This window comes from Herpetosiphon geysericola (genome assembly GCF_001306135.1).
GTDB lineage: Bacteria > Chloroflexota > Chloroflexia > Chloroflexales > Herpetosiphonaceae > Herpetosiphon > Herpetosiphon geysericola.
On the sequence record NZ_LGKP01000025.1, the window covers coordinates 403,700 to 519,042 of the forward strand.

Below are 115,343 nucleotides of genomic sequence, written 5' to 3' on the forward strand. Positions count from 1 at the left end.
AGCCAAGCGCCACGCTTGCAGCAACGCTGCTGCCGCAAGCAACTGCTACTATTCAAGCAAGTGCAACGCCCAAGCCAAGCAGCACCCCCCGCCCAACCGCCACTCCGCAGCCTTTAGAACAAATGACGATTGCCATTTTGGGTTTAGATCGCCGACCTGGTGAGACCGAGCCAGCCCGTGCTGATGCCTTATTAATCTTGCATCTTAATCCAAGCAGCCAAAGCGCCGCCTTGGTTTCTTTGCCGCGCGATCTCTGGGTGGCCTTGCCGCCAGAATATGGCTTCTCGGTCAAATTAAATGCTGCCTATATGTATGGCGAGGGTGATAACAACGATGCCCAAGCTGGGGCTGAATTGGCTCGTCAAACGCTGAGCACAACAATTGGCCAGCCAATCGATGCAGTGATTGTTACCACCTTTGAAGAAATGATCACGATGATCGATTTGATTGGCGGGATTGAGGTTGATGTTGCCAAGGAAATTTACGATTCGCGCTACCCAACCTTTGATTATGGCTATATGGAAGCGCACTTTTTGCCAGGCGTGCAACATATGGATGGCGCAACTGCCTTGATTTATAGTCGCACCCGCCATGCAGACAACGATTTTGAGCGCGGCAAGCGCCAACAACAGGTGCTGCTGGCAATTTTTGCCCGTTTGCAAAACCTGATTCAAACTCATGATAGTGTGGCTACCATCGAATTGGTTAGCTCGTTGTACAATACCTTAGAATATACGAGCATCGATTTACCAACGATTTTACGCTTGGTGTTGGCGCTCCAGAATTTCGAGCCAAGCACGATTCAGCGCGAATCGATTGATTTAAACTATGGCTATGAAACCAGCACCAGCGATGGCGCTTACATTATTCAGCCTGATTTACCAGCCATTCAGGCCCGAATTGTAGAATTATTCAAGTAGATTATGCCAAGCATAATCCTAGCGATAGGCTAGCCGAGCTAGGCTATCTTGATAGCATATGAAACTGACACCGCGTTTTGACCGCATCTTGCCACTCATCAGTTTGGTGGTTTTGGGCTTGATGGTGGTCTTTCTACTCGAATCCAACCCCGATTATCCCTTGGTTGCCCGCATCAGCAACGACCTGCCAGTGATTTCGGTGGCTTGGTTTATTATCGCTTTGCTGGTGATTATCATTAGTACTGGGGCCGATTTATTGGCCAAAGCCCACCCTGCGTTGGAGCATCGCGAACTCTTGCGCCTGCCAGGCCCACTGAGCAAAATTGAAATTGTGCCCTTGTTTTGGGTCTTGCCATCGGCGGTTGTGGTTGGCTCGTTTGCCTTCTTTCGGCTGTTTCAAGAAACCCTGCAAGGCACAGCCTTTATTTTGGTGTTGATCGTTTGTGGCAGCTTGCTGCTTGGCACGTTGGTTGCCCAACACTATGTGCTGGATCGCGATCCTGAAGTGCGCGACAAAGCCCGAATTGGCCTACAAGCGGTGGCCTATTTAGTGGCCTTTGGCATGTTTAGCGCGATTGCCAATGCCCACTATCGCATGATTTTCACCGGAATTTTGGCATTTAGCGCCAGCGTGCCCTTGGCCTATCGGCTTTTAGCGCGCAACGTCAACGATCATCAGCGACCTTTATCACTGGCTTTGACCGTGGTTGGGGTGGTGATTGCAGAAGCTGCGGCGATGCTTAGCTTCTGGCCTGCGCCATTTTTGATTGTTGGCACGCTGCTGACTGCACTGTTTTATGTGATGATGAATCTGTTGCATCATGCCCAAGCTGGCACGCTCAATCGGCGAATTGGCTGGGAATTGGGGCTTGTTGGCGCAGTTGTGTTTGTGATTTTGACCGCGACAACCTTATGATCACGCAAATTGCTGATTTTGATGATGCAGGTTTGGCTTTAGCATTACAACACTTGCAGCAAGGCCAAATTCTCTGCTTCCCCACGGATACCGTCTATGGAATTGGTGGCTCGGCCTTGGATGCTGCGGCGCTTGCTCAAGTTTTTGCGGCCAAAGCGCGTCCAGCGACGGTGGCCTTGCCAGTCTTGTTGGCCGAGATTAGCGATCTGCCCAAGGTTTCGCGCACTATTCCCGATTTGGCGTGGCGCTTGGCTGAGGCTTGGTGGCCAGGTGGCTTGACGCTTGTCTTGCCAGCCCTCGCCAATCTTCCTAGCGTGCTGACAGCTGGTAACGCTACGATTGCAGTGCGAGTGCCGAACCATGGGCAATTACGCAAGCTGATTGGGCAATGTGGCACGCCAATTGCCGGAACTAGCGCCAATCTGCATGGCCAACCAACGCCAAGCATGGCCCAAGGAGTTGCTGCTCAATTAGCTGGTCGAGTGCCGTTGGTGCTTGATGGTGGGGTTGCAACTGGCGACCAGCCTTCAACGATTGTTGATTTGAGTGGTGAACGGCCAAGCATTCTGCGCCATGGCGTGATTTCGGCGACCCAACTCAGCCCTTGGTTGGATACCTAACCCGCTTGAGGTCTGATTCAGCGGATTGGTAGCGCTGCTACAATGCGTAGGTAATGGGGGCGGCATAGGCAGTCCATCAGTTAAAGCCAACGTGCCATGATGTCCTTTGGGTGCAAGTCCCAACGTCTCCACCAACCCCTCACGTAGTCTCCGACGCCTAATCCTGAAGTTTTGGCGATAATTGAGTTATTGCCTGTGATGATGTTCTGATATAGCAGGCCAGGGCAGTATTTGCTACTGCCTTAGCCTGCTATATTCCGCTAGACCTTAACCCCTATTCAACGGTTACCGATTTGGCGAGGTTGCGTGGTTGATCCACGTCTGCGCCACGGCGCACGGCCATTGCATACGAGAAGAGTTGCATTGGAATCACGTTCAAGACTGCGGCCAGCAAGGGCGTGGTTTCGGGCACTTCGATCACATGATGGGCTTTTGAGCGCACCAGTTCATCGTTTGGATTGACCAAGGCAATCACTTTGCCCCCACGTGCCAGCACTTGCTCCACATTCGAGAGCATCTTTTCGTAGACATGATCTTTGGTTGCAATACAAATTACTGGCATACGCTCGTCGATCAAGGCAATCGGGCCATGCTTCATCTCGCCAGCTGGATAGCCTTCGGCATGAATATAGCTAATTTCCTTCATCTTCAGCGCACCTTCGAGTGCAATCGGGGCATTCACCCAACGCCCAAGGTAGAGCATATCGGTTGAATGATGATACAAATCGGCCAGTTGATCATACTGAGCTGTGTCTTTGAGCATAGTGTCGATTTTGGCTGGAATTTCGATCAGCGCTTGGATGTGTTCGCGAATTTCGGCGCTGGTCAGCGTGCCACGGGCTTGGGCCAAACGCAAGGCAAACAGATAGCCCGCCATTAACATTCCGGTAAAGACTTTGGTCGAGGCCACCGAAATTTCCGGCCCTGAGTGAATGTAGATTGCGCCACCATCAGCTAAGCGTCCTGCTTGCGAGCCAATTGCATTCAAAATTGCGACGCTTTTTACGCCTTGTTCACGTGCTTCGGCCATTGCAGCCAAGGTATCGACGGTTTCGCCCGATTGGGTCAAGGCCAACAACAAGGTGCGTTCGTTCATCACTGGGTTGCGATAACGAAATTCGGAGCCATAATCGACTTCAACTCGCACCCGAGCCAAGGTTTCGATAAAATATTTGTTGATCAAACAGGCATGCCAAGCAGTGCCACAGGCTACGGCATAGATGCAATCAAGCTTTTGCATTTCTGCATCGCTCAAGGTCAAGCCGTCAAGATCGATGCGCCCAGTTTCGAGGTCGACTCGCCCGCGCAAGGTGTCGGTTGTGGTGCGTGGTTGCTCGAAAATCTCCTTATGCATAAAGTGCTTGTAGCCACCTTTGGCTGCTGAAACTGGGTCCCAGGCAACGGTGGTGGTGGTTTTGCTGATTGGTGTGCCATCAAGTTTGATGTATTCCACGCCAGTCGAGCGAACTAATGCCATCTCGCCATCTTCCAAGAAAACCATTTGTTGGGTGTAATCAACAATCGCTGGTAAATCTGAGGCGACAAAATTTTCAGCATCGCCATGGCCAATAACCACTGCGCCAGCATTACCAATCCGCGCCGCCAAAATCAAATCAGGCTGCTGTTGATCCATTGCAACCACCGCATTGCCGCCGCGTAATTCACTCATCACTTGGCCAAAAGCACGTTGAAAATCGCCATATTCGGCGGTATATAAGCCAAGCATTTGGGCAATGACTTCGGTATCGGTTTGCGAATGAAAGCGAATGCCCTGCTCAATCAAACGGTTTTTGAGTTCGAGATAATTCTCAACAATCCCATTTTGAATCACAACCACGCGGCCACTATTATCGCGATGCGGGTGGGCGTTGGCTTCGGTTACTGCACCGTGAGTTGCCCAGCGGGTGTGGCCAATGCCCTGATGGCCTGCGGTTGGCTCTGTATTCAAACGGCGGCGCAAGTTGATCAATTTACCTACCGAGCGGCGCATTTGAAATTCGGCATCCTCTAAAATGGCGATGCCTGCCGAATCGTAGCCGCGATATTCCAACAACTCCAAGCCCCGTACAATCACATCGGTTGCTTCGCGTGGGCCAACGTATCCAACAATACCACACATAAAATCTATGCTCCAACAATTAAAAGTAAGCTAAAACACAACATAGCACCACACCGCACCAACCCGTGTCGTCAATGAACGGGGGTGGGGCATGCTGCTATGTAACTGGCCACAAGGTGCTGATTGTGCTTGCTGTTGCCAACAAGTTTTGCAACACCCTTTTGGGCTGTGGTGTACCCAAGAGGCATCCGCTGATTATTCGCTTTTCCCCATCAACCGAGCCAAGCCTGTTTCCGTGGGCAGCAGCGGGAAGGCTATTCGAGCCGCCAGCCTCACGCACCAACTTGGAGTTGCTAGGTTAGCACTCGCCCTGCGGCGAGGAACCTCTACCTCGTTTTCTGAATCGCAGCGTAGCTTGATTCAGACCGTTGCGCTTAAATTGGGTAGCTGTGATTGCTCCTTATCCAATGCTTGGCCATGTGCCACGCTTGGGCATTATACTGCATATTGCTATTTTGCAAAGTCTTTATGATCCACGAAGCGCACGAAGAGCACGAAGAACGAAACCGCGAAGAGCGCGAAGGCCACGAAGGTTAAGTTTTTAGCCACAGATTGCACAGATGTTTAGGATTAGATTTCTGCTGACCGAAAGCCAATAGCCTATAGCCAACACTTCTCTGCGCCTCTGTCTTAAAATATTACTAATTTTTTGACTTTTGATTTCTGACTTCTGACTTGCTCTATGTTCTCTGTGCTAAACAAAAAAACACCCCATTGGAATGGGATGTTTGTGAATGGAGCGGGAAACGGGGTTCGAACCCGCAACCTTCTGTTTGGGAAACAGATGCGCTGCCAATTGCGCCATTCCCGCTCATCAAGCTCTGTGAGTATACTCAAAAGCAGCCAAGCTGTCAACCATCGGTTAATTATTAAAAAGCACTGCCCAACAAGCAAATACCGTTAAATGGATCTAACTAAATATGGTACACTAGCGCATCAGGCTATTTTTGTTCGTGAGAGGGCAACGATGAGTGTTCTTCAATCAGGTGTTGTGCTCAACCACCAATACGAAATTATTAAAAAGATTGGCGGTGGTGGCGGCGGCAACGTCTACGAAGCCTTCGACCAAAACTTGGCTCGTCGAGTTGCGGTCAAACATTTAATTCTCCCAAGCAATGATGCAATCAAACATTTTCAAAAAGAAGCCCGTTTATTAGCCAGCCTTAAACACCCCAATTTGCCACAAGTCTATAATCAGTTCGAGGAAGGCCCAGGCCATTTTTTAGTCATGGAATACATCGAAGGTATTGACCTTGATCAATATCTGCGCGATCAAGCTGGCCCTTTGGCCTTAGCCACAGTTTTAGGCTGGGCCGATGAGCTGCTCAAATTGCTTGAGTATCTACATACTACCCCGAAAGAGCCAGTTATTCACCGCGACATCAAGCCAGCAAATATTAAATTGAGCACAACTGGCCAATTGAAATTGATTGATTTTGGCTTGGCAAAAAGTAATTTATCAACCCAAATCAATAATGTGTATATGAGTGTTCGGGGCTATACTTCGACCTATGCACCCTTAGAGCAATTGGTGCCCAAAGATGATGAGCGCACCGATCAGCGCAGCGACCTGTATGCCTTTGGCGTAACGCTCTATCATTTGCTCACTGGTAGCGTGCCAATCGATGCCAACAAGAAGCCGATTGATGCGACCAATCGCTATGCAATGGTTATTCAGTCGAAGCCCGACCCGCTGCTGCGGCCAAAACAGCTGAATCCAGCGATTCCTGACTATGTTGATGCAGCCATTATGCAGGCGATTGCAATCAACAAAGCTGATCGTTTTAGCTCCGCAGCAGAATTTCGCCAAGCATTAAATCCTTCGGCGGTTGCTAAGTTTGGCTCAAGTATTTCAGGTTTGCTGAGTGCACGGCCCAAATCGCAGTCTGGCGCTAGCAAATCAAGCCAATCCTCAACCAGCCAACGCAACCAAACTGCAAAATCAACCGACCAACGCAGCCAACCAGTTCAGCCAATTTCAACCCCACAGATTTCGCGCCCAGCAAGCGATCATTTCGAACCACCAATTCCTCCCATGCCAAATCCAACGCCCAAATCTATCAAACGCTTTGTTCCATTGCTCGCTGTGCTGTTGCTGGGCATGGGTGGCGGTGGTTGGTGGTGGGTTAAGGCCAATCCTAGCAGCAACCCAACCACTAGCCCCAATCAAAATAACCAACCAATTGTCTATAATGCAGAGCAAAATCCTGTTGCAACCATCCCGACGAGCAGCAGTGGCAGTGCTGCCCAACCAACCACAACCTTGAGCCAAGCAACCGCGACGCTAGAGCCGAGCACGACCGCCACGCTGGAGCCAAGTGCAACCGCCACCCTGGAGCCAACAATTGCAGTGGTTGTTCAGCCAACTGCTCGCCCAGCTACCGCGCGCCCAGCTGCCCAACCAACCCAGCGCCCAGCTCCCCAGCCAACTAACCCACCACCGCCACCATCCGATCGCGATGGCGATGGCGTGGCCGATGCCAACGATCCCTGCCCTGATACCAATGGCCCAAACAATGGCTGCCCTGCGCCGCCACCACCTGACCGTGATGGCGATGGCGTGGTTGATGCCAACGATCCCTGCCCTGATGTGGCTGGGCCAAATAATGGTTGTCCTGCGCCAGTCGAAGTTGCCGACCGCGACGGCGATACCATTCCCGATGATCGCGACGATTGCCCGAACGAACCAGGCGATCCGTCACGCCGTGGTTGCCCTAAGCCCAAAGAACAACCAACCAATCCACCGCCAACCAATACACCAAGGCCAGAGCCAACAGCGGTTCCACAGCCAACTGCTGTACCACCAACCAGAGAAACACCGCCAACACCGAAGCCAAATGTCCCTCCTACACTTGGCCCATAGCAACCGTGCAAAATACGGTATAATCGGGCGCGTAGCGTTTCGCAACTTCAACCAGCCCCATGCTACGCGCCTACAACAATGAAACGACGAGGCACGCTATGTTTCCAAATGGCATGATCCTAAATGAAACCTATGAAATTCGTGAGCGGATTGGCCATGGCGGCGGTGGCGCGGTCTATGCCGCCTACGATATTAAGTTGCGCAAATTGGTTGCGATTAAATATTTGCACCTTGAAGGCGACCATGCGATCAAGGCCTTTGGCCACGAAGCAAGCCTACTGGCCAATTTACATCACCCCAGCTTGCCCAAGGTTTATTTGCACTTTAGCACCAGCGATGGCCAATTTTTGGTGATGGATTTGATCGATGGTGATGATTTAAGCACCTTGCTTGAACGCCAAGGCGGCCCGTTGCCAGTCGATCAAGTGCTTGGTTGGGCCGATCAACTACTGAGTGTTTTGACCTATTTGCATAGTTACTATCGCCAGCCGATCATTCACCGTGATATTAAGCCAGCAAATATTAAAATTACAACTCGCGGCGAATTGAAATTGTTGGATTTTGGCTTGGCGAAGGCTGAAATTTTTACCAATATGCGCAGCGCGATGCATAGCGTGCATGGCTATACCTTGACCTATGCGCCGCCTGAGCAAATCAATCAAGAAGGAACCGATCCGCGCAGCGATTTATATTCGTTAGGCGCAACGCTCTATCATTTATTAACTGGCCGCACGCCAACTGATGGCGATGGCAAAACCGCCGATGCTTTGGCGCGAACCTTGGCACTGGCTAAACGCAAGCCCGACCCGATTATTGCGCCAAAATTGCTTAATCCCGTGATTCCTGAGCATGTCAATCAGGCCATTATGCGCTCGTTGGAAATTGATGCTGATGAGCGTTTTGCTTCTGCAGAGGAATTTCGCCAGGTCTTGGCCCAACCCTATGCGCCAATCAACCCTGCCCAAACCCAAATTTTGCCAACCACCATTCGCTCACGGGCAATCACTGGGCCACCTAAACAAGCGTCAATTCGCGAAAGTAGCCAGCCTCAGTTACCACCAATTAGCACGCCAAAAAGCAATTATCCAGCCCAACCAGCGCCTGAGCCAAGCGTGCAAGCCCAGCCAAAAGCGAGTGCTAAACGCTTTCTGCCATTGCTGTTGGGATTACTGTTGGTGGCGGCTGGCGGTGGTTGGTGGCTGAGCCGTGATGAGCAAACGCCAATCGTCACGGTTAGTCAGGCTACCCACACGGTTGTGGCAGCCCAACCAAGCCAAGGCATGCCAACAATAACCTTAATCGAGGCCGTAGATCGCCCAACGCTTACCTTGGCTGTGGCTACAAGCGAGCCAACCAACATTGCCGAAGATCTGGCAACTACGACCGAGCAGCCTGCGCAGCCAACCACTGCTGCGGCACAGCCAACCAATGAGCCAGCAACCGTCCGGCCTGCGGTACAGCCAACCAATCGGCCAGCAACTGCCCGGCCTGTGCCGACGAATCCGCCAGCGCTTCAACCAACCAACCCACCAGTCGTTGTGCAGCCAACCAACGATCCGGTTGTGCAACCAACCAACCAGCCAGCTGCAAGCGATCGCGATGGTGATGGTTTCTTTGATGAGAGTGATGGCTGTCCCGATGTGGCTGGGCCGAACAATGGCTGTCCAGCCCCAATTGAGCCAACCCAACCGCCAGCAATCACTGATCGCGATGGCGATACGATTCCCGATGATCGCGATGCCTGCCCAAATGAGCCTGGTGATCCATCGCGCAATGGCTGCCCGAAGCCAGTTGAGCAGCCAACGGCTGCCCCACCGCCAACAGCTAAACCAGAACCAACACGAGTACCGCCAACCGTTCAATCGGAGCCAACCAGACCACCGCCGCCACCGCCAACAGTGCGACCATAATTGACATAAGCCCAGTAATTTAAATAGATTACTGGGCTTTTGCTGCATCCAAGGAGCAGAATCAAGTATAATCGCTGCTGGTTACTTGGCCATGTGGCTTAATTCGGTTGTGAAGGAAGCACTATGCAGTTGATTCTTGGTTTGCTGTTAGCTCCAGTTTTGCTTTATCTGCCTGGCTTCGTTTGGGCGCGCTTTGGCCATCGCCCGAGCGATTGGCTTGATCGCCAATTTGAGCGCATGCTGGTTAGTGCGCTCTGGACTGGCTGGTGGGGTTTGGTTCTGGCAAGCCTTGGTTGGTATAGCTTATTGCATTTGGTGCTTGGCACAGCCGTGTTTTGTGGGCTTGGCTGGTGGTTTGGCCACAAATTTGGCCTTGCTCCACTAGAACTAAGCAAAGCTCGCCCACGCTGGGAGCGGTGGGTTTTTATTATTGTGCTAGCAATTTTTGCCGCAATCGTCGCCCGACCTTTTGAAACCGTTTTGGGTGGCCGCGATGCAGGCATTTACACAGTTACTGGTTTTGCCATAGAGCGCACTGGCAGCATTGTGCAAGACGAAGCCTTGGTTGCCGAGATTGTGCGAACAATGAACTATAGCAATCGCGATCTCTCTGAGCCAGCCAAACAAGCGTATACCAACCTGCTTGGCAAACAAGATCCAGCGCGATTTTTAAGTACGCGCTTTCATCAGCCCAGCTTTTTTATGACCGAGGAATCGGCGGCTGCTGGCAAATCGTACCCTAATAATTTTCACCTTTACCCAACCTGGATCGCCATTTGGACGAGCTTATTTGGCTTGTATGGCGGTTTGTTGGCAACAGGCTATTTGGGTTGGTTGGGCGCGTGGAGCGTGGCCATGGTCGGGCGGCGGGTTGTGCAGGGCAAGGCCAGTGCTTGGATGGGGGTTTTAGCGCTGGCCCTCATCAGCCTCAACAGCTTGCAAATTTGGTTTAGCCGCTATTCAACTGCCGAAGCAGGGGCCCAATGGACGGTTTGGAGTGGCTTGGCAATGTGGGCAGCGTATAGCAACATCGAGCCAAGCCAGCGCCGCAGCCGCCGTGGCATCTGGTATGCAGCCCTGTGTGGGATTGCACTTGGCCAATTGGCCTTGATGCGGCTCGAATTCTATTTTGGGGTTTTTCCAGTCGTCTTGTATTTGGGTGCGGCCTTGATTCGGCGGCGCTGGGGACGGGGCGAAACTGCCATGGCCTTGGGCTTGGGCACGATGCTGGTGCACGCTGCAATTCACATCAGCACCATTGGCTGGCTCTATTTTATGAACAATACCTGGGGCAAGTTTCAAGATTTTGCGATTATCTCGCGCTTGGCCCACCCTTTTTATCCGCCAATTATGCAAGATAGACGTGGCAACAACGCCAAAGCCTGGATTTTAGAGAGCAACAGCCGTTTAGCGCTTGAGTTAGTGATCGTTGGGTTAGGCTTGCTGGCGCTTTGGGCCTTGTGGCGTTTTCCGCGCTTGCTAAACTGGGTTGAAGCCCAAGCCCAACGCTGGCAACACTGGTTATTGGGTGCGCTGGCAATTGGCCTCGTGCTGCTGGCAGGCTATGCCTATTTTATCCGGCCACAGCATCTTTCAAGCGCTGCACTGTTGCACCCAATTGAGCATGCCAGCACATGGAATAGCTATATTGGTGGCATTTTGCCGATTCCTGATGTTAAGCCCCGTCAAACGGCGATTGCCTATGGCAATATGGTGCGCTTAGGCTGGTATTTTTCGCCCTTGGGCATTGGCTTGGGCATTGCTGGCTTGGCGCTCTGGATTTGGCGCGACATGAATCGACGCTCGTGGCTGATTTTGCTGCTTGGCATTTTGTATGGTGCGTTTAGCGTTAATGATTCGTATGGCACTGCCGAACAAGCTTATATCTATATTGCGCGGCGCTTTTTGCCTGGGGCGGTGCCGATGCTCAGCTTGGGCATGGCATGGCTTTTGGCCAAAGGCTTGGTGCGCTCAAATAAGCTTTGGCGCGGCGCGAGTGGGCTGGCAGCGGCGGCAATGCTCCTATTTTTTATTGCAACTGGTTGGCGCACGATTGCCCATATTGAATATAAAGGGGCCTTGGCGGCCCTCACTGAGCTGGCTAGCAAAACCGAGCCCAATGCAATTGTGCTCATGCGTGGCGGCGATCGCGATTCCTCAACCAATATTGCCACGCCCATGCACTATCTCTTTGATCGTGATTATTTGGTGGCCTACAGCGATGATCCCACACCCTACCGCGATTTGTTGGCCCAGCAAGTGCGCAATTGGCAAGCCCAAGGCCGCCCGGTTTATTTGATGCTTGGCTCGCGTGGTGGCATGCTCAATTTGCCAGGCTTTCGTTATGAAACCGTTGAGCTGTTTGATTTACCATTAAAAGAATGGCAACAATTGCAATTGCAAAAGCCGTTTACTGCTGGCGATATTCGCTTTACCTATCGGATCTATCGGCTTGTGCCTGATGCTCAGCCCCTTACTGGTCAGCAAACAATTGCGATTGATGATTATCGCTGGCAGCATAGCGGGATTAATCCGGTTGAAACCAACCCCAGAACCGGCCAACGCTTTACTTGGACTGAGGGGACTGCACGTTGGATTATGCCCGCAATCAAGACTAGCTCAAATCTCAGCTTTAGTGTAGGATTAGGGTTAGTACCACCATCACTCGTAAACCAACCAGTTGAGCTTTGTTTAAGCGCAAGCTATTTGATTAAGCAGCCGATTAGCCAAGCGTTGGGCTGCCAAAGCCTGAGCAGTAGTGAGCCAATCACGCTCACTTGGGAGCTGCCAGCACTGCCAGAGCACGATTGGCTATTGCAACTTAGCCTCAGTCGCACTTGGAGTCCCAACGATTATGCAGCAGAATACCCCAGCCCGCCGAACGATGCTCGCAGCCTTGGGATTCAATGGAGTGGCACAGTCTGGCAGATTGATCAATAATAGCGCAAGCGAATTCTTAAACAAAAATTGGTACTATCGCACTATAGGCGAATCGGTATTGACCTGTGTATACTGACCTGAGACCCAAACGTGGAATGTATGCGCATAACCAACACGGGAGGTACGTATGAAACGAAAGTCGCGGGGGCAAGCCCTTGTTGAGTTTGCCTTGGTTTTTCCCATTATTATGACGTTCTTATTCGCAACAATTGAACTAGGCTATTTTGTCTATTCCTGGTCGCAAGCCAACTATGCTGCGCGCCGTGGTGGCGAACAAGCGTCATCGGGGCCGCCACTCTTGGCGCTTTCCAAAGCTGAGTATCAGCAAGTCAATAACGGCCCAAACAACCAGCCTGATCCATGCGTTTCGCTGATTCGGGCCGCTGCCATGCGCACCACAATTGGGCTTAATCAGTCAATGGTTGATATTGCTTACTTTAACCAATATAACGATATTGTGCCTAGAATTGACAGAACCCTACCGAATGATTATCGGCGGGCAGGCAATATTATTCAAGTTCAAGTCAATTATGTGTATGTGCCTTTGACTCCCGTTGGTAGTTTGCTGCTTAATAATCGCCGAATCGACGCGACCTCACGGCGCACAATCATGCGCTACGATTTCTCGAATATCGATCCATTATCGGCATGTCAATAATTAGATCAGCGAGGGTAATTGACCATGCATAAGCTTAAATACAAGCGCAAACAAGCAGGCCAAGCCTTGGTTGAGTTTGCACTAACTGTCACCGTCTTATTTGTCTTCCTGGCTGGGATTATTGACTTTGGCTTAGCCTTCTTTGCTTATCAAGGCCTTAAGGGTGCAGCCCATGAAGCAGTTTCCTATGGCTCGCTCTTTCCACTTGATAGTGCAGGGAATTTCAACTATCAAGAAATTCGCAACCGTTTGCGCTATGAAAGTGGCGCTCCAACCGATGTTTCAAGCGGAAGTGGCGCTGGGTTACGCTTTGTCGATCTCTTTGACCTTAATAACGATAAAAACCCAGATGGGCTTACGATGCAACAAACGATGATGCCGATCACGTTTGTCAAAGGCTCAGCCACTGGCGAAAGCCCGCTTGATTGCATGACTCCCCAAACCTTAGCTCGCCAATATTGCGATATTCGGGTTACGGTGCGCTATATCTATAAGCCTTTATTCCCATTTGCCGATTTGATCACCAGCGATGGCATTGAACTAAAGGCAGTCCAACAACTTACCATTCCCTAGTTAATTATTATCACGATAGAGTGGTATCAACTTTATTCACGGAGGATTGGCTATGAACTTAAGTCGCAAATTGCGACATGTAGCCCAACCAGTCGCAGGACAATCATTAGTATTCTCTGCTATTTTGTTCTTCGTCTTGATTGGTTTTGCTGCATTAGCCATTGACACAGGCGAGGCATTTAGCCGCCAACGCCAACAACAAGCAGCCTCAAATGCTGCTTCGATTTCTGGTCTCGAAGCTATGAACGGCTTGGTCGATGGAAGCGATAATGGCGTTCAAGCAGCGATTGAACGTGCATTGGCTGCCAACGGGATTACCGATGCAGTCTATATCAAGGGCGATTGGGGCAACCTAGACCCGACCAAAAATTACTATCGGGCCTTCTATACCCAACGCGGTTCACGGGTCGAATACCCAATTGGCAGCGGTGGTTTGGTCTCATCTGAGTTCACTGGGGTGCGGGTTGAGGTTCGTTCAGCACGCAACACAATTTTCGCTCAAGTCATGGGCGTTGATACCCTCGAAGTGAGCGCCGATGGTCGGGCAACCCTGTGCCAATGTGCCACCAATATCTTCCCAGTTGCGATTGCTACCCAAGTCTTTAATGGCGCAGTCTATGGTAGGGATCTTACTGCTACTTGGACGAAGACCAAAGTTACTTCAACCAATGAAGTTAGAGCAGCTGTTTGGGCTGAATGGCGCTCAGGTAGCACGCCAAACGGCAAGCTTCAAGAGTCGTTGAGCGGCACTGGCGATTATATCTTGGGCTATGGCGAAACCAGCCCTCCACCGGGCTATAGCAACACCAGCAACAACGGTGTCTTGAATAGCCAAGACTGGACGAAGGTTTCAGATAGTGTCTTAACTCCTGATAACCTTAAGAGTGGCTACTTTAGCAAACTTGTTGGCAAACGGGTGTTGGTGCCAACCTTTGATAAGTTGGCCTACTCTGGGGCTGCTGGCAGCGAAAAGTACACCTCGTTCCGCTCAGCGGGCTTTGTGGAAATTCAACTAACCAGCGTATCTGGTAATGCAATCAACTTCAAATATATTAGCTCGAATTCAATGTGTCCATGTGTTGACGTTCCGCCACCAGTGCCACCACCAAGTGTCAAGCTGGGCTTGGATCAAAAGTTGGTCTGGTATATGCCAAGCACTCAACAAATGAACTACGATATATCGCTCGTGGTCGACATTTCAGGTTCGATGAAATCGTGCTGGGATAGCCCAACTGGCACTGGCACCTGTAGCACCAACGCAAATGCTCGTTGGTATAAGATGAAGAATTTCATCTCCGATTTCGGCTTTGCTATGATTACTGCTTGGAATAAAGGTCCAGCTGGTCAGCCCATGACAAACCCGGTAACTGGTAAAGTTGCTTACACCCAGGCGGGAGACAACCGAATTGCAGCGATTCGCTTTAGCGGCAATGCAGATGCAGCCTCGCCGTCGTTTGGTTTTCCATCTAGAGCTTCAACCGATACGATTGAAGTTCGGACTGGTAAGCAAACAAACCAACTTAATGCCTTAGTGAGTTGGATTACCCGCGAGAACATGGCTGGCAGTACCTCTGGCGGTCGTGGTTTGCGCGAAGCTGTTCGCTACTTTGATAATGATGGTCCACCGCGAACTGATAAAAACGGCAATCCAGTTAAATTGGTTGTCGTGATGCTTACCGACGGTTTGACCAACGTGATGTATGAAGGCCCGCAAGTTAACTCTCAAAATACTCAAACCCTTAAGCATACTCGCTCTGGTGGCTATAAGTATTGTAAGGCACCAAACGATCCTACTGCTGGCAACGTGTTGACTGCTGGTGGCTCAAGTTATCCAATTACCGATAACCCAGAAGTCCAAGCAACCTGCCCATGGGATGGTCAAGGTAACGGCAGCGGCTATGCCAAAGCGCCAATTGTTTCCTTGGTTGAGGTTGCAAATACAGCTAAAAATCGCCAATCGCCATTGCGGCCCATTAATATCTATGCGATCTTGATGGGCAACCAAGGCTTGTATGATGCAAGCGACTTGCGGATTGACCAAGTTGCCTCACCTGGTGGAGCCTTCTATGCTTCAACGCCAACGTCGCTTGATCAAGCCTTGGACGCGATCGTTGATGATTTAGGTGAATTGTGTTATCAACGTGATGCAATCGTGGTGGGTTCAGGGGCCAAAGTTCAGGTCTACGATGCTGCAGGGAATCCAGTTGCTGGCGCAACCAATCTGACCACCGCACCCAATGGTGAAGTAACCTTTACGGTGCCAGAGCCAGGCAACTATAGCTTTTCTGCATCACGCTCACTTACCAGTTGGAGTGAATTCCCAATGGGTAGTGGTGAATCGATGAACCCGAACGGCTATAACAACGATCTTCGGCCAGGCGTTTTGCCCTACATTCCACAATTGGCTAATCGCTTAAAGGCACCTGAAGCAACCCAACTCCAAAACCGAGTTTCCTTCAATGTGCCTGAAGGTGCCGACAACCTAATCGATCTTGGCAAATTCACCTTAAATATTGCAGAAGCGCAACAAAACAAGGGTATTTGTCCAGAATAGGCTACATTCTAGTACAATTATCGAGAGGTCATAGAATACGCACAGCCTTAGGCTGTGCGTATTCAATAGTAAGGAGTTTACTATGGGTCGCAATAGGCAGCGCAAACGAGTACTATCGATGGGCTCGTTCCTTATTACTGCTACGCTTTTTATTACCTTGGTTTCTTCGGTGGCGGCAATTTCGCTGAATGCCACTATTTCAGTCAGTTCCGGTGATTTTGCAAGTGGTTATTTCGGGTTGACTGGGCTAACCCAGCAAGATCAAGTTATTGATGGGGTAACCTATGGTGGGGTACAACTTATCCCCCAAGGGGCGCTGTCTCAATGGCAAGATGCCAGCAATCAGCTTTGTCGGCGTTTGGCTGACATGGGCACTGCCTCGTATAAGAATTTTCTGTATACGATTGGCGGCTCGGGAGCATCAAGTGGTAACGTTGCACCAACCAATGAGGTTTGTTCAGCTCAAGTCATTAACGCTGGGGGCGAGACGAGTGAATGGACGCTCAGCCCACGCACGTTGCCCCACCCGCTCACTCGGCTGAGTTCGGTGGCCGTTAATCATCCAACAATTGCCAATAAAGGGATTATCTATACCTTTGGCGGTCAAAAAATAACCTCTGGCGATCAGCAATATAGCAATACGATTTACTCATCGGTGATCAATGCAGATGGTAGCCTTGAACCATGGCAAACTCAAGCATTAACCACAGGCGAAGATTTGATCTATAGCAGTGTAACGGCCTATACCACTCCCAATAATCAAACCTATATTTATTTGGTCGGTGGTCGCTCCAAAGATTCAACCGATAACTTCGCACCTGAATTTGTCCGACGTTCAGTGCGCCGCACTCTGGTTGGGGCGAATGGGGTGCTTGGGCCATGGCAAGCAATGCCCGATTTGCCAATTACGCCTGATATGTTTACCTCTACCAATGGCTGTGACTCCAAGGTTGGCTTGCATAGCATGGATGTTACCAACTTTGATGCAGTAACCATTGAAAGCGGCCAAAGCACATATCGAGCATTTTTAGCAGTTGGGGGAACGTTTGAGCTTGGTAACGGTGACCGTGCTAATGAGTGTACTTCAACGATTGAAGCATCAGCCCAAGTTATGCTTGGTAAGCTCGATAGCAATGGGATGCTAAGCTGGCAAACCCAAAAATATGTTCTGCCCGAGCCATTGAGTGGCCCACGGGTAATTGGGGTTAACCAAAAAATCTATGTTGTTGGTGGTAAGCAAGGAGCTTTCGGCGAGCCAACCAACCGGATCTATTCCTCGTTTATCAATATTGACTCATTCTCGTTACCACTCTTCGGCCAAAGCAATTTCCGCGTTTCGGATAACGCGCTGACTGCTCAACAGGCTCGCTCAGCCCACGGCCTTGAGATGGTCTATATCAATAATCGCCCAGTTGCTTATATGTTTGGCGGGATTCGGGTTGGCAATACCTATCAAGATGATGTGTTGTTTGGCTTTGTTGGCACTGATGATGATATTGACCTCACGGTAGGGGGCTATCCTTCGCCAGGCTTATATGTCTCTCCACCGATTCAATTACGTGCGCCTGGTTTTATCGAGCAAGTATTGTGGGATGCCACCCTGCCAAATGCACCAATTAGCACTGATATTCAAATTGAATATCGAATGGCAGAAACCCGCGCAGCCTTGGACTCAGTCCTGAATTGGGAAACTGTTGATGGTGATACTAGCTCGGATAAATATTCGATCCAAGGCCCTAATACCGGGATTGGTAATCCTTCAATTCAAGGCCGTTGGTTCCAATATCGAGCACAGTTGACGACCCAAAATGCTTCTGAACCAGGGGCAACGCCAATTTTGCGCAATCTGCGGATTCGCTATAAAGTTGATGGTCACCCAAGCTTATTCATCGATAACGCTACGATGTCGACGGTTACCCCAGCAGGCATCACCGCATTTTCGACCACGATTAAGAATGGGATCAAACCTGGCTCAAATGATACGGAAAATGTGCTTGATGCAGATATTGAATCACAAGGTACCTTCTTCGTCGATATGTATATCTTGCCACCAGGCTCCGCTGATGTACCACCAAGCAGAAATGGCGATGGGGTTTATCCGTATGGTGTGGCCTTTGCTGAGGTCAATCGGTTAAACTTGCCGCAAGATGGCAGTTTTACGCTTGATGGCTTTAACGATAATACACTTTGGCGCCGAAGCTGTACCTTAGCTCCAGTTGATTGTCCAGTAGTTATTTGGCAAGCATTGTTCAACCAAACTGGTATCTGGAAGGTCTATCTAGTGGTTGATAGCGGTAATAATGTGAATGAAGCTGATACACCATCAGGGCAACGTGAACAGGATAACCTTTATTCGTTCACTGTTACCTCGACCGTAGCTGGCAGCACGATTCGCTTACCAGTTGTCGGGATCAACTTCTTGAATACACCAACCAATCCATAAGCAGCTTAACCAAAAAGCAGGAATTGGGCTTAGCCCAATTCCTGCTTTTTTTGTTTGCCTAGTGCTTAAACTTATTTGGTCCAGCGAATGCTATCAAACCAAATCGCCTTCATGCTATCGTCGGCTAAATCGGAGAGGCTAACAGAGCCGCTGCCATCGAAGCGATAGCGCCCAAGTTCAGCCCAATTGCCAGCGTGCTCTGCTTGATTGATCACAACCAAGCTTTCGCCATCGGCGTGCTGCACAACATAGCGAGCTGAGGTTGTGTCGCTCTTGCCGTTGGGGCAATAAGGTACAAACACGCTGACGCTATATTCGCCAGCTTCCAGCGGAGTTGTCCAGCGTGCATTGTTAACAGCTTTAGCTGGATCATTGGTTGAGAACGTCCAGAAGGAATGGCGGTTTTTGCCACACGAAAATTCATACCAGGTGACATCTGAGCGGCTGAATTGTTCGCCTTGGTTATCGACCTGAATCGTGCCTGCTGGTAATTCTTCAACTGGGGCTGGCTCTGGGGTGACGCTGCCAACTGGCATTGGCGCAGGGTTATCGCCTGGATCACGACCCAGCCACAGGAAGGTAATATCTAATTCTTCTTGTTCATCATTAAATGGAATGCCCAAGGCAGTCCAGGCTCCATCGCCAACATCGGCAGCGGTTGGGAAGCGTACACGGCCTTTTTCGGCCCAGCCACCGTTGTAGCCATCGAAATAGGCGGCATGGTCTTGCGGCCAGCCCACAGGCAGATCGCTAAACTTTTCACGCTCAACGTTCCAATAATCATCGTGAATATTCCATGGCCCGACTTCCCAAACTGGCACGACAATCGAAGTGCCTTTATAGGATAAGCGCGCCATATATTCGCCGCCGCCGCGTGAGGAAAGCGAGCGGAACGATGGCAATGAAACAAACCAATCATTGGGCTGAATAATATGGCCGTTGGCGGTGCGATCGCCGACCAAGCCCATGCGGGTTGCCCGAATGTGATAGGTTGGGGCCAGCGGCTCAGCATCCATAATGCTGATTGCTTCGTTTTCTGCAAGCGTGTTGGGCGCAAGTTGCACAAAATCGATCACTGGCGCTGCATCATTGGCCAGCAACACCAAGCGATATTGAATTTGGCGGGCAATCGTGGCAAAGGCTACGGTTTGGCCTGCTTGCACATCGAGCGTCCAATCGCTCCAGCGCTCGCCATTGAAGCCACGTAGATCAAGCCGTACAGCAGCATTTGCTGGCACAGTTGCGGCCCAATTGACGGTAACTTGATTGGCGGGAGCAATCTGTTGGGGAGCGCTATCGAACATACCAAAGCGTGCAAACGAACCATACACAGCTGCCGCTTGGCTTGCAGTCGGGGCGAGGGTCAGTTGACCAGAATCGAGAATGAGGGTATCGGTTGATGCAGCAGCAGCCCACAAGGATGCGGTTGGGGTAGCCTGCGCTCGGAGTGGGGTCATGCTGACAGTCAGCAGACAGCCAAGCGCCAATAAACGGGCAATGTGTCGCAACACAAACCTCCGGAGGTACGCGGTGGATGCAAAACTTGGCATCAGGAATGCAGCTTGGTGGTAGCAACACTGCTACGCTTCAGGGAGAGATGCCACAACGGCGGCATCGGCATTCCACACCGACTCTCTTGATACAACCCGCCTTCGTGGCGTGAGGACTGCGCTAGAGCTGAGTTTCCAGCATTTAACACAGCGTCAGGATTATATCATAGCTTTTTCAGATGTAAATCAGCAATTTATCAGGTTGCTGTCAGCTTGCGATTTGGCAGTAAAATCCAACTATTGATGGAGTTGTTTCGGCACAAACATCGGCTAACATAGGCGCGAGAGCTACACATCCGCATAACAAATAACCGCATTAAGGAGCAGATGATGGGAATGGACTACAGCTACAATCCATACTTTTTTACTGAAGCATATGGGGGCATTAATGAAATTACGCTTTGGGAGGTTGGGCTGAATGCTGGCCAACTTTTCTTTGCCCAAATTGAAGCGTTTGAAAAGATCTTTAATCAACACAGCGGCTTTTATGATACGCAAGCTGATGCGATTTACCTGCTTGATGCAGGTAAATTAAAAGCTTTGATTGACGCAATGCTCGGTTATTACAACGCAGCCCGCCACAATCCCTTGCGGTCCATCTTATTTGATTCGTCAATTCAGATTTTATTGGTGTTGTATAAGCGGGCTATGGGCGAGTGGTTGCCAGCGCCAGCAGCGCTGATGGATACGATTGAACAGATTGAGATCGCGATGGGCAGGGGTTATCTCAAGCGTAATGATTGATGTTAATGGGATAAGTAGGACTTGAATTATGAAATTTCGCTGCCTTTGCGATAATGTTATTTATGATATGAGTGATGAAGATTCGTTTGATACAAAAGGCTGGCTTTTGCCTTACTATGCCTATTGGGCGCTGAATGAAATCTATTTACCGCTGTTTACCCGCTATGTCGAAGCTGTTGAACAAGGGCGCGGTCCTGCATGGATTAAAGAGCAGCAGCTTTCTACAATTGAATTATCGATGGAAGATATGGTGCGGCAGATTGCTTGGAATGTCGATTCAATGCCCAATATCTATGAATGCTCTCACTGTCAGCGTCTGTGGATTAGCCATCCGCATGCCGAAGGCTATTTTGCATTTAAACCAGAGTTTCCCGAAACCACGCCCCGCAATTTTTTGCGTGGCCCGCAGCCTGAAGCAGATCAATCTACGCCAGCAGATAATGAAGAACGTTAATTTGGGTTTGAATCCAAAGAGGGTGGATTGATGCCAGACTTGAAATGGGATGTGATCGATTTAATCGATGCACTGGAAGTCTTGCCTGAAGAAGACGATTATCAAACGCATTATCGTTTTACCTTTGAGCGCTTAGGCCTAACTGGAACGCTTGATCTTTGGCCCTTGGAAGCAACAGCGTTAATCGAACTCCAACAAACTGATTCAACCAACCAAATTATCACGTTTGGCCTATATATTCGCCAATCAATTCAATTAATCCGTCAAGGCAAAAACTCGTTACTTTGCTTCCATGATTGCATCATTACCCGGAATCGTTTTTGGACATGGGATTCGGTTGATGGAATTTCAACAATTCAATTATGGCAAGATCCATTGAATTGTTATCTCCAAGCGAAGCCAACGATTCATTGCTGGTTTGGCTTTGAGCTATAAATCAAGCTGAGGAGATTAAAGTGGAAATGCTCGATTATCATACAATTATTCGTTCGCGCTGTGAGGAATTAGGCTTAGAATACCAATATAAAAATGATTTAAATGGTGTTTCCTATCGTTATAGTTTTTTACGCCGCTTAACGCTGATTGAACAACAAACCTTGCCTGAATATGACTGTGTTACCACAGCTACTGGTGAATTAATTCCTATGACTTGGGCAATTAATCTTTATTATTACAATGAACTGTGGTATGCAGGGGCGGTTTATCATGAAGGTGGTTGGGGGCCAGGTGATTTTGTGAAGTCATTCGATAGCTTCGAAGCGGCTTTTGCTTGCATTATTGATCATCAAATGAATTGGCAAGGGCCGCCATTTCGCTTGAAAAAAGATCTTGATTCATGATGAAGCATAATAAATTCTATTTGATAGATTAGTGGTATTGGATTGATAAATATTCTGCTGCAGAACAAATAAATGGCTTATATGTAATCCGTGATTTTCTAAAGCAAGAAAGGTTAATTGTATGAATTTTGATGAGTATATCATCAATAAGCTCGAAGAAAACGGATTTTTATGGGTAAAATCCCCAATAGCTGAAGGCATAAACTATGGATATGCCTTTGTGCGCAAACTTACTGCTGATGAAGAATCAAAAATTTTGTGTCCACCTAAATGGGGTATTAATGGTGAGGATTTTGCTGTAACTACCAGTCTTGAAATTGATCAAGAAAATGGTATATGGTTTATTACCAGAGCTTATCATATTCCTTATTTTGGCCCAAACGATTTTCGCAAACCATTTGATTCACTGGATGCAGCGCTTGAATTTGGGATGGAATATCTTCAGCGCTGGATGGAATGGACAACGCTCCGAAACGTATAAAAGCTGCTAGCAAAGCTTAAGTTTTTAGATACCAATTACCTGCATTTCAGCGCTTGATCGTGCAATAGCCACTCGCCATCCATGCTCTGCGCCTCTGTGTTAAGCAAGGCTCGAGGCTTTGGGCTGGTGGCTATTGGCTTTTCATCCCTCGTAATTCTGACTTTTGACTTTTGATTTTGACTTGTACCTTCATCCTTCATAATTCTGACTTTTGACTTTTGATTTTTGACTTGTACCTTCATCCCTCATACTTCATCCTTCATACTTACTACTAATCCCCAATCCTTACAATTTCGAAACAAATGTGCTAAAATGAATTAATTCGCGTCATCGCAGGGGAGCCGATGTGCTATACTGCCGATGAAACGTGCAACTAGAGGAGCGACCGCAATGACTGCCCCTGCATCTCGGGCTAAAACAAATGCGACACCGCGCCGCGAAGATGATCATGAACTGCGCAATTATCGCTTGGAAGAGCGGATTGGCCAGGAAGAATTGACGACCATCTATCGCGCTCGCCACCTAACCCTTGATCGCCCGGTTGAGGTGCATGTGTTACGCCGTTCGGATTGGGTTTCGGTCAGTCGTTTTGGGCAGGCTGCCCGTTTGGCTGCACGGCTCAAACATCCAACGATTGTGCCTGTTGTCGACGCTGGTCACGATGATCGCTTTGGCTACTATTTGGTCACGCCGCCGCTTGGTGGGCGTTTGTTGCAAGAAGTGCTCGAAGATGGCGCGCTCTCGGTCAGCGATGCAGTGCGGATTTTCAGCGATATTGCTAAAGCCCTCGATACCATTCATGCCGAAAACATTGTGCATCGCGATATTCAGCCGGGCACGATTGTCGTCACCGAAACTGTGCATGATCAAGCAGTGAGTCGCCATGGCTTTTTGACCAACTTTAGCTTGGCCTGGAGTAGCGACGGCCCCGATCTTTCGCAGCTGGAAGAGGCCGATTATCTGACGGCCTATGCTGCGCCTGAGCAAGATTTTAAGCAAAATGCCACCGAGCCAAGCCTTGATATTTATGCCTTGGGCGCGGTGCTCTACCATATGCTGACTGGCGAAGTGCCCCCAGCCCCGGGCCAAACCCCCAAATCGTTGGCCGATTTCAATGAAGCGCTCGCGCCTGCCGATCGGGTGTTGCGGCGCTTGCTCTCGCCCCAAGCCTCGGTGCGTTATAGCTCGGCCAACCAAGCTGCGGCGGCCTTGCGCCAAGCGTTGCGCGAAGCCTTGCCTGCCGAAGCCAGCACCAGTTTAGCGCCAGTTGCCGCCAGCAATGTTGAAAGTGAATGGCTGGAAAATCCGGTTGAAACCGTGTTGGTGGGGATTCTCGATGGCGATTTTGTGCAGCGAGGCCGTGATTGGGGTCGGCAGTTGCACGAGCCAGCTAATTTGCGGGCGGTGCTCAATCGCTGGAGCAGCCAAAATATGGTGCGGCGGCGCGATTTGGGCAATGCAATTATGCCTGAGCGGGTGGTCAGCTACAACTTCTATACTTACGAACTGCGCGCCTATTACGAAACCCGCACAACCCCAGAGCCGCGCGAAAAACCCTATCAAGGCAGCCGCATTAGCACCAGCCAAAATCCGCCTGGAGTTTGGCAAGTGATCCTGCCCGATCCTCAGCCATTCGATGAGGTTCGCCCGACCGAGATGGTTATTCCCAACTCCGAGCGGGTTGAGATGTGTATTTATTGCGGCGGCAAGGGCGATCTGCACTGCACCAAATGCCATGGTCGTGGCTTGCTCGAAACCAAGCGCGTGCAGACCAATCCTGATGGCAGCAAAGAGCGCCGCACAATCACCGTCGATTGCCCAGAATGCGAAGGCGAAGGCCAATCGGATTGTGGGCGTTGCCAAGGTTCGGGCCAAGTGCTGACCGAAGATGTATTTTATTGGTCGCGTTGGGGCAAGCTCTGGGAAAATACCGATGATGAGGCGGGCTTGCCGTTGGCCGATATTCGTGAAAAAGCCCAGCAAGTCTATACCGCGCATATTGACGTGCGTGATACCAAGTGGCATGCGATTGCGCCATTGCACGAGCTATTGCAAGCTGCCGAGAATGTTGATGCAGAGCAACAAACTCGCCTGTTGCATGCCGAATTAACGATTCATGGCACGCCAGTTACTGAGGTTGATTACAGCGAGCGCAACCAAGCCCATACTTTGTATATGATTGGCTTTGAGCCAACGATTGTGCGCGGCAATTTTACCTTGTTTGATCGTGAGCGAATTATGCTGTATAGCGTGATTGGGGTGTTGCTGTTGATTGCGGTCGTTGGTGTATTGATCATCTAAAGAAATGTGCCGTCCTCAATTTCTTCCTCCTAATCGAGGACGGCTTACCCTCTGCTCAATCCTTCAATCCCACAAGCGTTGCGAATGTTGACGTTTGGCGCATGCTGATGTTCCTTTAGCGTTGATATAAACGCATAAAACCAACCCGACTTTGAGGTTGGAGCTGTAATGGTGTGTCTAAATTATGCACAGCGATGCCATCGAGCATCAGCCAACAATCGCCAGCGCGAAATGCTGCTTCAGCTTGGCTGCGTACCTGCTCGGCAGCAATCATGCTGTTATGGCTTGGTTTGGCAATCAAATAATTGAGGGCAAGGCTTGGGAGATCAGTTTGGTGGCTTTGGCTAAGTTCATTGTGCACATGCTCTTGCAGCAATTGGCGCGCTGAAATTTGGCCTTGGGGCAGAGAAATTAGGCTTGGCGGGGTGCGAAGCTCATTGCCAAGGCCCAGTAGGTGGGTGGTCACTGCGACACAGTTCGTACTCATAACACATCCTTCAACACAATTTGCGTGACGATCGATAGTATAGCTGGTGGTTGTGTCAATGAGTGTCACAATGTTGTAAGTATGAGGGATGAAAAGGCAGAAGGCAAAAGGCAATAGCCCCCTTTACGTTCTTCGCGATTCCTATCTCTTCGTGGATCGATTTTAACGCAGAGGCGCAGAGAAAGCATGGCTATGGGCTGTAGGCTATAGGAATAGAATCAAAAAAATTTGGGCAAGTGGTGGTTAAAATACTGGCCCTTCGTGCAATTCGTGGCTAAAAAATAGTCTATTTTTTAACGCAGCGGCGCAGAGCAAATGATGAACAGCCAAAAGCCAATAGCCAATAGCCTCATCTTCGTGCCCTTCGCGTTCTTCGCGGTTCCTATCTCTGCTTGGTTAAACAGAATCATGCAGGGAAAATTTGGCCTTGATCGACGTTCATGCGGGTGATTTGGCTCAAAAAGCTTGGCGAAAAATCATCAAGGTCGGTTGCTGTGATTAAAATTTGTTGCTGAGGCCGCACAATCGTGGTCAATAAATGCTCGCGCCGTTTTTGATCAAGCTCCGAGAGCAAATCATCAAGCAGCAATACTGGCCGATCGCCAGTGCGAGCATGCATCAGCTCGGCTTCGGCTAGGCGTAAGGCCAAGGTCGAGGCCCGTTGCTGGCCACGCGAGCCAAAACTGCCAACTTCGCGCTCGGCCAATTGAATCGAGAGATCATCACGATGCGGGCCGATCAAGGTCACGCCACGCTCGCGTTCCTCGCGGCGTAATTCCTTCAAGGCTGCCAGAAAACTTGGTACATCGTGGGCTGGCGTGGTATCCAAATAGTTTAAGCGCAAGGCCAAATCGCTGCCGCTAATCTCTGCATACAAGCGTTGCGCTAGATTATCCAGCTCGGTAACGGCGCGGCGGCGTTCGCGTAAGACATACACGCCTGCTTTGGCCAGCTCTTCATCCCAAAACGCCAAATCTTGTTCGCTGGCAGCGCGGCCCCGCTCGCGGCTAGAACGCAACAAGCCATTGCGCTGGGTCAACACTTGGTTATAGCGCGAAAGCGCACGCACATAACGCCCATCAATTTGCGAAAGCGTGACATCAAGGTAGCGCCGCCGTTCTGCAGGCGCACCAGTGACAAGCTCTAAATCTTGGGGTGCGAACATCACCACCCGTAGTTGACCGATTAAATCGAGGGCGCGGCGGGCAATTTTGTTGATGCGAATAGTTTTGCTGGTGGTTGGCAATAAATCGCCATCAGCGCCAAATTTGCGTTGCAGCACAATTTCAATTGTTTGCATTTCGGCATCTGGTTGGGGTTGCAAGCTGGCTGCTAAACGGGCAAATGGTGCTAAACCAAGGTCGCCAGTTGCTTCAAGCGCAATCAATTCGCGTTCGGCGGAGGCGCGGAGTGAGCGAGTTGTGGCCAAATAGTATAATGCTTCGAGAATTGTTGTTTTGCCCGCTGCATTGGCCCCATAAAACAAGCATACGCCAGGTGGCAAGGCTAAAACGAGGCTACGATAAATCCGAAAGTCTTGAAGCTGCAGGCGTGAAACATACATACACGGTCACTCAAACGCTAAAATGCAAACAATAGAGCTATTTTAAACCCAAACCTGATTAATAAAAAGTCAAATATGGGCTTTGTGGGCAAGGATGCTGAATGGATTCAATTAATCGCTTAATTGCTGGTTTTGCTGGGCACTGGTCAGTTGATTTTCGTAGCAGCACGGGCGCAGTCTATTATCACTACCAAGCAACGCTGCAACTGCCTGCGGCTAGTTTGATTAAACTGTTCTTGGCGTGGCAATGGTATACAACCAATCAGCCAGTTTGCAACGTATTGATTAGTGAGCCAATGATTGTTGATTGGGATGGGTCGCTGGTCCATGATCTTGGCAGAATGCTTGCCAGCGATCAGCTCATCCAGCGCATGCTTAATCAATCAGAAAATAACGCCACCAATCTCATCTTGGCGCAGCTTGGTGGGATTGAGGTTGCAAACATGTGGTTGCAGCAACAGGGCTATCAGGCAACCAGCTGGGGTCGTGTAATGCTCGATTTTCATGCCCGCCACCATGGTTTCGACAACTATACTAGTGCCGAAGAGGTAACACGTCTGTTGCATACCATGACCACTACGGTGAGCAAAGGGGGATTAATGGCTAGTACCCTCGTAAAGAGCCTCGTTAACTCAGCAAGTGACGATAAAATAGTAGCAGGCCTCCCCCCAAGCGTCGTTTGTGCCCACAAATCGGGGGAGCTTGCTGATGTTGAACACGATGCAGCCTTGATCTACAGCCCTGATACATGGGATAGTTTGGTGATTATGGCTGCAGCAGTCCCCGACCCAAGCCTAGCGCGGCAGCAGATTCGCCACCTTACTCGCGAGTTATGGCACAATAAAAACCTGCTCCAGCCAACGGGTGAGGCAGGTATGATGGATAGGTGATCTCGTGGCGATTGGCCTATTGCGGGCCGTAAATATCAAGCGCAATATTATTTCGATTGGTGGGATCAATTTTGACTGGCAAGATTGCACCAGGTTGAAACTGAGGAATCGAAATCATCGGAATAACGGCTTTGGTTTCAGTCTGATATTGGCCTAAAGGCCCATTAACGTGGAGCACTAAACCAATGTGGGGATTGTTATTGACCGTCGTTCCTGTTTGATCGACATTAATAATCGTTGCTTGGCCAGGCAAACCCTGGTGTCATAATTTTTATGTGGGCCAAATGCCCGCCAGAGGACAACAAGCGACACATTCGTAGGGTTTGATTGGCTCTCTTTACATTGATTTTAGCAATACGGTATACTAATCAGAATCGTATACCTGCGCAGGGACTATTCCATGCTGAATGCGCCGTCTGTTGCATCATCGCTTGATCCTGAAGTTTCTCCACCGATTGTTCGCGTGCCCGGTTTAGTTGGGCTGCCTTTTTTACAGCATGGTTTTTCTACCCGAACCTGTGGAAATTTGGCAACTCGTTATGGCCCACCTGCAGAAGTTGGCGCAGCACGCCGGACGTTTGCCCGAGTTGCTGGGATTGATGCCAGCCGCGTGGCTCACTTTGCCCTAACGCATAGCTCACGAGTTGGCTTAGTCAGCGATCCTGATTGTATGGCGATCGATAGCACGCCACATCGAATCTCGGTACGCGGTTTGTTGGCCGATGCTTCGCCGCGTGACCTTAGTTTTATCAATGCGCAGGGAATTCCCAATCAACAAGGGGTCGATAGCCTGATTACGACCACACGCAATTTGGCCTTATTTATGGTGGTTGGCGATGCAGCGCCAGTGATTATTACTACACGCCAAGGCAAAGCGGTGGCGCTGGTCAACGTGGGTTTGGTTGGCACTGTCAACAATATTTTGTCTCACACAATTGAGGCGTTATGCCATTTGGTGGCTTGTCAGCCAAGCGATTTAATTGTCGGCATTGGTCCCACTGTCGGCCCTTGCTGCTATGCTTTGGCCCAATCGCTCACTTGGGCCCAAGTTGTATCGCCTGCCTTTTTTCAACAACATGGCCCCAACGCCCCAGGCATTATCATCCGTGATGAACAATATTTCTTCGATTTGCCGCGCATGATCGGCTTTTTGCTTGAGCAAGAGGGCGTGCACAGCGCCAATATTCACTCAATTGATCGTTGCACTGCCTGCCCCGACACCGCTTTTTTTGGCCATTATGCTGGTGTAGCTGGGCGCTTTGGCGCCTTAGTCGCTTTGCGTTAGGGCAAATAGGCTCCAAACAAGCCCAAAACCAGTTCAGGCCGAAAGAGTAATGGAGCCGGAATAATCGTCCAACTTAGCGTCCAAATACTTTGACGATAGGGCGAACGGCGCAACCAAAACCGCAAGCTGCGCTGACGCTCCAAGCTGGTAGCAGCAATTTGCACCACAAAATAACCAGTTGGCCAGCCCCAACCCCCAGCCGCTGGATAGCTCAACAGCAATTCATGCAAGAAGCCAGAAACAATAAACACCATTGCTGCTGCCCAGCGCGAGCCAATGATAGGCTTCAATGGCTGCCAAACCACCACACTCAGCACCTCGTGGACTGCCATATTCCAGCGTTTACCCCACCACTCGCTTACTGAGCGTGCATAGATTGGAGCTAAAAATAAGGGCTGCATTTGCCAGCCAAAGGCTTGCCAAATAGCCAAATAGAGCCTGGTAATCCCAAAAAATAAGCTGATGACTACGCCAACTAAGGCGAGCCAAGAGCGCCACAACAGCCATAAGCCAACTGTTGGCGTTGGCCAAAACCAAGCAATTAGCCCAATCACCCCACCAAAACCCAACCACAATGCACCATGAGCCACGTTTTTGCGCCAAGCAAGATCTGGCTGGCGTGGCAAGAGCCATGGCTCAAGCTGCATGCCCAGCCAAAAAATAAACCCCAAGCTGCGCCAAAAACCTAGTTGTTTGGTTTGTGAATGCGGGCTGTAGAGTAAGCGCCAGCCTTTAAACGCCAAATAGGTTGGAACCCAAATCGCAATAATTCGGCTCCAAATCGGCCAAGGCTGGCTGAGCCAAAGCCCATTGCCAATTGCCAAGAAGGCTAAAAACCAAGCTGCCCAGCGTCGTTGCTGAGCATCTCGGAGATACTGGGGCAGGCTCAAAAGTGCCAAACCAGTGCTAATCAGAAGGCTAATTAACCACACAACCCTCATCGAGCGTCGTTGCCTTGAATTGGCTCAAGCTGAACGATGGCGTGGCGCAATTGGGCCATATAATCCATTTCTTCAAGGTCGAGGTTGGCGCGTTCGACCGCCAATTGGCTCAAGCTCACCAAGCCGCGCTCAGGATCGTTGACTTTGCGCTCCCATTGGGTGCTGGTCAGGCTGCGCAACAAGCCCAAGCTGGTTTCGCGAATATCCATAAAGCTGCCAAGCTCCTCTGCTGGGTTGAGCACAAACGCTTTGGGGTAGCGGTTGAAAATCGTATTCAGCATGGGGTTTTCAGTTTTCAAGGCTTGCTCAACCACGGCGATTAATTCGACTTCACCGCGGCGCAGGCTGGAAAGGACTTGGGCTAACGAACGAGCAAAGCCTTGGGGGCGCTCTTGTTGAACATCAGGCTGCAAGCCAAAAACCCGCAAGCGCACATTATCGAGCGTGCTGGCCATAACTGATAAAGCCCAGAGTTCGTTATGAACTGGATCGTAAACATCGGAATGTGCCATGATCAAATATCCCCTTAAATTGGCAATCGATATGCATTGCTAAGTATAGCAAAGAGTTGCTAGTAGCTAGCGGATTTGAATAGTTCTGGCGGATTGCAACAGTTGCATTCTCCATAATTGATCTAGTCAGTAACACATTGATAATCCACAACATAAATATTAGGGGGTGCTGGGGGATGAAAACTCCCGGCGTTTCTCTCCAGCGCAGGGACGGAAGGGAGGAGAATCTCATAAAGCCATAAAATCGCAAATCAATGAATCTTTGAACCCAGCCTAAACTACTTGCCGCGCAGCTTAAAAAACTGTATCATACCCCTAGATTCCACTACAGTGCATTTATGGGAGCCTTCATGCAGGTTTTTGTCCACCTCGATGAATTATTAACGCCAGCCTTGCTGCAACAACATCAACGCCATATCGTTGATTTTTTGGAGATGGAAGGCATCCCGCCTGAGACCGAGGTTGGGCGCACCAAAGTCAGTGAACGCGCCGCCAAAGAATTACTCGCCGAACTAGCCCATGATCTCGATCAAACACCAGAAGATCAGTAATCAGCGCTGATCCTGCGTTCTAGCCACCGATCGTTAATGGCCGTTGCCAGCTGGCAATGATTTAACATCAGCTGTATAGCCCCAATACACTTGCTAACCACAGACGTTGTCGTTCGCCGTTGAATTGTTGCAAAGGTCTATGGAGGTAGCCCATGTCGTTTCGTAACCTTGGTGAGTTGTTTCGCGAGCGTTCCCAAACCTTTGCCCACCTCAACCGCTGGCGAACTCGCCGCAATGGCGAATGGTTGACCTGTACCAATGCCGAACATCAACGCCATGTTTATCAACTTATGGCTGGTTTTCAAGCGTTGGGGCTGCAAAAAGGCGATCGGGTGGGGATTATGGCCAACACCAGTGTCGATTGGCTTGAAGCTGATTGGGCGCTCGTTTGTTCTGGGGCTGTGCCAGTTTCAATTTATCCCTCGCTGCTGGCAGATACAGTAGCTTTTATTGCCCAAGATGCTGAGCTTAAATTCCTGATGATTGAAAATCGCGAACAATACGATAAATTGCAAGCAGTACGCTCGCAACTTGAGCATATCGAGCGCGTCATTATTTTTGATGGCCGCGACTTGCCCAGCGACGACCCTTGGATTTTATCGCTCACCAGTTTGCGCCGCATGGCAACTAACGATTCAACTGCGCAAGAGGTTTTTGCAGCCAACTGCGCCAAACAGATCGAGCCAGAAGATCTGGCGACGATCGTTTATACCTCGGGCACGACTGGCAATCCCAAGGGGGCAATGTTGGCCCATCGCGCCTTGCTCGGCGAGTTAAATGCCATTCGCGCGACTATGGGAATGAAGGTCGGCGAAGATGATGTGTTGTTTTTGCCAGCAGCGCATATTTTTGGCCGCTTGCAGCATATGTGCGGGGTGGATAACGGCCTCAACACAGCGATCATCGAATCGATTAAACAAGTGCTCGACGATGTGCAAGCAATTAAACCAACCTTCTTCTTCAGCGTCCCCCGCATGTATGAGAAGATTTTCAGCACAGCGCAAGCCCGAGCTGAAGCCAGCCCGATTCGCAAGCGGATTTTTGCTTGGGCGATCAAGATTGCGCGCCAACAAAGTAGCTACAAAGCCCAAAAAGCTGTTGCTCCTGCCAGCTTCAAGCTAAAATATGGCTTGGCTGATCGTTTGGTATTCAAAAAGGTGCGCAGTTTGCTTGGCGGCAACATTCGCTATGCAATTACTGGTGGCGCACCGCTCGATATTGAGATTTTAGAATTTTTCAATGGGGCGGGAGTATTGTTGCTTGAAGGCTGGGGCTTGACCGAAACCTCTGCCGCAGTAACCGCCAATCGCCCCGACGATTATCGGCTTGGCACGGTTGGCAAGGTGTTTCCTGGCAACGAACTCAAAATTGCCGCCGATGGCGAGGTGTTGGTGCGCGGCAATTTGGTGATGAGTGGCTATTACAACAACCAGCAAAAAACCACCGAAGCGCTAATTGATGGCTGGTTTCACACTGGCGACATTGGCACCATCGATCCAGATGGTTTTTTGAGCATTGTTGATCGCAAAAAAGATTTGCTCATTACTGCATCGGGCAAAAATATTGCGCCGCAAGCAGTCGAAGCTGCCTTCAAAAATAGCCCCTACATCTCGCAATGTGCAGTCTTTGGCGACCGCCGACCCTATTTGGTGGCCTTGTTTACGCTTGATCTGGAAGCAGTGACCGCTTGGGCCAATCGCGAGCATGTGCCGGTTGATGCCAATGTACATAAACATCCCAAATTGCTGGCGGCGATTGAGCACGAAGTCCAAACGATCAACCCAAGTTTACCTTCGTTCGAGCAAATTAAGGCCTATGAAATTTTGGCCGAAGATTTTACAATTGAAAACGATTTACTGACTCCAACGCTCAAAATTCGCCGCCGCCAAATCTACGACCGTTTTGCCAAAACTTTTGAGCAATTGTACAAACGCTAGAGGATTGTTGTGATTACGATTCAAACGTTGGCCATCGGCCAGCCCCAAACCTACCACGATGCGAAAGGCGCTTGGTCGTCGGCAATTGGCCGCCAAGCTGTTACTACGCCAGTGCGCCTCGAAAGCTTGGGCCATCTTGGCGATGCGGTTGCCGACACCAAAAATCATGGCGGGCCAGATAAAGCTGTGTGTTGCCAGCCAGCCAGCCATTATCCGTTGTGGCAAGCAGAATATGGGCTGGCAGATGATCATCCGATGTTGCAGCCAAGCGGCATCGGCGAAAACTGGACGCTCAGCAACGCTACCGAGCACGATGTCTGTATTGGCGATGTGTTCAAGGTTGGCAGCGCACTGGTGCAGGTTTGTGCGCCGCGCTACCCGTGCACCAAACAAGATCGTAAGCTTGGGCTTGATGGCTTGCAACAACGCACAATCGCCACCTTGCGTAGCGGCTTTTATCTGCGGGTATTGCAGCCTGGCGCGGTGCAAGTTGGCGATTCATTGGAATTAGTCGAGCGTCCGCATCCGAGCATTACGGTGCATAAAGTCAACCAACATCTGCACCACGAGCGCGATGAAGCCTTTGGGCGCGAGCTGTTGGCCGTGCCGGAGCTAGCCTCCAGCTGGAAGCGGATTATTCAAATGATTATTCCTAGCTTGGCCTAGATTCGCCCAACCTTTCTTCTTTCAAGGGTTGGTTTTAACGAAGGGTTGATCTGCTGTGACAATGCATTGTCACCACCCTTCCGTCCGCCTCAAGGCGGGAGACGCAGGGGGTTTTCATCCCCCTGCACCCCCTACAATCCGTGACCAAACCCCATTTGTTGATGAACGTGGCAATGAGCCTTCGCGATTTTTGTGATCTTCGCGGTTGCCGTAACCTAGTGCCCATGCCTATCTAGGTTTGCCACGAATCAGCTCCCTCATCCCTCGGTTGCTCTGCGCCTCTGTGTTAGAAAATTGATCCACGAAGCGCACAAAGAGCACGAAGAATTGTTTTTTTAGCCACGAATTGCACGAATTGACGAATAAATATTTGATAGCCAACAGTCAAAAGCCATAACTCCTCTGCGCCTCTGCGTCAAAACCTTCTGCCTTTTGAATTTTATTCCTCATGCTTCATCCTTCATCTCTTCTATGTTTAGAGCAGTTGCTCAAGCTCGGCACGCATGGCCACGCGGGCGCTTGCTGGCAAGCCAGCAGCGATATGAGCTTGAGCAATGATCGTTAATTCAGCGCCATATTCCGTTGCTGCGAGTGGGCGAAAACCCAAGCGCGCATACAACTCGCTATTCCAGGCAATATCGTTGAAGGTGAGCAAACTCATGTTGCGATAGCCCTGCGCCTTGCCCCAGGCTGCGACTGCCGCGATTAATCTGCGGCCCAAGCCCCGTTGACCATGGTCTGGATGCACATCAAGCTCACTAAGATAGACTTCATGATCGATAATTTTGGCCAATGCAAAGCCAACTGGTGTATCGTGGGCATCGGCGGCAAGCCAAACTCCATGCCAAGCAAAATAAGCTTGCAAATCGTCGAGGCTTGCTGGGGGCCATGCAGCAATAAAAGCGTGTTGGGTTGGCAAAAACAGTTGCGCGGCAGCAACCTCAATCGCTGGTAACAAGCTTAATTCTGCTTGGGTTGGCCGCCGAATTGTATAGGTTTGCTGCATTATTGATTCCTCGCTCAGCTACTCTGGAAGCTGCCACAATTGAATCTCATCATACGTTAACACCGCCAATATTAGCTTCGACGGATGCCACTCGACAGTAGTAGAATGATCAACTTCGATTGCAGAATAGAGTTCGATTTGTTGGGTGCGATGATTAAGTATGCTAAACAGTGATGGTTTATATAAAACAGTGTAATTGCCATCGGGGCTAATTGCTTGGCTACACCCACTGAATCCTGGGATTGGGACTGTTCTGATAATACCGTTTTGCCAAATTGTAAGCTTTTCTGCATCGGCTTTAATATTTCCAACAATTAAATTATGGTTTGCTTCAATATCAATTGAATAATATGCATCATTAATTAATTTTTGTAATTCCCCAGTTGTTATATTAAAAGTATAAACTGCATCGTAACCATTAATGATTAGGATAAATTTATTATACCATTCAATAGAACTAATAAGCTTGAATTTTTGAGGTAGTATTCTAATTATTTTCCCTTTTTCATTGAAAAGTGTAATTTGATTGTAATAGTTATTATTATAGGAATAATATTCAACAATAGCTAATTCATTAGTATTTTGATTCCAAAGGAGGTTTTGATAGGTAGAATTCATACCATTATCAATCCGTTTGATGATTGTGCCATCGACTGACCATAGAATCAATGTTTCACGATACGACACCGCCAAAATATCCTTCGTTGGATGCCATTCTAGCTTATCGACAATACCAACATCATCAAATTTAATTTCCAGCTGGCGTAAGCATATGCCATCAAGTGAGTAGATCGAAACAATACCTTTTGCTAAACTCAATGGGCTTGTATGGGCAACGGCCAAGCGATCACCACGGGCATTCCACGCCATTGCACGGCCACTCTCTGATAATTTAATTGTTTGTACCAGCGTCGGCGTGTCCACGGGCGTAAGCTGCTCCAGGGTAAATGGTCGATTCGCCCAATAGAAATAACCAGCAGCACTGGCCAGTAAGGCCAGCAAAATGCCAAACCATATCAGGGTTTGCCAACGTGATTTAAGGATCTCCATACTCTCTCCTACGCAAGCTATTACTGTACTCTCAGTATCCACGCTGGATTGAAACATAAACAAAACTCCTTTGGCAATACTACCAAAGGAGTTGCAGTTGGTTCAAATTTTAGGCGGTTGGCGGGCGGAGATAGGTGCGGTCTTGCATGTTGGCTAGCTCTGGTTCGTCAGTTTCCTCATCGTCGTCAAGCTCGGGCATTGGGGCTTGAAAGCTGTGTAGCGCATCGAGCACCTTGCTGACGTTCTGCATCAGATCGCGAATTTCTTGGCGTAGCTCGTGTTCTTCGTGCAGCGCTTCGCCAAATGGCCACGACTGACGGCCAGTCACCGTGCCAACGAAGGCCATATATTCGCCAGTAAAATGCAATTGCACATCAATATCAAGCGGTTGATAATCGAAGGTTTTATCTTTGGTAGCTGCTTGAATCGCTTGAGTCAGTTGTGGAATATTGACCACATTAAAGCGCTGCTCCTCGGTCAGAGGAATTGCATAATTCAAATCAAAATCGAGATCAACGTTATAGGCGCAGCCTTCAATCGCATGCAAACATGGCTCATCAGTGTCGTGATACAAGGCGCAAATTGCATCGCTGCCCATCACCGAAATCGCGGTCAGTGCTGCATCCCAAGTAAAACTAATGGTCGCAACGACATGTTCCATGTGGGTGTCGCGCTGCTTGGCAGGTTGGCAACTGATGCTCAACGTCCGCGCCAACGAATGCGGATCTAGCTGTTCTTGCGAAAATTGAATCGCTAACCCTGCTCGCTCCGCCTCGCTAATTAATACCGTAACCACTGCTTCATACGTTAACATCTTCGCTCCTTTCAGCGAGGCTTGTTGTGTCCATGGTCATTATAGCACTCTCACTCATGGCGCAACATTTGCCGCTCGCAGGAGATCGTCAATCGCTTATAAAACTTCAGCTAAAAAGCGGTCGGTCACATGCTCCCAGCTATACTGTTGGACATGCTGCAAGCCAAAGTCGCGATAGCGCTGTTGTAACTCAGGGTTTTGCAATAGTTCGATAATGGCTTTGGCGATTGCCGCTATGTCGCTTGGCCCAACCAAGGTGCCTGCTTGGCCATGGGGCACGACTTCGGGAATTGCCGCAGCGTTGGTGCTGACAATTGGCAAGCCGCTGGCCATCGCCTCTAAAAAGACAATTCCAAAGCCTTCTTGGACGCTGGGCAAGCAAAAAATGCTGCTCCGCCCATACCAATCCCGCACTTCAGCATCGTTGGCAAGTGCGCCAAGCATGCGCACCGAGGTTTCGAGGTTGTAGGCCCGCACTACGCCGCGCAACAAATCGTGATCGGGGCCGTCGCCAATAATGACCAATTGGGCTTGCGGTACCTGCTCAACGACGCTAGCAAAGGCCCGAATCAAATCGATCACATGTTTACGTGGATACTGGCGGGCAACGCACAAAACTGTCCATGGATCGCGCTGGTTGTTCTGAGCCTGCTCCTGCCACAAACTCAAATCGATGCCTTCGGGCACAATCCCAATTGTGCTGGTTGGCACGCCATAATGAGCGTGAATCATCTGGCGGCAATATTCGCTGGTTGAAATAACTTTGGGCGCACGCCGCGCGTTGAGCATTTCGATGCGGGAGAGCGACCACAGCAAGGCCCGAATAAAGCCCTGTTCATGGCGCTGCTCTTCGGCAATTACGCCTTTGATGCTACAGATATAGGGCACATTTAAGCGCTGGGCAACGCGCACCCCATCAATATCAAAGCCAACGATCAAATCATAGGTGTGGTTAGCAAGGCGGCTGGGCAATTGCCAGTTGTAATATAAACGGCGCAGGGTCAAGTTGCGCGGCCAATTGCCGATTGGCCCAATGCGATCGACAATATGGCCACGAGCTTGCAAGGTGCGCGCTAAGCCACCGATTGCTGCCGCCGTGCCACTGCCATCAACCACTGTTTGTAACCACGAATCTAAGAATGCAATTCGCAATTGCTGCATAGCACTTTTACCTATTCAAGGCCAACGCGCTTAATCAATGCCACTTTTCAGCGTCAGCATATAACCAATCAGATCGTTAATATCTTGGGTTGATAATTTTTGAGCATAATCGCGGGGCATAATGCCTTCTTGAAAGCCGCCAACCAATTCTTTATCTGGCTCGGTGAGCGAGAGCCGCAGATAATCGATGGCACTGGTGCCATCTGGGCGTTGGGCGGCCCGATTGCCAATATTTGAGAGATTTTGGCCAATGCCCTGGCCTGCTTCGCCAGCAACGTCACTATGGCAATCGATACATGCTTCAAGCTGATCGAGCGTAAGCACCTCTGCTCCTTGAAAAATGCGTTTGCCACGCTCTGCATTGCCGACGCTAGTGCTATCATTGGCAGCACCACAACCGAGCAACACCAAGCACAGCGCTAGATAGGACAATTTTCGCATTAACGCGCTCCATTATAGGTGATTCGGTAGATCGCACTCGTGCCAAAATCGGCAATATACATGTTGCCATCGGGGCCGGTAATCACATCGATTGGGTAGAGCATTCCATCGGCAAAGGTGGTTGATTTGGCTAAATAATCGCCGTTGCTGGTTTTGCCAACCTCAATATGCATAACCTCGCCCGTCTGCCAGAGCGTCAAAAAGGCGCTATCGCTGTAGATTTGCGGGTATTGGTTGCCGCTATAGAAGGTTACGCCAGTTGGCACCGAGTGGGCAGGAAAGCTAATCAACGCGCCGCGCGTGCCGCCATCGCTGGGCGGATCGCCAAAATAATAAGGGTAGCCATAGTGTTGGCCTTCAACGAGATAATTAAATTCATCTGGTGGATCGTCGCCCTCGACCGAGCTTGGGCCGTTATCGCCACCAAATAGCGCTCCATCGGCGTTAAAGGCCACATCGAAGACGTTGCCCAAGCCACGGGCATAGGGGCGCAAATCGCTGCCATCGGGGTTGACCGATAAAATGCTAGCGGCTAATTCATTATCCTCGAATTTGCCATCGGTTGTGCTGCCAACCCCAAAATATAAGCGGCCATCGGGGCCAAAGGCTAAGCCATTGTTGGAGTGTGGCTGCAACACCATCGAGGGCAAATTATCAACCACGATCCGGCGGCTATCGGCCATGCCATCGCCATCGCTATCGCGCAGGGCCTCGATTTTGCCCGAACTAGCGCAATACAATTCGCCATCGCGCCAAACCAAGCCAACCAACAACTCAAAATCGCCAGCCCATTTGCTCAAACTATCGATCTGGTGATCGTTGTTTTGGTCGCGGCCAATCCACAGATCGCCAGCAATATCGGCGATGTATAGCTCGTTTTCTGGGCCAAAAGCAATCGCGGTCGGATTATCCATCGTGCCGCTGGCATAGATGCTCCATTCGAAGCCTTCGGGCAGATTAATTGCGCGCAGCTTGGGGTCGCGTTGGCGCTCGCGCTCGGGAATGCTGGTTTGCCACATGGTATAAAAAGCGGGAGCGGCAATTAAGGGCATGCCTAAGAGCAAAAAGAGCGCTAAGTCACGGCGGCGCAATTGCTGGTCGATGCTATAGCGAATTTGCCGTGCTAGCCACCACAAGCCGCCTGCGACGACTGCCAGCGCACCGATCACCACCGCCGTTTGGCTGAGCAAGTCCCAAAATTTCACCCGAATTAATGGGTCGCCAATGCCAATTGGGTAGGTGCTAAGCAAGCCTTGAAAAACCAGCAAGATCAGGCCTTGAACGGCGATGGTGAGGCCGATCCAGCGCCAGCGACCTTTTTGGCGCATCAGCACTAATCCACCAACAATCGCGCCAACCCAGAGGGCTAGCAGCACTAAGCTCGCAATATTGAGCAGCATTATGATAATCCTTTGAGTGTGTTTCCATAAAACATTGACCTGCAATGCAGGCCAACATCTATTATTTTAGTTGTTCAGTGGTAGCACGCACTACTAGGCTCAGTATATCATGGCTGCTGGGGCGGTTTTGGTAAAACATTAGTCCCAAAAGCGTGGCAAATTTGGGCGATTTGGCGCTCGCAATGCTCGTTGCTCAAGCCCGCGACCGCTTGCTCAACCCGTTGCCAACTGCTTTGGGCAAGTTCAAAATCCATGGGTTGGCCATGGGCATCCCAAATGGTTCGGGCGCGCGGCGTTGTGCCAAACCATGGAATATCGGCTTGCCAAAGCGCCGCTTGCTCGCTTTGCAAAAAGTGCTTGAGCTGTGGCCGATCGGGAATGCTCAGCCACAAATGATCAAATAAACAATCGCGATCAAGCGCATCGCGTAGCCGATTGGGATGGCTGGCGTGGCGCAGCAAAATGGCGTAGCTATTCGATGGCCGCACAATCACCCGAATGGTGGTATCAGCGCAGGCGGCCAAGCCAACGCTCAATAACTCGGCTTTTGTGCGCAGGAGCGCTGCATAGGTGCTGCGAAAGCCTTGCTCGACCTCGGCTGCATATTCCAAGGGATCGATCTTCAGTGTGCTACAGGTTGGCAAATTGTGGGCTGGCTGTACAGGAATGGGGGCGTAGCGCAAGGCCATGTGATCAGTATTCGTCTCATCCCAAACTGGTTGAGGCAAGGGCAAGGTTTGTTCGGCGTTGCCAGCGATGCCACTGAGATCAACGCCTGGATGCTCGTTGGTAGCGAAGTGCAAGCGGGGTAACAAGCCAACTTGGGCTGCTTCAATTAAAGCGTTGCTGTTGCTGGCTAAAAGTGGGTGGCACAAGCCTTCAAGGTCAATCAAAACAGGATCTTCGCCCACGGCAATGACATTTTCATAGTGTAAATCACAAGCTTGCAACACCAAAAGCAAGGCCAACAAGGCGCCGTGGCGTTGATAAAAACGTTGCACAGCTGTCGAATCGGCACACGGCGTAGCGTGCAGCCATTCCGTCCAGCCGTAGTTGCCACAATCGAGCACCTGCAAGCCGCGTAGCTTAATGGTTGCTGCTTGTTGATTGTGCCAAGCCAAAACCTGATTGAAGGCAGCTTCGGTGCTGAGCGAGCGTGGTTTGTAGGCCAAACTCATGCCGCTAGCAAAATCGAGGCGGCAAACGCTTTGGCCTGCGTGGCGATCGCCCAAGCTCTCCAAGCCTGTCCATTCGCCTAGCTCAATCTCAAAATGGCTTTGCAATTGCTGCCAATCGTGGGCTAGGTGCTGGGCAATTTGGCTGGCAAATTTGATGATGGTTTGGCATTCGTGAACCAAACTATGCAGCAAAACTGGATAATTGGCGAAAAGATCGAGCAAATCGCCGATGTTGCTATAACGTTTAATGAAATATTCAAAGCGATCTTGGCTGGTTGGGCCTTGCAACTCGCCGCGCAAACGCGCCACATTCAGCTCTAAAACCATGGTTTGGGCGGTTAATTGGGCTAAGCGTTGGGCCAAGGCCTTGCCAATTGCCGCATGCAAACTTGGCCAATTGTGCTTAACTTGAGCTTGCTGCAAGGCTTGCTCAATCTGAACGAGGCAATAATCGACCAGCGGCCAAAGCGGATAGCCCAAATTGGGCTGATTGAGCCAGCGCGGATGCGGATTGGCCTGCCATTCGCGCCAAGCTGCGAGCATAGCGGCCCAAGGTGGGGGCGCAATTGGAATGGCGGGGTCAAGCAAGGCTTGAAATTGCTGCTCGTTTAATCCATCAAGCGCCAGCCGCGCCTGCCACCACTGCGTCTGCTCGAAGGGCGCTTGTTTGCGCCAACGTTGGGCGCGTTGGGCTGCACGCGGGCCGATTTCGCTCAGGCCAAGTTGTTGGCGTTGGCGCAAATTCAGGCTTGCCAACCAATTCATGTGCGTAGCTCGTGCAATTGCAGGGCTGGCATTTGGGCGAGCAGCTGTTCGACGATTGGCGCAGTTTGCTCAGGCGCTTGGGCTGTTTGCGTGCGTGCCTGCTGCACAAATTGCCAACGGGCTTGTTGGTTGAGCCAACGGCGCAGACCGTATTCGCGGCGTAATTGTTCGACAGTCTCCACCACTGGGCCGATTGCGCTGCCATAACCCATGGTTGCTAAGCAAAACGCCAAACTTTCGAGGGCTTGGGTCAGGCCTTCGGGGTTGCCAATAGTGCGATAGCCCTGAATTGCTTGGTTGATTTGCTCGATTGCCGGAGCATAATGGCCTTGAATACAATCAACCAAGGCCAAGCCACGCAAAGCATTGGCAATGCCCACACCAAATTGCATGCTGCGGCCCAACTCAAGGGCTTGGGTAAATAATTGGCGTGCAATTAGATATTGGGCTTGCTCAACCGCCAATTGGGCTTGCACCGCTAACACCATACACAACATATGCTTGCTGCCAAGGTCTTGGCTCATTTGCGCGGCCTTGTTGAGATAACAGGCTGCTTGCTCCAATTCGCCTGCTGCTAGCGCCGTATAGCCTTGGTACATCAACGCAAAGCCAATCACCGTTTTGTTGCTCATCTGCTCGGCAATGCTATAGCTTTCGCTAAAACAGCGCTGAGCAGTTGGGTAATCGCCGCGATAGAGCGCCAATTTGCCTTGATGTTGCAAGACCATTGAAATGCGATTTTCGTACTGATGTTGCTGACAGAGCGCCTTGCTTTGGTCAAGCAACTCGGCTGCTTTGCTTAATTCGCCGCGATCGAGCTGCAAGGCGCCTAAATTGCAGATCAGACTGCTAATTGCCATCGGCAGATCGAGTGTGCGCCAGATTTCGAGGCTATCGTTGAGCAAGGCTTGCGATTGTGCATATTGGCCTTGCCAATGGGCAATTAAGCCCAAATTATTGTAGACCCGAGCCATGCCCACTTGATCATTGGCAGTTTCGATGAGTTGGCGACTTTGCGAGAAGCTTTGGGCCGCAGCGCCATAATCGCCTTGGTGATAGGCCAAATAGCCTGCTGCGTTGAGCGTTTCGATCCAGAGAGTTGGCTCAAGCGTGGTTTGGGTGGTTTGGGCTTGATCGATTGCTTGGGCTAGCCAACGCCGCCCTTCGCCAGTATAGCCCCGCAAATACCAGAGATCGGCCAAATTGGTGGCCATCTGCACCAACTGTTCGACTTGCTTTTGGCCAAAGAAAAACTCCAAAGCCGCGCGAAAGTTGAACAAATCGCGCTCAAAGCGATCGCCAGCAGCTACATGATGGTTATGTTGGCTCAAATCAGCTTGCAAGGTTTGGGCCAATTGCAAATAATAATTGGCATGACGCTGAGCTGCTTGAATAAACAAACCAGCTTGTTGCAACATCTCACGGGCATATTCGCGCAAAACATTCAACATCTCAAAGCGCGTTTCATCCTGTTGATCTGCTTTGGTGTAGAGCAAGCTTTTATCGGCCAAGGTATTGAGGCCGTCAAGCAAATCGAGCGCCCATGGCAGCTCGGCCCCAACTGCGGCCAAGCCATCGAGGGTACAGCTTTGCGGAAAGACCCCGACATGCATAAACAGCTGCTGATCGCTTGGCTCAAGCAGATCGACGCTCCAGCGAATTGCTTCGCGTAGCGTGCGTTGGCGTTGCGGATGATCAGCTGAGCGACTGGTCAAGACAGTTAATTGATGCTCAAGATGGCGTAGCATTGCCTTGGGCGAGAGCAACATACTACGGGCTGCAATCAACTCGATACTCAACGGCAAGCCATCGAGTTGACGACAAACTGCGCTAATATCGCTAAGCGTGGTTTGATTGATCTCGAAATCGGGATTCACTGCTTGGGCGCGCTCGATAAACAAAGCGACCGCTGGTGAGTGGCTTGTGGTTGGATCATCGTCAGCAGGTATCGCTAGCGCCAAGGGTGCAACCGCAAAGCGCCGTTCACGGCGTAAGCGCAAGGCCTCGCGACTGGTGACCAGAACTTTTAAACCATAACAGGCCTGAATTAACTGATCGATTGAGCTAGCAGCAGGCAGCACTTGCTCAAAATTATCGAGCACCAATAAGATTTCACGGTCATACAAAAACTGCTTTAAATCTTCAAAGCTGCGGCGTATGCCAGTTTCCTTGATCCCAAGGGTCTGAGCGATTGTGCTGAGCACATCTTGGGGATTGGTAACTGGAGCCAAGGCCACCACAAACACGCCATGGCGAAAGCGTTCAAGCTGCTGGGCTGCAACCTGCAACGATAAACGGGTTTTGCCAACTCCAGGCGGGCCGACCAGGGTCAACAAGCGCACATGCTCGCTGGCTAAACGTTCATTAATCGCTGCAACATCAAGCTCGCGTCCAATTAAGGGATTCGGGAGATCAACTAAATTATGTGGTGCTTGATCGACCACAAAATTGACTCGGGCAGCGCCTGGGGTTTGATCCGTCCAGATCGGCCCAGTGGTTGTTTCCGAGCGCGCAAAATGCACAAAGGCAGTATGTTCAGCTTCGGGAACATTACAACATTGGGCTAAGCGCTGGGCAATCTGGCTCGACGGCTTAAGCGTATTCGCTTCAATTTTACGAATTGTGACCGTGGCACAGCCAACCAAATGAGCCAACTCGTCTTGGGTCAGATCGAGGGTTTTTCGGCGTTGTTTAAGCCACATTCCAAAAGAGGCATCAACCTTTGTCATAACGCTGTCCAATGTGCTGTGGAGATGGTCAGTTAAGCAAGGACATTAGGGTGAATTGAGTGCCGACTTACTGTTGATCGTCGCTGCTATTGACGACGCAAGGAACGAGACTGGTGACTGACGTCATGGTTGGAATAATACTGCAATCCAAGAGACCGCCTTGAATTTGGCGTAATTCTTCGTCGCTCAGTTCGGTCATTCCAGCGGGATTCGCAGGCTGTGGTTTCGTGGTTTCGCTCTCAGGATCATTTTCAGCATTATTCCACGCGTTGATCGTTTCTTCATGCGACATGCTGGGTCTCCTTTGATTGTTTAGGGTGGGTTTAATTTTGGGAGGTTGTAGATGCCCTAGTATACGGTTAAAATACGGTTATTGGCAAGCGTAGTTTGGGCGATAGCGTTATATCGGTTTTTATATCGGTTTTTGGCTAGTTGGCAAGCGCCAAGTATGGTTAAATGGGGCCAGCTTTTCAGGAGGACACCCCAATGAATGACCACAGCCAAACCGCTCTGATTCCAAACACCTCATTATTTCGCTCGGCTGCGCTAACGTCATATGTTGCTCATCATCAAGAGCAGGTTATCCAAGAGCGAATTTCGCCGCTGTTGCTGCGAAGCTTGTGGTTGCTGGTTGCGTTGCTTTCAGTCAGTTTAGTTGTGATTGGCGCGCCGCTCGTTAGCCTCTAGCCCACGGATAACCTTGCGCAACTAGCAAGGTTTGGCACGATTGAAACGTTGGTTTGCCCGCCTCAAACGGCGTAAAGTTCCGGTTTTACTCCAATTAAGTGCAATTGAATGTGGTGCTGCCTGTTTGGCGATGCTGCTCTCCTATTGGGGCCGCGCAACGAGCGTTGCCGAAGCGCGCGAGGTTTGTCGGCCATCGCGTGATGGCTTGAGCGCCCAAACGATTGCTGTTGCTGGCCGCCACTATGGCCTCGTTGTACGGGCGTTTGCCCTGCAAAACCTCGATTTTGGTTCACTTCAGCTTCCGGCAATTTTGCATTGGAATTTTAATCATTTTGTGGTGCTTGAGCGCTGGTCGCCACGCGGCGCGACAATCGTCGATCCCGCTTTGGGTCGGCGCTTTGTACAGTTAAGCGAGCTTGATCAACGTTTTACCGGGATTGTGCTTAGCTGCCAGCCTGGCCCCAATTTTGAGCAACGCCAACGCGCCAACACCGATCAATGGCGTTTGATTCGCACGACGCTGTGGGCCAAACCTAGTTTATTGCTGCAGATTATTGTGGCTTCTGGCTTGTTGCAATTGGTCGGGCTAGCGCTGCCATTGCTAACCAAAAGTTTGGTGCAGCAAGTGACGCTGCCCAGTTTTGAGGTGTTGCTGGGTCGGGTGTTAATTGGCTTGGGCTTGATTATTAGCATTCGTTTTTTGATGCAATATATGCGCAGCCTGTTGTTAATTCAATTGCAACTGCGGTTTGATACCGATCTGAGCGAGCATTTTTTGAGCCACTTGTTGCGCTTGCCACTGGCGTTTTTCGAACAACGCAGCAGCGGCGATTTATTGCTGCGCCTGACCAGCAACAGCACAATTCGCGAGTTGATTACCAACCAAGTGCTTTCGGTGGTGCTCGATGGCGGGCTGATGCTGATTTATGGTGGCTTGCTGTTTTGGCAAAGTGGCAGTTTCGGCCTAACTGTCACCATTATTGCTTTGCTCCAAGTGGCGATTATTTGGCTTACTCAAGGCCGTTTGCGCCCGCTCGTCGAAACCGATTTGTTGGAGCAAGGTGAAGCTCAAAGCTACTTGATTGAGTTGCTGAGTGGCATTACCACGATCAAAGCGATGGGCGTTGAGCAATATAGTTTTGGTTATTGGCAAAATCTGGCTCGGCGCCAGCGCAACACCAGCCTGCGTCGCCAACGTCTGAGTGCGGTTGTCGATAGTCTTTTGGGCACGCTCCAAACTGCCACGCCGCTGATTTTGCTGTGGGTTGGCTTGCGTGAAGTCCATCAAGGCAGCATGGATTTAAGCACGATGCTGGCATTAAACGCTATTGGCACCTTGGCGCTCGCGCCGTTGGTAACATTAATTAGCCAAGGCCAACGCCTGCAATTATTAACCAGCTACCTTGAGCGTTTAAATGATGTGTTGATGGCCCAGCCAGAGCCAGATGGCAACTTTGCGCCCGACCAAACCTTGCAAGGCGCAATTCGGCTCGAACAGGTCAGTTTTGGCTACAACCCGCATGCTGCACCAATTTTGCGCGATATTTCGTTGCAGATTGAGCCTGGCCAAAAAGTGGCCTTGGTTGGGCGCACCGGCTCGGGCAAAAGCACCTTGGCCAAATTATTGTTGGGCCTCTATCAGCCAACTAGCGGCCAAATTTGGATCGATGAGCAACCAATTGAACACTACGACCGCCAAGCTTTGCGCCAACAATTTGGGGTCGTGTTGCAAGATGCATTTTTATTTAGCGGCTCAATTCGCCAAAATATCAACCTACAGCGGGCAACCTTGCCAGCAGCCCAGTTGCTGGCTGCTAGCCAACGTGCAGGCTTACACAACGACATTGTGAGCATGCCAATGGGCTACGAAACTAGAGTTGGCGAGGCAGCAGGCGGTATTTCCGGCGGGCAGCGCCAACGCATTGCCTTGGCACGGGCCTTGTTGCGCCAGCCAGCAATTTTAATTTTGGATGAAGCCACCAGCCAGCTCGACACCCTGACTGAACAGATTGTTGAGCAGCAACTTACTACATTAAAGTGCACCAGAATTGTGATTGCCCATCGCCTAAGCACGGTCAAAAACGCCGACTTGATTATTGTGCTCGATCGCGGCCAGATTGCCGAGCAAGGCACGCATGCCGAGTTATTAAGTGCCGATGGCGTGTATGCCAAAATGGTCGCCAACCAACAAGCCAGCTAAAGCCCATGCAACGTTTTGCTTCCAACCAACGTCTATAGACTAGATCTTTTGGCCTAGAACTTGCTCGCCAAAGCGGTTAAACCCAACCCAAAATAAACCCTTTGGTGTATTCCCAAAATCTAGGCCATATGCTATGCTGCATCTTGCAGTGCGGCATGAAGATTTGAATATCGTGCGGCTGTGTGTAGACGAAGCAAAGGAGCCTGTATGTCGCGTCGTAAGGTGCGATTATTTTTTTGCCTGCTTTTAGTAGCAGTATTGGGAGTTCATGGGTTACAGCGTAGACAAGTGATTGTAGCGGCAGCACCAATGGTTTTTGACCAATATGCACCGCCCCAAACTCACAGCTATTATGTGCCAAATGCCCCAGCGATCGTCGGTTGGCCGAGTGCAGCTGCGTTGTTTTATGCGGCAGGGCGGCCTTACCCAACGGATATTCCAGCGGCCTATTACGACCCAAGCTTTAATTTGACCATGTTACGTTTGCGTTCAAGCATTATTGCTAGCGCCAAACGCCATAATCGTCAAGCTATTACCAAACTTACAGATGATCAATTTGCCGTGATTATTGCGGCCCAACTTTATTTTGAATATAATGGGGCTTTGGCGACGCGTGGTAGTTTTGGGCGGGCAGTAACTCCGGTCTATCAAGAGGCGCAGGGTGTTGCTAATTCGTTGGGGTTGGGCAATTTTAGCGTTTGGCCCGCTAATTTGCGGCCTTCGGTTGGCAAAAGTTTGCTCAATGGCGAATTGCCTTATGTGAATTCGCTCAATCAGCCAACCAGTCGACCAGTTGCGCTAACCATTTATGGTAGCAAGCTCCAAGCCCAAATGCAGCGTTATAGCGATTGGCAACCAAGCGAAACCGAAGTTGCCAACGAAATTAGCGATCCATTTTTGGCGGTCGAATATCTGGCAGCCAACTTTGAGGTCGCTAGCTATCGCGCCGAACACGATTGGGTTACGGTCAATTGGATGACCTTTGTGGCATGGCACAATCAGGGCGTGGTTAGCCCGGGCCATATTACCAGCAATGCCCAATTGGCGAATGTACTGACAACCTTTGAGCGCTATATTCCTGGTGCAATGGCCTTAATCTACACGCCGCCCGAGGTTGGGCCAAGCATTGTGCGGCAACCGATTGCCAAATAAACAGAGGATGTGATGACTCACGAGGTAGAAACATTAACCGATTTGCCCTATGGCAATGCAGCTGGCTATTTGCTATTTCTCGATCTGTATCGGCCTGAGCCAATGCCAGCGCAGCCTTTGCCCGTGATTGTGTATCTGCATGGTGGCATGTGGCGGCGTGGCGATAAAGCCTTGAGCAGCGATCCATTTTTGGCGCAAACTGGCCGCTACATCGTTGCCAGCATCAACTATCGGCGCAGCGATCAGGCGATTTTCCCCGCCCAGCTGCACGATGCCAAAGCTGCTGTGCGTTGGTTGCGTGCCAATGCCCAAAAACTTGGTATCGATCCAACCAGAATTGGAGTTTGGGGCCACGATGCAGGCGGCCATTTGGCAAGTTTGTTGGGCGTAACGGGACATGTCGCTGATTTAGAGGGTAACAATGGCAGCGCCGCAAGCAGCGTGCAAGCGGTGGTGGCGGTGGCTGCGCCCAGCGATTTGAGCCAACTTGGCGATTGGCATGACGAGCCAGATTCGCCAGAATCGTTGTTGGTTGGCGGGGCCTTGCCAACCCGCAGCGAGTTGGTGCAACAAGCGAATCCTTTGAGCTATCTTGATCAGCCAGCCCCGCCGTTTTTGCTGATTCACGGCGAGCACGATCAAACCGTGCCGATCAGTCAAAGTTTGATTTTGCAGCAAGCTTTGCAGGCTGCCAACGCCGAAGTTGAATTGCTGCGTTTGCCCGAGGCCGAGCATAACTTCGGCCCTAACAGCCCGTATCTCCAGCAGATAAACCAGCAAATCTTAGCTTTTTTTGATCGGGTTTTGCAGGCATAAAAAAACAGCGCAGCCATGGTGGCTGCGCTGCATTATTTTAGCTGCGGCTGGTTTCTGGCTCGGCGCGCGGAATGGTAAAGGCAAAGACATTGCCTTTGGCCAAACGCTCGATTGCAACTTTGCCGCCATATAGCTCAACCAACGATTTAACGACTGGTAAATCCAAGCCCAAGCCATGCTGCTCGCGTGAGAGCGGCAAGTTTTGCGGCACAAAGAAACGGTCGAAAATCCGTGGCAAATCCTCGTCGGTCAGCGGCGCACCCTCAACCGTAAACACCACCGCCACGCTATCGGGCATCGTGCGAGTTTGCACGACTACTGCATCGCCAGCATTACGGACAAAACGCAAGGCCACGCTGAGCAAGCGCTCGATAATGAGGCGCAAATGGTCGGGATTGGCCAAAACCAAGGGCATGGTTTCTGGTAAATCGCTAACAACCTCAACCCCGCGATCATGGCTTTCGGCCCGAACCTCAAGCAAGGCTAAATTGAGTGGTGGCAGCACCGAGGTTGGCTGAGCGATTTTCTCCTCGCTCAGCACCCCATACTCACCCTTGGCCAACAAAATATAATCTCGCACAAGCCGATCAATCCGAGTGCCACCCCGGCGGATAATTTGTAAAAAATTGCGTAAATCGGCCTGGCCAATTTGGTCGGCATGCATCAACAAATCGGTACAGGTTTGGATCAAGGTCAGCGAGGTGCGAAGCTCGTGGTAAAACGGGTCGAGTGTGGCTCGTTCAAAGCTGCTGGCGCGGCTCATCGGTAACTCCTTGGGTGCGCCGTGTTTCCCATCTAACACGTCAAAAATAATGCTAAGCGTAACTGGGCATCATAGCAAAAATGGCTTACACAGTGGGGGCTGAGCAAGCAAATGAATTAAGAGGCCATGCTACAAATAACCAACAATTAGCTACGATTTTACGAGGCGGTATCAATCTCTGTCAAGTTGATACTGTCTCACCTGCGCGGTACAATGAGCCACAATGCAAACAGGGGGTTTTATGCCCAGTAGTGGGATTCAATCAGCACGCTATAGTCGTCAAACGCGGTTTGCTGGGCTGGGCCAAACTGGCCAAGAGCGCCTAGCCAAGGCCCGAGTGGCGATTGTGGGTTTGGGTGCAACCGGTAGCACCATCGCGCATGGCTTGCTGCGAGCGGGCATTGGCTACTTGCGCCTGATCGATCGCGATTGGGTTGAAACGCACAATTTGCCGCGCCAAAGTTTTTATACCGAGGCCGATGCTGAACAGTTGCAGCCCAAAGTTGTGGCCGCTAAAGCTCATGCCCAGCAAATTAACAGTGCCTGCGCAATCGATGCCTTGGTGCTCGATCTGCATGCTGGCACGATAGACCAAGCGCTGGCTGGGGTTGATTTGGTGCTGGATGGCACTGATAGCCTTGAAACCCGTTTATTAATCAATGAGTGGTGTGTGCGCGAGCAAGTGCCATGGATTTATAGCGGCGTGCTTGGTGGCCATGGCATGACCGCGAATTTTCGCCCACAGCAGGCTTGTTGGCGCTGCATTTTCGCAACCTCGCCCGAGCCTGGCAGCATGCCAACCTGCGAAACCGCGGGCGTGGTTGGGCCAGTCGTCGGCGTGATTGGCAATCTGGCGGCAACCGAAGCCTTGAAATTACTCAGTGGGCAAGGCCAAGCCAACCCCGATTTATTTATGCTCGATCTGTGGGCTTGGCAATTTGAGCATGTGCCTATGCCAGCGCCACGACCCGATTGCCCAGTCTGTGGCTTGCGCCACTTCGATTTGCTTGATCACGCCAGCGAGCCAACCATCAGTTTATGTGGCCGCAACGCGATTCAAATTCGCCCGCAACAGCCAACGACGATTGGCTTAGCGCGTTTGGCTCAACATCTGTACCAAGCTGATCTGCGGGTGGTGCAAACCGACTATCTTTTGCGCTTTGCAGCAGATAGCTTGCAAGCAACCGTGTTTCCTGATGGACGCGTCATTGTCAGCGGCACCGATGATCCAGCGGTGGCGCGTGGTTTTTACAATCGCTGGATCAATCATTAACCATCGATACCTTAATCTTCAAGGTTGAAGTTCTAAGTTGGAGCAGTTATGATTCTGCGATTTGCGCTGGTAGTAGCCATTGGTGCCAGCATTACTTTCGTTTTGACTCCCTTGATTCGGGCTTGGGCTATTCGCCGTGGCCTGTATGATCTTCCCGAAGCGCGGCGGGTGCATCGGATTCCAACCCCACGACTTGGTGGCGCGGCCATGTTTGCTGGCTTTATGGCTGCTTTGGGTGCGGCGGTCGTCGTTCCTTGGGGTGTGCCGCAAATGCAGCGCTTTCCAATCGAGAGCTTTCGCTTGGGCTTGTTGGCCGCAGGTGCAACCCTGATGTGGGTTGTGATGACGATCGACGATCTTAAAAAACTGTCGGCGCGTTTTCGTTTAATCATCCAAATTCTGGCGGCATTAATTGCAGTTGGCCCCTATTTATGGGAATGGACGTTGCATCCAGCAGTTAATGGGGTTGATGTTGGGGCGCGTGGAATTATTGCCACAGCATTTAATACGCCTTTTCCAGCGCCGTTCAATCAGATTAATTTTCATACCTTATGGCCGCCATTGGCAATTGGCTTCACGATTTTTTGGATTGTGGGCATGACCAATGCGCTTAATTGGATCGATGGCTTGGATGGCTTGGCTGCTGGCGTGACGTTTATCGCCGCGATTGTGCTGGCAATTCACACCTATTCCTTAGGCCAATATTCGCTGGTGTTGGTGCCGTTGGCTTTGGCTGGCGCATGTTTGGGCTTTTTGCCCCACAACTTCCACCCAGCCAAAATCTTTATGGGCGATGGCGGTGCGATGGTTATCGGCTATAGTTTGGCGATTTGCTCGATTATTGGCGGCGCCAAGCTGGCCACAGCATTGTTGGTATTGGGCGTGCCGTTACTTGATGGCGTGTGGATGATCATCTGGCGACGGGTGCGCGGGGCGGGCGCAAGTGTCTCGGATCGGGCGCATTTGCACCATCGCTTGCTTGATTTGGGTTTATCGCAACGCCAAGTTGTGGCCTTCTATTACACCGTAAGCAGCTTATTTGGCAGCCTTGGCTTGTTGTTGCCCAATAGCTGGTGGAAACTGGGTGCGTTAGCAATTTTGACCAGCCTGATGATCGGGCTGTTATTCTATTTGGCGCGCAAACAACCGCAAGCGCAAAAATCAGCTTAAATACGAAGGCCACAGCAAGCGCTGTGGCCTTGGTTGTTTTAGTTAGGCGTAATCCTTACTTGAAGGCGACTGGAATATAGAAATGGCGCAGCGCAGTGGTGTACCAAATTCGCGCACCACAGAATTGAACTGTATTGGTTGGGTTGAGCAACGAGAAACTGATCGAATGATGGATACTGCCTTCTGAAAGATCATAATGCGAGCCAGTATAGTCGACGATCTGCGATGCATAGCCCGTGGTTGTGGGAATTTGGTAGGCAAAGATTGGGTTAAACCAGCCTCTCCCATCATAGGCCCACAACCGAGCAGTTGCCCCATTGCCAGCTAAATTACGATAATAGAAGCGAATTCCCAGAATCGCACTTTTGGCGGGTAATTGGAAGGTATAGGTAATTTCAGAATCAGTATCAAACGAGACACAACCTGCCGCATCGATTTGCTGCACATACGCTGTATCACGGGGAACGAATGAATAGGGAGTTAAAAATTGATATTCATCAGTGATGTTTGGGCTAGCGCTTTCTTCAACCGTGCCAAGCTCCAAGGTTTGGATTGGGCTTGGTTCGTTGGTTGCTTCGCTTAATAATGCTCCCTTGGCATCGCGATCGCCAACAACCTTTGCAATTGGCTTGCTTGCTGTTGCCGTTGAGCGACCCTGAACTGGCAGCGTATAGAACGAGCGAATGCCACACATTTTGGCCGATTCGCTATTGCCTGGGCGAATATACAGCAAATACCCTTTGAGCACTTCGTTAATGATTTGGACGTTATTATCCAAATCAATATAATCGTTGGCATAGCCCGTTGCTTGGGTTGTGGTCTCAATCGCCACGGCTGAGGTAGAAGAGCCATTAACGTGGACGAGATTGGCATACATGGTTTGGCCGCTCGTGTTGTAGTAGAAGGCGCGATAGCCACGAAATTGCATGCCATCGGGCATATCGACTTCGGTCGATAAATTGAGGCCTTCGGTCAAAATCATACAGCCAGCGCCAGCATAGCTATAGCGACTGCTTGCATCGACTGCGACAAAATCGCTGGCGGCTGTGAAGTTATAGCCAGTAGTACCGCCTTGTAAGGCATCAGGGCGGTTGGTTGGTGGTGTGCTCGCTGGGCGGGCAACTGCTGAATTATAGGCATATTTTACCCGTACCCCACACAGCGCATGGTTGATGCCGACGCCGCCGCTATACCATACCAACGAGTAGGCGTAGTTGTACGAATCATAGGGCGTGGGCGTGAAGCTAGCAGCCGTATACGTTGAGCCATAGCCGCCATTGCCACTACTGCTTAGCAGGGCAACTGAATCAACTGCACCAGCGCCATTGAAACGGTAGAGGTAGAGCCGTGAATTATTGCTGGCATCAGTATCACGATATTGAAACTCAACCCCAATAATCGTCGCACTCTCAGGAATAGCCAATTTGGTGCTCAAGGCTTCATTATCACCAAATGACGCGCCTGGAATCGACTTAATATAGGTACAACCAGCCCCATAATAAGCATAACCAACATTTGAATTGCGCCGATGAAAGGCAATCCCAGGATACGACGCAGTGGCATACGACGTTCCACCATTGATGCTGTTCAACCCAGCCTCAAAATCGTGTTTGCTGCCTGCTTGCTCGGGGTTTAACAATGGCGCAGCCTGATCGCCAGTTAACGGGGTTTGGGCGTTCATTGGTGCAGGCTTAAGCCACAGACTCGCTACGAGACCAAAAAAGACCAACACGAAATACACTCTGCGGGTAATCCACATACACAACCTCCAAGAGTCAACAACGTTCGCTAGATTAACGGTATATTATGAGGACGATCCTGCCATGCTCAAGCTTGCCATACCGTAGCTATTTCATGGCCTAGCTCATAGAGTGATCATAACGTTGGAGCAGGATTGTACGTTGGGCCGGCCAATTAAAGTGGGTTTCAATTCGCTGTTGCGCAGCTAAACCCAAGCGCTGACGTAGCTCTGGTTGTTGGAGTAGCCGAATCAGGCCTTGGGCTAAAGCTCCGCTATTGCTTGGTTCAACTAAAATGCCGCTCTGCTGATCGAGATATTCGGCTACTTGGCCAACCGCTGCCGCCACAATTGCCAAGCCTGCCTGCATTTGTTCGGTTAATTTGGCCGAGCATTTGGCCCGATTGAGCACGCTATCATCCATTGGATACAGCGCCAGGTCTGCCGCCGCTAAGGCTGCATCAATTGTGGGTTGCTCGCTCCAGCCGCGGTTATCAAGTGCATGGCTGATGCCTGCGCGTTGGGCCAAATCGGTTAATTGCTGTTCTTCGCCATGCTCGCCAGCCCCAATGACCAACAGCTTGGCCTGCGGAATCTGGGCTAGCACGCCAACCATGGCCGCCACCACATCGCTGACTGGAAACTCCCAAAAGCGGCTATACAGCAAGATAACTGGTTCTTGGCCGAGGCCAAGCATCGCCCGCGCTGCCTTGCGTTCAGGCAAGCTGCGCCGCGGCAGATCAACACTATTGGGCAAATACAGGACTTTATTGGTTGGCAAGCCAAACAAAATTACTTGGTTGGCTAAGGTTTGCGAAGCCACCGTCACGCAATCGGCCAATTTGGGCAAATTGCGCTCTTGCCAATCGATCAAGGCTTTGATATGGCTTGGATAGTTTAAGCGATCGTTCCAGCCGCCCGTGCCTTCCCAATCGTCGGTATCAACAAAAATTGGCAAATTGGGCCGCAAGCGCCGAATCAACGGCAAGGCCATGCCACCGTAGCCCTTGGGCTTAAACAAATGCACCAGATCAGGCTTGAGTGCCAAACAGCGCTTGAGCATCCACATCACTGAGCGGAGCATTGCCAGGCTGCCTTGGCCAAAATTTGGGCTATGCTCAACCGTAATTTGCCTAATTATGCTCGTTAAGCCAGCATCATTGGGGTAGAGATCGCTCGGCGCAAGCACATGCACTGTATCACCACGATCCGCCGCAGCTTGGAGCATGGGCAGCGCGCGGCGGCTTAATGTTGCTTTGGGCCGTAAGCCAAAGGGCGCAAGCGCAACGATCCGCATGCTCAAAACTCCTCGCGCAACATCGCCCGTTCATGGGGTTTGAGCACATCCAAGCTGCCAAGTTCATCAATTAATGCAGCAGTGGTGGTGAAATGCACCGTTGGCAGGCCAAAGGCTCGGGCTGCCTGCACATTGCGCAATTTATCGTCGATAAACACAATCTCACGCATTGGCACGCCCAAGGCTGCAACCGCCAATTCAAAGGCTTGAGGATTGGGCTTGGCCACCCCAACCCGCGCCGAATTAATCACCACATCGAATAAGTTGGCAACCTGCCAGCGTTCTAAGATCGTTTCTAAGTCGTCGAGTGCATTCGAGAGCAAGCCAGTGCGATAGCGGCGCTGCAACACTTGGGCAATGCGCACCATCTGTTGATTCAGCTGCTCACCAGCAAAAAGCTCATTCATAAAGCCACTTAGCTCGCCATCAATGCCTAATTTTTGCTGCATGCCCGACCAATAGGCTTGGCTAGTAAGCTGACCAACTCGTGCTTGGCGCCATTCATCGCCGTTATACAACAAGGCATACAACGATTCAGCAGAATGGCCATAGCGCTGGGCAATGCTCCGATAGCCTTCAAGTGATTCATGTTGCGGATTGAAAACTCCGCCCCAATCGAATAGGATGGCGTTGGTCATGATTCGTCCTCTGGTCTAGGCATCAGGTGATCCTGTGGCAGGCGTTCGCGCGCGGCCAACAACTAAATTGCAATTTGTGCGTCTAAGTTACAGGCTTATGGGCAAACAACGTGGGATAATTGTAGCAGATACCACGCTAATCTAGATGAGAATGCGAAATCGATGACAAGCCGTTTGATTCCACCAATTCGTAGCCAACAACTGCCAGATAAAAGCCAATGCGCGGTCTGTGGCCAGCGCTTGACCGGAGCCTATTATTTTCTGCCCGACCGACCGGAGCGCTACTGTGAAACTTGTATTGAGCAACGCCCACGTTGTAGCAGTTGTGCAGCGCCTGTCGGCAGCGATGGCTGGACGCTGCACGATGGGCGGGCTCAATGTGGCAGTTGCCATCGCAGCGCAATTTATGATCCGCAGGAAGCCCAAGCCTTGTATGCAGACACGGTTGCTTCGCTGGCCCAACATCTAGGCTTGCAGGTCCAAGTTGGTGCAAGTTTTCGGCTGGTCGATCAGCCAACAATCCAAGATTTGGCTCGCCAAGGTGCAATTGCCACCGAAGGCCAACAAATGCTTGGGCTATATCTGCGTCAAGGCCGGATGCGGGTGGTTTATGCCTTGTATGGCTTGCCCCGCTGGCGCTTTCGCCTCGTTGTGGCCCACGAATTTGCCCACGTTTGGCAGGGCGAACATTGTCCGTTATTAACTGATTACGATTGGGTTGAAGGCTTTGCTGAATGGGTTGCTTACCAACATTTGCTTTTTTTGGGTGCAACCAAGGCTGCTGAAAGATTACGCAATGGCGAACACCCTTATCGCAAGGGTTTGGAGCAATGCCTCAAACTCGAAGAACAAATTGGCGTTCGTGGGGTTTTGGCAGCAATGCGCACCCTCGAATAAGCAAACGTTGGAGGAGTTATGCGCTGGTTTGGGGCGTTTTTTCTGGCCTTTATGCTTTCAACAGCTGGTTTTTTTACGCTACTGCCGATTGCGGCAAAAGTAACGACACCGCTGGTTTGTACTGGCGGCACTATCGATTTGCCCGAACGGATTTCGCGTAAAACCAAATTTTATTGCCAGAAAAATGGCACGCAACACGAGATTAATGCTTTTTGGCTCATGACAAGCGGGGTTTTGATTTACACGCCGCTGTTCTATCCGCCGTTATTGTTGCTTGGCCGCAATACAAAAACAGCGCGTAGCAGCCAACCAAAGCCAACCATGGCGACTATCGATGCCCAAAATCAAGCCCAATTTGCCCGCTCAATTGCTGCTAGCGCCAGCGTGATTGATGCAGAAAAGGGCAAGCATATTTCGAGCAATGGCTTTCGACGCGATGTTGAAGTTATTTTGAGCCTAGAAGTGCAACGCCCTGATGGGTCGCGCTATAACGCCAAAAGCGCATGGATGGTCGAGGAATTGCAGTTTGCGCGGATCGCGATTGGCCAAACCATCGCTGTGCAGATCGATGCTGACGATCCACAGGTAATTTATCCCAGCAGCGAGCTGCGCCACATTAAATATTCGCCGTGGTATACCAGCAATTATGCCTAATTGGCGAGCGTTGCAATGAATAAACTGACCAGCGCGCCAGACCCAGTGCTAAGCAAATTCACCCAATCGTTATTGAGCCATGCCAAGCCGCGATAATGGCGGGTTTGGTTGCCGCACTTGTGAATTGTGCGTTCGGTTTCGGTTGCACAGTGTTCGCACCAGCGCATTTGCTGCACGGTCGCGCCAAGTAAACTATCAGCCAATGAGCCTGCAATGCCGCCCACGGTTGCTGCAACCACAAACCAAAACTGTGGTTCTTGGCCATTGCCAAGGCCCAAACCAGTCAAGCCCCAAGCGCTGAGGCCAATTATGAGTGCTCCAAGGCTGGTCGCGGCCATACCCAAGCCCGAAATGGCCCCAGAACGCCCGCGTTCAACGCGCTTAAAGGTTGTGAGCATAAACGGGCGGCCTTTGCTGAGCGTGCCAATTTCGGTGGCCCAAGTGTCGGCGGTAGCCGTGGCAATTGCGCCTAAGGCTAAGCCCCACCAAGCAACATGTGGTTGCCAAGCATAGCCCAAGGCGCTGAGCAAGGGAATGCCGCCATTGGCCATGGTTTGCCAAATATCACGCCGATCGTCTTTGCTAAATTTATCGAGCGCAACTACTGCTTTGCGACGTTTGCCAACTTTGGAAAGCAAACTAGAGCTAGCGAAGAATAAAATAATCAGCCAGCCCCAAGCCCAACTGCCAGCGCCCACCGTTAGCGTGCCAATCAAGACTGCGCCGAGCCAGCCGCTCAAACTGAGCGAACGTCGCCAATAGCCAAGCCCACCAACTAGCAAACTCAAGCAGAAGCCCGCCAACAAACGCACAAGCATGCCACTATACCTCAGCAGAGAATAGCCCCTCGCCCATTAGGTGAGTGAGGGGTTGGGGCGAGGGAAATCTTATTTAGGCCGATTGACCAGCTTTGATGTAATCGACAGTCGTTTGATCGAGCTTGCGCACAACTGCGGCCAGCAGCGTCACCACCTGATCAAAATCATCGCGATGGAGCAGCGAGGCATGGGTATGGATGTAGCGCGTTGCTACGCCCAGCGCCAGCGATGGCACGCCAACATTATTAATATGAAAACGCCCAGCATCGGTGCTGCCACCAGTCATCGTGTCGAACTGATAGGGAATACCCAATTCTTCAGCGGTATCAACCACTAAATCGCGCAAACGGCGATTGGGAATCATGCTGGTATCAAACAGCAAGAGCACTGGGCCGCCACCCATTTTGGCTTGCGCTTCGTCTTTGCTTACGCCTGGAGTATCACCAGCAATACAGACATCGATTGCAAAGGCAATATCGGGCTTGACCAGATTTGCGAGCGTTGCCGCGCCGCGCAAGCCGACTTCTTCTTGCACGGTTGCCCCGGCCACAACTGTATTTGGCAGATTGTCGTTGGCCAATTCGTGCAGCACTTCGACCGCTGCCGCACAGCCAAAACGATTATCCCAGGCCTTGGCCATCACAATTTTGGGGTTTTGCAAGGGCGTAAAGGGGCACATCGGAATAATTGGATCGCCTGGGCACACGCCCCATTCACGGGCTTCGGCAGCTGAGCTGGCCCCAATATCAATAAACATATCTTTCTTTTCGACCAATTTTTTGCGTGCTTCTGGCGAGAGCACATGTGGCGGCTTGGAGCCAACAAGGCCCACGATTGGCCCATTGCGGGTTTCAATTTGCACCCGTTGCGCCAACATCACCATTTCCCACCAGCCACCGAGGGTCTGAAATTTAATAAAGCCATCGTCGGTGATGCGGGTTACCATAAAGCCAACTTCATCGAGGTGGCCAGCCAGCAGAATTGTTGGGCTGCCTTCGGGGCCAGCTTTACGCGCGGCAATGCTCCCAAGATTATCATTGATTAATTCACCGAAAGGAGCCAAGGCCTCGGCCATCACAGCCCGCACTGGCCCTTCGTTGCCTGGTACGCCCGACGCATCGGTCAAAGCCTGCATAAGTGCTAAGCGTTCATCCACAATCGTGCTTCCTTTGCGATTAAACGGTTACTCGTTGCATTCTATGCTAATTTGCACATAACGACAATTGACAATCGTTCAAAAGCCGATTATGATCGACAGCTGTGCATAATCATAGCAATGTAGCCGTCGCTGGCGCAAGCTAGAGGCAACTTCCCGACCCTTCCGACCACCCTCGTGGTGGACAAGTTACCCTGTGAAACCGTAAACAGGGGCGCGAGTTTGGGTAACCTGCTCGTGACGCAAGCCGACAACAGCAAACATTCCCGCCAGTGGTCATTTGGCTGCTGGTAAGGGCTGAAACGGTGGTGTAAGAGACCACCAGCATGCCTCAGCAATGAGCGTGGCTAGGTGACTGCGCTAACCCTTGAAGGGCAAGGTGTGTGGGACGGGCTAAACTAGTGAGAGAGGCAACTCGTTTGCATCACGGCGTTCGTTCACATCGCAGCGAAACCGGAACCTTGGGTGACACCCAAGCGCCTAGGGATCGCCCGCAATTGCGGAGATAGATGGCGGCTAATCCAGAATCGGGGGTATTGCAGCGCTGTGGTTATGCACACCATTTGCTTGCACCAGATACACCACCCGCGTCGCTTCATTTAAATCAACTGAATCCCCATCACGATTCAACCGCGCAACCACGCTTAATCCAGCTTCTGCCAATAATTCAACAATGTGCTGATCGCTATAGGCTGCTTGCAGATGGGTTTCGCTGCCGCGTTGCCATGCATCGTCGTGGCGCTGAAACCAAACAATCTTGCCAATCCCAATCTGGGCTTCGTGGTCAAAATCCAGCGCATTGTAAATATATAAATCATCGCGATCAAGCACAACCTGGTTGTGTTCAGGCCAAGTTGCATACAGCAATGGCGTATTCAAATCAAATACCAACCAACCATTCGGCGTAAGTGCAGCGGCAATTTGCTGAAATAGGTGGCCTAATTGCTCCGGCTCAAGCAGGTAATTTAGCGTATCAAACAGGCTGATGATTAAATCGTACTTCGTTGTAGCTTGCCATGTCGTTAAATCAGCCTGTTGCCAAGCCACAGTGGCGTGCTGCAACTCAGCATGCAAGCGAGCTTGAACCAACATTGTTTCCGAGCGATCGATTGCTGTAACCTGATAGCCTTGCAAGGCCAGCGCTACCGCAGCATCGCCCGTGCCACAGCCAAGATCAAGCACCGTTTGAGGCCGATAATTCTGCTGTTCAAGCCATAGCAAGAGCCAATTGAGCATGTGCAAGCTCAGCCAACTTTGGCCAGCTTGGCGATAAATTGAGGCGTATTCGTTATACATGGCTGCTATTGTACCCGATGCAGAACATAGAACAAAGAGCATAGAACATAGGGATGAAGAAAATCAAAAGGCAGAAGTCAAAAGTCAAAAAAGAACATCGAACAAAAGGATGAAGGATGAGGGATGAAGCATGAGGCTATAGGCTTTGGGCTACCGGAACGTCATCAAAAAAATCTGTGCAATCTGTGGCTAAAAATAAAATCATTCGTGGAATTCGTGGCTAAAACGTATCCTTCGTGCTCTTTGTGTTCTTCGTGGATCAAACCTTTAACGCTAACGCAGAGGCGCAGAGAAAAGAATGGCTATTGGCTATTGGCTATTGGCTTTGGGCTGCCGGAGAATTAGTGAAATTCGTGGCTAAAAAAGGGACGAGACTATTGGCTATCGGAAGATTATTCGGGCAATTCGTGGAATTCGTGGCTAAAAAACCTTCGCGATCTTCGCGCCCTTCGCGGTTTCAGGCTTTTGCCTTTTGCCTTTTGCCCTTTGACTTTCCTCATCCCTCATAATTCATCCTTCATAATTTACTCTCCCGTGGCACAGCATTTGCTTTTACAAACAAGCAGATGACAGAATCAATTTGAATAGCAAACCTAGGAGGAAATACCATGGAATTCTCAGTGATTGGCTTATTGCTTATGTTGTTGATCGCCGCAGTGTGTGGGGCCGCAGGCCAAGCAATTGCAGGCTATAGCATGGGTGGTTTATTGGCATCAATCGGGGTTGGCTTTATCGGCGCATTATTGGGCACCTGGATCGCAGGCAACACTGGTTTGCCAGAACTGCTGACGATCGATATTGAAGGCAAGCCCTTCCCAATTATCTGGTCGATTATTGGCGCAACCTTGTTTGCTTTGATCATTTCGTTTGTGCGCGCACCACGTCGTCGCCGCGTCTAAGTTCAACGTACAGCTAAAACAAACTTCAAGCGTTCTGTCGTCATACGACAGGACGCTTTTTTTGATCACCAACAGAATGAGCGTTTGATGAACTTGAGCTATCACGCGGGCGCAAGGAGCCGAAATGGTTGCTTTATGTCATGCCAAAAGTTGTCAAAAGCAGGCGAGACCGCTATACTGCCGTATACGATATTTGCTGTGGATGCCACAAATATCAGCTTTTCGGCGGAGGTTCTGGATGGCTGGCCCGTTGGTTTTGCAAGTTGGTGATTGTACGGTTGCTTGTTCCTACGCTTTGCCGCATCAACGCGGCGATGCCTTGCTTCAAAGCCGCTTGCGCAGCATCTTTGCTGATGAAACGTTGGTTTGCAATGAAGGCCTCGATGGCGAAGCAACCGAGGATTTTCTCAAACGGTATGATCGAACGATGGCGCGCTATCCCGAAATCGATTTAATTATCGTGCGCTATGGCGTAAACGATCGCAAGCGCTACGGCATTGGGCCATTCGAAGCCAAGTTAATCGAGCTTTGCGATTTATTCGAGCGTGATTATCCCCAAGCTAACATAATCTTGGAAACTGGAATTTACGTCGATTATCCTGCTCATTATGCGTTTGATCGTAACTCCAAGCTTGAGCCTGTATATCGCATGATTAGCAAGCTGGCGCGGCAGCGCGGCTATACAGTCGTCGATATTTTCGAGCGCATGAAACGCGAAACCCAACAAGGCAATTGGGATCTGCGGGCGCGCGGTTTTGGCTCGGTCGATGAAGATTTTCCGGTATTGGGGCCAGCACTTGATCACATTCATGGCCATGATGTGCGCTGGTTTACCAATATCCACCCAAATATTCAAGGCATCCAAACAATTGTTGATGAAGAAATCTCCGTAATTACCCAAACCTGGCCAACTGGTTTGCGGGCAATAGCGTGAGGAGTATTATGCAGCAGGTACCTTCGGCGCATGTGCGTCATCCAATGTGGCCCATTTATCTTTGTGTTGCAGTAACTGCGCTTGGCATTGGGATCATTAATCCGTTGATTCCGCATTTGCTTGAAGAACATGGCGCTGATGAATTTATCGTGGGCTTGAGCACGAGTGTGATGTTTGCCAGCCTTGTGCTAACCGGCATGCCGATTGGCCGCACGATTGATAAATTTGGCATTCGGCTCTTTTTAATTGTGGGATTAATTTCCTACACCGTTGCCATGCTGGCAATGCCCTGGACGAGTAGCATCCCGCTCTTTTTTATGTGGCGGATCTTCGAAGGGATTGGCTGGTCGTGTGTTTGGACTGCCGCTGAAACCTATGTTAGTCGGGTCAGTTCGCCCGAACAGCGTGGCCATAATACAGCAGTCTATGGTATGTCGCTAGCCAGTGGGACAGCGGCAGGCCCGATTATTGGCACGGCGGTCTTGCAATTAACCGGCAGCCATATCATGCCATTTTTTGTGGCGGTTGGCGCTGCAATTCTCGCAACGGTAATCGTCGTGTTGGTTGTGCCAGAGCCCCATGTGGCCCATACCGAGCAAGAAAGTGGCGGCGTGAGCTTCAAAATCACCCGACCATTGATCTTACCTTTGGCAATTGCCTTCCTGTATGGCTATGGCACCTTGTCGTTGGTTTCGTTGCTACCAACCCTCAACTATAGTAATTGGGAGCTTGGGACGCTGATTTCGGTCACGGTGATTGCCAATATTGTGGCACAAGTGCCAATTGGCCGCATGCTCGATCGCTATGGCTATCGGCCTTTGCTAATTGGCTCGTTATCGTTGCTCTCAGGCGCGGCGCTTTTTGCTACCTTGCACCCACCATTCTTGCTAACCCTCTTTTTGGGCATGTTGCTCGGCGCGTTTGCTGGCACGCTCTACCCAATTGGGCTAGCAGTTTTGGCAGCGCGGGTGCCACCAGCCAAGTTGGGCGGTGCTAGCGGTATGTTTACGGTCTGCTATGGCCTTGGCAGTTTTGTTGGGCCAGCATTAACTGGTGGCGTAATGGCCTTGGTTGGCGATAAACATAGCGATCAAGCGCTGTTTGGCACAATTGGCTGTTTGGTGTTGGCACTCTTGGGCTTGATTATGACTGGGATTGATCGCATTAACGTCAAAGAGGAACATCCGGTTAGTGTTGCTTCAACTGGCATCAAACCACCAATGTAAAGCAGCGATTCGACGCCAAAAGGCTGGCATAGTGCCAGCCTTTTTTGTATACCCAAACTTGAGTTAAACAAAAAACTCAGCACTACTGCTGAGTTTTGTTGGCTGGCGGACCAGGATTCGAACCTAGATAAACAGTGCCAAAAACTGTTGTCCTACCTTTAGACGATCCGCCATCACCGAGTTATCTTCAACGTTTCCGTCGACATTGATAGTATAGCATAGACTGTTCTTTTTTGCAAATCCGACGAAAGTTGTAATTTGTGAGCCAGCTCAGCGCGCCAAAACTTCTGCCAAATTGCTTATTCAGCCATGCCAAAAAACGCCAATTTGTGTATCTAGTGATTGCTATTGGTGCTTCAATCGGGGGTGGCTATGAAACAGTATTTCTGGTTATGGTTGCTGTTAGTTTGGCTCTGGCCGCTGCCAACACAAGCCCAAACTCATCCAGCGCAGGTTGTGCTCAACGAATTTTTGGCGCTTCCCAGCACTGGCAACGAGTTTGTTGAGCTATACAATCCAACGCCAACAGCGCTTGATCTCAGTGGTTGGGCGATTGATGATATGGAAGGCGGCAGTAGCCCCAAAATCTTGTCCACGCCGACCATCCTTGCGCCCAATGCTTGGTTGGTCGTTTCGCTGAGCAATGTTTTGAATAATAGTGGCGATCAGGTGCGCTTGATCGATTCTGCTGGCCAAGTGATCGATCAGTATAGCTATTCGAATGCAAGCCCTGGCCTTTCGTGGAGCCGCATGCCCGATGGCACTGGCCCATGGCAAGCTGCTACTTCGCCAACCCCTGGTAATTCCAATATTAGCCAAAGTTCAGCTACCCCAATGCCAAGCAGTAGTGTTACTCCAACCAGTACCAGTTTGCCAACCCTTACTCCCTTGGTGCAAGCAAGCCCAACCAGCACCCCAACCGTAGTTGTTTCGCCAAGCCCAATTCCAAGTGCAACTCCGCTACCAAGCCCAGCCTTGATTCGGCTCAACGAATTGATGGCTGTGCCGAGTGCCGGCAAAGAATGGGTCGAGCTATATAACGCTGGCGCGCAAACCATCAATTTGCATGGTTGGCAGCTCGATGATGCTGCCGATGGAGCCAGCCCAATTCTGCTGGAAGCAAGCATCTTGCCTGCAAGTTGGTTGGTAATTTCAATGACCAATATGTATAACAATAGCGGCGATGAGCTACGCTTGTTTGATTCAGCTGGGCGCTTGATCGATGCTTTCAGCTATAGTGCCACCACCAGCGACCGCACTTGGGCCAGAATGCCCGATGGCACTGGCGCTTGGCTGGCTAATCGCGTCCCAAGTCTTGGCCAAAGTAATCCTGCTGATCCGCCTATTGTGCCAACTCAAGCCCGGGTTGTCATCAACGAAGTGATGAGCCAACCAATCAGTGGGACTGATTGGGTCGAACTCTACAATCTCGGCCCTGATGCGCTTGATCTCAAGGGTTGGAAAATTGATGATCAGCTTGCTGCTGGCGGCGCGGCGCATACTATTCAAACGTCAACAATTATTAGCCCAAGTTCATGGCTGCTGATTCCTCTTGGGACGCTGTTGAATGCTGAGCTTGATAGTGTGCATTTAATCACTGATCAAGGTGTGGTGACTGATAGCCTCGCGTATTTGAGCAGCGTGGCTGAACGCACATGGAGCCGCATGCCTGATGGCGCAGCAACTTGGCAAGCAGCCTCGCGCGCTAGCCCTGCTATGGCCAATCGCCAAAATTCTAGCCCTGAACCAAACCAATTGCTAATCAACGAAGTTTTGGCTTGGCCGACAACAGGCGAGGAGTTTGTCGAATTGTATAATGCTGGAGCTACGCCAATCGATTTAAGTGGCTGGTGGCTTGATGATCAGGCGAATGCTGGTGGCGCAGCGCTGCGTATTCCCGACGATACGCTGATTGCGCCACGCAGTTGGTATAGCATCGCTAGTAGTGGTTTGCTGAATGATAATGGCGATCTTGTGCGCTTGCTTGATTATCGTTTGCAAGAATATGCGGTTTGGAATTATAGCTCGGCATTGCAGGGTTATTCTGCTGGGCGCTGGCCTGATGGTGGCCTCAATTGGTACCGTGGCATGCGCGCTAGCCCCAACGCTCGCAATCACGCGCTCGCTGCAATTCCTTCAGGTGTCGTGATTAATGAAATTTCGCCGCTTGGCCAAGAATGGATCGAACTGTATTCAACCAATGCTGATGTAATTGATTTAACTGGTTGGAGCATTAGCGATAGTTCTGGCACAACAATGAGGCTTGCAGCTAAAACCTCCATTCAGCACGGCCAATTTCTCACCATAACCTTGAGTAGTTTGATCAACGACAGCGGCGATAGCGTGCAACTTGCCATGGCTGATGGCCGCATCGTTGACCAATTAAGCTATACCAAGCCCTTGGCTAATACTACGTGGAGCCGCATACCTGATGCTGGTAGTTGGCAGAATAATGCGCCTGCTACGCCCAATCAGCCGAATCGTGCGCCGCAGCCAACCGCTGTACCAGCCACTAAAACGCAGAAACCAACCGCGACCAAGAAACCAACCGCAACCCCAAGAGCAACTGCTAAACCTAAAGTATCCAAGCCTAAAGCGACTGCACAGCCAACGCTGGCTGTAAAAGCCAAATATCCGCAGATTCAAATTAACGAAGTTGTGCCTGCCCCGCGCACGATCGATTGGAACGGCGATGGTGAAAGCAATAGTAACGACGAATGGATTGAACTCTACAATCCTAATAGCTATCAGGTTGATTTAACTGGCTGGCAATTGGACGATCAGGCAGATGGAGGCTCGCGGCCATGGCGCTTGCCCGTTGGCATGAGCATTGAAGCCAATGGCTATTTGGTAGTTTTTGCCAGCCAAAGCAAATTAAGCCTCACCAACTCTGGCGAAGAGCTACGCTTGCTCCAGCCAAATGCTGTAGTTGCCGATTTGGTTAGCTATGCCAAATTGGATTATGACCACAGCTGGGGCCGCCACCCAAGCAGCCAACAATGGCAAAGCTTTGCCCAACCAAGCCCCAAGCAAGCCAATAATCCAGCTCCAAGCGACTCGGCTGCTAAGCAAATTAGCGTGCGCGAGGCCCAACAAGCAGCAATCGATAGCCATGTTTCGGTCGAAGGTGTGGTTAGTGCTGAACTGAATCTGTTTCGCCAACGAGCGTTCTATGTGCAAGATTCAACCGCAGGAATCTTGGTCTTTATCAGTAATAATGCTGCCTTGCCAAGCCTCAAACAAGGCATGGTTGTGCGACTTCAGGCAACAGTTGGCAGCTACCATCAAGAACCACAGTTGCTTATTGATGCTGCTGATGATCTCAAAATTATCAAACAGCAAGCAGATTTAGTGATTCACAGCCCAAATAGGCTTGATCAAGCGACGCTTGGCCAGTTGGTAAAACTGAAATTGCGCTTCAAACAACGCAACGCAGATAGTTTAGTGGTCGAGTTTGGGTCGCAACAGTTGCAAGTGCGTTTGGCGCAGGGCCAAAGCTTGCCCCAACTGCCAAGCGCCATCCAACTCAATGCGACTGGCATCGTTAGCCGCTACGATGATGTCTGGCGTTTGCAGGTGCGCCATGTGGCTGATTTGGGTGTGCCGCAACGCTTGCCTGCGACCAGCCAACCAAACCTGCCCATGCTGTGGGCTTGGGTGCTTGGCTTGATTGGGCTTGGCTGGCTGGTTCGCTACTATGGATTTACTGGCGGAACAATTCCCAAACGAGGTGTTTTAGCTCAGGCAAAATTAACGATTCTAAGGCCAAGCGTACCGCGCCCGACGAACCAGGCATACAAAAAACCAAGGTTCGGCCAGCGATTCCAGCGGTTGCACGCGAAAGCATTGCTCCAGCGCCAATGTCGTTGTAGGAAAGCATGCGAAAAATCTCGCCAAAACCAGGTAATTTCTTATCGAGCAACGGCTCAATCGCCTCGATTGTGGCATCGCGGCGGGCAATGCCAGTGCCACCATTAGTTAATACTGCGTCGCAATCGCTACGCGCAATGCATTGCTGCACAAACTCGGCCACTTGATCCGGCTCGTCGGGAATAATCCGATATTCGACGATTTCAAAGCCTGCGGCGGTTAATAATTCTTGGGCAAGTGCTCCGCTCTTATCGGTTTCGATACTGCGTGTATCGCTAATCGTAATAATTGCACAGCGGACTGGCGCTTGGTACTGCGCTGCTGCCTCGGCATGATCATTGTAGCCCATATGGCCTCCTTCACTAAATTGGGCATTCTGCCTATCGTAGCGCATTTGCTCAAAGCTGGCTATAGGGTGATAATCAAGCCAAGTATGCCCAAGGAGTCATCATGGATCAGATAGGTCGTCGAACATTAACCAGTTTATCGGTGGGCTTGGTTGCAATTGTGATTTTGCTGGTCGCAATTGGTCAACAGCCTACTACCAGCCAAGGTTCGAGCAACCCTAGCAATCGACAACAAGTTAGTGGCATTTTATTTTTGCGCAACCCTTCGCAGCAAGCAGAGTTATGGCGTTCTGATGCCAATGGTCAGGGCCAACAATTGCTTGTGCCGCAAATTAGCGATTATAGCCTTAGCCCTGATGGGCGCAAGGTTGCCTATGCCACTCAATCCGAATCCCAACCAAGCAGGATCGAGATTTTCGATCTGACCCAAAATCAGGTGATTACCAGCACTGGCGCTGCCGATTGGACTGGCTATACGCCGAATTGGTCGCCTGCTGATAACGCGATTGTCTATGAACGGCGCACGATTGGTACTGGTGGCGTTGGCTCGCCCAAACTTTGGTTGATGCAGCCAGATGGAACCCAAGTCAGTCCTGTTGTCAAAGGCGGCGATGTGGTTACGTTTGGCGCACATTGGTCGAATGCTGGGCAGATGTTAGGTTTTACCGACCCGTTGCGCAACGAATTAGTACTGTTTGATTTTAGCGATGTGCTGCGGCGCATTCCATTTAGCGGCGATTTCGATTGGTCGCCTGATGATAAGCGTTTGGTCATTAGCGTGCTGCGCGAAACTCAAGCTGGCTTTCGCAATGAGTTGGTGTTGTTTGATTTGGCGAGCGAGCAGCAAACGCCCTTGGCTAGCCAAGCTGATAGCGATGATTTTACGCCAAGTTGGTCGCCTGATGGCAAGCAAATCGCGTTTGTGCGGCGGACTCGCGAAGTGCCGCGCGGCGAGATTTGGGTGGTGAATGCTGATGGCAGTGAGCCACGGGCAATAACCGCTGGCGGTGGCTACGATAATGTCGATCCTCAATGGACACCAGATAGCCGGCAATTGCTTTGGACGCGCTTAACCGTTGGTTCGGCCAACGTGCCTTCGGCAATTTGGACGGATACTTTGGCTGATAATGCGGAGCCACGGGTGTTGATTGAAAATGCCACTCAAGCCCGTTGGATAGTTGAGTAAGCACATGCAAACATCAATTCATTTTCTCTCAGCAGACGGCAGCACCTTGTTAGAAGGCAAATGGTTGGCTCCAGCCCAACTCCCTGAACGAGTTGCGGTGTTGGCGCATCACTTTCCTCCAATGTCGAATATGGATCAGCGGGCGATTTTTGCTACATTCAAAGTGCTGCGCGACCGTGGTTGGGGTGTTTTGCGCTACAACTCGCGCGGCGTGGGCAAAAGTCAGGGCGAATTTAGCGGCGGCCCGGGCGAAGATCTCGATTTGCAAGCAGCCTTGGCCGAAGCTCGCCAACGCGCTCCCCAAGCCCAAATCTGCCTAATTGGCTGGTCGTTTGGGGCGCAATTGGTGCTGCGGGTGATGGCCAGCGATCCAGCGATTCGGGCAACCGTGGCGGTTACGCCCAACCCAGTTGGCTTGCAGGAAAGTGCCCAAGGCCAGCACAGGCCGCTCTTGGCGATTGTGGCCGAGCGCGATCAATTTTTCGATTTGATTGAAACTCGCACTGCCTTTGAAGAAGCCACTGAGCCAAAAACTTGGCATTTGCTCAAATGGGCTGACCACTATTATCTGACTCGAGAGGATGAAGTGGCGCAATTGACGGTGGATTGGCTCGAACAGGCGGTTAAATGAAAACAGGGAGCAGTTTGCACCGCTCCCTATCATTCAGAAAATTTAGGCTAATTTGCGCCAGCGTTCGACATAGGGGCTGCGTTCGACCCAGAGTGCGCCAGCCCAGACGATGCCGAGCAGAATTGCGGCAATTGGCATCGTCGTCGTATAAGGAATTTCTGGCATCAACGTATAGCGATCGCTAATCCATGCGCCAGCGTAGAAGGCAAATAGCGTCCCAAAGGCAGCAACAAAAGGATTAATTCGATACGTAATGCCAATATCGATTGCTAAGGCCGTACCAATGATAAACAATGGCACAAACGATGGTGGGAACTCAATGCCACGCAGAATGTAGAACGACACAACGCGATAGAGCAAATAAGTCCCGGCAACCAAGGTTGCTGTCCAGCGTCCACGCATAATTAGGCGCGCGGCCAAAAGCACCAAAACAACCGAGGTAATCAGCCACAGCGGGTAGAGCCAATCGGGCACCGGAATCGCAAAGCGCTCTGGGTTGGCGCCTGCCTCGATCATCAATTCGGCATCGGCGTAGGGTTTGCCAAGGCGCATAGCTTCGATTGCGGTTACGCCATATTCTTGCTGACCCAAGGGAAACAAGAAATCTTCGAGCAAAAAGGCCCAAAAACCAAGCCCAAAGACCGTTTTAATCCGACTATCGGGCGTTAATAACAACCAACCCCGTAACACACCTAAGAGCATCACCGCCGTGCCAAGGTAGAGCAAGGCATGGGTCGGGCTCCAACTTGTAATATCAAGTCCAAACAAACGGTGATTGATTAAATCTAAGGGAATTGCAATCAGGAAGATCGAAATCCCTGCCTGCATCAGGCGTAAAGTTAGCCGATCGACTCCATAGCCAGTCCAAGTATGGAACATAACGAGCAACACGACGATGACGGTGCCAACAGTGTTGATCATATGCGGTGGGGCTAAATCGTCGCGTAAAAAGCGGAAGTGCCAAGCCACATCCCAGCCCGAACCCATCAATTTGAGCACAAATGCAAACAACCAAATACCATAGATGGTGTGCAGCGCCCGCGTATTTGTTGGGCGTAGTGGTTGCCCTGGTGAACTGTACGTTTGCCAAAGCGGCATCACATAGCGGTCAAGATACTGGCGCATACGTGCAACCCTTTCTGAATTAAAACGTGTTGAAGTTCTCTCTGATCGACGTTTACCACGGTGAGGTTGTTGCAGGTTCAACAACCTAACTTTCGATGCTGATTGAAATTAAACATTGATTGGCCCATTCTATGGATGGCATCAAGCCTTGTCAATCCCTTGCAACGTAAGGTGTCATGAATCGCGTTCAGAATTATGTTTTGGGTTTCATGGCACGCCATCTGCAATATTGCGCATTAGAAAATCCTAGTTTGAAGGAGCATGCGTACAATGGATAAACGCTTAAAAACCCCAACTGATTTAGATTCTAAAGCAACTGGCCCAGTAATTGAAGCACTCAATCGCAGTTTGGCCAATTCGTTTGCCTTATACATGAAATACAAAAATTTTCACTGGCATTTGACTGGCCGCCATTTCCGCGATTTACACTTGATGTTCGATGAGCACGCCAACCAGATTTTTGCTACGACCGATATTTTGGCTGAGCGCGCCCGCCGCATCGGTGGTACGTCGCTGCGCTCAATTGGTCATATCAGCGAGTTGCAAACGATCGACGATAATAATGCTGAGTTTGTCGAGCCAGCCAATATGCTGACTGAGCTGGTAAGCGATAATCAAACCTTGGTTAAAAATTTGCGCAAAGCCCACGATGTTGCCGATGAAGCCAACGATGTGGCCACCGCCAGCGAGCTTGAACCAATGATTGATCAAGCAGAAAATCGAGTTTGGTTTCTATTTGAACTTTCTCAAGAAACCAAAGGTTAAGTAAGCGAGCGAAGACATACAGATGTCTAATCAAGAATGGGCTGGGGCTATTTTCCCCGACCCATTTTGATTTAACCCCAATGTTTGGCCAACGCCAGATACATTTTAAACTCGTACCAACCCATCACCAACGCCAACAGCATACCCAAGAAGCCATCGCGATAGCCGCCCCAGGTGACATAACGGCGCCAGATTGCGCGCAACGGTTGCAAGACATAATTTTGGGGCTTGACCCGCACGCCATTGCGATAAAGCGTGGCGGCCTCTGCTTGAGCATAACGCTGCTGCTTTTCGCGCAATTCGGCCCACGATTCAATATTAATATGCTCAAGATGCTGGCTTAACTGGCCTTCGCTGCCAGCTAAAATAACCAATTCATGTACCAAACGGCTAGGATCGTACTGGGCTTTAGCACGTTGGAGCAGGCGTAGTTGACGGTCGGGATACCAACCGCCGCCGCGCAAGGCCCGACCCCAATAGCGGTTGAAGCGCGGAATCCAGTAGCCCGCGTGGCTTGGTTGGCTTGGCAAAAGCTGGCGGATTTCATGCTGCAAGCTGGGAGTTACCCGCTCGTCAGCATCCAAAAACAGCACCCACTGGCCCTTACATTCGGCCAAAGCCCGATTGCGCTGGGCAGGAAACGACTCAAACGGCGCAGCGATCACCCGCGCGCCAGCCTGGGTGCAAAGCTCGGCGGTGCGGTCGCTGGTGCGTGGGTCGAGCAAGACCACAATTTCATCGGCTACATTGGCGATTGAAGCTAAGGCGGCTCCAATGTGGCGTTCTTCATCGCGAGCAATAATGGCAACAGATAACAACATATTAACGCGGCTGCTTCTTTCGAATCAAAAAGGCGATTGAGCTAATTAAGGATAGGGCTGCACAGACCGTCATCATAATCAAGCCCGAACCTGCTTGATCAATATCGTCGCTGACTGCCGCGCCAATTAATAATAGCCCAGTAATGCCCAAAACAAATAAACTTGGCACAATATTCAAGCCACCCCAGAGGTTGCGGCGTTTGAGATAGGCCATAATGCTGAGACCCAAACTAATCACTGCGCCAGCAGGAATGCCATAAATAAATAAGGCCGCGCCTTCATTCATCACATCTTCAGCATATTGCGGGTCGATCATCTTAAACAAGCTGATGCCTGTGCCACTTAGCACTACTAATGGCAAAAACATGCCAATCAAGATGCCCAAGGCGCTGATAATCATCAAGATTGCTGGAATGCTGCCATTTGCTGCGGGAATCGCGCCATAACCAGCGTGATTGGGAACGGCATATCCTTGGGCATAGTTTGGTTGCGGCGGTTGTCCATAGCTTTGAGGTTGGCCATAGTTTGGTTGTTGATAGGGATTTGGCTGAGCTGGTTGGCCATAGTTGGCTGCTGGTGGCAGTTGGGTTGGGTTGATCGCTTGGGTTTTATCAACCGGATTCGACATTGGCGGCAGATTGGACAAGACTTGGGTTTTATCCATGGCGGCTGGTTGGGTAATTGTTGCGCCGCACGAAGCGCAAAACTTACTGTTATCTGCGATGATGGCTGAACATTGCAAACATTGCATTGCGTTTCCTTTCATTTTTTGGCTGTTATTTGAAACAGCAAACTTGTGGTCGTTAGGGTAAAGCTGCCAAATAAACCAAGCCAAAAGCCTAACAGCGGGCTATACGCTGAAGCATTGATGAAGGCTCCAAACCCAAAGGTTGCCAATATTACGCTGCCTGCCATTCCACAGAACATAGCAGCCCGCGCCCAAAGCGCATTTTGGCTTATTAAGCAAGCTATAGCAGCTAAAAATGCTAGCAAGACGACAATTGAATACGCATAACTTAGGCTTGTCCATAAAGCAGGCCATTCAGGGTTAGGCTGGCGGATGTTGCTAAGAACCCGAAAACTTTGTGCATCGCGGTCATGTTCAGCTAAAGCTAAGCCGAGTGAGGCGACCATGAGCAACGCATCCATGAAGATTGAAGCACCAAAAGCCAGCAAATTAGCGCGTCGTTTGGGCTGATTCAGTTGTTTGCCACAATAGGGGCAACTAGCGCTAGCCGTTGCTAGGGTCATGGCACAAGCTGGGCATTGCATACAAACCTCCTAGCTGACGTTGGGCTGCGATCGAGTAAGATAGCGAAACAACGCACCACTCAGTAACAAGCCAACGGCCCCGATGACAAGTAGCCAAAAACCTTCGCCATAGCTTGATCCTTTGATTTCAGCTCTAAACATCACACGGATAAAAAGCAACGTAGTTCCTGCGATGCTTGTAGCGCTAGTTGCCCAGTTTTGGCGCAACTTTAGGGTACTCCCAACAGCGCTGATAAAAGCGATACAGCCAATTACAACCAATGTGTAACTCATAAAGCGCCAGCGTTCTGGCCATGGAGTAAGTTGATCACGCATGAAACCATCAATCAGTTTAAAGGCTTGACCTGTCTGATCGATTTGGATTAACGGTAAAAAGATTGCTACCAAAATCAGGCTCGCTACGCCAACCATCACCAAGCCAATAATTTGAAGCTGGTTCAAGCCTTGGCTTAATTTACTGCCGCAGTACGGGCATGTGTTCGTCGAAACCGCAATCACTTTGGTACAATGTGGGCATTGCATTGCTTCTATTCCTCTCATTTCACCACTTATGCTTGAAAATACTCCCAAATTACTCGATGGGTCACCGCGCGAAAGCGACCCCAATCTTGCCAATTGCCAGCAATTTCGTGGTCTTCGCTGCCGCTCAGGCTTTCGAGTTGCGCTGCTAGGGTTGGTAGATCGGCCACCTGTGGAAAGCCAAAGGCTGCGACTTGCTCCGATTCATCAACGGCGCCCAACATGCCGCCTAATTCGCGCAGCAAAAAGCCAAAAGTATAAAACGTTGGGCTGGGGCTGTTGGTTGGGCGATAACTGACCGCCGCCAAAAAACGTTCAACTTGCACATCAAGCCCAGTTTCTTCGGCGGTTTCGCGCAACAAGGCCGTATACACTGGCTCATCGTAATTGATGCCGCCAGTTAATAAGCGAAAACAATTGGCGGGATAATAGGCTTTGCGCGCGCTGATCAGGCTACCATCAGGCCGTTGCACCACCATACAAACCTCGCCATAGCGGTCGGCTTTGCCAAATGGCGCAAACAAGCCTTTGATGTTAATCGCTTGTTCAGTTGGGCTAGCAGGATACTGACCATCGGGCAAAACCAAGGCTACTTGATGCACATGCGGCACGCCAAAACGCGCAACTAAATCGGCTAATTCAGTGCCAACGTGGTTAGGAAGTTGAAATTGCTCAAACATACAAACGATCTCCAGCACAACAAAAATCCTGCTTCAGTATAGAAGATAACGCAAGCCATGGGCATAGGCACAAAACGCTTCTTGCCAACAATCTCAACTCGCAGTATAGTGCGCGCTATGACACGAGCATTAATTACTGGCGCAACTGGCTTTGTTGGCCAACATCTTGTTCGCTATTTGCAGCAAGCAACCACGTGGGAATTATGGGCCTTAGGGCGCACGGCGCACCCAGAACTTCCAACGGTGCTGGCTGATCTGCTTAATCCTACGGCGGTGAATGCGGCAGTGGCGAATGCGGCTCCCGATGTGGTGGTGCATTTAGCTGCCCAATCGGCGATTCCGCAATCGTTTCGCGACCCTGCTGGCACATTCAATAGCAATGTGCTTGGCCAATTACACCTGTTTGAAGCGATCAAGGCTGCTCAGCTTGATCCGCTGGTGCTGGTGGTTGGCTCGAATGCGATGTATGGCATGGCCCATCGTTCGGGCTTGCCAGCAGATGAAAACACCATGCTTTGCCCAGCCGATCCGTATGCTGTTTCCAAGGCAGCCCAAGATTTGTTGGCGGGCCAATGGTGGTATAGCCATGGCCTGAAGGTGATTCGTGCTCGGCCATTTAACCACACTGGGCCAGGCCAGCGCGCCGATTTTGTGGTGCCAGCGTTTGCCCACCAGATTGCGCGCATTGAAGCAGGCTTGCAACCGCCAGTGATTCAGGTTGGCAACCTCTCGCCCCAACGTGATTTTAGCGATGTGCGCGATGTTGTGCGTGCCTATCACTTGCTGCTCGAACGAGCGCAGCCTGGTGAGATTTATAATATTGGTGTCGGTCAGAGTGTCTCAATTCAGTCAATTCTTGATAGCCTCATTGCACTCAGTGGCCAAACGATAACGGTCGAAGTTGATCCTCAACGCTTGCGTCCGGTTGATGTGCCAATTGTGGCCTGCGACGCGACCCGTTTGCGTAACCAAATCGGCTGGGAGCCGCACTATCGGCTTGAAGATACCCTGCGCGATATTCTTGCTGAATGGCGCAGCCACGTTGCTAGCGAGGTCGAGAGAGTTGGCTCCCACAATAACCAAACATAGAGGATTAACGATATGGATATCTTAGTGCTTGCCGGTGGGACTGGCTCGCGCTTGTGGCCACGCTCACGGCGCACCAAGCCCAAGCAGTTTTTACCCTTGCTTTCAAATCGCACCATGCTCCAAGAAACTGTCGATCGCGTGCGACCGTTGATGGAAGAAGGCCGCGTTTTCGTGGTAACTGGCTCGGATTACGAGGAATTAATTCGCGAGCAGTTGCATGATGTGCCACGCAATAACGTCATTTTAGAGCCAAGTGGCCGCGGCACTGCTTCGGCAATTGGCTTGGCAGCAATCCACATGCGGCGTTCGGCGCCTGATGCTGTGATGGCGGTGCTCAGCGCTGATCACTTGATTTTGCGCAACGAAGCCTTTCGTCAAGCCTTGCAAGCTGCCGAAGTTGCCGCCCGCGAAGGCTATTTGGTCACTTTGGGGGTAAAACCATCGTTTGCCAACACTGGCTATGGCTATATTCAATGTGGCGACTTGATCACCGAAGCGCATAATCACAAAATTCATCGGGTGCAGCGCTTTGCAGAAAAGCCCGACCATGATACCGCCGAGCGCTATTTGGCCCAAGGCAATTATTTTTGGAACGCTGGAATTTTCGTTTGGCAAACCAAAACCTTCCTTGATGCAATTAGCAAACATATGCCCGAATTGCGCAACCAGCTGAATCAAGTGCAAGCTTCGTTTGGCAAATCGCGCTACCACGATACCTTGGCTCAGGTCTGGGATAATGTCGAAAATATCACGGTCGATTATGGCATTATGGAGCGCGCGCCAAATGTAGCAGTCGTGCCCGTTGATATTGGCTGGAGCGATGTTGGCGATTGGCATACCTTGACAACCTTGATGAGCGACGACGATTCGGCGAATGTCGTGATTGGCCCGCATGTCGAGGTTGATACCAAATCGACTTTGATTTACAGCGATTCAGGCCGCATGATCGCCACGATTGGGCTTGATGGCTTTTTGGTTGTCGATACTGGCGATGCCTTGCTGATTGCGCCCCGCGATCGTGCTCAAGATGTCAAGAAAATTGTTGATCAGTTGCGGACTGAAGGCCGCAACGATGTTTTGTAAGCTATAATTGAGCGTGCACGGCAGCAGGTGGTTAGCGATAACCAAACCACTGCCGTGCTTTTATTGAAAGCAGATCTATGCGTGCAGTTATTTTAGTTGGCGGATTGGGCACTCGGCTGCGGCCATTGACCAACCAGCTTCCCAAACCATTAGTGCCAATTGCTGGCGAAGCCCTGATGAGCAGAACCTTGCGCCGTTTGCGCAACCAAGGCGTGCGCCATGTGATTTTGGCGGTGCAATATTTGGCCGAGCAATTTTTGGCCGCCTATGGCGATGGCTCGGCGTTTGGACTGAATTTGCAGATTGTGCAAGAACCAGAGCCATTGGGCACTGCAGGCGCTGTGCGCTACGCCCTTGAACAAACCAAATTGCTTGAGGCTGGGCCGATGTTGGTGTTGAATGGCGATGAATTAACCGATTTTGATGTTGCTCAGCTATGGCAAGCCCACGCGCAAGCTGGCGGCGTGGCGACAATTGCAGTGCGCGAGGTGGCAGATACCTCAGAGTTTGGCGTGGTTGCCAGCGATGAGCAGCAACGAGTTTATGCCTTTCAAGAAAAACCTGCGCCAGGCACGGCGCTCGCTAACACAATTAATAGCGGAGCCTATGTATTTGCGCCAGCAGCCTTGGCCCAGATTCCAGCTCAAGGCTTTGCAATGCTCGAACGCGATCTCTTCCCCAGTTTGTTGGCAGCCAAAGCGCCGATTTATGCCTACCAACACAGCGCCTATAGCCAAGATATTGGGACGTTGGCGGGCTATTTAGCGGCCAACGAAGCAGTCTTGATGGGTCGTTTGCCCCAAGAACCAGTGCATGGCATACAATATGCAGCAGGAGTGTGGGCTGCGGCTGATGCTCAAATCAGCCCTAGTGCCCAATTAATCGCCCCGATTATGCTTGGGAGCGGCTGTGTGGTTGGTGAGCAGGCCCGACTTGAACGGGTGGTCGCTTGGGAACGTGTTACAATTGAGGCCGCTGCAAGCTTAACCAATGTCGCTCTTGCCAGTGATGTACTCATTGCCCACCATGCAACTGTTGAAGGTCTTGCCCTTGGTTAACACCATTCCAATCAACTCATCCAATTCGCTATTTCATTTGGCTTGACGAGCGATCGTCAGCAATCTCTTTTCGTGGAAACCCAATTTCAATCGCAAGCTCAGGAGCGTGTATGGCATCAGCAATCAAATTTGGCACCGACGGTTGGCGAGCAGCAATCGCTGAAGAGTATACCTTTGACAATGTGCGCATTGTTACCCAAGCCGTTGCAGATTATCTGCATGAGTCGGGCTTAGCCCCGCGTGGGTTGGTGGTTGGTTATGATACTCGTTTCGGTTCCGAGCGCTTCGCCGCCGCCACCGCCGAGGTGCTGGCTGCCAATGGGATTCACGTTTATCTAACCGAAAAAGCTACCCCAACTCCAGTTGTTTGTTGGAGCATTCTTTGCAAAAAAGCTGGTGGTGCTTCAATCATCACTGCTTCACATAATCCACCTAGCGATAATGGCTATAAATATAAGCCAGAATATGCTGGCTCGGCCTCGCCCGACGTCATCGCCCGCTTGGAAGATCGTTTAGAAAAAGCTCCAGTCAAGCGTATGACCTTGCGCGAAGCAGAAAAACAAGGCTTGGTCGAACGGATCAACGGCACGCCTGATTATGTGGCTCAAATCAAGCAAATGGTTGATTTAGAAGCGATCAAACGCGAAGGCTGGACGATCATTAACGATGCGATGTATGGCGCTGGCGCTGGTTTCTTGCCACTCTTGCTTGATGGCGGCCAAACCAAAGTTGTGCCAATCAACGATACGCGCAATCCGTTATTCCCTGGCATGCGTTCGCCCGAGCCAATCGACGACAATTTAACCAAGCTCAAAAATGTGGTTAAGCAAAGCGGCGCGTTTGCTGGCCTTGCCTACGATGGCGATGCTGATCGAGTTGGTTTGGTCGATGAAAAAGGCAAATTCGTCGATCAGCTGCGGGTATTTGGCTTGCTGACCTATTATTTATTGGAAGTTAAAGGCTGGCGCGGCCCAATCGTCAAGTCGCTTTCGACTACCTCGATGGTCAATCGCTTGGCTGAGCTGTACAATGTGCCAATTTACGAAACGCCGGTTGGCTTCAAGCATATCGGCCCCAAGATGATCGAATCGAACGCGATTATTGGCGGCGAGGAATCTGGCGGTTTTGCTTTTGCGAAGCACTTGCCAGAACGTGACGGGATTTTGTCGTCGCTGCTATTGCTCGATTTGTTCTTGAAACGTGGCAAAACGCCCAGCGAAACCATGGAAGAATTGCTTAACAAAGTTGGCCCGCACTTCTACGATCGGATTGATATTACCTATCCCGCCGAGCAGCGCGATACAATTCTCAAACGGGTTGATGCTGCGCGGCCCGATGCCTTGGCTGGCCTAACCGTCAATTCGATCAATACCCAAGGTGGCTACAAATATTATCTGCAAGATGGCAGCTGGCTCTTGATTCGCTTCTCTGGTACCGAGCCATTGTTGCGGATTTACACCGAAACCCGCTCTCCAGAGTTGGTCGAAAAACTCTTGGCTGAAGGTCGGGTCATCGCTGGGGCATAGATTTGAATGAAACCGCATAAGTCGAGATGAAACCGCGAAGGACGCGAAGCGCACGAAGGTTAAGTATCTGGGAAACGTGAAATTTATACAAATTTCAGCGAACCACTTAACTAAACCTTAGCGATCTTCGTGTCCTTCGCGGTTTAACGACAAGAAAAAGGCTAGTGTATGATGCACTAGCCTTTTCTTTGCTGATTAACCAAACTTAGTCGATGAATTGGGTAATTTTTTCGACTTCGTGGCGGTGGTGTGGGTAGCCTTCTTCAGCGGCAACGCCCAACGCAACTAAGCCAGCAAATTGAACGTGAGCTGGCAAGCCCAAGATTTCTTTGACTTGGGCTGGATCAAAGCCCAACATCAACGAGGTGTCGTAGCCTAATGAGCGAGCGACCAATGAGAGATAGCCAAGGGCGATGTTGGTTTGGCCCAAACCCCAAGCTTCTTTTTCTTCTTGGCTGCGGTGAGCGAAGGCACCCAAAACGCCATCGATTGCGCCTTGGCGTTGCTCTGCTGGCACGCCTGGGTGAATTACATCGGCGAGGTTAGCTAAGGCATCAGTGGTGTCGCTATAAACTGCAATCACAACTGGCGCGTTGCCAACTTGGCCTTGGCCATAGGCTGCTGCTTGCAATTTGTTTTTGACTTCTTGGTTGCGCACGGCAACGAAGCGCCATGGTTGGATGTTCCACGCTGAAGGAGCTTTGCCGGTCAATTCCAAAATGGTTTTGAGGTCGGCTTGGCTCACTTGGTCATTGGTATATTTACGAACTGAGCGACGGCTGTTGATTGCATCGGCGACGCTCAAAACATTGTTTACTGCTGGCTGAGTCATTGGTCTAAACTCCTAGAAAATAGGGCAGCACCATCATTTGGGCTGCGGCTGCTGTATCTGTAACTATCATAATTACATATTGTCCTTGGATTTATCTATTGACGCGTCCTTTGGCTCGTCCCAAGCGCAGTTCATGCTGTCCTAATTGCTGGCAATTTCGGGCAATCTGCTGGTTTTGGGGTACAATCCTTGCGATATGGGTTGCTTATAAGGAGGAACTATGAGCGATATTAAACAACTGTTGAGTAATGCCAAAACGATTGCCGTGGTAGGCCTGAGCAATAAACCAGATCGGGCGAGCTATGGCGTAGCCGAATATATGCAACGCGCTGGCTATCGGATTATTCCAGTCAATCCGGTGTTGACCGAGCCTGTGCTTGGCGAGCAGCCAGTTGCTTCATTGCGCGATATCAACGAGCCAATCGATATTGTTGATATTTTCCGCCGCGCCGAAGATGTGCCACCTGTGGTCGAAGAAGCGATTGCGGTTGGTGCTAAGGCGGTGTGGATGCAGCTTGGCATCGTCAATCAAGAAGCCGCCGCCGCTGCCGAAGCCGCTGGCTTAGAGGTTGTGATGGATAAATGTATAAAAGTCGAGCATATGCAGCAATAGAGCATAGACCATAGAGCAGAGAGAGGGGTGAAGGATGAGGTATGAATTCAAAAGTCAAAAATCAAGATATAGCCAGGGGCCAGTGATCAGGGGACAGGATTTAACGCAGAGGCGCAGAGCACCGAAGGATGAAGGATGATGGATGAGGGATGAAGTCAAGAACATAGAACAGAGATGGGGATCGGTTGTTGGGGGCTGGGGATGAGGCTATGGGCTTTCGTCTATTGAATTGGTGCAATTCGTGACTAAAAACAGCCTTCGCGCTCTTCGTGCCCTTCGCGGTTGCTCGTCCTTCGTGTGCTTCGTGTCCTTCGTGGATCAAAACTCCCAGCCCCTGATTCTCGACCCCTGACCCCTCGTCCCAAAATATCAAGTTTGCGGTACAATAAACTATCGTGTTCTTCACTTATGTCTTGTTGAGCTATGCTAAATTTAACTTATGATGTGGTCGTTGTTGGCGGTGGGCATGCGGGTTGTGAGGCGGCTTTGGCTGCTGCACGCATGGGTTCGCAAACCCTCTTGCTAACGATCGATCTCGATAAATTGGCGCACATGTCGTGCAATCCATCAATTGGTGGCCCCGCAAAAGGCAACTTGGTGCGCGAAATTGATGCACTTGGTGGCGCGATGGGGGTCATCACCGACCGCACCTTGATTCAGATTCGGCTGCTGAATGAAACCAAAGGCCCAGCCGTTCAAGCCTTACGCGCCCAAAGCGATAAGCGTTTGTATGCCAAGGCCATGAAAGAGTTTCTGGAGGCCCAGCCACATTTAGCGCTCAAACAAGCCATGGTTGAGCGCATTATCCCCTTGGCTGATCAAGCTGATGGGGCCAATTTTGCCGTCGAAACCCAAACTGGTTGGCAATATCGGGCTAAGGCTTTGGTGTTGACCACGGGCACGTTTTTGCGTGGCCGCGCAATCACTGGCGAAGCGATTATTCCTGCTGGCCGTATGGGCGAGCAACCAGCGGTCAATCTTTCAAGCGATTTGAGCCAGTTGGGCTTTCCACTGGTGCGCTTGAAAACTGGCACGCCGCCACGGATCGATGCGCGAACGATTGATTTTACGGGGCTAGAAGTGCAGCCAGGCTCCAGCACGCCGCTTTATTTTTCGTTTAATTACGCTGGGCATCGGCCCGAAAGCTTGGTGCATGGCCCGCCCAACCCAATTTACCCAGAGCCAATGCTTGATGGCTGGCGACCACAATTGCCCTGCTATCACATTTATACCACGCCCGAATTCCACCAACATATCCGCGACAATTTGCATCGCGCGCCGATGTTTAGTGGAGTGATTGAGGGCGTTGGGCCACGCTACTGCCCCTCAATCGAAGATAAAATTGTGCGCTTTGCCGATAAAGAATCGCATGGCTTTTTCCTTGAGCCAGAAGGCTGGGAAACCCTCGAAATCTATGTGCAGGGCTGCAATACCTCGCTGCCAGAAGATGTGCAATGGGCTATGTTGCGTTCGATTCCGGCGTTGCGCAAGGTCGAAATTATGCGGGTTGGCTATGCGATTGAGTATGATGCAGTCGCGACTGGCGAAATTACGGCCTCGCTCGAAGCCAAACGCTTGCCACATCTCTTTTTTGCTGGCCAAATCAACGGCACAACTGGCTATGAAGAAGCTGGCGCACAAGGCTTGATGGCGGGGATTAATGCTGCGTTGAAGGTTGCTGGGCGGGCGCCATTTATTTTGCGCCGCGACCAAGCTTACATTGGCGTGATGATCGACGATTTGGTGACCAAGGAAATTCGCGAACCATACCGCATGTTTACCTCGCGGGCTGAGCATCGCTTGTTGCTACGTGGCGATAATGCCGATCTGCGGCTTACGCCTTTGGCTGCTGAGCTTGGCTTGGTCAGTGCCGAGCGAGCCGAGCAAGTCGAACGCAAACAATGGGCGATCGATCAAACTACCCAACAATTGCGTGGTTTGCGCTACACGCCAAGCGCTGAAACCAATGGCCGCCTACAAACTGCGGGCATCGATCCATTGTTGCAGCCAGCTTCAGGCGAAGATATTCTACGGCGGGTCGGGGTCAAGTACGCGCAGTTGGCCGAAGTCCAGCCTGATCTGCCAGCAGTTGAGGCCGATGTGGCCGAGCAAGTTGAGCTTAGCGCTAAATATGCGGTTTACATCGCCAAAGAGCAAGCCTCGGTTGAGCGGGTGCGCAAAATGGAAGATCGGCGTTTGCCTGCCGATTTGGATATTGAGGCGATTCCTAGCTTGCGGATCGAGGCGCGGCAAGTGCTCAAACGCTTCCGCCCAGCAACCTTGGGCCAAGCCTCACGTTTATCGGGCATCAACCCCGCCGATATTGCCCATTTGCTGATTCACCTCGAACGCCGCGAACGGGCGACGGTGGAGTAGGGTTTAGGAGCCAGGGGTCAGGCAGTTTTTAACCGCGAAGGACGCGAAGAGCACGAATGTTGAATTAGTTGGAAACTTGAAATGTATACAAATTTCAGCGAACCACTTAATTAAACTTTAGCGCTCTTCGCGTCCTTCGCGGTTTCGTCCCATCCTAAACTTCGTGTCCTTCGTGCGCTTCGTGGATCAATTTAACTCAAACTTCGCGCTCTTCGTGTCCTTCGCGGTTTCGTCCCACCCTAAACTTCGTGTCCTTCGTGCGCTTCGTGGATTAATCGATTAACTGCGGTCGAAATTTATAGCCATAGACCAACAGATCGTCCTCGCCAACTTTGCCCCAGCTGCGGGTCACTGCTTCCACTGCCATGCCAATTTGCAACTCGCTTGGCTCGCAATCGGTCAATTGGGCCGTGATCAAACAGCCATCGGCCAGTTTGATTATCCCGACAATCACAATTGGCTCGTGGTCAAATTCGCTGCGATTGCTGCGCTGCGCCGTCCACGAAAAAAGTTCACCAGTATTGGCCAATTGATAGGGCTGCCAAGCATCTTGTGGCTCGCCTAATTTGGCTGGCTGAGCGGGAAAGCGCACCCGACCATCGCTGTGGCGCTGGCCTTCGAGGCGGTAGCGTTGGCCTTTGAGCCGCCATTGTTTTGGTAGATTCATCGCTTAAACCTCGGCTACTTGCAAAATATGGGTCACGGCAGTTGCGCCAACGCCGCCCAAACATTGGGCTAGGGCGGTTTTGGCCTTGGCAACTTGGTTGGCTCCTGCTTGGCCGCGCAATTGAGCCACTAATTCGACCACTTGATAAACTCCGGTTGCACCGCCAACATCGCCACGCGCTTTATAACCACCAGCGGTTGCCAGCGGAAGTGCGCCATCTTTGGCAATCACGCCTTCGGCAGCTAATTGGCTGGCTTGGCCACGTTCTGCATATCCCAAGGCCTCCAAACTAAGCGCTGCGGCAATGCCATGGGGATCGCTTAATTCGATTAAATCAATTGCATCGCGGTCGATGTTGGCTTGTTGCAAAGCCTTTGTGCCACTAGCTGCTGCCGCCTCAAGCCACAACAGATCAGGACGTTGGGCCAAAGCCACGGTGCTGCTGCTGCTGGCGCTACCCACAATTGCAATTGGCTGGGCTACTTCTCGGGCGTAGCGTTCGCTGACCAACACCACTGCTGCTGCGCCATCGGCAACTGTCGAGCAATCGAGCATATTCAATGGCTCGGCAATTTGGCCTGCATTGGCCCATTTTTGAGCATTGATTGCAAAGCGATAAAGGGCATTGCGATTGCCAGCGCCATTGGCATGGGCATTGATCGCAAATGGCGCTAAGGCTGTCGCTGGCAATTGATATTGATATAAATAGCGTTGCATCAATAAGGCCCAGCCGCCAGTTAATGTTAGGCCAACGGCGCGTTCTAGTTCGCCATCCAAGCCCAAGGCCAAACTTGCTTGTACAGCGGCATCAAGTTTGTCGGTGGCTTTTTCGACGCCTAGCACCACGACAACATCTGCTTGGCCGCTGGCAATTGCCAAATAGCCTTGGCGCAGAGCCAAAGCGCCGCTCGCTCCGGCTGCTTCAACCCGCACAGCTTCGCAGTTCAGGCCAGCTGCGCCAGCGATATATGCGCCAAGTTGGCTTTGCTCGCTGAGCGTATCGCCAAGCGCATTGCCAACATACAAGGCTTCAATTAGGCTAGGATCAAACGAGCCAACCGCGCCCCGCAGCGCCTCTAAAGCCAAATCGAGCAACGAACGATCGTAATGTTCGCGAACGGCGGTACAGGCTGTGCCTGCAATAAAAACCTGTTGCATTGCACCTACCCCTTTACTCAACAATTTTGCCGCGCCACTTGGCATAGGTGGCATAATCGATTAATTGGCGGCGTTTGAGATAGGCACTGGTGCGGGGCGCTAAATTGCGTGCAGCCACCAAGGCTTCTGTTACCACCAACGAATAGGCATCGCTGCCAGCGCCGCTGCCATACGAAGCCAGCAAAATGCGGTCGCCAGCTTGGGCCACATCAAGCACAGCGCATAAGCCAATCATCGAGGCTGCCGAATAGCTATTGCCAATTTCGCCCGCCAACAAGCCTGCTTGGCATTGCTCAGGCGTAAAGCCAACTTGTTTCGCCACAGTTTGGGGAAACTTCACATTGGGCTGGTGAAAAACAGCATAGTGATAATCGGCGGCAGTGCGGCCTAATTCGGCCAACAATTGCTTGGCAGCAGTGCTGACATGGTGAAAATAGGCTGGTTCGCCAGTGAAGCGATTGCCATGCATCGGGTAAGGCCGATCGGCGCGGCGAAAGAAATCGGGGGTGTCGGAAACATACGATACGGTTGCTTCGATCGTGGCGAGCGCTTGTTGGGCTGGGCCGACGATTAACGCTCCAGCAGCGGCAGCGGCGGTATATTCCAAGGCATCGCCTGGGCGACCTTGGGCAGTATCAGCGCCAATTGCCAGCACATAATCGGCCATGCCACTGCCAACCAAGCCCATGCCTGCGCTCAAGGCTTCGGTTCCAGCTTTGCAGGCAAATTCCCAATCGGCGGCGCTGATCCAGCGCGAGGTGCCGAGCGCTTCGGCCACAATTGTGCCACTTGGCTTGACGCTATAGGGGTGGCTTTCGCTGCCAACCCAGACGGCGGCCAATTGTTGGGGGGCGATTTGGGCACGCTTGAGGGCATTGCGCCCAGCTTCAATCGCCATCGTAATCGTATCTTCATCGGGGCCGGGCACGCTTTTTGATGTAATTGGCAATGCTCCTTCGCTAGCAGCCCAGACGCGGGCAATTTCTTGGGCTGCAATCCGATAGCGCGGAACATATGCTCCATACCCAACGATCCCAACCGGACGTTCAGGTTGACGCATGAGTTTGTCCTTTCAACAATGGTTGGTGGTGCAGCGTTGCAACCGCTAGCGGCATTGCCAGCTCAATTTCTGCTAGCACTCTAGCACGCTGAAGCTGCCAAAACCTGTCAAGCCAGCCATAAAAGCTTGATGAAAACTCTCAACTTGCGCCAAGCTGTGGTATGCTGCGCAAAATGACGAGCTGCAATTGCCCAATTAGTGCGAGCTGTTGTATGTATTACGAATATCAACATGAGCAAAATCTGATTGTTATGACCGCCGAAATGGAGCTTGGTTTTTCAACCTCAACTGGAATGCTGACGTTGCTGCGGCGCCCCAACCAAGCCAACATTTTGAATATTGGTAGCGTAGGGATGTCGGTCGATGTGCAATTAGCCGACGGTTGGGTCAGCGAAACCCATTTCCCCCGCTATCTCAGCCATCATGGCCGCGAAGTGAATGGCGTAACTGAGTTGACGATTAACATTGGCTTGGGTTTTTTGCGCATCAGCGATACCTTGCAAATTACCGGAACCTTGATTCGGCGCTCGGTCGCGGTAACCAACAGCGGCGGCAACGAGGCCCGCATGCATTGGGTGCGGCTCAGTTGGCCGTATGCGCGGGTTGGTAGCTATAGCGAGGCCCGTTTTGAAGCGCCAAGCAATAGTTTTCGCCCGCGCTTGGATATTGCGGCGGTTTCAAAATTACGCCGTGGCACCTTGCCAGGCCAAGCAATTGCTCCAGCAATTCGGCGCGGACGCTTATTTGAAAATGCGCCTGATCGTGGGCCTGGCTTGTTGGCCTTGCACAGCACCAGCGAAAGCGATAATTTGCTGTGTTGGTATTGGAGCAGAGATCAATCGGCATGGCCTGATATCGATGGCAATGATTTGGGATTAACTGTTGGCCACGAATTGGAAATTGCAGGCTGGCTGGCTCCCGATGCCACGCTGAGCGGCGGCACCCAATATTGTATGTTGGTGCAGGGCAATTGGTACGATGCGATGCATGCTTTTCACAACACCTGGCCTGTGCTTGGCGTGCGTAGCGTGCCTGATGTGCCCGATTGGGTTTGTGCGGCCAATATCTTTGAAACTCACGTTGGCTTGTGGGGTGGCTTTGCCCAATTTACCCAAGAGCTCGCTCGTTTGCACGAATTGGGCTTCGATACGATCAACCTCATGCCAATTTGGCGCTACAACAATCTTTCGAGCAAGCCATGGGATATGAATTGGCAGGCCGCCGGCTCGCCCTATGCAATCGAAGATTTTGAGCAACTTGAGCCAACCTTGGGCACGGAAGCAGAATTCAAGGCGCTGGTCGATCAAGCCCATGCCTTGGGTATGCGCGTGCTCTGCGATTTGGTGGTGCAGGGCTGTTCGCGTACTGCGCGCTATGTCCAAGAGCGGCCTGGCTGGTTTTGCCGCGATGAGCGTGGGCGTTTGGTTTCATCGCACGGCTGGAACGATACCTACAGCTTCGATTGGGCCAATCCTGAGGTGCAAGATTTTTATGTGGATTGGACGACGCGCTTCGCCCAAACCTATCAGATTGATGGCTGGCGAGTTGATGCGCCGCACCGTAAGGAGCCAAATTGGGATCGCCGTTTGGAGCGCATGGCTGCAAGCACCTCGTTTGGCGTATTGACGATTGTTGAGCGCATGCGCCAGGCTTTGCGCCAAATCAATCCCCAAGCTGCCTTATTATGCGAATTGTATGGCCCATTGTTCCCAACCAACCACGATTTTGCCTATGATTATTTGGCCCACTTGATGTTTTTCCATGCTGGCTTGGGTGTGCTCTCGCCCTATGAGCTTGGCGAGTGGCTCGAAGATCACTTTTTGGCCTTGCCCAAGGGCGCAATTCGGGTTTGTTTTACTGAAACCCACGATACCCGCGATGTTAACCCGATTGCCGATGCAGTGCGTGGCTCACGGCTAGCACGGTTGCTGATGATTGGGATGGTTGGCTGTGGCTTTGTGCCAATGCTCTGGACGGGCCAAGAAGTTGGTCAAGAAGCGTGGATCAAACAAGTGTTCAGTATTCGCGCCAACTACCCGATTTTGCGCCATGGCAAGCAATTGTTTAATGTGATGCCCTGCGATGTGCCTTCGGTTTGGAGCGTGCTGCGGGTGTGGCACGAAGAACGGTTGGCGGTGGTGTTGAATATGGGGCCGCATCGGCGCACCGCAACCCTGAGCATGCCCGTTGATCGCATGCAGATGGCCGAAGGCGAGTATCATTTGTTCGATTTAGTGCGCGAGCAAGTGCTGGAATACGCTGGTCGGCGCAGCTGGCGACGAGATGATCTGCTGAATTTGACCTTGATTTTAGAGCCATTCGATAGCTTGATGCTGCATATTCGGCCTGGTTCGCCGCCAGATCCTGCTGCTGCCAAGGCTGAGCCAGCCGCAGCCCCACCAACCACCACGCGGCGGAAAAAAGCCTAGAGCAAAGAGCATAGAACAAAGAGCATAGAACATAATAATTGGGAAACTGAAACCGCGAAGAACGCGAAATGGGGATTTTTTAACGCAGAGGCGCAGAGTGAACGAAGGATGAATTATGAATTATGAAGGATTGAGTTATTGGCTATCGGATCATTATTCGTGCAATTCGTGCAATTCGTGGCTAAAACAGCCTTCGTGCTCTTCGTGTTCTTCGTGGTTAAAAAAGCTCTGCGCCTCTACGTTAAATGCTTATCGATGAAAATTCAACCAATCTCCACTAGCCAAAAGCCAATTCCCCCTTCGGGCTCTTCGTGCGCTTCGTGGTTAAAAATAATTATGTCTCGTTTTTAGCCACAGATTGATATTCCTGATAGCCAACAGTCAATCGCCTGTAGCCCTCCTTTATACCTCATACCTTTAAGCTTGTATGGTAAGATAAGGCAAGATTTGATTTTACTTCACGGAGGACAACGATGTCGGATCATAAGGTGTACTATAACTACATTGGCGGCGAGTGGGTGCCAGCGCGTTCGGGCAAGACCTACGAGAACCGCAACCCCGCCGATACCCGCGATGTGATTGGCATCTTCCCCGACTCTGGTGCTGAGGATATTGCCGATGCGGTTGCTGCCGCCAAGGAAGCCTACAATGCATGGCGGCTCGTGCCAGCGCCTAAGCGCGGTGAGTTGCTCTATCGGGCTTCGCAAATTCTTCAAGAACGCAAAGAGCAATATGCCAACGATATGACCCGTGAAATGGGCAAGGTTTTGGCTGAAACTCGTGGCGATGTGCAAGAAGCCATCGACATGGGCTATTTTATGGCTGGCGAAGGCCGCCGTTTGTATGGCGTAACCACGCCCTCGGAATTGCCCAATAAATTCCAGATGAGTGTGCGCCAACCCTTGGGCGTGTGTGGCTTGATTACGCCATGGAACTTCCCAATGGCCATCCCATCGTGGAAGATTTTTCCAGCGTTGATCTGCGGTAACACTGTGGTGATTAAGCCTGCTGAAGATACTCCGCTCTCAACCTACAATTTTGTGCAAGCCTTGGTTGATGCAGGCGTGCCCAAGGGCGTGGTCAATATCGTTTCGGGCCATGGCCCAACTGCTGGCGAGCCATTGGTGCAACATCCCGATGTAAAGGTGATTTCGTTCACTGGCTCGACCGAAGTTGGCCGCCACGTCTCAACTTTGTGCGCGCAACAAGGCAAGCATGTTTCGCTCGAAATGGGCGGCAAAAACCCCATGATCATCATGGACGATGCTGATCTTGATTTGGTGTTGGCTGGCGCGGTTTGGGGTGCGTTTGGCACGACTGGCCAACGCTGTACCGCGACCTCGCGGATTATTGCCCATCGCTCAATTGTTGATGAACTGACCAGCCGTATTCAAGCAGAAGCCAAAACCATTCAAGTGGGCAATGGCTTACTCGATGGCATGCAAATGGGGCCATCAATCAACGAAGGTCAACTGAGCGTCGTTGAAAAATACGTCAAAATTGGCCGTGAAGAAGGCGCTGAATTGGTGCTTGGTGGCGAACGCCTGACCGATGGCGATTTGAGCCATGGCTTCTTCCACCAGCCAACGATTTTTGGCAATGTCAAACGCAACATGCGCATCGCTCAAGAGGAAATTTTCGGGCCTGTGGTTTCGATCATCCCCGTCGATAGCCTTGAAGAAGCGATTGATGTAGCCAACGATGTGCCTTATGGCTTGTCATCGTCGATTTACACCCGCAATGTCAACAATGCCTTCATTGCCATGCGCGATCTCTACACTGGGATTGTCTATGTCAATGCGCCAACCATCGGGGCCGAAATTCACCTGCCCTTCGGTGGCACCAAAGGCACGGGCAACGGCAAGCGCGAAGGCGGCACGCAGGTGCTCGATACCTACAGCGAATGGAAATCGTTGTATGTCGATTACAGCGGTGGCTTGCAACGCGCCCAAATCGATAATGCCGAATAATACTAATTTCAAGCGTGAGCCAGCTCTTTGGTTGGCTCGCGCTTGGATGCTTGTTGGCGTTAAGACTTTGTTTCTTGTCACTCCCCCCTCGTTCGAGTACAATACCAAAAAATTCTGTCACATTTCGTTGTCTCAACGAGCAGCGCTGCTCCAACCCCTTTGCAACGACACGAGAACACATACTTATGATCGCAACATCTTCACGACAGGTAGCCGTGCCACGCACACAACGTCGCCGCTTCACGGTTGAACATCTGGCCTATATTGGCCTTGGCTTGCTCTCGGTGCTTATGCATCTGTGGGCGCTTGGCGGTCGCTCGTTGCACCACGATGAAACGATTCATGCGTACTACTCGTGGTTGCTCTATCGCGGCGATGGCTATTTGCACGATCCGTTGACCCACGGGCCGTTTTTGTATTATTGGACAGCCTTGCAATACTTTTTGTTTGGCGACAATGAGTTTACTGCCCGTTTGGCCGCCGCGACCTTTGGCATAGCCCTCACATTAACGCCGTGGCTGCTGCGCAAAAATATTGGGCGCGGCACGGCCTTGATGATGGTCGGCTACCTATTAATTTCGCCAGTAACCTTGTATGTCGGGCGCTTTATTCGCCATGATATTTTTGCAGTTACCCAAGAAATTATCTGTCTGATTGCGATCGTTCGCTATATCTCCACCCGCCATGTGCGCTGGATTTATATTTTCTTTGCCTCGTTTGCCTTGATGTTTGTGACGATTGAGACATCGTATCTGTTTACTTTGACCCTTGGTAGCTTTATTGTCTTGGTCACGCTGTGGCAGGTCAATCGCAAGCTCTTAATTCTGTTTGGAGTTTATGGCTTATTGGCGGTGGCCTGTCTCAAGGGCATCCCTGATCATCGCGGCCTTGTGGTTTCGGGTAGTGGCAATCCTGCTCCAGTGCTCGATGCCAATGGTCAAGAGCAATGGTTGCCGCTGCCGTTGGTTACCGAAAGCCAAGCCTTGATTGTGCGTAACCAAGGCGATGATCTGTTTTTTGACGATACCGCCAATGGTGGTTTTCGCCAAGGCTACTTCTCGAAATTACGCGAAACCTTGTTTGGGGTAAGCGCTGCCGAAGCTCAGGCTAACCCCAGTCGGCTCTATCACCAAGTCAAAAATCAAACCCTGTATGGCAATAATGGTGTGTTTATGCACATGCCAATTACGGCCTTGACCATTCTCACAGTGGTCTTTTTGATCGCGGTGATTGTGATTATTTGGTTTTACAAGGGTAAAGATCAAACCCAAACCATGTGGAAACGCGCCGTTAGCCAAGCTCCAGAACGTAGTTTGCTGCCAGCCTTGGATTCACTCTGGGGTATGCACGGCGCTTTGGCGGTGGTCTTGGGCTTGGTGATTTACGCCGCTTTCTTCACCTCGTTTGGGGTGCATCCTGTTGGAGTGATGTCGGGGATTGCTGGATCGCTGCTGTATTGGGTGGCACAACACGATGTTGAGCGTGGTGGTCAGCCCAGCCATTATTACTTTGTGCAATTGCTGGTGTATGAGCCATTGTTGTTGTTTGCTGGCTTTGCGGCCACGCTTGCAGGCATTGGCCACTTGGTCGTGCAAATCAAGCGCGGTGCTGCCTTGACTGCGCAGCGCATGGCTCCTGGCTTGCTGGCGTGGTGGGCGGCTGGCTCGTTTGCCCTTTATAGCTGGGCGGGCGAGAAAATGCCATGGATTACCTTGCACGTTGCTGTGCCGCTGATTTTTATTGCTGCTTGGGGCCTCGGGCGCGTGTTTGCCTGGGGCTTCCAGCCAATTCAACGGGCATGGCTGAGCAAAGAGTTGCCAACCCGTCGCACCGAATGGCTTGGCCTAGTGAGCTATTTGGCGGTGATTGGCCTGATTGCAAGCTACGCCGTGATGCAATTAACCAGAATGGTGCGTATTCAGCCGAATATTGCGCCAACTGGCAGCCCAGCCACGCCATTGTTCCTTGGTAGCATGATCTTGATTGTGCTGGCAATTACGGGCTTTTATAGTATGTTCCATGGCTGGCGCCGGGCAGTAACTGGCCTGACGTTGGCATTAACTATCATCTGGAGCATGTATTCATTCCGCTCGGCGTGGCGCTTGAATTACCAAAATGGCGATATTCCGGTTGAAATGCTGGTGTATGTACAAAGTTCGCCAGATGTTGGCCGCGTGATGGACGATTTACGCAAAATCTCAGTCGCTGAGACAGGCCGCATGGAATTGCCGATTATGTACGATAATGAGCAAATCTGGAAGTGGTATGTGCGCGAATATACCAAAGCAACGGGCTTTTCTGGCTCGATGAACAGCCCTGCCACGCCAGAAACTGCGGCAATTTTGATGATCGATAGCAATTGGACGACCAACCAAGCCAATGTCGAAGGCTTTCTTGAAGGCCGCTTCCCATTGCGCTGGTGGTTCCCTGAATCGCAATTCTATCGCTTTGCAGAGGTGCCTGAGCTTGATGCCAATGGTCAAACCATGCGCGATAGTAGCGGTGAGCAAGTGATGAAAGCCGCGCCATATGATCAAGATTCAACGATTGGGCGATTGATCCGCGATCCATTCGATGCTCCAACCCAAAATGAACTTTGGCGCTATTTGCTGTTCCGTCAGCCGCCAGGCCAACTTTCATCGGTTGATTTTAAAGTCTACGTTCGTCCGCGCTATGCCCATGTGTTGGGCGTGCAAACCCAAAATATGAATGGCCAATCGCAGGTGCGTTAGGCCGGTCTGTGTTTCCACTTTGTAACGAGATGATTTGTTGCTTATGACCACACCTGACTTAACCAAAAAGCGTCTGCGTCGCGCTCAGCCACTGCAAGTACGCCGTCGGCAGAGTTCATCATGGTTAGATCGTTCGATTGCCTTTGGCTGGCTGAATAGCGAGTTAATTGGCTATCTTGTGTTGATTGCGCTCAGTGTGTTTATGCACTTGTGGCAATTGGGCAATATGGCGATGCACCACGATGAATCAATTCATGCCAAATATAGCTGGCAGTTTTATATGGGCAAGGGCGGTTTTCAATGTGGCATCGACAATGCTGCCTCGGATACCTACTGCTATAACCCAGTTTTTCACGGCCCAACCCTGTATCTCAGCACCTATCTGAGCTACTTTTTGTTTGGGGCAAGCGATGCGACCGCGCGTTTGCCCATGGCCGTAGCTGGGATCGCCTTGGTTGCTTCGTGCTGGATGCTGCGGCCCTTGGTTGGCAAACGTGCAGCCTTGCTCAGCGCAGGCTTGATGGTGCTTTCGCCAACCTTGCTCTACTTCACCCGCTTTGCCCGCCACGATGCTTTAGCGATTCTGTTTACCTTCTGGCTGATGGTCGGCTTGTTCCGCTTTTGGCAAGAAGGCCGCAGCCGCTGGCTGAATTTGGCGATGGCAAGTTTGGCATTGCTCTGGGCAACCCACGAGTTGGTCTTTATCATTGGCTTTATCATCATTAGCTTCTTGGCTCAGCGCTGGCTATGGGAAGCGCTTGGCTCGAAAAAATTTGTGATTGCTTCAGGTATTTTGATGGCAATCACTGGGGTCTTGATGATCTTCCAACCCCATGTTTCGTTGCCAACTGCTGCCAACCAAACTGCCAATGAATTGAATTTTGGTGGCTTGGGCTTGATTGGCTTTTCAACCCTGCTGTTTGGCCAATTGGTTAGCCTGCGTTGGAGCGAAGCGCCGTTGTTCCGCCAAGGCTTGCGCTATGTGAACAAACGGGTCTTTTGGCAAGCATTTGCATCCTTTGCCGTAACCTTTATTGTGCTGTTTAGCACTTTCTTCACCTATCCACGCGGGATTATCGATGGCTTGTTTGCAGGCATAAGCTATTGGTTTGGCACCCAGCAAACCTATGCCCGCGGCGATCAACCATGGTTCTATTATTTCATGCAATTGGGCATTTACGAGCTATTGCCCGTGAGCTTGACCTTGGTTGGTTTAGGCGGTTGGCTGGCCAAAATTGGCTGGCGCAAGGCCGTTACCAATTCGAGCATTTGGGATGAAGCTGGCGAGGAAACCGCTAAGCCTGCTGCTGACGCAACGATTGCTGAAGCCGTAGCAGAGCCAGCAGTTGTCACAATTGAACCAATCAGCGATGGCGTGCCAGTTGGTGAAAATCCAGTTGTGGTTGCTGGCCAAACCTCGTATATGGCCCAAGCTGAGGCCGAAATTCGTGAAACCACGTTTGAAGAAACTGTGCCAGCAATTTGGCTGGGCTTTTTGTTCTACTGGTTTTTGATGGCGCTGACCCTGTTTTCGTGGGCAGGCGAAAAAATGCCTTGGCTGACGATTCACATGACCTTGCCAGCAGTCTTGGCCGGAGCATGGGCACTCGATAAAATCGTTGATCGTACCAATTGGGCCGAAACCAAACGCAGCATTGCATGGTTGGCAATTCCTTTGGGCAGCATCGCCTTTGCCCTAATTATTGCAATTATGGGGGCGATTGGCGCGGCGACTGGGGCAAGCCAACAAGTAATGAGCACCAGAGTTAGTGCCTTCTTGCTCGTGGTTTTGTTGCTGATTGTTGGCGTGTTGCTGTGGATGCTGATCCAACGAGCGCGCTTACGGGTGATTGCCGCCTGCGCCACCTTAGGGATTTTGGCCTTGCTGGGGCTGTATAGCCTGCGCTCAAGCGTGGTCGCAGCCTATATTCAACCAGATGTGCCAGTTGAATTTTTGGTCTATACCCAAACTGCGCCTGATATGCCAGTGATTGTGCGCGAAGCTGAGCGCTTGGCAATTAGCCAAACCCGCAACAGCCGCTCAATCGAAGACCCAACTGGCGGCCATACCATGAAAATTCTGATTAGCTCAGGCGATGAGTCAAGCCCAAGCCGCGAAGGTGGCTTGAATCAGCCGCTCGATTGGTATTTCCGCGATTGGACGAATATTCAGTGGGTCAGCAAGGGCCAAATCGCCACCCTCGACCAAACCATGCTCGATGCACCAATGGCGATTTTCTCTAAATCAAACTTGGCTGCTGATACCACCCAACGTATGGAACAAGCAGGCTATGTGCAGCTCTACGATACCTACCATAATTGGTGGTTCCCTGAGAGCAGCAGCGATGGCCTATCGAGCTACAAAGATAAACTCTACGATCCTGCCTATGGTTGTGATCCGGCCATGAAAGGCCAGCAGGATGTCAATGGGCGCTCGAAGTTTAATTGTACGCTCGGCGGTGCTTTCATCCTGACGTGGCCATTGCGGCCATCAAACTGGGTGACGATGCGTGAATATATGCTTTCGCGCGAGTTGCCCTCGACCGTTTCTTTGGGTGGCCGTGAGATTGTGGTCTTCGTCAAGCGCGATTTAGCCAACTTGCCAGTTGGCGAAGGCGGTGCTGTTGCAGGCACAGGTAGCACGCTCAAATTGGTGTCCGAAGGCCAATTGTTGGGCGACGAGCCAGCAGAACCACGGGGTATTACGACCGGCCCAGATGGCTCGGTCTATATCGCCGATGCACCCAATAATCGGATTTTGATCTATCAAACCGATAGCCAAACCAAGATTATTAGCGGCACCAATACTGGCGCATTGCTCGAACCATCAGGTGTAGCCGTCGATGAACAAGGCTTTGTCTATGTTGCTGATACCTGGAATGCGCGAATTGCCAAGTTTGATCCGCAAGGTAACTTCGTTACCAGCTGGGGCAGTGGCAGCGAAGAGCTGCAACCTGGCTCAGGCAAGCGCCTCACGCGCACTGGTGGCACGGTCGAAGGCAACAATGCCAATCCATTGGGCTTCTTTGGCCCACGCAACTTGGTCGTTAGTGGTGGGCGGGTCTATATCGCCGACACTGGCAATAAACGGGTTGTCGTGACCGACACCGATGGCAATTACCTCGGCCAAGTTGGCACTGCTGGCGCAGGCATCGGCCAATTCAACGAGCCAATTGGCTTGGGTACTGCCAACAACAGTTTGTATGTTGGCGATACCTGGAATGGCCGGATTCAGGTCTTCCCGCTTGATGCGAATGGCGTGCCTCAAGCAACACCAAGCGTGCAATGGCCGGTTGCTGGCTGGCAAACCGATACCTACCTCGACCCATTTATTGCGGTTGATACCCAAGGTCGGGTTGCGGCTGCGATTCCAAGCAAAAACCAAGTAGCCTTGTATGGGGCAACTGGTCAATTGTTGCTGGTTTGGGGTGGCCAAGGCAATGATGATGCCTCGACAGGCCAACCAAGTGGTATGGCATTCGCCCCCGATGGCAGTGTTTACGTGAGCGAAAAAGCCAATCGGCGGATTCAGCGCTGGGTCTTGCCCAAAGTTCGCTAAGTTAATCTGATTGGTATAAGCCCATGGTTTTGGCCATGGGCTTGTACATTTAACCAAGATGGCTATGCTACAATGGCGCTCTAGCCTCGTTTTGTTGATCTACTAGCGTTTTTCGTAGGTGAAGGTGTGTTATGACCCAGCCGCAAACCACATATGATCCCGACACTGATAGCCTGTTATTACGCTTGGCCTATGGTGATGAATGGTTGCAGTTCAATTTAAACGAATATGTGCAAGTAGAGACCGATCCCGAGTTGCAAATCTGCTATGCGCTGATGCTTAACGATTATTCTTTGTTGATTGCTCAAACCAAATATGGCCAGCGCTTTTTTCCCCTCGATGGCTTGCAAGTGCTGCACCAAGAGCAACAAGAACGACTGTTGGCATTACTTTTGAGCCAAGGCCTACAACCATTTTTGAGCGTTGCCGCCTACACGCCCTCATTGGTCGATACCGTACCCATGATCAGCATCCACGATTCAATTAGTTTCAATCAGGTTGAATGGCAATCGCGCTTCGAGCAATATCCTTAATCGGTCAAATGCAATGAATTAGCATAGAGAGAATGAAGAATGACGATGGATCTTTTTCAGGCTGCCCACCAGGCATTGAATCAACATAATTATCAGCTTGCCCAACACCATTTGATCACGCTTGTGCGTGCCAATCCCAGCCATGGTGAGGCATGGTGGCTGCTTGCCCAAACCTTTGATGATCCCCAGAAACGCCAAGATTGTTTGGATCGTGCGCAACGTAATGGGTATCAACCAGTAGCGCAAGTTATCGAGCCAGAATCGGTGATTTTGCCGTGGGAGCAAGCTGATGCCTGGGATAGCCCGCCAGCGCCAAACTTTTCTGCGGCAACAGTTGCTACCCCAACGCTGGCGAGTACTCTGCTGCCAAATCCAACTGCTTCTGGCGCAGCAAATGCATTTCAATTGCCAGCTGTGCTACCCTACCCACGCTTAAATCCTACCGATCTGAACCACATTGTTAAGCTTTTGAACAAACAGCCTGATCGTTCGCAACAAATTCAAGCAGTTATGGGCATGTTTCAATGCTCTGCTGAGCAAGCCGATCTGCTGCTACAAGGCGTCGTCTACCATCATCCACAGCTTTTGCGCCCTGCCAAAATTGACATGAGCCGCTTTGTGCTGGAACTGATTAGCGTCATTCTTGGGCTGGGCCTAGCCTTAATTGGTGGATTTTTGTTCTTTAATCCTGGCACTATTCGGCGCCGATGGCCAGTACGACTGTTTTTCATTGGCCTATTGATCGCCGTGACTGCTGGCTCGCGTATGGTTATGCTTACTCGTAATCCTAGCTAAATAATCGTGGCACAGCATTTGCTTTTATTCAAACATATGAAAGCCTGATAGTAGTTAGTAATGATAACAAAGGAGTTAGCAATGGGTAACTTAGGCGAACGGATTAAAGGTAAAGCTGAAGAAGTATATGGCGATGCTAAAGAACGTCTTGGCGATGCTTTAGATAACGAACAAATGCAGGCCGAAGGCCGCGCAACCGAACTCAAAGGCGAAGCCCGTCAAGAGGCCGCTAAAGCAGCCGAACGGCTCGGCGGTATGGCCGACGAAGCTAAAGGCAACCTCAAACAAGTTGCTGGCGATTTGCTCAACAATGAACAAATGCAAGCAGAAGGCGTAGCCGAAGAACTCAAAGGCGAAGCCCGCCGCAAAGCTAACCAATAGACCTATTGCTTTCCCCCTTATAGCAATAGCTCGCTTAACACCGCCAATTCATGGCGGTGTTAGGCTTTTAGGGTGATTTTTTGCCTAGTACCTGCCAAACTTGCCCAACTTGTGGCTCTAACAGGCGTAGAGTTTAACAAATGGAGGCATGTATGCAGCGTTTAATTGCCCGTTTAATGATCCTCATAATGCCAATTTGGCTGCTCCCAACAGCTTTACAAGCAAGCCCAAGTGCGCCACCTAAGCGCTTTATCGATCAGCCATGGCAGAATCTTTATTATACAAATTTGGTATGGGAAACAAGCGGCCAATGTGGTGGTATGTTTCGAGTTCAAACCACCAATTTATGTACCCACGGCCCCGATCCTGTGGAGCCACAATTGCCCAAAAGTTGGGCTGATGATTTAATGTATCCTAACAATCAAATACATGTGTCAATAGGTCAATCATCCCAATCTTGCCTTGATGATGGTACCAACCACTATCGAACGCAAGTATTGTACGTTCGAGCTAGCGATACCCAAGACAATAGCTCAATTATCGCGCCAGTCTTGCGAAAGCAGTTATTAGGCGTGGATAGTATTTATAACCAAAGTGCGCAACTAACTGGTGGTCAACGTCATATTCGTTGGCAACTCGATCACGCGTGCCAAATTGATGTGCAACATGTGGTGATTGCGCCTAGTGCCGATAACGATTTTGGCTCAACGATTGCCGCCGTTGCCGCCCAAGGGTTTAATCGCGCTGATCGCAAATATTTGATGTTTGTTGAGGCTCGTTATTACTGTGGCATTGCCACCGTGCAGCATGATACCCAGGCAAGTAGCGCCAATGCTAATAATCATACTGTTGCCTACGCCCGGATTGATGCAGGCTGTTGGAATGCGCGGGTGGTTGCCCACGAACATATGCATATGATTGGTGGCGTTCAGCCCAATGCCCCGAATACAAGCAGCAGTTGGCATTGTACCGATGAATGGGACATTATGTGCTACTCTGATGCACCATCGTATCCGGCATTAGTTATAGCCTGCCCTGAACATAGCATTCGCGATATTTTTGATTGTGGTCATGATGATTATTTTCATACCAATCCACCAGCCCAGAGCTACCTCGCCAAGCATTGGAATAGTGCCAATAGCCTGTTTTTGAGCCAACAAAGCCAATTTTGGCAGGTTTATCTCCCAGTTGTCAGCCATTGATAGGCGCGATTATGTGTGCCAGTCCTTGTTTGATATAGGAGTAGTATCAAGGTGTGGATTGTTTTCAAATACCGATGGAATATACCTTTCGGGCTATAGGCAGTTTGCTGATTAAGCCGTAGCCTTAGTTCAGTGATTTGCTTTCCCTATGGAGTGCCTATGTCGCCAATGGGTTACAACATTGAGCTTTGCAGCGTCTCACCCATTCGAAATTCAATTATGGATCTTGATAAAAAGCTGGATTATTTCGATTTAGGATGACGTGAAAACCTTTCCAAGCTCGACTGAATCGTCTAGCGATAGGCCATAGTGAAACGCTATTTATTTCTATTTTACCTAGCAGAATAGCCTTAGAAGGAGCCGTCCATGTCAGCCAACCCAACCACCGAATGGCGTTTCAAAATCTTGGTCGCTGGCCTTGTGATCATGTTTATGTTTGCAGGTTTGAGCCAAGCCAGCGGTAAAAGTGGCCCTATCGAAGGTGTCTATCCTGCGCCAATAACTGCGCCAATTGCCTTTGTTACGCGCACACCGAAGCCAACCCTTTTGCCAATTACCCGTACACCGAAGCCAACGCCGCGCAGTCCCTATCCAACGCCAATCGTAACCCGCACGCCAGAAGCAACCCGCACCGCAACCCGCACGCCAGAAGCAACGCGCACAGCAACCCGCACGCCATTGGCAACCCGCACGCCAGAAGCGACACGGACAGCAACCCGCACGCCATTGGCAACCCGCACCGCAACGCCAACCCGTGTGCCAGAACCAACTCGCACGCCGACCCGTGTGCCAGAACCAACGCGCACGCCTGCTCCTACACCTTAGCAAGGTTAAATACAAAATAGGGCGATCAATCGTGATCGCCCTGTTGCATATCTTTGCTTATATAGTTGATTGATCAAGCCAAGTTTTGGAATCTTCATCAAAATTAGGATCATCATAAAGACTCGGCATATGGCAGTCAATAATAAGATTATCCATTTGTTCTAAAAAATCTAAGCCTTCACGTGTAATGCTGTTAATATCTGTTTGACGATCTCGATTTGTATATCCTTGTCCATAAATTTTAGTCATATGTACTTGTGTAAACGATCTTAAGTCGAGGTTATCATTAAAATTTTTATATCTCGAATATAAATCATTTGTTGTTAGTGGATTTTCTTTTAATAATTCTAATATTTTATATACATTAATTTGATCTATAGATGTTTGTATAAATGGAAATACATTGAAATAACTATCAATGTTAGGATTCATTGCTATAGCATTCGGAACATTAATGAATTTCTCGTATTCTTTACCTTGAGTAATAATATACTGTTTACTTGATTTATTTGTAAGTTGAGCCATTGACATTAATGCTAAGTTTATTACATTTGCTCCTCCAGTAAGATTACACCAAATTTCTTTACCTTGTCGATTAGGAGCTGAAAAATGATATGTAACTCGTATAACCCGTTGGAGACATTCTTGGAAATTATTGATATTTAGCTTACACCAATATACTTTACGTTTTTCCTTAGGATCAAAACTTTTCCATATTTTTACTAATGCTTGTTCAATCTCAGTGCGAACATCACAAGGCGACGCATTGCCGATATAGTCAAATGCAGCCAATTTGCGTTCAACGACTTCGGGGCTGGAAAACAAAACTAATGCTTCAATAGAGCCTGCGTTTTTTTCTGAATGATTAATCCCACCACTATTTTTTAATAAACGTTGGATTGATTCTGGTGGATTGGGTTTGGTGCTCATTTGCAGAGCTTTTTCAATATAATCAACTGCACAGGTTACTGCTCCAACCGAACGTCCCACGCCCATAAAATGATAAACACCCATTCAATCCTCCAAACCAATGTAATTGCTTGGTTTTTAAAGTTGTTCGAGGACGGCGCTCTCTTGGCCAAGCATTGAGTAGAGGTTGCTGAGCAAGCCCTCTTGTGGGTTGATCCGATAGCTTGGTTCTAACATCACTTGGCCCATGGGGTTGGGCAGATAGATCGTAATAGGCTGATCGCCCTCGTAGCCACGCAACACCCGATCGATCTCTTGCATGCGCCGTATATCGGTTTCGTTGTTGCCTGATCGCGGCAAATAGATGTGCAAATGGAAGCGTGGCCCGCTGGCAATCGCAACGCTACTCGTATCTTCATGGCTGGCTGCTGGCGCGACGCTTACTTTGCGCCGAGGCCGTGGCACAATTGTAACCGCCGCTGAAGCTGCGGCTTCACTTTGGCTATTACCGTTGCCATTACCGTTGCCATTGGCATAATGACCATTGCTATTACTGTGTCCATTGCCGTTCGTGTGTCCATTGCTGGCAGCATAGCCATTGCCATTGGTCGGTGCAGAAACGCTTGCAGTGCTCATCGCTGGACGTACCTCAACATAGACATCATCATTGAAGGCTTCCTCTGGCAGTGGTGCGCCATCATCAAGATAGGCGGGCAGTTCGTCGATTGCGCTAACTGAGCGTCGAACTGCTACGCTTGGTGTAGCTGGCTTGCTGGCACTTTTTTGCTCAACATTGAAGGCACTCACCGATTCAATCATCAATTGGATTTCGTCGCGGCGATTATCGACTTTGGCAGTAATTTGCACAATTGCATCATCAACCAAGAATTCAGTATATTGCTCCAAGGTGCGGGGGAAGGCCACAAATTCGATTTCACCTTCTAAATCCTCGACCTTGCCCACCATCATTGAATCGCCTTTTTTGGTTTGAATGCGCTTGGTATTGTTGATCATCCCAATCAAACGTATCGCTGTGCCAATGTGTTTTTTACCGATCATGCCAAGGCTGATGCGGCCAGGATCGGGCGGCGCATTCTCCAAGGCTTGGGCCATTGGATGCTCAGAAATATACATGCCCAAGAGTTCTTTTTCCCAGTTGAGCAATTCGCGCTGCATTTCGAGTCCGCCGCTAATCGGCGGAAAAGGAATTGGCGCAATGGTTGGGGTGATCGATTGTTCGCCGCCGCCAAGCATATCAAAGAGGCTATTTTGGCCTGCTTCACGGGCTTTTTGGGTTTCATGGCCAGCACTAATCGCCCGATCAAGAATCGCAAGTTTCTGGTGGCGCGTGCCCGGCAACGAATCCATTGCCCCACATTTGATCAAACTTTCCATTACTCGCTTGTTGAGCACCCCGCGATCAACCCGCGCACAAAAATCTTCGATGCTGCTGAAGGGGCCGCTTTCATCGCGCACTTTCAAAATTGCTTGAATTGGGCCAATCCCAACGTTGCGAATTGCACTTAGCCCAAAGCGAATCCCACGATTGTATTTGATGCCCTCCGGCAAGGTTCCATTGATTTCAACAATCGTAAAACCTTCTTTGCTGCTGTTGACATCGGGCGGCGAGACGGCCACGCCCAAGCGCGAGGCTTCGGCAACGCTCTTGGCAACTTCGTCGATTTCGCCAGAAGCTGCCGAAAGGGTGGCGGTCATATATTCGGTTGGATAATTATTTTTGAGCCAAGCAGTCTGATACGACAGCAAGCCATACAGCGTCGAGTGCGGACGGTTGAACGAATAGCCAGCGAATGGCAGAATCAGTTCCCACAATTCGTCTGCTTGAGCTTGGGTCAATCCTTTGCGAATACAACCCTCTTTGAAACGCACCGAGTTTTCGGCCATCAACTCTTTGTTCTTCTTACTGATGGCTTTGATCACAATATAGGCTTCACCAAGCGTATATTCGGCAACTGCCTGGAGCAATTGCATAATTTGTTCTTGATAAACGATAACCCCATAGGTATCCTCAAGAATTGGCTTGAGAATTGGGTGAATATATTTGATCGCGTGGGGATTATTTTTGTTGTGAATATACACTGGAATTTGTTCCAGCGGGCCTGGCCGATACAGCGCCACCATACCGTACAAATCATCAACCCGCGTTGGCTTGAGTTGCACTAGGTAACGAGTCATGCCCGCCGATTCGAGCTGGAACACATCGACCGTTTCGCCACGGCCCAAGGCCTCGAAAGTTTTCTTATCTTCCAGCGGAATATCCGAGAGCCACATGGTTTTGCCAGTGGTTTGCTCGATCAGTTGCAAGGCTTCGGCGGCCACCGAAAGGTTGGTCAAGCCCAAAATATCCATTTTGAGCAAGCCCATTTTGGCGAGGGTTGGCCCTTCAAAAGCAGCCATCACGCCATGTTCGTCTTTGGTGGTGCGTTGCAAGGGCACCATATTTTCAAGCGGATGGCGACTAACGACGACCCCACAGGCATGGGTGCCGACACTCTTCATCCGGCCCTCAACCTTTTGCGCCCAATCCATCAACTCGCGCAATTTGGGGTCGGTATCATAAATTTGCTTGAGTTCAGGCACTTTATCGAGCGATTTGGCAATCGTCATGCCCACGGGCAAGGTTGGGATTAATTTAGCAACCCGATCGACCTCGCTCAGTGGAATATCGAGTACGCGGCCCATATCGCGCAGCGCTGCTTTGGCGCCCAGCGTACCATAAGTGATAATTTGGGCCACATTCTCGCGGCCATATTTGGTCGCAATATAATCGAGAATCTCGCCCCGCCGCGCATCGGCAAAGTCGGTGTCAATATCGGGCATTTCCAAGCGTTCGGGCGAGAGAAAGCGCTCGAATAGCAGCTTGTTTTGTACCGGATCAACGTCGGTAATGCCCAAACAGTAGAGAACCAACGACGCGCCAGCAGAACCCCGTGGCAGACAGGGAATCCCATTCGAGCGGGCAAATTTGACATAATCCCAAACGATCAACATATAATCGGGAAAGCCCGTTTGGTTGATCACGTCAAGCTCGTAGCTCAGCCGTTGCACATATTCTTCACTGGGATTGCCATTGCAACGTTTGATCAAGCCTTCTTCGCAAATCAGGCGCAAATAGGAAGCAGCATCGTGACCCTCGGGAATATCAAACTCGGGCAACTCGACCCGCCCAAAATCCAATTTCAAATTGCACATATCGGCGATGCGGCGAGTGTTTTCCATTGGCGCAGTGCCATAAATCTTATAGCGATCCCACATTTCGTCGCCAGACATAATGTGGTAGGTTTCATCCATTTGATAATTTTTCGAGCACAACTCTTGCAGCGTGAGGTTAAAGCCCATCGCCATCACCCGTGAGTGGGCTTCAAGGTCTTCGCGGCGCACAAAGTGGGTGTCGTTGGTTGCAACCAATGGCACATGCATCTCGTTGGCGATGCGCACCAGTTCCTCGTTAATTTCCACCAACTCAGGGGTATTATTGTGCAGTTGCAATTCGATGAAATAATTTTCAGGCCCAAATAAATCGCGGAACCAAGCCACTGTTTCAACAGCTTTTTGACGTTGCTTCGATTGGACGTTTTGAATAACTTCGCCAGCGATACACGACGAGGTAACGATTAACCCTTCATGATATTGTTCAAGCAACTGGCGATCGATGCGTGGGCGAGCGAAAATACCTTTACCCATGCCATCGAGATGCGAGCGCGAGGTCAATTTCACCAAATTGCGATAGCCAACCTCATTTTGGGCGATTAGCAGCAGGTGATAATAATTTTTACCGCCCTTCACCATCGGATCTTTATTCGAGTTGGGGGCGATATAAGCTTCCATGCCAATAATTGGCTTGACGTTGGCTTTTTTGGCGTTGGCATAAAACTCCATCGCGCCATACATCACGCCGTGGTCGGTTATGGCGATGCTATCCATCTGAAGTTCAGCGGCACGTTCGGCGATGGCTTTGGTTGTGGCATAACCATCAAGCAAGCTATACTCCGAGTGAACGTGAAGATGGACAAAATCTTTCATAACAAACCTCTTCTATAGCTAGGGTTGCCCATAGCGAAAGCCGCCCATAGATTGGCGGTAAAAAAGCAGAAAATGCTTTACACAAATGAAGCACGAAAGGTGGTTTTTAGGCCATCGCTATGGTAGAGAAAGCGCTTATTCTCAGCTTGGTGTGTCAAGGGAGCATGTAGTTTACTCAGAATTTGAGGTAAAAAAGCCCGTTTTGCTGGCTCCCGCTTCGTCTTTGCATTATACCATAGCTGCTTGTGGATAACTACGTGAATAAGCTGTGGATTAAAGGTGTAAAACATTATGTCGAGGTTTCTACCTGATCATAGCTAGTAGTTTTCACCTAGGCTGGGCCTAATAAAATCAGCCTTATCCAACGTCCTTGAGCTATACATTACATGCTTAATCATTGCATAATTTGGCTCAATGAATAGCCTTGGTTAGCACAAATATGTTGCAGAGCTACGGATAAAATGCAATATTTTGATTAAAAAACCCTGCTCCATATTTGGAACAGGGTTTTCAGAGTAGTTGCTCAGCCAAGTTGTTAGAGCCAAGCAGCCAGCAGGTAGTAGACCAACGGTGCGGTAAACAGCAGCGAATCGACTCGATCGAGCAAGCCGCCATGGCCTGGAATGAGGTTGCCCGAATCTTTGACTCCTGCTTGGCGCTTTAACAACGATTCGGCCAAATCGCCCAGCGTGCCGCCGCCAGCGCCAATTACGCCCAGAATAATCGCTTGAACTAAGGTCAATGGCATGCCTAAGAGCGCTACAATCCCAATGCCAGCAGCAATTGAGGCGATTGTGCCACCAACAAAGCCTTCCCAAGTTTTCTTGGGGCTAAGCAAGGGTGCCATTTTGTGCTTGCCAAAAGCGCGGCCTGCAAAATACGCGCCGGTATCCGAGGCCCAGGTTACGGCAAAGGTTGCATAGATCCAAGCAGCGCCGGTTTCGATGTTGAATGAGCTTAGTGGGCCGCCACTCAGGGTTGGGCTTGGATCAGCGCGGAGCAAGACGAAGTGGCTGAGCATGGCTCCTGCATAAATTGCGCTGCCCAAACTGGTTGCCCACGCATCGAGCGCGCCCGTGCGATCCTTGCGACTAATTTCATAGATCAAACTAGCCATTGCGCCAAGCGCCACAACCGCGCCAGTTAAATTGACGCTGGTACGTGGTTGGCCAACTGCTGCCGCGACAAAGGCCACGCCAAGGCCAATCGCTAATGGCAAGCGTGGATGATAGCCACCAGCTCGCAAAATCCGTTGAATTTCATAGATGCCGATGACCACGGCGATGGCGATCAGCGCGGTTGTCCACCAACCACCTAACCACACAATGATCAACACGACCGGAGCTAATACCAAAGCGCTTGCAATTCGCGTGCCCAACGTGGCCTCCTCTATGCGTTTAAAGGCTGAGAACGTTGGTTAGCATACCACGAATTAACGTCCCCAAAAATGATTCACAATATCTTGGTCAAAGGTTTTTTGGCCATAATCGTGCAAGATACGCAAGATTTGGACCCGATGGTCAGTAGCATGATTAGTAATTTGGATTAAAACCTGCCACCGGGCCAAATTAATCCCCGGCAAAATCTCAGCCAATTGCTCATCACGCAGCTGATCGACATAGCTGATTACGTTGCCACGCATCTCATTAAACACGTTGCGCACAGCATCAATCGTCGTATATTCCAAGGGATCGAGGTGGGGAGGACGCTGGCCAGATTGCAAGCCAGTGATCCAAGCCCGTTCGACGCTGGCAACATGCACCAAATGGTTGCGCAATGAGCCATGCGAATAAGGGTAATCGGCGCAAAATTGTTCGTTGCTCAAGCCCTCAATGCTTTGCCAAATCCGTTGATCAAAATCTGCGTTATAAGCCACCAAACTTTTGATAATTGTTAGTGCTTCCATCGTGTACCTCGGCACAAAATCAATCAGCCTCATCATAGCATACGTCATCTCAATTGTGAACATTTGTGCGGAATTATAACTCCTGCATGAGACCGATGGAAACGTTCTCGGAATCCATATAATGCATTGATCTATCATCGTTTTTGCAAAGCAGCTAGGCAGGTTATGGAGCAGCAGGAAATTGACGCGCACCTCCGGCATAATGTGGTGGTTAATGTTGCCGATGGCGCATTTTTTGGGGCCGCAACTGGCATTGCCTCGTTTGTGACGGTTATTCCATTGTTTATGCATACCTTGACCGATTCGGCGCTCTTACTTGGTTTAGTTTTGGCGATACGCTCAGTTGGTTGGCAGTTACCTCAATTATTGACGGCGCGGCGCGTGGCTTCGTTACGGCGCTATAAGCCAATGGTGCTGCTCATGACGATTAACGAGCGCCTGCCCTTTTTTGGCTTGGGCTTAATTGCTTGGTTTGCTGCTGATTTAGGCCGCGAATTGGCGCTCTGGTTGGCCTATAGTTTATTAATCTGGCAAGGCTTGGGTGGCGGCTTAACAGCGACCGCTTGGCAAACCATGATTGGCAAAATTATGCCACCCCGTTGGCGCGGCACATTCTTTGGCGTGCAATCTGCCGCCGCCAATCTTTTGGCGAGCATCGGCGCAGTTGGGTCGGGCATTATTTTGGATAAACTGCCCTCACCATTTGATTTTGCGCTGTGTTTTGGCATTTCGGGCATTGCGATGGTTATCTCGTGGTCGTTTTTGGCGACAACCAAAGAGCCAAGCCGCGAGCCAGAACATACTCATGGCAGCCAACGTGATTTTTGGGCCAGCATTGCCACTATTCTCAAACGCGACCACAATTTTCGCTGGTTTCTGGCGGCGCGCATTATCTCGCAGCTTGGTTTGATGGCAACGGCGTTTTTTACGGTCTACGCGGTAAAACGCTTTGAGTTGGATGACCAAACTGCTGGAATTATGACCGCGATCTATTTGATTACCCAAACCATCGCTAACCCAATTATGGGCTGGCTCGGCGATCGAATTGGCTATCGGCGGGTGATGGAAGTAGGCGCACTGTTGGCCTTAGCTGCTGGTTTGAGTGCTTGGTTAGCTCCAGCCTTGGGGTGGTTTTATCTAATTTTTGCGCTGGCTGGCATGGCGAATGTAGCTTTGTGGACGATAACTATGTCCATGACCTTGGAATTTGGCAGCCTCGCCGAGCGCCCAAGCTATATTGGCTTGGCCAATACCTTGGTTGCTCCGGCAACCTTAGTTGCGCCCTTAATTGGCGGTTGGCTGGCTGATACTGCTGGTTATAGCTATACCTTTGCGCTGGCTGCTGCTGGCGGTTTGCTGACGTGGCTGATTTTGCGGTTTGCAGTGCGCGACCCACAAACTGTCACGTATAGCGAAGCTCATGCCGAGCCACAAGTAGTTGTGGCTTCATAGGGCATTTATTTTTAACCACGAAGGACACGAAGTTTGGGTTCGTGGTTCTTCGTGTCCTTCGTGGTTAAACTCATCCACGGCGAAACTCATCCTCGGCGGGCTAGTTCGGTGGCAATAGGCAAGGTTACCCAGAAGGTTGTGCCACGGCCAAGCGTGCTAGTGGCCCAAATGCGCCCGCCATGCAATTCGATCAAGGCTTTGGTGATCGATAAACCAAGGCCTGTGCCGCCAATTTTACGGGTGGTCGAGTTATCAACGCGGAAAAAGCGCGTGAACAGCTTGGGTAAATCATCCTCGGAAATGCCCATGCCTTGGTCGCGCACAGCGATAATGACCGAGCGCTCGTTGGGCAGCGGCGGCGCACCAGGCGGCACTTTGCGCAATTCGCGCACAATCAGCGCCACTTGGCCGCCATTGGGCGAATATTTGATCGCGTTCGAGAGTAGATTGGTCAAAATCTGGCGCACTTTATCTTTATCTGCAAAGATCGGCGGAATACCTTCGGGAATATCGATTAACAAACGATGCTTTTCGGAAATCGTTTCGTTGAGTTGTTTGGTAATTTCGCGAATAATTTGGTGCAGCGAGACGACCCAGCGATTAAGTTTGATTTGGCCTGCATCCAAGCGCGAAAGATTGAGCAAATCATCGACCATTTTTGAGAGTTGATTGGCTTGATCGTACACGGTTTGGATAAACTCTTGGCGCTCAATAGGCTTAAATTCACGGGCAAGCAGCAACTCGGTATAGCCCAAAATTGAGGTTAGCGGGGTGCGCAATTCATGCGATACCACCGAGACAAATTCGTTTTTCATCTTGTCGATTTCGCGTTCGCGGGTCACATCTTCAATTACGACCAAACGGCCAGTAATTTGATGTTGGGCATCTTTGACTGGCGTTGAGCGTAATTTCAAATCTTGCAGTGGCTCGCTCAAGCGCAAAGCCAATTCGAGGGTTTCATCGGGGTGGGCTTGGCATTCTGCAAAGAAATCGGTCAATTCCAATGGGTGTGAAAGTCGCTTTAGCAGCAAGGGCAGAATATCCCATGGCAAATACAGCGCAGTTTCATCGGCTGGTTGCTCAATTTGCCAAAGCTGATACCAAGCAGGATTGGTGCGCAAAATCCGGCCTTCGCTATCGGTCAAGGCCAATCCCAAGGGCAAACTAGCCAAGGTTTGTTGCAATTGCATGCGGGCTTCGAGCAATTCGCTATAGCTGGTAGCGCGTTGTAATGGCCGCGCCGCAACGTCGGCCAACGCTTGAATAAAATACAGATCGCGGGTGGTAAACAGTGGCTCGCGATTGGTCGAAAGCACAAGCACGGCCCAGGCTTCGCCCTCGACGCGCACTGGCACAACAATTTCGGCGCGAACATCGGGGGTTGAAAGCTGCCACTCGCTATCGTGGGCAATATCGGTTAATAATGCTGCTTTGCCTGTGCGGGCTACCCGCCCAACTACGCCAACATTCCATGGCCACGAGGCTCGCTCACTAATGCCTGATGCAGCAGGATACCCCTGCGATGCGACGAGTTGATATTCGCCATGCTCGCGATCGACCAGATTGATGGCGCCAGCGCTGGCCTTCACGCCGTGGATGGCTCGCTGCAAAAGTGTCGTTAACAGGCTAATCACATCGGGCGCAATCTCTAAATCGTGGGTTAATGCTCGCACATCAAGTTGCTGTTCGCTGCTGGTGGGATGAATCGGTCGGCCCCAGTGTGATTCGCCGATTGCGGTAGCGAGCAGGGGCAACAAATTGCTCAATAAGGTGCGTTCGCTGGCGCTAAATGTGCCATTGCGGCGCGCCTCCAACACGCCCCACAAGCGGCCTTCCCACTGCACTGGCAGCCCCAAATAGCATTGCATATCTGCTTGCCATTCGCTGGCAACGATTGAGCTGGTGGTAAATGGGCTGGGTGGCAAAGCTGGCGCAGTATGCTGATCAATCACAACTGGTTGGCGCCGCCGCACCACTTGCAGCATCCGGGTGTTATCCCACACGGCGCTAGTGCGGTGCAACGGCAACACAACTTGTGGGCGGGCATCTGGCTCATTGAATAAGGTTAAGCGTAAATCGAGCTGAGGATAGCTATCAGCCAACATGCCAAAACAATGTTGCAGGCGTTGCTCGAAGGGTGTGGTTGCCAGCAACGTTTGAGCCAAGCTACTAAATAAAGCAAGCGTCGACATAGAATCCTCAAAGCTGTAACGGTATTCAAAAGCTAGTGAGCGTTAGGAATATGATGGCCTTGCTCAAAGAGTTCGCTCGCGGCCAAGGCGGCGCCGATAATGCCAGCGTTGTTTTGCAGCATAGCAGGAACCAATGGCGCCTTGGTTTGCAAAAATTGGCCAAATTTATCGAAGCGTTTGCTCACGCCACCCCCCATAATCAACAAGTCGGGCGAGAATAAGGCTTCGATGCGGGCCAAAACTTCGTTGACTTTCTCGGCCCATTTTGGCCAATCCCAACCTTTTTCTTCGCGCACCCGATCCGAGGCTCGATGTTCAGCGTCTTTGCCGCGAATTTCCAAATGGCCAAGCTCGGTGTTGGGTACCAACAAGCCTTGGACAAACAAGGCGCTGCCAATGCCAGTGCCAAAGGTCAGCATCATCACAACCCCATGTTGATCCTTGCCAGCGCCATATTTCATTTCGGCCAAGCCCGCTGCATCAGCATCGTTGAGCATATGAAATTGGCAGCCAGTTGCTTGCTCGAACAGCTGATCGGCATTGGCGCCAACCCAGGTTTGGTCAACATTAGCAGCACTGAGCGTATACCCATTTTTGACAATTGCAGGAAAGGTACAGCCAATTGGGCCATACCAATTTACTTGTTGAACTAATTGCTGCACCGTTTGGGCTACAGCCTCGGGGGTTGCTGGTTGGGGCGTGCTAATCCGCAAGCGTTCGCTAATCATCGTGCCTTGGGCGACATCAACAATTGCCCCTTTGATGCCTGAGCCACCAATATCAATGCCCAAAATTGCCATTGCCCTACCTCACTACACTACAAGCCATGAATTGCTCTATTGTACTACGCTTGCAAGCCAAAATCAGCCGCGCTGGATTACCAAATGCCAACAATTGGGGGTTGGAGGTTGGGGGTCGGAAGCTTGAGGTCGGGGATCAGGGCTAGAGATGTTAACGCAGAATACCGAAAGATGAATTATGAGGGATGAAGGCAATAGCAGAACATAGAGCAAAGAACATAGAACATAGGGTTTGAGATTAGTGGCCTTGGTTTAGGAGACCATGATCAAACAAATCTGTGGCAAAAACAACCTTCGTGTGCTTCGCGTTCTTCGTGGTTTCAACGTCGTGCCATTCGTGGATGAGATTGTAGCGCAGCGGCGCAGAGTTACGAAAGGATGAAGGATGAAGGATGAGCATTCGTGGAATTCGTGGCTAAGAAGAATCTAATCAAAAATAATCTGGGCAATCTGTGGCTAAAAAAGTCTTCGCGCGCTTCGCGTCCTTCGCGGTTGCAACTTCGTGTTCCTTCGTGTCCTTCGTGGATCATTGAGTACCCCTGAAGGATTAACCAACTTCTCACCAAAACAGGACGATTAGCCAACATTTTTTGCTCAAGCCTTTGTTACAATAGGTAATACGATTATTGTCAAGATTCATGAAGGGTAGCCCATGGCTTCATCAAGCAGTTTTATCATCGTTCTTTTAGTAGTGGCATTGATTGGCTGGTTAGCAACTGTCCAGTGGATTCGTACTCACGAACGTTTCTCCGATCGGATCAAGCGTCTGCTGGTGCTGCCTGCCTGGTTTCCATGGATGGGCGCAGCGCTTGGGGTACCGGTGATGCGTGGCGATATGCCGCTTGGTGATTTCGGCAAGGCTATTGCCAGTTTTGTGGTTGGCTTAGGTGTATTCTGGCTTACCCGCCGCGAAGCCTAAAGCGTTTTCTCACCTCTCTGCACTTCATCTCACCCTCGTATTCAGCACTTTTTTGAGCAGCATGCCACTGCTTGCTTAAACCTATGGCTGCATTATTGCATCCATGGGTTTGAGCATGGCTAGTCCCTGAATAGGAACAATGGGACGATAGTCATTCCTTAGTTGTATGCAAAAATTAGCATATCGTGATATGATTATCCTATTGCTGCTTAGACAGGAATCGTGCAGATGCTTGAAAAACGAACTTTAGCTCAAAGCTTACATCTTCCACGGCAATGGCCGTATATGTTTCGGGCGCTAAACCACCGCAATTTTCGGCTCTTTTGGTTTGGCCAACTGATTTCGCTGATTGGCTCGTGGATGCAATCGCTAGCCTTGCAATGGTTGGTCTACCAAATAACTGGCTCGGCATTTGCCATGGGCACGGTTGCTGCGTTCACCGCCTTGCCAGTTTTGTTGCTCTCGCCCTTCACTGGGGTTTTGGTTGATCGCTATTCCAAGCGCTGGGTGGTGTTTTGGGCTCAAATGGCGGCCATGATTTCATCCTTGACCTTGGCAATGTTGACCTTCAGCGATAGCGTGGTCTATTGGCATGTGTTGGCTTTAGCCTTGGTCAATGGGATGGTTAATGCAGTCGATATGCCAGCTCGTCAAGCCTTCACCTCAGAAATGATTGGCAATCGTGATGATCTGATGAATGCGATTGGCCTAAATGCCTCGATTTTCAATGGCGCACGGGCGATTGGCCCAGCTGTTGCGGCGATGTTGGTGAGCGCTGTGGGCTTGGCTTGGGCCTTTTTGCTCAATGGCTTGAGCTTTATCGCAGTGCTGATTGGCTTAACGATGATGACAGGCTTGATTGCGCCAGCGCCGCGCAAAAGCAATAGCTCATCGGTTAATGATTTTATGGATGGTGCGCGTTACGCCTTGCAAACACCACTCATTCGGATCATTTTAGTGCTTGTGTTGGTGCCAAGTATTTTGGGCTTTGGCTATACCTCGTTGTTGCCAATTTTTGCCGACCAAATCTTGGTTACTCCACTGATTCCTGAAGGCTCGGCCCGTTTGGGCGCGATGATGGTGGCGAATGGGATTGGAGCTTTGTTGGCAGCGCTGCGGGTTGCGCGTACTAATGCCCAAACTGATCGCCGCAAGTTATTGCTGAATGGCGCCTTGGGCTTTGGCGTAGGTATTTGTTTGCTGGCGCTCAATCGCTCGTTTTGGCTGGCCTTGCCAATTATGACCTTCACTGGCTTTTCGATGGTCAGCTTTTTGGCAACCGCCAACACCATTCTGCAAACGACCGCTGTCGATAGCTTGCGCGGGCGAGTGATGGGCTTTTATGTGATGACCTTAGTTGGTTTGGGCTTGGTTGGTAGTTTGCAGGCAGGCTTTGTGGCCGAACATTGGGGCACGCCAATCGCAACTGGGATTGGCGGCTTGGCCTGTGTGATTTCGGCCTTGCTTGGCTTGCGTTCCAAAGCCTTGTTGAGCTTGGTTCCACGCCGCGAACAAGCCTGATTGGGGGTACGCAATGGCGCGTGCGAAAGCGCAGTGATCGTTTAGCGATCACTGCGTTCTTAATTTAACGACAGACAAATAAACCAACTGCTTTTTGAATTGGAAACAGGCCTTGGTTGGCAGCTAATTGCTCGCTGACCAACTCGCGACATAGATCCAATGATTCCTCGCTTAGGCGTTGGGTTGAGCGCACATACTCCACAATTGGCTCGACTTCGGTTACGGCCAAATTATTATCAAAATCGATTCTCTCGACCTGAGCAAATTGGGTTTGTAATAATTCTGCCCCATTTTCGAGGGTAAAACTTAAGCTAAATGGCGTAACATCGGCGCTAGGATCGACCGCTTGAATCAGCTCTTTAATTTCGTGCATATGTTGGTTGCCGTTGGTAGCGGCAAAAAATGTGCCATTTGGCTTGAGTACGCGCCGAATTTCGGCCAAGGCCAAGACTTGGTCGGCAATGTGATAGAGCATATGATTGGCAATTACCACATCAAACGAAGCGTCGGCAAATGGCAAATAATGGGCATCGATTTGGCTGAAATTAAGCTTATCAAGCGCGCTAAGCTGAGCTTTGGCCGTGTGCAACATGCCCAGCGAATGATCGCTAAAGCTAATT

Annotated in this window: 94 protein-coding genes, 2 tRNA genes and 1 pseudogene (2 of these 97 running past the window's edge); 54 read left to right on the plus strand and 43 right to left on the minus strand. The window is 50.7% G+C overall.

Translation table 11 applies throughout. The features are described from left to right. The 3 genes in view from SE18_RS17400 to SE18_RS17410 are tightly spaced (at most 58 nt apart) and all read left to right on the plus strand, a layout consistent with a single transcriptional unit that may run on beyond the window. Window positions 1-920: the 3' portion of an LCP family glycopolymer transferase gene (locus SE18_RS17400; protein ID WP_054535731.1), read on the plus strand. It extends 397 nt beyond the left edge of the window; only the last 920 of its 1,317 coding nucleotides appear in the window; its start codon lies off the left edge, out of view; the stop codon is at window positions 918-920. A gap of 58 nt (window positions 921-978) precedes the next feature. Continuing rightward, window positions 979-1,836 (plus strand): DUF5656 family protein, encoded by an 858-nt coding sequence (locus tag SE18_RS17405; protein ID WP_054535732.1) that lies wholly within the window; start codon window positions 979-981, stop codon window positions 1,834-1,836. Then, window positions 1,833-2,456 (plus strand): L-threonylcarbamoyladenylate synthase, encoded by a 624-nt coding sequence (locus tag SE18_RS17410; protein WP_054535733.1) that lies wholly within the window; start codon window positions 1,833-1,835, stop codon window positions 2,454-2,456. The genes SE18_RS17405 and SE18_RS17410 overlap by 4 nt, the downstream gene beginning before the upstream one ends. Before the next feature lie 274 nt (window positions 2,457-2,730). On the opposite strand, the gene glmS is transcribed toward SE18_RS17410, so the two are convergent. Then, entirely contained in the window at window positions 2,731-4,575 is a 1,845-nt protein-coding gene (glmS, locus tag SE18_RS17415; RefSeq protein ID WP_054535734.1) for a glutamine--fructose-6-phosphate transaminase (isomerizing), read from the minus strand. A gap of 735 nt (window positions 4,576-5,310) precedes the next feature. Further along, window positions 5,311-5,386, minus strand: a tRNA-Gly gene (locus SE18_RS17420). A gap of 156 nt (window positions 5,387-5,542) precedes the next feature. Between SE18_RS17420 and SE18_RS17425 the strand changes: the two genes are divergently transcribed. The 7 genes from SE18_RS17425 to SE18_RS17455 all read left to right on the plus strand — a co-directional run bounded on the left by SE18_RS17425 (window position 5,543) and on the right by SE18_RS17455 (window position 18,516). Then, entirely contained in the window at window positions 5,543-7,438 is a 1,896-nt protein-coding gene (locus SE18_RS17425; RefSeq protein WP_054535735.1) for a serine/threonine protein kinase, read from the plus strand. Window positions 7,439-7,536: 98 nt separating this feature from the next. Next, window positions 7,537-9,348: a serine/threonine protein kinase gene (locus SE18_RS28170; protein ID WP_054535736.1), complete on the plus strand. Its 1,812-nt coding sequence runs from the start codon at window positions 7,537-7,539 to the stop codon at window positions 9,346-9,348. A gap of 123 nt (window positions 9,349-9,471) precedes the next feature. Then, the gene (locus SE18_RS17435) at window positions 9,472-12,288 is read left to right on the plus strand and encodes a hypothetical protein (protein WP_054535737.1); all 2,817 of its coding nucleotides are present in this window, start codon (window positions 9,472-9,474) and stop codon (window positions 12,286-12,288) included. 127 nt (window positions 12,289-12,415) lie between these two features. After that, window positions 12,416-12,946: a TadE/TadG family type IV pilus assembly protein gene (locus SE18_RS17440; RefSeq protein WP_054535738.1), complete on the plus strand. Its 531-nt coding sequence runs from the start codon at window positions 12,416-12,418 to the stop codon at window positions 12,944-12,946. A gap of 24 nt (window positions 12,947-12,970) precedes the next feature. Then, window positions 12,971-13,519: a TadE family protein gene (locus tag SE18_RS17445; RefSeq protein WP_054535739.1), complete on the plus strand. Its 549-nt coding sequence runs from the start codon at window positions 12,971-12,973 to the stop codon at window positions 13,517-13,519. Between the two features lie 52 nt (window positions 13,520-13,571). Then, a complete protein-coding gene (locus SE18_RS17450; protein WP_054535740.1) occupies window positions 13,572-16,073 on the plus strand; it encodes a TadE/TadG family protein in 2,502 nt (833 codons plus the stop codon). A gap of 118 nt (window positions 16,074-16,191) precedes the next feature. Next, window positions 16,192-18,516, plus strand: coding sequence for a Kelch repeat-containing protein (locus SE18_RS17455; RefSeq protein ID WP_054535741.1), 2,325 nt, complete (start codon window positions 16,192-16,194; stop codon window positions 18,514-18,516). Window positions 18,517-18,587: 71 nt separating this feature from the next. Here SE18_RS17455 and SE18_RS17460 read toward each other — a convergent pair whose 3' ends face one another. Further along, on the minus strand, window positions 18,588-20,027 hold the full coding sequence (locus tag SE18_RS17460) for a golvesin C-terminal-like domain-containing protein (RefSeq protein WP_054535742.1): 1,440 nt from the start codon (window positions 20,025-20,027) through the stop codon (window positions 18,588-18,590). Between the two features lie 375 nt (window positions 20,028-20,402). On the opposite strand from SE18_RS17460, the gene SE18_RS17465 reads away from it, so the two are divergent. From SE18_RS17465 to SE18_RS17495, 6 genes are all read left to right on the plus strand, one after another. After that, a complete protein-coding gene (locus SE18_RS17465; RefSeq protein WP_152976679.1) occupies window positions 20,403-20,810 on the plus strand; it encodes a DUF6086 family protein in 408 nt (135 codons plus the stop codon). Between the two features lie 67 nt (window positions 20,811-20,877). Further along, window positions 20,878-21,264, plus strand: coding sequence for a hypothetical protein (locus SE18_RS17470; protein ID WP_152976680.1), 387 nt, complete (start codon window positions 20,878-20,880; stop codon window positions 21,262-21,264). A gap of 30 nt (window positions 21,265-21,294) precedes the next feature. Beyond that, a complete protein-coding gene (locus SE18_RS17475; protein WP_054535745.1) occupies window positions 21,295-21,699 on the plus strand; it encodes a hypothetical protein in 405 nt (134 codons plus the stop codon). Between the two features lie 20 nt (window positions 21,700-21,719). Next, a complete protein-coding gene (locus SE18_RS17480; protein WP_054535746.1) occupies window positions 21,720-22,103 on the plus strand; it encodes a hypothetical protein in 384 nt (127 codons plus the stop codon). A 121-nt stretch (window positions 22,104-22,224) separates the two neighbouring features. Further along, window positions 22,225-22,584: a hypothetical protein gene (locus tag SE18_RS17485; RefSeq protein WP_054535747.1), complete on the plus strand. Its 360-nt coding sequence runs from the start codon at window positions 22,225-22,227 to the stop codon at window positions 22,582-22,584. 390 nt (window positions 22,585-22,974) lie between these two features. Beyond that, a complete protein-coding gene (locus SE18_RS17495; protein ID WP_054535749.1) occupies window positions 22,975-24,885 on the plus strand; it encodes a serine/threonine-protein kinase in 1,911 nt (636 codons plus the stop codon). A 115-nt stretch (window positions 24,886-25,000) separates the two neighbouring features. On the opposite strand, the gene SE18_RS17500 is transcribed toward SE18_RS17495, so the two are convergent. Continuing rightward, window positions 25,001-25,372, minus strand: coding sequence for a hypothetical protein (locus SE18_RS17500; RefSeq protein ID WP_054535750.1), 372 nt, complete (start codon window positions 25,370-25,372; stop codon window positions 25,001-25,003). A 406-nt stretch (window positions 25,373-25,778) separates the two neighbouring features. Continuing rightward, a complete protein-coding gene (recF, locus tag SE18_RS17505; RefSeq protein WP_054535751.1) occupies window positions 25,779-26,936 on the minus strand; it encodes a DNA replication/repair protein RecF in 1,158 nt (385 codons plus the stop codon). Window positions 26,937-27,037: 101 nt separating this feature from the next. Here recF and SE18_RS17510 point away from each other — a divergent pair, with 101 nt between their 5' ends. After that, a complete protein-coding gene (locus SE18_RS17510) occupies window positions 27,038-27,826 on the plus strand; it encodes a serine hydrolase (protein WP_054535752.1) in 789 nt (262 codons plus the stop codon). A gap of 16 nt (window positions 27,827-27,842) precedes the next feature. On the opposite strand, the gene SE18_RS17515 is transcribed toward SE18_RS17510, so the two are convergent. Beyond that, entirely contained in the window at window positions 27,843-28,079 is a 237-nt protein-coding gene (locus SE18_RS17515; protein ID WP_054535753.1) for a hypothetical protein, read from the minus strand. A 273-nt stretch (window positions 28,080-28,352) separates the two neighbouring features. On the opposite strand from SE18_RS17515, the gene SE18_RS17520 reads away from it, so the two are divergent. Further along, entirely contained in the window at window positions 28,353-29,111 is a 759-nt protein-coding gene (locus tag SE18_RS17520; protein ID WP_160319524.1) for a laccase domain-containing protein, read from the plus strand. On the opposite strand, the gene SE18_RS17525 is transcribed toward SE18_RS17520, so the two are convergent. Then, complete coding sequence (locus SE18_RS17525) at window positions 29,108-30,043, minus strand: wax synthase family protein (protein ID WP_054535755.1); 936 nt, start codon at window positions 30,041-30,043, stop codon at window positions 29,108-29,110. The two genes, SE18_RS17520 and SE18_RS17525, sit on opposite strands and share 4 nt — an antisense overlap. A 5-nt stretch (window positions 30,044-30,048) precedes the next feature. Next, a complete protein-coding gene (locus tag SE18_RS17530; protein WP_054535756.1) occupies window positions 30,049-30,564 on the minus strand; it encodes a hypothetical protein in 516 nt (171 codons plus the stop codon). Window positions 30,565-30,914: 350 nt separating this feature from the next. Between SE18_RS17530 and SE18_RS17535 the strand changes: the two genes are divergently transcribed. The 3 genes from SE18_RS17535 to SE18_RS17545 all read left to right on the plus strand — a co-directional run bounded on the left by SE18_RS17535 (window position 30,915) and on the right by SE18_RS17545 (window position 33,718). Beyond that, window positions 30,915-31,115, plus strand: coding sequence for a hypothetical protein (locus SE18_RS17535; protein ID WP_054535757.1), 201 nt, complete (start codon window positions 30,915-30,917; stop codon window positions 31,113-31,115). A gap of 152 nt (window positions 31,116-31,267) precedes the next feature. After that, window positions 31,268-33,052, plus strand: a complete 1,785-nt coding sequence (locus tag SE18_RS17540; protein WP_054535758.1) for an AMP-dependent synthetase/ligase — start codon at window positions 31,268-31,270, stop codon at window positions 33,050-33,052. A 9-nt stretch (window positions 33,053-33,061) separates the two neighbouring features. Next, window positions 33,062-33,718, plus strand: a complete 657-nt coding sequence (locus SE18_RS17545; protein WP_083469982.1) for an MOSC domain-containing protein — start codon at window positions 33,062-33,064, stop codon at window positions 33,716-33,718. Between the two features lie 475 nt (window positions 33,719-34,193). On the opposite strand, the gene SE18_RS17550 is transcribed toward SE18_RS17545, so the two are convergent. From SE18_RS17550 to SE18_RS17590, 9 genes are all read right to left on the minus strand, one after another. Beyond that, entirely contained in the window at window positions 34,194-34,724 is a 531-nt protein-coding gene (locus SE18_RS17550; protein WP_054535759.1) for a GNAT family N-acetyltransferase, read from the minus strand. Between the two features lie 18 nt (window positions 34,725-34,742). After that, window positions 34,743-35,831: a hypothetical protein gene (locus tag SE18_RS17555; RefSeq protein ID WP_152976681.1), complete on the minus strand. Its 1,089-nt coding sequence runs from the start codon at window positions 35,829-35,831 to the stop codon at window positions 34,743-34,745. A gap of 52 nt (window positions 35,832-35,883) precedes the next feature. Further along, window positions 35,884-36,588: a hypothetical protein gene (locus SE18_RS17560; RefSeq protein WP_054535761.1), complete on the minus strand. Its 705-nt coding sequence runs from the start codon at window positions 36,586-36,588 to the stop codon at window positions 35,884-35,886. A gap of 96 nt (window positions 36,589-36,684) precedes the next feature. Beyond that, window positions 36,685-37,749 (minus strand): glycosyltransferase family 4 protein, encoded by a 1,065-nt coding sequence (locus tag SE18_RS17565; RefSeq protein WP_152976682.1) that lies wholly within the window; start codon window positions 37,747-37,749, stop codon window positions 36,685-36,687. A 30-nt stretch (window positions 37,750-37,779) separates the two neighbouring features. Then, window positions 37,780-38,190 (minus strand): c-type cytochrome, encoded by a 411-nt coding sequence (locus tag SE18_RS17570; RefSeq protein WP_054535762.1) that lies wholly within the window; start codon window positions 38,188-38,190, stop codon window positions 37,780-37,782. Continuing rightward, a complete protein-coding gene (locus SE18_RS17575) occupies window positions 38,190-39,590 on the minus strand; it encodes a PQQ-dependent sugar dehydrogenase (protein WP_054535763.1) in 1,401 nt (466 codons plus the stop codon). The genes SE18_RS17570 and SE18_RS17575 overlap by 1 nt, the downstream gene beginning before the upstream one ends. A 107-nt stretch (window positions 39,591-39,697) precedes the next feature. Then, a complete protein-coding gene (locus SE18_RS17580; protein ID WP_054535764.1) occupies window positions 39,698-41,533 on the minus strand; it encodes a type 2 lanthipeptide synthetase LanM family protein in 1,836 nt (611 codons plus the stop codon). Then, on the minus strand, window positions 41,530-44,262 hold the full coding sequence (locus tag SE18_RS17585; protein ID WP_054535765.1) for a tetratricopeptide repeat protein: 2,733 nt from the start codon (window positions 44,260-44,262) through the stop codon (window positions 41,530-41,532). The genes SE18_RS17580 and SE18_RS17585 overlap by 4 nt, the downstream gene beginning before the upstream one ends. Before the next feature lie 67 nt (window positions 44,263-44,329). Next, window positions 44,330-44,554 (minus strand): mersacidin/lichenicidin family type 2 lantibiotic, encoded by a 225-nt coding sequence (locus SE18_RS17590; protein ID WP_054535766.1) that lies wholly within the window; start codon window positions 44,552-44,554, stop codon window positions 44,330-44,332. Window positions 44,555-44,748: 194 nt separating this feature from the next. Here SE18_RS17590 and SE18_RS17595 point away from each other — a divergent pair, with 194 nt between their 5' ends. From SE18_RS17595 to SE18_RS17610, 4 genes are all read left to right on the plus strand, one after another. Next, window positions 44,749-44,949: a hypothetical protein gene (locus tag SE18_RS17595; RefSeq protein ID WP_054535767.1), complete on the plus strand. Its 201-nt coding sequence runs from the start codon at window positions 44,749-44,751 to the stop codon at window positions 44,947-44,949. 40 nt (window positions 44,950-44,989) lie between these two features. Next, window positions 44,990-47,149, plus strand: coding sequence for a peptidase domain-containing ABC transporter (locus tag SE18_RS17600; protein WP_054535768.1), 2,160 nt, complete (start codon window positions 44,990-44,992; stop codon window positions 47,147-47,149). Window positions 47,150-47,356: 207 nt separating this feature from the next. Then, window positions 47,357-48,301 carry a hypothetical protein gene (locus SE18_RS17605; protein WP_054535769.1) on the plus strand — a complete coding sequence of 315 codons (945 nt, stop codon included), beginning with the start codon at window positions 47,357-47,359 and terminating at the stop codon, window positions 48,299-48,301. A gap of 12 nt (window positions 48,302-48,313) precedes the next feature. Further along, a complete protein-coding gene (locus tag SE18_RS17610; protein WP_054535770.1) occupies window positions 48,314-49,117 on the plus strand; it encodes an alpha/beta hydrolase in 804 nt (267 codons plus the stop codon). Between the two features lie 37 nt (window positions 49,118-49,154). Here the strand turns inward: SE18_RS17610 and SE18_RS17615 are convergent, their stop codons facing one another. Continuing rightward, complete coding sequence (locus tag SE18_RS17615) at window positions 49,155-49,880, minus strand: sensor histidine kinase (protein ID WP_054535771.1); 726 nt, start codon at window positions 49,878-49,880, stop codon at window positions 49,155-49,157. Between the two features lie 223 nt (window positions 49,881-50,103). On the opposite strand from SE18_RS17615, the gene SE18_RS17620 reads away from it, so the two are divergent. After that, window positions 50,104-51,153 carry a ThiF family adenylyltransferase gene (locus tag SE18_RS17620; protein WP_054535772.1) on the plus strand — a complete coding sequence of 350 codons (1,050 nt, stop codon included), beginning with the start codon at window positions 50,104-50,106 and terminating at the stop codon, window positions 51,151-51,153. 48 nt (window positions 51,154-51,201) lie between these two features. Next, window positions 51,202-52,323 carry an MraY family glycosyltransferase gene (locus SE18_RS17625; RefSeq protein ID WP_054535773.1) on the plus strand — a complete coding sequence of 374 codons (1,122 nt, stop codon included), beginning with the start codon at window positions 51,202-51,204 and terminating at the stop codon, window positions 52,321-52,323. A 55-nt stretch (window positions 52,324-52,378) separates the two neighbouring features. On the opposite strand, the gene SE18_RS17630 is transcribed toward SE18_RS17625, so the two are convergent. From SE18_RS17630 to SE18_RS17640, 3 genes are all read right to left on the minus strand, one after another. Continuing rightward, entirely contained in the window at window positions 52,379-54,082 is a 1,704-nt protein-coding gene (locus SE18_RS17630) for a hypothetical protein (protein WP_054535774.1), read from the minus strand. Window positions 54,083-54,182: 100 nt separating this feature from the next. Continuing rightward, window positions 54,183-55,358, minus strand: a complete 1,176-nt coding sequence (locus SE18_RS17635; RefSeq protein WP_054535775.1) for a glycosyltransferase family 4 protein — start codon at window positions 55,356-55,358, stop codon at window positions 54,183-54,185. A gap of 2 nt (window positions 55,359-55,360) precedes the next feature. Further along, a complete protein-coding gene (locus tag SE18_RS17640; protein WP_054535776.1) occupies window positions 55,361-55,996 on the minus strand; it encodes an HAD family hydrolase in 636 nt (211 codons plus the stop codon). 162 nt (window positions 55,997-56,158) lie between these two features. Between SE18_RS17640 and SE18_RS17645 the strand changes: the two genes are divergently transcribed. Both SE18_RS17645 and SE18_RS17650 read left to right on the plus strand, forming a co-directional pair. After that, complete coding sequence (locus tag SE18_RS17645) at window positions 56,159-56,893, plus strand: zinc-binding protein (protein WP_054535777.1); 735 nt, start codon at window positions 56,159-56,161, stop codon at window positions 56,891-56,893. 18 nt (window positions 56,894-56,911) lie between these two features. Further along, window positions 56,912-57,547 (plus strand): hypothetical protein, encoded by a 636-nt coding sequence (locus tag SE18_RS17650; RefSeq protein ID WP_054535778.1) that lies wholly within the window; start codon window positions 56,912-56,914, stop codon window positions 57,545-57,547. Here SE18_RS17650 and SE18_RS17655 read toward each other — a convergent pair. The 3 genes from SE18_RS17655 to SE18_RS17665 all read right to left on the minus strand — a co-directional run bounded on the left by SE18_RS17655 (window position 57,544) and on the right by SE18_RS17665 (window position 60,817). Beyond that, the gene (locus tag SE18_RS17655) at window positions 57,544-58,365 is read right to left on the minus strand and encodes a DUF92 domain-containing protein (RefSeq protein ID WP_054535779.1); all 822 of its coding nucleotides are present in this window, start codon (window positions 58,363-58,365) and stop codon (window positions 57,544-57,546) included. The two genes, SE18_RS17650 and SE18_RS17655, sit on opposite strands and share 4 nt — an antisense overlap. 73 nt (window positions 58,366-58,438) lie before the next feature. Continuing rightward, complete coding sequence (locus SE18_RS17660; protein ID WP_054535959.1) at window positions 58,439-59,500, minus strand: M42 family metallopeptidase; 1,062 nt, start codon at window positions 59,498-59,500, stop codon at window positions 58,439-58,441. A 537-nt stretch (window positions 59,501-60,037) separates the two neighbouring features. Next, a complete protein-coding gene (locus tag SE18_RS17665) occupies window positions 60,038-60,817 on the minus strand; it encodes a class I SAM-dependent methyltransferase (RefSeq protein WP_054535780.1) in 780 nt (259 codons plus the stop codon). Window positions 60,818-61,425: 608 nt separating this feature from the next. On the opposite strand from SE18_RS17665, the gene SE18_RS17675 reads away from it, so the two are divergent. From SE18_RS17675 to SE18_RS17685, 3 genes are all read left to right on the plus strand, one after another. Then, entirely contained in the window at window positions 61,426-61,716 is a 291-nt protein-coding gene (locus tag SE18_RS17675) for a GlsB/YeaQ/YmgE family stress response membrane protein (RefSeq protein WP_054535782.1), read from the plus strand. Window positions 61,717-61,954: 238 nt separating this feature from the next. Beyond that, window positions 61,955-62,650 (plus strand): SGNH/GDSL hydrolase family protein, encoded by a 696-nt coding sequence (locus SE18_RS17680; protein WP_054535783.1) that lies wholly within the window; start codon window positions 61,955-61,957, stop codon window positions 62,648-62,650. 8 nt (window positions 62,651-62,658) lie between these two features. Continuing rightward, window positions 62,659-63,876, plus strand: coding sequence for an MFS transporter (locus SE18_RS17685; RefSeq protein ID WP_054535784.1), 1,218 nt, complete (start codon window positions 62,659-62,661; stop codon window positions 63,874-63,876). A 99-nt stretch (window positions 63,877-63,975) separates the two neighbouring features. Here SE18_RS17685 and SE18_RS17690 read toward each other — a convergent pair. Next, a tRNA-Gln gene (locus tag SE18_RS17690) sits at window positions 63,976-64,049 on the minus strand. 199 nt (window positions 64,050-64,248) lie between these two features. Here SE18_RS17690 and SE18_RS17695 point away from each other — a divergent pair. After that, window positions 64,249-66,816, plus strand: a pseudogene (locus tag SE18_RS17695) (lamin tail domain-containing protein); the annotation flags it as partial. Window positions 66,817-67,579: 763 nt separating this feature from the next. Here SE18_RS17695 and SE18_RS28025 read toward each other — a convergent pair. Further along, entirely contained in the window at window positions 67,580-68,095 is a 516-nt protein-coding gene (locus SE18_RS28025) for a MogA/MoaB family molybdenum cofactor biosynthesis protein (RefSeq protein WP_083469985.1), read from the minus strand. 101 nt (window positions 68,096-68,196) lie between these two features. On the opposite strand from SE18_RS28025, the gene SE18_RS17700 reads away from it, so the two are divergent. After that, the gene (locus tag SE18_RS17700) at window positions 68,197-69,279 is read left to right on the plus strand and encodes a TolB family protein (protein WP_054535786.1); all 1,083 of its coding nucleotides are present in this window, start codon (window positions 68,197-68,199) and stop codon (window positions 69,277-69,279) included. Window positions 69,280-69,283: 4 nt separating this feature from the next. Continuing rightward, entirely contained in the window at window positions 69,284-69,910 is a 627-nt protein-coding gene (locus SE18_RS17705) for an alpha/beta hydrolase (RefSeq protein ID WP_054535787.1), read from the plus strand. 42 nt (window positions 69,911-69,952) lie between these two features. On the opposite strand, the gene SE18_RS17710 is transcribed toward SE18_RS17705, so the two are convergent. Next, window positions 69,953-71,035 carry a hypothetical protein gene (locus tag SE18_RS17710; RefSeq protein ID WP_054535788.1) on the minus strand — a complete coding sequence of 361 codons (1,083 nt, stop codon included), beginning with the start codon at window positions 71,033-71,035 and terminating at the stop codon, window positions 69,953-69,955. A 270-nt stretch (window positions 71,036-71,305) separates the two neighbouring features. Between SE18_RS17710 and SE18_RS17715 the strand changes: the two genes are divergently transcribed. After that, on the plus strand, window positions 71,306-71,800 hold the full coding sequence (locus SE18_RS17715) for a Dps family protein (RefSeq protein WP_083469986.1): 495 nt from the start codon (window positions 71,306-71,308) through the stop codon (window positions 71,798-71,800). 71 nt (window positions 71,801-71,871) lie between these two features. Here the strand turns inward: SE18_RS17715 and SE18_RS17720 are convergent, their stop codons facing one another. The 5 genes from SE18_RS17720 to SE18_RS17740 are packed head-to-tail and all read right to left on the minus strand — an operon-like array spanning window position 71,872 to window position 75,092. Next, window positions 71,872-72,621, minus strand: a complete 750-nt coding sequence (locus tag SE18_RS17720) for a glycosyltransferase family 2 protein (protein WP_054535790.1) — start codon at window positions 72,619-72,621, stop codon at window positions 71,872-71,874. Window position 72,622: 1 nt separating this feature from the next. Continuing rightward, on the minus strand, window positions 72,623-73,372 hold the full coding sequence (locus SE18_RS17725; RefSeq protein ID WP_054535791.1) for a hypothetical protein: 750 nt from the start codon (window positions 73,370-73,372) through the stop codon (window positions 72,623-72,625). Window positions 73,373-73,383: 11 nt separating this feature from the next. Continuing rightward, entirely contained in the window at window positions 73,384-73,893 is a 510-nt protein-coding gene (locus SE18_RS17730) for a zinc ribbon domain-containing protein (RefSeq protein WP_054535792.1), read from the minus strand. A 9-nt stretch (window positions 73,894-73,902) separates the two neighbouring features. After that, the gene (locus tag SE18_RS17735) at window positions 73,903-74,415 is read right to left on the minus strand and encodes a zinc ribbon domain-containing protein (protein WP_054535793.1); all 513 of its coding nucleotides are present in this window, start codon (window positions 74,413-74,415) and stop codon (window positions 73,903-73,905) included. Between the two features lie 26 nt (window positions 74,416-74,441). Beyond that, window positions 74,442-75,092, minus strand: coding sequence for an NUDIX hydrolase (locus SE18_RS17740; protein ID WP_054535794.1), 651 nt, complete (start codon window positions 75,090-75,092; stop codon window positions 74,442-74,444). A gap of 117 nt (window positions 75,093-75,209) precedes the next feature. Here SE18_RS17740 and SE18_RS17745 point away from each other — a divergent pair, with 117 nt between their 5' ends. From SE18_RS17745 to SE18_RS17760, 4 genes are all read left to right on the plus strand, one after another. Beyond that, window positions 75,210-76,181, plus strand: coding sequence for a GDP-mannose 4,6-dehydratase (locus tag SE18_RS17745; RefSeq protein WP_054535960.1), 972 nt, complete (start codon window positions 75,210-75,212; stop codon window positions 76,179-76,181). 12 nt (window positions 76,182-76,193) lie between these two features. Next, window positions 76,194-77,264: a mannose-1-phosphate guanylyltransferase gene (locus SE18_RS17750; RefSeq protein ID WP_054535795.1), complete on the plus strand. Its 1,071-nt coding sequence runs from the start codon at window positions 76,194-76,196 to the stop codon at window positions 77,262-77,264. 77 nt (window positions 77,265-77,341) lie between these two features. Next, window positions 77,342-78,322, plus strand: a complete 981-nt coding sequence (locus SE18_RS17755) for a sugar phosphate nucleotidyltransferase (RefSeq protein WP_054535796.1) — start codon at window positions 77,342-77,344, stop codon at window positions 78,320-78,322. A gap of 110 nt (window positions 78,323-78,432) precedes the next feature. Then, window positions 78,433-79,848: a phosphoglucomutase/phosphomannomutase family protein gene (locus SE18_RS17760; protein WP_054535797.1), complete on the plus strand. Its 1,416-nt coding sequence runs from the start codon at window positions 78,433-78,435 to the stop codon at window positions 79,846-79,848. A gap of 205 nt (window positions 79,849-80,053) precedes the next feature. Here SE18_RS17760 and SE18_RS17765 read toward each other — a convergent pair whose 3' ends face one another. After that, a complete protein-coding gene (locus tag SE18_RS17765; RefSeq protein ID WP_054535798.1) occupies window positions 80,054-80,680 on the minus strand; it encodes a nitroreductase family protein in 627 nt (208 codons plus the stop codon). 220 nt (window positions 80,681-80,900) lie between these two features. On the opposite strand from SE18_RS17765, the gene SE18_RS17770 reads away from it, so the two are divergent. Both SE18_RS17770 and mnmG read left to right on the plus strand, forming a co-directional pair. Beyond that, complete coding sequence (locus tag SE18_RS17770) at window positions 80,901-81,293, plus strand: CoA-binding protein (protein ID WP_054535799.1); 393 nt, start codon at window positions 80,901-80,903, stop codon at window positions 81,291-81,293. 423 nt (window positions 81,294-81,716) lie between these two features. Next, window positions 81,717-83,669 (plus strand): tRNA uridine-5-carboxymethylaminomethyl(34) synthesis enzyme MnmG, encoded by a 1,953-nt coding sequence (gene mnmG, locus SE18_RS17775; RefSeq protein ID WP_054535800.1) that lies wholly within the window; start codon window positions 81,717-81,719, stop codon window positions 83,667-83,669. Between the two features lie 271 nt (window positions 83,670-83,940). On the opposite strand, the gene SE18_RS17780 is transcribed toward mnmG, so the two are convergent. The 3 genes from SE18_RS17780 to SE18_RS17790 are packed head-to-tail and all read right to left on the minus strand — an operon-like array spanning window position 83,941 to window position 86,554. Continuing rightward, on the minus strand, window positions 83,941-84,336 hold the full coding sequence (locus tag SE18_RS17780) for a Zn-ribbon domain-containing OB-fold protein (protein WP_054535801.1): 396 nt from the start codon (window positions 84,334-84,336) through the stop codon (window positions 83,941-83,943). 3 nt (window positions 84,337-84,339) lie between these two features. Then, a complete protein-coding gene (locus SE18_RS17785; RefSeq protein ID WP_054535802.1) occupies window positions 84,340-85,494 on the minus strand; it encodes a thiolase C-terminal domain-containing protein in 1,155 nt (384 codons plus the stop codon). Between the two features lie 13 nt (window positions 85,495-85,507). Continuing rightward, window positions 85,508-86,554, minus strand: coding sequence for a hydroxymethylglutaryl-CoA synthase (locus SE18_RS17790; protein WP_054535803.1), 1,047 nt, complete (start codon window positions 86,552-86,554; stop codon window positions 85,508-85,510). A 212-nt stretch (window positions 86,555-86,766) separates the two neighbouring features. Here SE18_RS17790 and SE18_RS17795 point away from each other — a divergent pair, with 212 nt between their 5' ends. The 9 genes from SE18_RS17795 (at window position 86,767) to SE18_RS27235 (ending at window position 100,980) form a co-directional block, all read left to right on the plus strand. After that, window positions 86,767-88,983: an alpha-amylase family glycosyl hydrolase gene (locus tag SE18_RS17795; protein WP_054535804.1), complete on the plus strand. Its 2,217-nt coding sequence runs from the start codon at window positions 86,767-86,769 to the stop codon at window positions 88,981-88,983. 473 nt (window positions 88,984-89,456) lie between these two features. Beyond that, the gene (locus tag SE18_RS17800; protein ID WP_054535805.1) at window positions 89,457-90,953 is read left to right on the plus strand and encodes an aldehyde dehydrogenase family protein; all 1,497 of its coding nucleotides are present in this window, start codon (window positions 89,457-89,459) and stop codon (window positions 90,951-90,953) included. Window positions 90,954-91,138: 185 nt separating this feature from the next. Further along, window positions 91,139-93,685, plus strand: coding sequence for a flippase activity-associated protein Agl23 (locus SE18_RS17805; protein ID WP_054535806.1), 2,547 nt, complete (start codon window positions 91,139-91,141; stop codon window positions 93,683-93,685). A 43-nt stretch (window positions 93,686-93,728) separates the two neighbouring features. After that, window positions 93,729-97,244: a flippase activity-associated protein Agl23 gene (locus SE18_RS17810; protein WP_054535807.1), complete on the plus strand. Its 3,516-nt coding sequence runs from the start codon at window positions 93,729-93,731 to the stop codon at window positions 97,242-97,244. Window positions 97,245-97,375: 131 nt separating this feature from the next. Beyond that, window positions 97,376-97,777 (plus strand): hypothetical protein, encoded by a 402-nt coding sequence (locus SE18_RS17815; protein ID WP_054535808.1) that lies wholly within the window; start codon window positions 97,376-97,378, stop codon window positions 97,775-97,777. Window positions 97,778-97,822: 45 nt separating this feature from the next. Next, entirely contained in the window at window positions 97,823-98,572 is a 750-nt protein-coding gene (locus tag SE18_RS17820; protein WP_054535809.1) for a hypothetical protein, read from the plus strand. Window positions 98,573-98,653: 81 nt separating this feature from the next. Continuing rightward, on the plus strand, window positions 98,654-98,953 hold the full coding sequence (locus SE18_RS17825; RefSeq protein WP_054535810.1) for a CsbD family protein: 300 nt from the start codon (window positions 98,654-98,656) through the stop codon (window positions 98,951-98,953). A 152-nt stretch (window positions 98,954-99,105) separates the two neighbouring features. Further along, window positions 99,106-100,155 (plus strand): hypothetical protein, encoded by a 1,050-nt coding sequence (locus SE18_RS17830; RefSeq protein WP_054535811.1) that lies wholly within the window; start codon window positions 99,106-99,108, stop codon window positions 100,153-100,155. Window positions 100,156-100,521: 366 nt separating this feature from the next. Then, entirely contained in the window at window positions 100,522-100,980 is a 459-nt protein-coding gene (locus tag SE18_RS27235) for a hypothetical protein (RefSeq protein ID WP_054535812.1), read from the plus strand. A 57-nt stretch (window positions 100,981-101,037) separates the two neighbouring features. Here the strand turns inward: SE18_RS27235 and SE18_RS17840 are convergent, their stop codons facing one another. The 4 genes from SE18_RS17840 to SE18_RS27570 form a co-directional block, all read right to left on the minus strand. Further along, window positions 101,038-101,994: a hypothetical protein gene (locus tag SE18_RS17840; RefSeq protein WP_054535813.1), complete on the minus strand. Its 957-nt coding sequence runs from the start codon at window positions 101,992-101,994 to the stop codon at window positions 101,038-101,040. A 33-nt stretch (window positions 101,995-102,027) separates the two neighbouring features. After that, a complete protein-coding gene (gene dnaE, locus SE18_RS17845) occupies window positions 102,028-105,933 on the minus strand; it encodes a DNA polymerase III subunit alpha (protein ID WP_054535814.1) in 3,906 nt (1,301 codons plus the stop codon). Window positions 105,934-106,468: 535 nt separating this feature from the next. Further along, window positions 106,469-107,311, minus strand: a complete 843-nt coding sequence (locus SE18_RS17850; RefSeq protein ID WP_201783509.1) for a phosphatidate cytidylyltransferase — start codon at window positions 107,309-107,311, stop codon at window positions 106,469-106,471. A 54-nt stretch (window positions 107,312-107,365) separates the two neighbouring features. Next, window positions 107,366-107,839, minus strand: coding sequence for a DinB family protein (locus tag SE18_RS27570; RefSeq protein ID WP_054535815.1), 474 nt, complete (start codon window positions 107,837-107,839; stop codon window positions 107,366-107,368). A 165-nt stretch (window positions 107,840-108,004) separates the two neighbouring features. Here SE18_RS27570 and SE18_RS17860 point away from each other — a divergent pair, with 165 nt between their 5' ends. Continuing rightward, on the plus strand, window positions 108,005-109,291 hold the full coding sequence (locus tag SE18_RS17860; protein ID WP_054535816.1) for an MFS transporter: 1,287 nt from the start codon (window positions 108,005-108,007) through the stop codon (window positions 109,289-109,291). Window positions 109,292-109,377: 86 nt separating this feature from the next. Here the strand turns inward: SE18_RS17860 and SE18_RS17865 are convergent, their stop codons facing one another. Both SE18_RS17865 and ppgK read right to left on the minus strand, forming a co-directional pair. Beyond that, a complete protein-coding gene (locus SE18_RS17865) occupies window positions 109,378-111,483 on the minus strand; it encodes an ATP-binding protein (RefSeq protein ID WP_054535817.1) in 2,106 nt (701 codons plus the stop codon). 32 nt (window positions 111,484-111,515) lie between these two features. Next, window positions 111,516-112,283, minus strand: coding sequence for a polyphosphate--glucose phosphotransferase (gene ppgK, locus SE18_RS17870; RefSeq protein ID WP_054535818.1), 768 nt, complete (start codon window positions 112,281-112,283; stop codon window positions 111,516-111,518). Between the two features lie 652 nt (window positions 112,284-112,935). Between ppgK and SE18_RS17875 the strand changes: the two genes are divergently transcribed. Together SE18_RS17875 and SE18_RS17880 are read left to right on the plus strand one after the other, a co-directional pair. Continuing rightward, a complete protein-coding gene (locus SE18_RS17875) occupies window positions 112,936-113,202 on the plus strand; it encodes a hypothetical protein (protein ID WP_054535819.1) in 267 nt (88 codons plus the stop codon). 228 nt (window positions 113,203-113,430) lie between these two features. Continuing rightward, window positions 113,431-114,723 (plus strand): MFS transporter, encoded by a 1,293-nt coding sequence (locus tag SE18_RS17880; protein ID WP_054535820.1) that lies wholly within the window; start codon window positions 113,431-113,433, stop codon window positions 114,721-114,723. Window positions 114,724-114,787: 64 nt separating this feature from the next. Here SE18_RS17880 and SE18_RS17885 read toward each other — a convergent pair whose 3' ends face one another. Beyond that, a protein-coding gene (locus tag SE18_RS17885) for a class I SAM-dependent methyltransferase (RefSeq protein WP_054535821.1) crosses the window boundary here: on the minus strand, window positions 114,788-115,343 show its 3' portion. Its footprint extends 215 nt past the window's final position; the window shows 556 of its 771 coding nt (coding positions 216-771); its start codon lies off the right edge, out of view; the stop codon is at window positions 114,788-114,790.

Bases quoted from the DNA above. Each gene is read 5' to 3' on its own strand.
- SE18_RS17405 (WP_054535732.1), top strand. From the start codon at position 979: ATGAAACTGACACCGCGTTTTGACCGCATCTTGCCACTCATCAGTTTG.
- SE18_RS17410 (WP_054535733.1), top strand. From the start codon at position 1,833: ATGATCACGCAAATTGCTGATTTTGATGATGCAGGTTTGGCTTTAGCA.
- glmS (WP_054535734.1), bottom strand. From the start codon at position 4,575: ATGTGTGGTATTGTTGGATACGTTGGCCCACGCGAAGCAACCGATGTG.
- SE18_RS17425 (WP_054535735.1), top strand. From the start codon at position 5,543: ATGAGTGTTCTTCAATCAGGTGTTGTGCTCAACCACCAATACGAAATT.
- SE18_RS28170 (WP_054535736.1), top strand. From the start codon at position 7,537: ATGTTTCCAAATGGCATGATCCTAAATGAAACCTATGAAATTCGTGAG.
- SE18_RS17435 (WP_054535737.1), top strand. From the start codon at position 9,472: ATGCAGTTGATTCTTGGTTTGCTGTTAGCTCCAGTTTTGCTTTATCTG.
- SE18_RS17440 (WP_054535738.1), top strand. From the start codon at position 12,416: ATGAAACGAAAGTCGCGGGGGCAAGCCCTTGTTGAGTTTGCCTTGGTT.
- SE18_RS17445 (WP_054535739.1), top strand. From the start codon at position 12,971: ATGCATAAGCTTAAATACAAGCGCAAACAAGCAGGCCAAGCCTTGGTT.
- SE18_RS17450 (WP_054535740.1), top strand. From the start codon at position 13,572: ATGAACTTAAGTCGCAAATTGCGACATGTAGCCCAACCAGTCGCAGGA.
- SE18_RS17455 (WP_054535741.1), top strand. From the start codon at position 16,192: ATGGGCTCGTTCCTTATTACTGCTACGCTTTTTATTACCTTGGTTTCT.
- SE18_RS17465 (WP_152976679.1), top strand. From the start codon at position 20,403: ATGGACTACAGCTACAATCCATACTTTTTTACTGAAGCATATGGGGGC.
- SE18_RS17470 (WP_152976680.1), top strand. From the start codon at position 20,878: ATGAGTGATGAAGATTCGTTTGATACAAAAGGCTGGCTTTTGCCTTAC.
- SE18_RS17475 (WP_054535745.1), top strand. From the start codon at position 21,295: ATGCCAGACTTGAAATGGGATGTGATCGATTTAATCGATGCACTGGAA.
- SE18_RS17485 (WP_054535747.1), top strand. From the start codon at position 22,225: ATGAATTTTGATGAGTATATCATCAATAAGCTCGAAGAAAACGGATTT.
- SE18_RS17495 (WP_054535749.1), top strand. From the start codon at position 22,975: ATGACTGCCCCTGCATCTCGGGCTAAAACAAATGCGACACCGCGCCGC.
- SE18_RS17500 (WP_054535750.1), bottom strand. From the start codon at position 25,372: ATGAGTACGAACTGTGTCGCAGTGACCACCCACCTACTGGGCCTTGGC.
- recF (WP_054535751.1), bottom strand. From the start codon at position 26,936: ATGTATGTTTCACGCCTGCAGCTTCAAGACTTTCGGATTTATCGTAGC.
- SE18_RS17510 (WP_054535752.1), top strand. From the start codon at position 27,038: ATGGATTCAATTAATCGCTTAATTGCTGGTTTTGCTGGGCACTGGTCA.
- SE18_RS17530 (WP_054535756.1), bottom strand. From the start codon at position 30,564: ATGGCACATTCCGATGTTTACGATCCAGTTCATAACGAACTCTGGGCT.
- SE18_RS17535 (WP_054535757.1), top strand. From the start codon at position 30,915: ATGCAGGTTTTTGTCCACCTCGATGAATTATTAACGCCAGCCTTGCTG.
- SE18_RS17540 (WP_054535758.1), top strand. From the start codon at position 31,268: ATGTCGTTTCGTAACCTTGGTGAGTTGTTTCGCGAGCGTTCCCAAACC.
- SE18_RS17550 (WP_054535759.1), bottom strand. From the start codon at position 34,724: ATGCAGCAAACCTATACAATTCGGCGGCCAACCCAAGCAGAATTAAGC.
- SE18_RS17555 (WP_152976681.1), bottom strand. From the start codon at position 35,831: ATGTTTCAATCCAGCGTGGATACTGAGAGTACAGTAATAGCTTGCGTA.
- SE18_RS17560 (WP_054535761.1), bottom strand. From the start codon at position 36,588: ATGTTAACGTATGAAGCAGTGGTTACGGTATTAATTAGCGAGGCGGAG.
- SE18_RS17565 (WP_152976682.1), bottom strand. From the start codon at position 37,749: ATGCAGCAATTGCGAATTGCATTCTTAGATTCGTGGTTACAAACAGTG.
- SE18_RS17570 (WP_054535762.1), bottom strand. From the start codon at position 38,190: ATGCGAAAATTGTCCTATCTAGCGCTGTGCTTGGTGTTGCTCGGTTGT.
- SE18_RS17575 (WP_054535763.1), bottom strand. From the start codon at position 39,590: ATGCTGCTCAATATTGCGAGCTTAGTGCTGCTAGCCCTCTGGGTTGGC.
- SE18_RS17580 (WP_054535764.1), bottom strand. From the start codon at position 41,533: ATGAATTGGTTGGCAAGCCTGAATTTGCGCCAACGCCAACAACTTGGC.
- SE18_RS17585 (WP_054535765.1), bottom strand. From the start codon at position 44,262: ATGACAAAGGTTGATGCCTCTTTTGGAATGTGGCTTAAACAACGCCGA.
- SE18_RS17590 (WP_054535766.1), bottom strand. From the start codon at position 44,554: ATGTCGCATGAAGAAACGATCAACGCGTGGAATAATGCTGAAAATGAT.
- SE18_RS17595 (WP_054535767.1), top strand. From the start codon at position 44,749: ATGAATGACCACAGCCAAACCGCTCTGATTCCAAACACCTCATTATTT.
- SE18_RS17605 (WP_054535769.1), top strand. From the start codon at position 47,357: ATGTCGCGTCGTAAGGTGCGATTATTTTTTTGCCTGCTTTTAGTAGCA.
- SE18_RS17610 (WP_054535770.1), top strand. From the start codon at position 48,314: ATGACTCACGAGGTAGAAACATTAACCGATTTGCCCTATGGCAATGCA.
- SE18_RS17615 (WP_054535771.1), bottom strand. From the start codon at position 49,880: ATGAGCCGCGCCAGCAGCTTTGAACGAGCCACACTCGACCCGTTTTAC.
- SE18_RS17620 (WP_054535772.1), top strand. From the start codon at position 50,104: ATGCAAACAGGGGGTTTTATGCCCAGTAGTGGGATTCAATCAGCACGC.
- SE18_RS17625 (WP_054535773.1), top strand. From the start codon at position 51,202: ATGATTCTGCGATTTGCGCTGGTAGTAGCCATTGGTGCCAGCATTACT.
- SE18_RS17630 (WP_054535774.1), bottom strand. From the start codon at position 54,082: ATGTGGATTACCCGCAGAGTGTATTTCGTGTTGGTCTTTTTTGGTCTC.
- SE18_RS17635 (WP_054535775.1), bottom strand. From the start codon at position 55,358: ATGCGGATCGTTGCGCTTGCGCCCTTTGGCTTACGGCCCAAAGCAACA.
- SE18_RS17640 (WP_054535776.1), bottom strand. From the start codon at position 55,996: ATGACCAACGCCATCCTATTCGATTGGGGCGGAGTTTTCAATCCGCAA.
- SE18_RS17645 (WP_054535777.1), top strand. From the start codon at position 56,159: ATGACAAGCCGTTTGATTCCACCAATTCGTAGCCAACAACTGCCAGAT.
- SE18_RS17650 (WP_054535778.1), top strand. From the start codon at position 56,912: ATGCGCTGGTTTGGGGCGTTTTTTCTGGCCTTTATGCTTTCAACAGCT.
- SE18_RS17655 (WP_054535779.1), bottom strand. From the start codon at position 58,365: ATGCTTGTGCGTTTGTTGGCGGGCTTCTGCTTGAGTTTGCTAGTTGGT.
- SE18_RS17660 (WP_054535959.1), bottom strand. From the start codon at position 59,500: ATGCAGGCTTTGACCGATGCGTCGGGCGTACCAGGCAACGAAGGGCCA.
- SE18_RS17665 (WP_054535780.1), bottom strand. From the start codon at position 60,817: ATGTATAACGAATACGCCTCAATTTATCGCCAAGCTGGCCAAAGTTGG.
- SE18_RS17675 (WP_054535782.1), top strand. From the start codon at position 61,426: ATGGAATTCTCAGTGATTGGCTTATTGCTTATGTTGTTGATCGCCGCA.
- SE18_RS17680 (WP_054535783.1), top strand. From the start codon at position 61,955: ATGGCTGGCCCGTTGGTTTTGCAAGTTGGTGATTGTACGGTTGCTTGT.
- SE18_RS17685 (WP_054535784.1), top strand. From the start codon at position 62,659: ATGCAGCAGGTACCTTCGGCGCATGTGCGTCATCCAATGTGGCCCATT.
- SE18_RS28025 (WP_083469985.1), bottom strand. From the start codon at position 68,095: ATGGGCTACAATGATCATGCCGAGGCAGCAGCGCAGTACCAAGCGCCA.
- SE18_RS17700 (WP_054535786.1), top strand. From the start codon at position 68,197: ATGGATCAGATAGGTCGTCGAACATTAACCAGTTTATCGGTGGGCTTG.
- SE18_RS17705 (WP_054535787.1), top strand. From the start codon at position 69,284: ATGCAAACATCAATTCATTTTCTCTCAGCAGACGGCAGCACCTTGTTA.
- SE18_RS17710 (WP_054535788.1), bottom strand. From the start codon at position 71,035: ATGCGCCAGTATCTTGACCGCTATGTGATGCCGCTTTGGCAAACGTAC.
- SE18_RS17715 (WP_083469986.1), top strand. From the start codon at position 71,306: ATGGATAAACGCTTAAAAACCCCAACTGATTTAGATTCTAAAGCAACT.
- SE18_RS17720 (WP_054535790.1), bottom strand. From the start codon at position 72,621: ATGTTGTTATCTGTTGCCATTATTGCTCGCGATGAAGAACGCCACATT.
- SE18_RS17725 (WP_054535791.1), bottom strand. From the start codon at position 73,372: ATGCAATGTTTGCAATGTTCAGCCATCATCGCAGATAACAGTAAGTTT.
- SE18_RS17730 (WP_054535792.1), bottom strand. From the start codon at position 73,893: ATGCAATGCCCAGCTTGTGCCATGACCCTAGCAACGGCTAGCGCTAGT.
- SE18_RS17735 (WP_054535793.1), bottom strand. From the start codon at position 74,415: ATGCAATGCCCACATTGTACCAAAGTGATTGCGGTTTCGACGAACACA.
- SE18_RS17740 (WP_054535794.1), bottom strand. From the start codon at position 75,092: ATGTTTGAGCAATTTCAACTTCCTAACCACGTTGGCACTGAATTAGCC.
- SE18_RS17745 (WP_054535960.1), top strand. From the start codon at position 75,210: ATGACACGAGCATTAATTACTGGCGCAACTGGCTTTGTTGGCCAACAT.
- SE18_RS17750 (WP_054535795.1), top strand. From the start codon at position 76,194: ATGGATATCTTAGTGCTTGCCGGTGGGACTGGCTCGCGCTTGTGGCCA.
- SE18_RS17755 (WP_054535796.1), top strand. From the start codon at position 77,342: ATGCGTGCAGTTATTTTAGTTGGCGGATTGGGCACTCGGCTGCGGCCA.
- SE18_RS17760 (WP_054535797.1), top strand. From the start codon at position 78,433: ATGGCATCAGCAATCAAATTTGGCACCGACGGTTGGCGAGCAGCAATC.
- SE18_RS17765 (WP_054535798.1), bottom strand. From the start codon at position 80,680: ATGACTCAGCCAGCAGTAAACAATGTTTTGAGCGTCGCCGATGCAATC.
- SE18_RS17770 (WP_054535799.1), top strand. From the start codon at position 80,901: ATGAGCGATATTAAACAACTGTTGAGTAATGCCAAAACGATTGCCGTG.
- mnmG (WP_054535800.1), top strand. From the start codon at position 81,717: ATGCTAAATTTAACTTATGATGTGGTCGTTGTTGGCGGTGGGCATGCG.
- SE18_RS17780 (WP_054535801.1), bottom strand. From the start codon at position 84,336: ATGAATCTACCAAAACAATGGCGGCTCAAAGGCCAACGCTACCGCCTC.
- SE18_RS17785 (WP_054535802.1), bottom strand. From the start codon at position 85,494: ATGCAACAGGTTTTTATTGCAGGCACAGCCTGTACCGCCGTTCGCGAA.
- SE18_RS17790 (WP_054535803.1), bottom strand. From the start codon at position 86,554: ATGCGTCAACCTGAACGTCCGGTTGGGATCGTTGGGTATGGAGCATAT.
- SE18_RS17795 (WP_054535804.1), top strand. From the start codon at position 86,767: ATGTATTACGAATATCAACATGAGCAAAATCTGATTGTTATGACCGCC.
- SE18_RS17800 (WP_054535805.1), top strand. From the start codon at position 89,457: ATGTCGGATCATAAGGTGTACTATAACTACATTGGCGGCGAGTGGGTG.
- SE18_RS17805 (WP_054535806.1), top strand. From the start codon at position 91,139: ATGATCGCAACATCTTCACGACAGGTAGCCGTGCCACGCACACAACGT.
- SE18_RS17810 (WP_054535807.1), top strand. From the start codon at position 93,729: ATGACCACACCTGACTTAACCAAAAAGCGTCTGCGTCGCGCTCAGCCA.
- SE18_RS17815 (WP_054535808.1), top strand. From the start codon at position 97,376: ATGACCCAGCCGCAAACCACATATGATCCCGACACTGATAGCCTGTTA.
- SE18_RS17820 (WP_054535809.1), top strand. From the start codon at position 97,823: ATGGATCTTTTTCAGGCTGCCCACCAGGCATTGAATCAACATAATTAT.
- SE18_RS17825 (WP_054535810.1), top strand. From the start codon at position 98,654: ATGGGTAACTTAGGCGAACGGATTAAAGGTAAAGCTGAAGAAGTATAT.
- SE18_RS17830 (WP_054535811.1), top strand. From the start codon at position 99,106: ATGCAGCGTTTAATTGCCCGTTTAATGATCCTCATAATGCCAATTTGG.
- SE18_RS27235 (WP_054535812.1), top strand. From the start codon at position 100,522: ATGTCAGCCAACCCAACCACCGAATGGCGTTTCAAAATCTTGGTCGCT.
- SE18_RS17840 (WP_054535813.1), bottom strand. From the start codon at position 101,994: ATGGGTGTTTATCATTTTATGGGCGTGGGACGTTCGGTTGGAGCAGTA.
- dnaE (WP_054535814.1), bottom strand. From the start codon at position 105,933: ATGAAAGATTTTGTCCATCTTCACGTTCACTCGGAGTATAGCTTGCTT.
- SE18_RS27570 (WP_054535815.1), bottom strand. From the start codon at position 107,839: ATGGAAGCACTAACAATTATCAAAAGTTTGGTGGCTTATAACGCAGAT.
- SE18_RS17860 (WP_054535816.1), top strand. From the start codon at position 108,005: ATGGAGCAGCAGGAAATTGACGCGCACCTCCGGCATAATGTGGTGGTT.
- SE18_RS17865 (WP_054535817.1), bottom strand. From the start codon at position 111,483: ATGTCGACGCTTGCTTTATTTAGTAGCTTGGCTCAAACGTTGCTGGCA.
- ppgK (WP_054535818.1), bottom strand. From the start codon at position 112,283: ATGGCAATTTTGGGCATTGATATTGGTGGCTCAGGCATCAAAGGGGCA.
- SE18_RS17875 (WP_054535819.1), top strand. From the start codon at position 112,936: ATGGCTTCATCAAGCAGTTTTATCATCGTTCTTTTAGTAGTGGCATTG.
- SE18_RS17880 (WP_054535820.1), top strand. From the start codon at position 113,431: ATGCTTGAAAAACGAACTTTAGCTCAAAGCTTACATCTTCCACGGCAA.